This window comes from Halomonas sp. HP20-15, from assembly GCF_033446685.1.
Taxonomy (GTDB): Bacteria; Pseudomonadota; Gammaproteobacteria; order Pseudomonadales; family Halomonadaceae; genus Modicisalibacter.
This window is the reverse complement of record NZ_JAWQLY010000003.1, coordinates 1-113,066: the sequence shown is the minus strand read 5'-3', so window position 1 is coordinate 113,066 and position 113,066 is coordinate 1. Positions and strand designations below refer to the sequence as shown.

Sequence of the window (113,066 nt, the reverse complement as noted above, 5' to 3'; positions counted from 1 at the left end):
GCCATCGCCTCGCGGGCCAGGCGCAGGCAGGGAAAGGCGGCTTCGTCGGGCGGTTCGAAATCGAGCCGCGCGACCTCGAACAGATCGAGACGCGCGACGCCGGCATCGATCCGCTCGGGCCAGGCCAGGCCGAAGGCGATCGGCGTACGCATGTCCGGGTTGCCCAGTTGGGCGATCACCGAGCCGTCGCTGTAGGCGGCCATCGAATGGATCACGCTCTGCGGATGCACGACCACCTGGATCTGCTCGGGGCGGGCGGCGAACAGCCAACAGGCCTCGATCAGCTCGAGCCCTTTATTCATCAACGTAGCGCTATCCACCGATATCTTGCGACCCATCGACCAATTGGGATGCGCACAGGCCTGCTCGGGGGTCACCGTACGCAGCTGCTCGGCCGTCCAGCCCCGAAACGGCCCCCCCGAGGCGGTCAGCAGCAACTGTTCGACCCCGGCCTCGCCGAGTCCGTCGCGACGCCCCGGAGGCAGGCACTGGTAGATGGCGTTGTGCTCGGAATCGATGGGCAGCAGGGTCGCGCCATGGCGCTCGACGGCGTCCATGAACAGCGCGCCGGACATCACCAACGCCTCCTTGTTGGCCAGCAGTACGCGCTTGCCGGCGCGCACCGCCGCCAGCGTCGGCAGCAGCCCCGCGGCGCCGACGATGGCGGCCATCACCACGTCGACCTCGGCGGCCTCGGCGGCCTCGGCGAGCGCCGTCTCGCCGGCGCGCACTTCGGTATCGAGTCCGGCCGTTTCCAGCCGCTCGCGCAGCCAGGCGGCGTCAAGCTCGGCGGCCAGCACCGCCAGCGCCGGACGGTGCTGCAGGCACTGCTCAAGCAACGCCTCACGGCGATGGCCCGCGGTGAGCGCGTGGACACGGTAGCGATCGGGATGGCGGGCGAGGACATCCAGGGTGCTGACGCCGATGGAACCGGTGGCGCCCAGCACGGTGACCCGCTGGCGGCGCGGGGCGGCGGAAAGCTCGCTCATTCAGGTCTCCTCACGGCCGAGCCTTTCACAGCCGGGAACGTCACAGCCATAGCCGCAGCAAGGCGAACAGCGGCACCGCCGCGGTCAGGCTGTCGATGCGGTCGAGAATACCGCCGTGGCCCGGCAGCAGCCGCCCCGAGTCCTTGATCCCGCGCCAGCGCTTGAACATGCTCTCTAGCAGATCGCCGAGCACCGAAACCAGGGTGATCAATGCAGTGGCGACGATCAGCCACAGGGTATCGGCGACACTCAGCGACAGGCCCGCGGCGTAGCCCAGGGCCAGCAAGGCGGTCGCCGCCATGCCGCCGTAGACGCCTTCCCACGATTTACCGGGGCTGACCTTGGGCGCCAGCTTGCGACGCCCGAAACGCCGGCCGGCGAAGTAGGCGCCGATATCGGCCAGCCACACCAGCAGCAGCACATAGAGCAGCCATTCGAGGCCGTCGACGCGCAGTTGCACGAACCCGGCCCAGCACGGCAGCAGAACCCACAGTCCGACCGCGGCGCGTGCCGCGCTCGAACGCCACTGCAGCCCTCGTTCGGGGTAGCCCGCGACCCAGTAGAGGCTCGCCAGCCAGCCGCCCAGGGCCAGCCACAGCGGCCAGGTGGCGTGCACGGCGCCGCTGAACCAGCCCGCGATCATCAACGCCACCAGCACGGCGACGTAACCGAGCCGCGCCGCCAGCCGGACGATGCCCGCGAGATTGGCCCATTCCCAGGCCGCCAGCGCGACCACGCCACCGGTGAAGACCGCGAAGCCGCCGCCGTCCAGGCCGAACAGCCCGGCGACCATCAACGGTGCCAGGATCGCGGCGGTGATGATGCGCTGTCTAAGCACCCCGGGCCTCGATCTGTTCCTGAGTCATCCCGAAGCGCCGCTGACGGCGGCAGTAGTCGTTGAGCGCCGCATCGAAGGCGTCCGCCGAGAAATCGGGCCACAACAGCGGCGAGAAATAGAATTCGGAGTAGGCCAGCTGCCAGAGCAGAAAATTGGAGATGCGCTGTTCACCGCTGGTGCGAATGCACAGATCGACCGGCGGCACGCTGCCCTGGTCGATCTCACGGTCGAGCAGTTGCTCGTCGATCGCCTCGGCGGTGAGTTCGCCGGCCTCGACTCGCGCCGCCAGGCGTCGTGCGGCCAGGGCGATGTCGCGATGACCGCCGTAGTTGGCGGCGACCACCAAGTGCAGGCCGTCGTTGCTGGCGGTCAGCGCCTCGGCGCGTTCGATGTGCTGCTGGATCGAGCTCGAGAATCGCTCGCGCTCGCCGATAACCGTCAGGCGGATACCATGTTCGTGGAGCTTTTTGACCTCGCGCTTGAGCGCCATCAAAAACAGCTCCATCAACGCGCTGACCTCGCTCGACGGGCGTTTCCAGTTCTCGCTCGAGAAAGCGAACAACGTCAGCGTCTCGATGCCCCGCTCGGCCGCACGACGGATCACCGCGCGTACCGACTCGACACCGGCGCGATGGCCGCGCGCGCCGGATAGCCCGTGGGCACGCGCCCAACGGTTGTTGCCGTCCATGATGATCGCCACGTGGCGTGGCAGGTTGTCGGTCTGCTGTTGTGTCATGCTATCTCGCCTGGCGGGCGTAAGAGACGGGCGACGCAACGTGCGCCGCCCGCTCCGGCTCAGACCTGCAGCAGGTCGTGTTCCTTGGCTTCCAGCAGCTTGTCGATCTCGGCTACGTACTTGTCGGTGAGCTTCTGGATCGCTTCCTCGCCCTGGTGCTCATCGTCCTCGGTGATCGCCTTTTCCTTGAGCAGCGCCTTGATGTCGCCGTTGGCATCGCGGCGCACGTTGCGCACTGCCACACGAGCGTTCTCGGCTTCACCGCGCGCCTGCTTGATGTAGCCGCGACGGGTTTCCTCGGTCAGCGCCGGCATCGGCACCCGGATCACGCTACCCGCAGTCGCCGGATTGAGCCCCAGGTCGGAGGTCATGATCGCCTTCTCGACCTTGGGTACCATCGACTTCTCCCACGGCACCACAGCCAGGGTGCGAGCATCCTCGACGTTGACGCTGGCCACCTGGTTGAGCGGCATCTGCGAGCCGTAGTAGTCAACGGTGACCGAATCCAGAATCGTCGGATGGGCGCGCCCGGTGCGGATCTTGTGGAAGTTGGTCTGCAGCGATTCGAAACTCTTCTTCATTCGCGCTTCGGCGTCTTTCTTGATGTCGTTGATCACGATTTCAACCTCTGTCTATCAGCGTACCTTCCTTACCACCCACGACCAGGTTCAACAACGCCCCGGGCTTGGTCATGTCGAACACACGCACCGGCATGCCATGGTCCCGTACCAGACAAATGGCGGTCAAATCCATGACCCCCAGCTTGCGGTCGAGTACTTCATCGTAACCCAGTCGCTCGTACTTGACGGCATCCGGGTGACGTACGGGGTCCTTATCGTAGACGCCGTCGACCTTGGTGGCCTTGATCACCACGTCGCCGTCGATCTCGATACCGCGCAGGCAGGCTGCGGAGTCGGTCGTAAAGAAGGGATTGCCGGTACCGGCGGAGAAGATCACCACGTCGCCCGAGGTAAGATAGCGGATGGCGGTACGCCGATCGTAGTGCTCGACCACGCCGCTCATGGGAATCGCCGACATGACGCGCGAGCGGATATTCGAGCGCTCCAGGGCGTCGCGCATGGCCAACGCGTTCATCACCGTGGCCAGCATGCCCATGTGATCGCCGGTCACGCGCTCCATGCCCGCTGCGTGCAGGGCCGCGCCGCGAAACAGGTTGCCGCCGCCGATGACGATGCCGATCTGGACGCCGATGCCCACCAACTGCCCGATCTCCAATGCCATGCGGTCGAGCACCTTGGGGTCGATGCCGAACTCGCCATCGCCCATCAGCGCCTCGCCAGACAGCTTGAGGAGGATCCGCTTGTACTTCGACTTGTCGCTGCGCGGCGCGGCGCTGGCATTCTGGTCGGAAATGGCGGGCATGGTGTCTCTCCTGGTAACAGCGGAAAAGTAGGCTGCCGGCGCTAAGAACCACCGGCCGGATACACAATGGCGTGCGCCGGAGCGCACGCCATGCAACAACCAGAAGCTAGGACCTCAGCTACGACGAGCCTGTTCCATGACTTCCTTGGCAAAATCGACTTCTTCCTTCTCGATGCCTTCGCCGACCTCGAAACGGGTGAAGCCAACCACCTCGCCACCGTGCGACTTGACGTAGTCGGCCACCGAGGTGTTGGGATCCTTGACGAAGGGCTGCTCGGTCAGGCTGACCTCGGCCAGGTACTTCTTGAGACGCCCCTGGACCATCTTCTCGGCGATCTGCTCGGGCTTGCCGGCCATGTCCGGCTGAGCCAGGATAATCGCCTTTTCCTTGTCGAGCTGCTCCTGCGGCATGTCCTCAGGGTGCGCCACCAGCGGATTGATCGCCGCGACGTGCATGGCGACGTCCTTGGCCGCGTCGGCATTGCCGCCCCTGAGCTGGGTCAGCACGCCGATGCGTCCGCTGTGCACGTAGGCACCGACCACACCGTCGGCCGGCGCCTCGACGACCACCGCGCGGCGCACGCTGATGTTCTCGCCGATCTTCTGGACCAGTTGCTCGCGCGCGGTTTCCAGCTCGCCGTCCATCAGGGCGGCGACGTCTTCGCTCTTGGTCTCGAAGACCTTGGCGATGACCTTCTCGGCGAACGCCTTGAAGTTGTCGTCACGGGCGACGAAGTCGGTCTCGGAGTTGACCTCGAGCATCACGCCGTAGCGACCGTCGTCGGCGACGCGGGTCACGACCGCGCCCTCGGCGGCGGTGCGGCCGGCCTTCTTGGCGGCCTTGAGGCCGGAGTTCTTGCGCAGGTCCTCGATCGCCCGCTCGATGTCGCCGTCCGCCTCGGTGAGTGCCTTCTTGCACTCCATCATGCCGAGCCCGGTGCGTTCACGCAGTTCCTTGACCAGAGATGCGCTGATAGCTGCCATGGTGAATAACCTCTGAAAATTGTCGACGTCGAATAACGTAAGCAAAGTTACCGCTCGGCGCGCCGGGTCCCTATCGAGCGATGGAGACCCGGCCGCACCGAGCCAAGCTCGATAGCCAGGGGCCTAGCCCCGTACCGGCCTCGCGGGCGGCATCGCCGCCCGGGCAGGCCCGCTACCGATCACTCGGCGACTTCGTTGCTCTCGGTCACTTCGACGAACTCGTCGGGACGGCCTTCCTTCGCCTTGGCGCTGGCATCGGCGATCGCCTGCACGTAGATCTGGATGGCGCGGATCGAGTCGTCGTTGCCGGGGATGACGTAATCGACGCCATCGGGGTTCGAGTTGGTGTCGACCACACCGATGACCGGAATACCCAGCTTGTTGGCTTCATTGATCGCGATGCGTTCATGGTCGACGTCAACCACGAACAGCGCGTCGGGCAGGCCGCCCATGTCCTTGATGCCGCCCACGCTGCGCTCGAGCTTGTCCTGCTCGCGCGTGGCCATCAGCACTTCTTTCTTGGTCAGCTTGGCGAAGGTGCCATCTTCGTGCATGGCTTCCAGTTCGCGCAGACGCTTGATGGATACGCGAATGGTCTTGTAGTTGGTCAGCATGCCGCCCAGCCAGCGATGGTTGACGAACGGCTGGCCGGCACGCTGGGCCTCTTCCTTGATGATCTTGCTGGCCGCACGCTTGGTGCCGACGAACAGGATCTTGTTGTTGGAAGCGGCCATCTTCTCGACCACGGCGGCGGCGTCATTGATCGCCGGCAGGGTGTGCTCGAGGTTGATGATATGGATCTTGTTGCGTGCGCCGAAGATGAACTTGCTCATCTTCGGGTTCCAGTACTTGGTCTGGTGGCCGAAGTGAGCGCCTGCCTTGAGCAGGTCACGCATATTGACTTGCGCCATGGGGATAACTCCTGATGTATCGGGTTAGGCCTCCATACACCCCATGGATCCGACCGCGACGAACGCTTCGTCGACGGCACCCGGGACCATGTGCCGGTGTATGTGTGTTTTTCAAGGCATTGATTGCTGCTTGTCGCCTGATCCACGCCGCAAGCATCGAGGCAGAGTGCCAAGGCGAGTGCGGATTGCAGTCAAGCGCGCGGCTTTATACCATAGATGATCGCCAAGATGAAGCCGGCCGGGCCTTTCAGGCCAATGCACGCCCCCCATTTCCCGACCCGAGATTCCATGAACGTCCCGATCAACACCCCCGACGATATCGAGAAGCTGAAGATAGCCGGACGCTGCGCCGCCCAGGTGCTCGAAATGATTGCCGACCATGTCCGTCCAGGCATCTCGACCGGCGAGATCGACAAGCTGTGCCAGGACTATCTGGAGCAGGAACTGGGCTGCATATCGGCCACCATCGGCTACCACGGTTACCAGCACGCCACCTGCATCTCGCTCAACCACGTGGTGTGCCACGGCATTCCCGATTTCGGCAAGCTGCTGAAGAAGGGCGACATCTTCAATATCGACGTCACCGTGATCAAGGACGGCTACTATGGCGACACCAGCCGCATGTTCGTGGTCGGCGAGAACATCAAGGGCGAGCGGCTCTCGCAGGTCACCCAGGAGTGCCTGTACAAGTCGCTCGAGATCGTCAAGGAAGGCACCCGCCTGTCCGACATCGGCAAGACGATCCAGGCCCATGCCGAGGACAACGGCTACAGCGTGGTGCGCGACTTCTGCGGGCACGGCATCGGCAAGAACTTCCACGAGGAACCGCAGGTACTGCATTATGACGGCTACGACCAACATAACGACCTGGTCCTCAAGGAAGGCATGTGCCTCACCATCGAGCCGATGATCAACGCCGGCAAGTACCAGACCAAGGTGCTCAAGGACGGCTGGACCGCGGTCACCCGCGACAAGAGCCTGTCGGCGCAGTGGGAACATACGCTGGTGGTCACCAAGGGCGGCTGCATCGTCACCACGGTGCGCCACGACGAGGACCTGTCGTTCCTCGGCGGCTGACACGCCGCTCCTGACCCGCCCGGCCGAGGCGCGATCCACGCTTCGGCCAGCCGCGCCCGCCTTTCGTCGCACCCATGGAGAGCCACTTCGCATGCTGCTGCATCACTACCGCTTCGTGGCCGACGACAAGCTGTTCGATGTCGCCGCCTTCCGCGCCGAGCTCGACACCGGTCGCCCGCCGATCCCGCTGTACAAGCAGGCGCTGCGCGACATTCAGGCGCGTCTCGATACGCGCTTTCACGACGGCGCCGACATTCGCGACCTGATCCACGGGCGCGCCTGGTGCCTCGACCGGCTGCTCGAGACGGCCTGGGCCCGCCATCCCTGGCCCGACACCGGCGTCGCGCTCCTTGCGGTGGGCGGTTACGGGCGCGGCGAGCTGCACCCGCATTCCGACATCGACCTGCTGCTGCTGCTCGAGCACGACGACGACGGCCCCTATCGCGAGCCGCTCACCGCCTTCATCACCTTCCTCTGGGACATCGGGCTGGAGATCGGCCACAGCGTGCGCTCGCTGGCCGATTGCGAACGCGAGGCGCGCGCCGACGTCACGGTCATCACCAACCTGCTGGAGACGCGCACCCTGGCCGGCGCGGAGCATCTTCGCCAGGCCATGACCAAACGCCTGTCGAGCCGCCACATGTGGCCGCCGGCTCAGTTCTTCGAGGCCAAGTGGCAGGAGCAGATCACCCGTCACTACAAGCACAACAACTCCGAGTACCAGCTCGAACCCAACCTCAAGAGCTCACCCGGCGGGCTGCGCGACATCCAGATGATCGGCTGGGTGGCCAAGCGCTATTTCGGTCCGCTGCGTTATGAGGACGTCGTCGCCCAGGGCTTCATGAACGACGCCGAGCTGCAGATCCTCAGCCAGGGCCAGGCCTTTCTATGGCAGGTCCGCTACGCCCTGCACACCCTCACCGGGCGCGCCGAGGACCGCCTGCTGTTCGATCACCAGCGCGCTATCGCCGAGCTGTTCGGCTTCCATGACAGCCCCGAAGGGCTGGGCGTCGAGCAGTTCATGAAACGCTACTATCGGCACGTCACCGCGCTGGCCGGGCTCAATGACATGCTGCTGCAGCATTTCGACGAGATGATCCTGCGCGGCGACGAGGCGCTCGAGATCCAGCCGCTCAACGCCCGCTTCGAGATTCGCGGCGGCTACATCCAGGCGCGCCACCCCGGCGTCTTCCGGCGCCGCCCCGGCGCACTGCTCGAGCTGTTTCTGCTGATGGCCCAGCACCCCGGCATCGAGGGCGTGCGCGCCGAGACCATCCGCCTGATTCGCGATCATCGCCACATGATCGACGAGGCGTTCCGCGACGACCTGCGCCACCAGAGCCTGTTCATGGAACTGCTGCGCAGCGGCGGCAATGTGCCGCGCCAGCTGCGGCGCATGAACCGCTACGGCATCCTCGGCAAGTACCTGCCCGAATTCGGCCAGGCGGTGGGACTGATGCAGCACGATCTGTTCCACCTGTACACCGTCGACGCCCATACCCTGCGCCTGCTCAAGTTCATCCAGCGCTTTCGCGAGACCGCCGGGCGCGAGGACTTTCCGGTCGCCGCCACGCTGATCCATCAACTGCCCAAGCTCGAGCTTCTCTGGATCGCCGGGCTCTATCACGACATCGGCAAGGGCCACGGCGGCGACCACTCGCTGATCGGCGCCCAGTACGTCGCCGAGTTCGGCGAGCGCCATGGCCTGTCGCCGCGCGACACGCGGCTGGTCGCCTGGCTGGTCGAGCATCACCTGCTGATGTCCAAGACCGCCCAGAAGCGCGACATCTCCGATCCCGACGTGATCCGCGAGTTCGCCCACCAGATGCGCGACGAAGTCCATCTCGACTACCTCTACGTACTCACCGTCGCCGACATCACCGCCACCAATCCCTCGCTGTGGAACGGCTGGCGCGCCGCGCTGCTTCGCCAGCTCCATGGCGAGACCAAGCGCGCCCTGCGTCGCGGCCTGGAAAACCCCATCGACCGCGACGACTGGGTCCGCGAGACCCGCACCGAGGCATTGGCCCTGCTGCGCACCCTGGGCGCCGACGTCGCCCGCGTCGAGATACTGTGGGACACCCTCGGCGACGACTACTTCGTCCAGTACACGCCCAGCGAGATTGTCTGGCAGACCCAGGGCATCCTCGCCCACGCCGGCTCTGAGCTGCCGCTGGTACTGGTCAGCGCCCCCGCCGAGGACACCAGCGAGGGCGGCACCAAGGTGTTCATCCATACCCGCTCGGTGGACGACCTGTTCGCCGCCACCGCCGCGGCCATGGACCAGCTCGACCTGTCGATCCACGACGCGCGCATCGCCACCTCGAGCAACGACTGGACGCTCAACACCTTCATCGTGCTCGACGATGCCAACGAGCCGATCCGCGAGGCGGCGCGCCTCGAGCGCATGCGTGCGCACCTGGTGGAGGAGCTCGACGATCCCGACGACTACCCGCAGATCGTCAACCGCCACACGCCACGCCAGCTCAAGCATTTCCGCGTACCCACCCAGGTGCTGATCGAGCAGGACCCGGCCAACGCCCGAACCATGCTCGAGCTGATCGCCCCCGACCGCCCGGGGCTGCTGGCGCGGGTCGGGCGCATCTTCATGGAGCAGCACATCGCCCTGTCGGCGGCCAAGATCGCCACCCTCGGCGAGCGCGTCGAGGACGTGTTCTTCATCACCGACAAGAACGGCGAGCCGCTCGTCGATCCCGAGCGCCAGGCGGCACTGCGCGAGCGGCTGCGCGAGATGCTGGATGTTTGACGGCGACCCGGCCGCCGCATTTGAGGGGGCCCCACGGCTTGCCTATAATCGGTGGCTTCGCGCCCCACGGCACCCATAACGAGACAATCCTGCCCTGGCGCAGATCGCTGGAACGCCCATGAACCCCAATCTCGATGCGCTAAAGCCCTACCCCTTCGAGCGCCTGACCCGCCTCAAGGCCGATGTGGTGGCGCCGGCCGATATGACGCCCATCGCGCTGTCCATCGGCGAGCCGCGTCACGCCCCGCCGCCGGCGGTGCTCGAGGCACTGCGCCGCCACGAGGGCGATGTCGCCCGCTACCCGACCACCACCGGCTTGCCCGAGCTGCGCACGGCGATCGCCGAATGGGCGACCCGCCGCTACACGCTGGCCGCGACGAGCCTCGATCCCGAACGCCATGTGCTGCCGGTCAACGGCACCCGCGAGGCGATCTTCGCCTTCGTCCAGGCGGCACTGGACCGCAGCCGGCCGGCCAGGGTGGCGATGCCAAATCCGTTCTATCAGATCTACGAAGGCGCCACGCTGCTCGCCGGCGGCGAGCCGCTGTATCTCGACTGCAGCGCCGAGAGCGGCTTCTGCCCCGACTACGCGGCGGTGCCCGCCGAGGTGTGGCGCGACGTCCAGCTGGTATTCGTCTGCTCGCCCGGCAACCCCACCGGCGCGGTCACGTCGCTCGCCGACTATCGCCAGCTGATCGAGCTCGCCGACGAGCACGACTTCCTGATCGCCTCCGACGAATGCTATTCCGAACTCTACCTCGACGAGGCCGCGCCGCCGCCGGGCCTGCTCGAGGCCTGCCGCAGCCTGGGCCGCGACGACTACCGGCGCTGTATCGTGTTTCACTCGCTGTCCAAGCGCTCCAACCTGCCCGGGCTGCGTTCGGGTTTCGTTGCCGGCGACGCCGCACTGATCGCGCCGTTCAAGCGCTACCGCACCTATCACGGCTGCGCGATGCCGCTGCAGACGCAGCATGCCTCGATCGTCGCCTGGCAGGACGAGCATCACGTGCGCGCCAACCGCGACGCCTATCGCGAGAAATTCGCCGCAGTGACCGATATCCTGGCCCCGGTGATGGATTTCCCCGCCCCCCAGGCCAGCTTCTACCTGTGGCCGGCGGTGCCCGGCGGCGACGACGAGGCCTTCGCACGCGACCTGTTCGCCGAGCAGCACGTCACGGTCCTGCCCGGTAGCTACATGTCGCGTGACAGCATGCCCAGCGGGACGACGTACAACCCGGGCGCCGGGCGCGTACGCCTGGCGCTGGTCGCCGAACGCGACGCCACCGTCGAGGCGGCACGCCGCATTCGCCGCTTCATCGAGACCCGCGGATGACCGAGAAGAAACGAGCCATGATTACGCTTTACGGTATCAAGAACTGCGACAGCTGCCGCAAGGCGCGCAAGGCCCTCGAGGCGCAGGGCATCGATTATCGCTATCACGACCTGCGCGACGACGGTCTCGACCGCGAGCGACTGACCCGATTTCTGACCATGGCCGAGCTCGCCACGCTGCTCAATACCCGTAGCACTACCTGGCGCGGCCTGGACGGTGCCGATCAGCAGGCGGCCCGCGACGACGCCGAGCGCGCCGCCTCGCTGATCCTCGCCCAGCCGACACTGCTCAAGCGCCCGCTGCTCGACACCGGCGAGCAATTGCTGGTCGGCCTGCCGCGCGACGGCTATGCCGGTCTGGACGACTCGGCGTGACGAGCGCAGCCGCCCGACCCACGACCCATCACTTTCAGGAGAATCGCATGCTGAGTTTCGCACTCGGAATCGGCAACCAGAACACCCAGGGCGACTGGCTCGACGTCTACTACCCGGCGCCGCTGTTCCAGCCGAGCAGTGCGCTGGCCGAGGCCGCGCGCGAGGCGCTCGATGCCCCCGCCGGCAACGCCGTGGTGAGTTTCCTGCCCGAGCACTGCGGCAAGCTGGCCGAGGCCTTCAAGGCCGCCGGCAGTGCCGAGCAGGCCGAGCTCGCCACCTCACTGGCGGCCAGTCAGCGCCCCTTGGTAGCGACCTTCATCGAGGTCGACCAGCCGCCCGAGAGCGCGCCGGAGGTCTATCTCAAGCTGCACCTGCTGTCGCATCGGCTGGTCAAGCCGCACGGCGTCGACCTGACCGGCATGTTCGGCCTGCTGCGCAACATCGCCTGGACCAACGAGGGCCCCATCGACGTCGAGGAGCTCCCAGCGCGACGCCTCAAGGCGCGCCTCGAAGGCCGCCCGCTGTCCGTGGACTGTGTCGACAAGTTCCCCAAGATGACCGACTACGTGGTGCCCAAGGGCATCCGTATCGGCGACACCGCGCGGGTGCGCCTGGGCGCCTATCTCGGCGAGGGCACCACGGTGATGCACGAGGGCTTCGTCAACTTCAACGCCGGCACCGAAGGCCCGGGGATGGTCGAGGGGCGCGTCTCGGCCGGCGTGATGATCGGCAAGGGTTCGGATCTCGGCGGCGGCTGCTCGACCATGGGTACGCTGTCCGGCGGCGGCAACATCGTCATCAAGGTCGGCGAGGGCTGCCTGATCGGCGCCAACGCCGGCATCGGCATCCCGCTGGGCGATCGCTGCACGGTCGAGGCCGGGCTCTACATCACCGCCGGCACCAAGGTCGCGGTGCTCGACGATCAGGGCCAGGAAGTCGAGAAGCTCGCGGCCCGCGAGCTGGCCGGCCAGAGCGACCTGCTGCTGCGTCGCAACTCGCTCAACGGTCGCGTCGAATGCCTGACCAACAAGAGCGCCGTGGCGCTCAACGAAGCGCTGCATGCCCACAATTGATTCGTGGCGCCCGGGCCGGGCGCCCCACTCTCCGTCAACCGGAACCGCCATGTCCTCGTCCGCCACTGCCGTGACCGGCCAGTCCCTGTCAGCGACACAGGAACTGGCCGTCGAACTGATGCGCCGCGTCTCGGTGACTCCCGACGACGCCGGCTGCCAGACGCTGATGATCGAGCGCCTCGAGCGCCTCGGTTTCAGCGTCCAGCGCTTGGCGTTCGGCGATGTCGAGAACTTCTGGGCGGTGCGCGGCCATCACGGCCCGGTGCTGGCCTTCGCCGGCCACACCGACGTGGTGCCCAGCGGTCCCGAGGCGCAGTGGCACACGCCGCCTTTCGAGCCGCACATCAACGAGGCCGGCGAGCTGTGCGGACGCGGCGCCGCCGATATGAAGGGCAGCCTGGCGGCGATGCTCACTGCGGTGGAGCGCTTCGTCGCCGCGCACCCCGACCACCCGGGACGGCTGGCCTTTTTGATCACCTCCGACGAGGAAGGCCCCGCCATCGACGGCACCCGGGCGGTGGTGGAGCACCTGCGCGAGGCCCACGAACGGCTGGACTACTGCATCGTCGGCGAGCCATCGTCCAGCGAGCGGCTCGGCGACACCGTCAAGAACGGTCGGCGCGGCTCGCTGGGCGGCGTGCTACGGGTAAAGGGCGTGCAGGGCCATGTCGCCTATCCGCACCTGGCGCACAACCCGATCCACGCTGCGGCGCCGGCGCTAGACGCGCTGTGCCGCGAGCACTGGGACGACGGCAACGCCTTCTTTCCCGCCACCAGTTTCCAGATCTCCAACCTGCGCGCGGGGACCGGCGCGACCAACGTGATTCCCGGCGAACTGGAAGTAGTGTTCAACTTCCGCTACTCCACCGAGGTCACCCATGAGCAGTTGCGCGAACGCGCCGAGGCGATCCTCGACGCCCATGGCCTCGATTACCGCCTCGACTGGACGCTCAACGGCGAGCCGTTCCTGACCGCCAAGGGCGAGCTGATCGAGGCGGTGCTCGCCGGAGTCAAGGACGTCACCGGCGAGACCCCGGCGCTGTCGACCGCCGGCGGCACCTCGGATGGCCGCTTCATCGCCCAGTTGGGTAGCCAGGTGGTCGAACTCGGCCCGCTCAACGCGACCATCCACAAGGTCAACGAACGCGTGCGCGCCGCCGATCTCGACACCCTGAGCCAGGCCTACGAAGCGATCATAAAACGGCTGTTCATCTGAGGTCCGCCATGCAACGCTATCCCGACATCGAGATCTACCTGGCCGACGCCTCGCTCGAACGCCTCAACGCCTGGCTCGGCTCGCAGCTCGATGCCGCCCCGCTCGAACCCGCCGGCAAGCGCAAGTGGCGGGGGAAGGGCCATAGCGAGGGCGCGCTGGTCCCGATCCTGCTGGTCGAGAACGCCGCCGACGGCTTCGCCAGCCTGTGGTTCGACAGCAACGCCACGCCCTGGCCGCGCGACATCGACTGCGCCCGTGCGGCGGTCGCCGCGCTGGCCTGCGAGGTGCGCTGCTCGCTGGGCGGCTGGCAGCCGGGCGACGATCCGGATCGTTTCTGGCAGGTCTGCCCCGACGGCCACGAAGGCGCCATCACCTGGCCGGATTCGGGCCAGTAACGGCGAAATCGCCTTTAATAAGCTTCAGGGAGGAAGCATCATGGCGGAATCCAAACCGGCGATCTATGCCGCGATGGGCGGTAACACATTGATCGCCATCACCAAGTTCGTCGCCGCGGCGATGACCGGCAGCTCGGCGATGCTCTCCGAGGGCATCCACTCGGTGGTCGATACCGGCAACCAGGTATTGCTGCTGCTGGGCCTCAAGCGCGCCAAGCAGCCCGCCAGCGCCCAGTTCCCCTTCGGTCACGGCAAGGAAGTCTACTTCTGGAGCTTCGTCGTCGCGCTGCTGATCTTCGCGATCGGCGCCGGGGTGTCGATCTACGAGGGCATCCATCACATTCTCGCCCCCGAGCCGATGGAGTCGCCGCTGATCAACTACGTCGTGCTGGGGCTGAGCATCCTCTTCGAGGGCGCCTCCTGGGCGTTCGCGCTCAACCAGTTCCGAAAGACCAAGGGCAAGTGGAGCTACGTGCAGGCGGTTCGCCGCGGCAAGGACCCGGCGCTGTTCGTGGTGGTCTTCGAGGATTCAGCGGCGCTGCTCGGTCTGTTGGCGGCGCTGGCCGGCGTGGCGCTGAGCCAGTGGACCGGCAATCCGGTGTTCGACGGCATCGCCTCGGTGCTGATCGGCCTGATCCTCGGCGGCACGGCGATCTGGCTGGCGGTCGAGACCAAGGGGTTGTTGATCGGCGAGAGCGCCAACCCCAGCGTGGTCGAGTCGATTCGCGGCCTGGCCGGCGAAGCCGAGGGCGTGGAACGGGTCAACGAGGTGTTGACCATGCACATGGGACCGGATTTCGTCCTGGCGATTCTCAGCGTGCGCTTTGCCCGCGGCACCCCGGCCGAGCGCATCGAGCGTTCGATCGCCGCCCTCGATGTGCGCATCAAGCAGCAACAGGAGACGGTCAAGCGGGTATTCGTCGAGGCCGAGGCGCGCGCCGATGTCGACTCGCGCCCCAACCACGGCGACGATCCGACTGCCGGTTAAACGCATCGCCCAGGCGGCCGGCCATCATGAAGACGCCCCGGCCGGCACAAGCCGACCGGGGCGTCCGGTCAAACGCGGGGCGTCGCGTTCAGGTGATGACGGTCACGTCGTCGGCCTGCAGGCCGCGTTCGTTGTTGATCACGTGATAGCGCACCTTCTGACCCTCGGCCAGGGTCCGGTGACCCTTGCCGCGAATGGCCCGAAAATGCACGAATACGTCTTCCCCATTGTCGCGGGTGATGAAGCCGTACCCCTTGTTGACGTTGAACCACTTCACCTCGCCCATCTCGCGATCGTCGTTCTCGATCTCGGCGAGATTGACGAGCTGCGGGGTGAGGCTGTGCACGGCGATGGTGGCAGCCAGCAGGATCAGGAACACCGCCACCGCGCTGGCGACGTAGATGCGTTCGACGCCGTCGAGCGTCAACGCTTCCTCGAAGGCCCCGGTCAGGGCGCCGTCGACCAGCGATGCAAACAGGGCGATCAACAGCGGGGCGGGAGCGGCAAGCAGGAGACTGATGAGACTACAGCGGAGTAATACCTTTCGATTCATGGACCTCGGACTCTCTTGTTGTGCTGACAATAACGGCCCTGACGCCACGGGTGCGACGGGGCGGTGCTTCGAAGAGCGATCGTTGCGAAGCTCGATGGTTCCAAGCTCAACTATCCGAAACGTCGGCGAATGCCGATGGGTTTCGAACATACGGTAAGGTGTCGCGATGAACGGCAACACACAGCGGAGCGATTCTAGCATGATCGAAAATGACACGCTCACCCGCCTGGAAGCGCGCCTCGAAGCGCTGGAGAGCCGCCTGGCCTATCAGGAGCACTGGCTCGACACTCTAGACCAGACCCTCGCCGGTCAGGCTCAGCGGCTCGATCGCCTGGAACGGGTCAATGCGCTGATGCAACAGCGCCTGCGCGAGCAACATCAGACGCTCGATGCCCTCGACGCGCCGGGCGTCAGCGACGCGGACGAGCGGCCCCCGCATTATTGAACGCCGGTGGCTGCCGCTACGGCGGTCTCAGACAGCAAAAGACCCCGCGGGCGAGCCGCCGGCGGGGTCTTGATGCAGGGCGCTTCGCGGACTAGTCGAGCCCTTCCAGGTAGCGCTCGACGTCCAATGCCGCCATGCAGCCGCTGCCCGCCGAGGTGATCGCCTGGCGATAGACGTGATCCATGACGTCGCCGGCGGCGAAGACGCCGGGCACGCTGGTCGCGGTGGCGTTGCCCTCGAGCCCAGAACGCACCCGGATGTAGCCATTGGCCATGTCCAGTTGGCCTTCGAAGATGCCGGTGTTGGGCGTGTGCCCGATGGCGATGAACACCCCCGGCGCGGAAAGCTCGCGCTGACTGTCATCGAGGGTGGAGCGCAGGCGCACCCCGGTCACCCCGGTATTGTCGCCCAGCACCTCTTCGACCACCTGGTTCCACTCGACGACGATGTTGCCCGACTCGACCTTCTCGAACAGCTTGTCCTGCAGGATCTTCTCGCCGCGCAGGCTGTCGCGCCGGTGGACCAGCGTCACCTTGGAGGCGATGTTGGATAGGTACAGCGCCTCTTCCACGGCGGTGTTGCCGCCGCCGACCACGATGACTTCCTGGTTGCGATAGAAGAACCCGTCGCAGGTCGCGCACGCCGACACGCCCTGGCCCATGAACTGCTGCTCGGACGGCAGGCCCAGGTAGCGGGCGCTGGCGCCGGTGGCGATAATCAGCGCATCGCAGGTATAGGTGCCGCTGCTGCCCTTGAGCGTGAAGGGCTTGCGACGCAGTTCCACCTCGTCGATATGATCGAACAGCACCTCGGTATCGAAGCGCTCGGCATGCCGACGCATACGCTCCATCAGCTCCGGGCCCTGGACGCCATCGGCGTCGCCCGGCCAGTTATCGACATCGGTGGTCGTGGTCAGCTGACCGCCCGCTTCCATGCCGGTGATCAGCAACGGCTTCAGGTTGGCGCGTGCCGCGTAGACGGCCGCGCTGTAACCGGCCGGGCCGGAGCCGAGGATAATCAGGCGCTCGTGCCGCACTTCACTCATGGATGGGTCCTCTCACGCATGGCGCCGCCGGACGACGGCACCGCTCGTTGGATAGATTGGATCTGGATTCGGCCCGGAATCGCCAAACGCAGGTCGCAATATATCTGGCACTGGCTTCGCTTGTTCATCAAAGGCCGGGCGGCATGGCCCAGACGGCAAAAGGGCGGCCAGCGGCCGCCCCATCGAACCGTCAAGGCTTACAGGTTCGAGGAATGGGTGCCGAGGTACTTGGCCACGCCTTCCGCGGTGTCCTTCATGCCTTCCTTACCTTCGTCCCAACCGGCCGGGCAGACTTCGCCGTGCTTCTCGTGGTGCTGAAGCGCCTTGACCATGCGCAGCATCTCGTCGACGTTACGACCCAGCGGCAGATTGTTGACGGTCTGATGCTGGACGACGCCGTTCGCATCGATCAGGAAGGACGCGCGCATCGCGACGCCGGCTTCTGGATGCTCGATACCGTAGGCCTGGACGATCTCGTGCTTGACGTCGGCAACGATCGGGAAGCCGACCTCGCCGATACCGCCGGCATCCGGCGACGTCTTGCGCCAGGCGTAATGCGAGAACTGTGAATCGATGGAAGCACCGATCACCTCGACGCCCAACTCCTTGAACTGTGCCAGACGATTGTCGTGGGCGATGATTTCGGACGGGCAAACGAAGGTGAAATCCAGCGGCCAGAAGAACAGCACGCGCAGCTTGCCGTTGCTGTCGGACAGCTTGAAGTTCTCGACGATGGTACCGTCACCGAGGACCGCCGCCGCTTCAAAATCCGGTGCCTGACGTCCAACCAATACGCTCATGTAACTTCTCCTAAAGGTTCAAGGTGGGTCGCAAAATATTAGCGGCCCAGACTAAAGTCGCAATTCTCGTCTGCCAATTTGATAACGCCAATGATAGGCATAGCGGTTGCCTATCGATCGACGTCTTGGGCGCGTCCCGCATGTCGGGATGGCGACACCGCGGGCAAACAGCGTCCTGCTTATAACACGTCGTCGTCGCGGGCCAGTGTCACGGCCTGCACACTGCCTTCCGGCTCCGCCACCTCGACGCTGACCTGAATCGGTGCGCAGCAGCATGGGCAATCCTCCCACGTGGAATGGCTGCCCTGGCTGCCATCGACCAGCAATTCGAACGGCGTGCCGCAATAGGGGCAACTGACCGGCCGTGCTGCAAGCATTTCTTCGTGCATGGCGTGATCCGCTCGCCGCGACGCTTGGTGAAGAGAATATGGGTATCGCCGTGGTCGCTTTCAAGGGTGAATGGCCGAACGCGGCGCCGCCAGCGCCATGCTCGTCTTGCCAAGCATAGTCGCTTGGCGGGCGCCGATAGCTGGCTGGCGGTTGAATTCACCGCCTATCATGACAATGTGATAAGTAGCAATAATCAACAGGATGTGTCGACAATCGCTGTCTCAAGCGTAGTATCTGGGAACGTCATCCAGGAACCTGACACTCGGGCAAGCGACATCGGCCAGTCGCAACGGCACCGTTCGGTGCCACTCAAGACGGCAAGGATTGGCCGTCACGCGAGGCCGGCCGCACCCGCCGAAGGCCAGCATTGCCCCGCTTGGTATAAGGAGGAGAGTCCATGAGCGCCGAAAACACGCCGAATACCCTGAGTTCCCTCGAGGCCGGAGGGAACACCTATCACTACTACAGCCTGCCCAAGGCCGCCGAAGCGCTCGGCAATATCGATCGCCTACCGTTCACGCTCAAGGTCCTGCTCGAGAACCAGCTGCGCTTCGCCGATTCCGACAGCGTTTCGACCGAGGACATGCAGGCGCTGGTCGACTGGCAGAAGGACGCGCGCTCGACCCGTGAGATCGGTTATCGCCCGGCGCGGGTGCTGATGCAGGACTTCACCGGGGTGCCCGGGGTGGTCGACCTGGCCTCGATGCGCGACGCCGTGGAGCGCCTCGGTGAAGACCCGGCACGCATCAACCCGCTGTCGCCCGTCGACCTGGTCATCGACCACTCGGTGATGGTCGATCACTTCGGCGACCCCTCGTCGTTCAAGGACAACGTCGCCATCGAGATGGAACGTAACCTCGAGCGTTACGAATTCCTGCGCTGGGGCCAGCAGGCCTTCGACAACTTCCGCGTGGTCCCGCCGGGCACCGGCATCTGCCACCAGGTCAACCTCGAGTACCTGGGACGCGCCGTGTGGACCAAGGACGAGGACGACAAGACCTTCGCCTATCCCGACACGCTGGTCGGCACCGACTCACACACCACCATGATCAACGGCCTGGGCGTGCTCGGCTGGGGCGTCGGCGGCATCGAGGCCGAAGCGGCGATGCTCGGCCAGCCAGTATCGATGCTGATCCCCGAAGTGATCGGCTTCAAGATCTCCGGCAAGCTGCGCGAAGGCATCACCGCCACCGACCTGGTGCTGACGGTGACCCAGATGCTGCGCCAGAAGGGTGTGGTCGGCAAGTTCGTCGAATTCTACGGCGACGGCCTCAAGGACATGCCGGTCGCCGACCGCGCGACGATCGCCAACATGGCCCCGGAATACGGGGCGACCTGCGGCTTCTTCCCGGTCGATGAGCAGACCCTGGCCTACATGCGCCTGACCGGTCGCGAGGACGCCCAGATCGAGCTGGTCGAGGCCTACGCCAAGGCCCAGGGTCTGTGGCGCGAGCCGGGCCACGAGCCGGTCTACTCCGACACCCTGCAGCTCGACATGAACGATGTCGAAGCCAGCCTGGCCGGGCCCAAGCGTCCCCAGGACCGCGTCGCCCTCACCGACATGAAGGCGACCTTCGAGAAGCTGATGGGCGGCGACGCACCCGACGCGCCGAGCACCGAACAGGACAAGTGGCAGTCCGAGGGCGGCCACGCCGTCGACGACGTCGAACTGCACGACAGCCATCGCCACTACGAGCACAGCGACAGCCAGGACTGCGAGATCGACGGCGAGCGCTTCAAGCTCAACCCGGGTGCCGTGGTGATCGCCGCGATCACCTCCTGCACCAACACCTCCAACCCCAGCGTGATGCTGGCCGCCGGCCTGCTGGCGCGCAAGGCGGTCGAAAAGGGCCTGGCCACCAAGCCGTGGGTCAAGACCTCGCTGGCGCCCGGTTCCAAGGTGGTCACCGACTACCTGGCCGCGGGCGGTGTGCAGGACGACCTCAACGAACTCGGCTTCAACCTGGTCGGCTACGGCTGCACCACCTGCATCGGCAACTCGGGGCCGCTGCCCGAGTCGGTCGAGAAGGCCATCGATGCCGGCGACCTGACCGTGGCCTCGGTGCTCTCGGGCAACCGCAACTTCGAAGGCCGGGTGCACCCGCTGGTCAGGACCAACTGGCTGGCCTCGCCGCCCCTGGTGGTGGCCTACGCGCTGGCCGGCAACGTGCGTCTCGACCTGTCCAAGGAAGCGCTGGGCACCGGCAAGGATGGCCAGCCGGTCTATCTCAAGGACATCTGGCCGTCACAGGCCGAGATCGCCGAGGCGGTCGAGCGGGTGCGCACCGACATGTTCCGCAAGGAATACGCCGAGGTGTTCGACGGCGACGAGGCCTGGAAATCGCTCAAGATTCCCGAGAGCAAGGTCTACGAGTGGTCCAAGGATTCCACCTACATCCAGCACCCGCCGTTCTTCGAGGGCATGGGCAAGGAGCCCGAGCCGGTCGAGGACGTCAAGGACGCCCGCGTGCTGGCGATGCTCGGCGACTCGGTGACCACCGACCACATCTCGCCGGCCGGTGCGATCAAGCCCGACAGCCCCGCCGGCAAGTACCTGCAGGAGCACGGCGTGGCGCCCAAGGACTTCAACTCCTACGGCTCGCGGCGCGGTAACCATGAGGTGATGATGCGCGGCACCTTCGCCAACGTGCGCATCAGAAACGAGATGCTCGACAACGTCGAGGGCGGCTATACGCGCCACGTGCCGTCCGGCGAGCAGATGGCGATCTACGACGCGGCGATGAAGTACGCCGAGGAGAACAAGCCGCTGGTCGTCGTCGCCGGCAAGGAGTACGGCACCGGCTCGAGCCGCGACTGGGCCGCCAAGGGCACGCTGCTGCTCGGCGTGCGCGCGGTGATCGCCGAATCCTACGAGCGCATCCACCGCTCCAACCTGATCGGCATGGGCGTGCTGCCGCTGCAGTTCCCCGAAGGCGAGGATCGCAAGTCGCTGGGCCTGACCGGCGACGAATCGTTCTCCATCGAGGGACTCGGCGAGCTGGAGCCGGGCGGCAGCGTCAAGGTGACCATCACTTCAGACAAGGGCGAGAAGAAGCTCGACGCCAAGTGCCGCATCGATACCGCCAACGAGCTGGAGTACTACCGTCACGGCGGGATCCTGCATTACGTGCTGCGCAACATGCTCTAAGCGCTGATGCGCCGGCCACCCGGCGCATTCGACGCACCAAAAAAACACCCCACCGCGCTGGCGATGGGGTGTTTTGCGTTGCTGCCTGAGCCTGGGATCGTGACGACTCCAGTCGATCCCCAAACCTTAGTAGGCGCGGCGCCGATAGCGACGATAGCGCGGGTACCAAAAGCTACGCTCGATCGCCGCATGCAGCACTTCATCGCTGGAAGATAGCGCCACGTCCTCTTCCTGGGCCTGCTTGGCGACGTCGAAGGCGATCGCCTTGCTCAACCCGCGGATATCCTTGAGCGCCGGCAGCAGCGCGCCCTCGCCGTATTCGACGATCGGCGCGCCGTTGGCCAGTGCATTGGAGGCCGCCATCAGCATGCCGTCGGTGACCCGCGTGGCGTTGGCCGCGACCACGCCGAGGCCGACCCCGGGGAAAATATAGGCGTTGTTGCACTGGGCGATGGGGATCTTGCGGCCGTCGACGTTCACCGGCGGGAAGGGGCTGCCGGTGGCGACCAGCGCCTGGCCATTGGTCCAGTCGAGGATGTCCTGCGGCGTCGCCTCGACCCGCGAGGTCGGGTTGGACAGCGGCATCACCAGCGGGTTGGGGCAATTGGCGTGCATGGCGCGAATCACCTCTTCGCTGAACAACCCCTTCTGCCCCGACACGCCGATCAGGATCGTCGGCTCGGCATGGGTGACCACATCGAGCAACTGGCTGCCCGGCCAGTCGGCGATCGTCTCGGGCGAATGGGCGAGGCGCTGCTGGAAGTCGTAGAGACCTTCCATGTCGTCGGTCAGCAGGCCGTTGCGATCGACCATGAAGATGCGCGCGCGGGCCTGCTTGTCGCTGAGGCCGTCCGCCTTCATCGCGACGATGATCTGCTCGGCGATGCCGCAGCCCGCCGAGCCGGCGCCGACGAACGTCACGCGCTGGTCGCTGATGCGCACGCCACGCGCCTTGCAGGCGGCCAGCAGGGTGCCCACACAGACCGCCGCGGTGCCCTGGACGTCGTCGTTGAAGCAGCACAGTTCATCGCGATAGCGCTCGAGCAGCGGCATGGCATTGGCCTGGGCGAAGTCCTCGAACTGCAACAGCACGTTGGGCCAGCGGCGCTTGACCGCCTGCATGAACATGTCGATGAACTCGTTGTACTCCTCGTCGCTGATGCGCTTGTGGCGCCAGCCCATGTACATCGGATCGTCGAGCAGTTGCTGGTTGTTGGTGCCCACGTCGAGCATGATCGGTAGCGTATAGGCCGGGCTGACGCCGCCGCAGGCGGTATACAGCGAGAGCTTGCCGATGGGGATGCCCATGCCGCCGATGCCCTGGTCACCGAGCCCCAGGATGCGCTCGCCGTCGGTCACCACGATCACCTTGACCTTGTCCTTGGTGGCGCTGCGCAGGATGTCGTCCATGTGCTCGCGGTCGGGGTAGGCGACGAAGATCCCGCGATGGTTGCGGTAGATGTTGGAGAACTCCTCGCACGCCTCGCCGACCGTCGGCGTGTAGATGATCGGCATCATCTCCTCGAGGTGTTCCTCGAGCAGGCGGTAGAACAGGGTCTCGTTGTCGTCCTGGATCGAGCGCAGGTAGATATGCTTGTCGAGATCGTTCTTGCACAAGCGGTATTGGCGATAGGCGCGCTCGACCTGTTCCTCGATGGTCTCGACGTTCTGCGGCAGCAGGCCGATCAGGTTGAAATCGATGCGCTCCTTGAGCGTGAACGCACTGCCCTTGTTAAGCAGCGGCATCTCCAGCAGTGACGGACCGGCGTAGGGGGTGTACAGGGGGCGCTTGGCGTTTTCGCTCATCTCTCGACTCGAGGTTGGTTCAATGGTGTTGGCGGACCTCCGCTGCGCGCCTGGCGCCTGGAGGCGAACGCAGTCCAGTGGCGTAAAGATAACACGCAAGCACTCCTCGCGCCGCTGCCAGGCACTCCCGAGCGGCTTTCGTCACGCCGTGGCGATGCTATGGTGAAGCGAGGTGACGATGGCCGGCTGGCGGAAAATCATCGTCGGGAAGGCCCAACGACCGCGGAGTGCTTGCCCATGCGCACCTTCTATCACGACGACCAGGCCCTGCATCATCCGCATCTGTACTTCTCGCGCGGTGCGATGCGCCAGCCCCAGGAAGTGCCGGCACGTCTCGAACCGCTGCTGGCCGCCGTGAAAAGGCTCGGCGGCAGCCTCGAGACGCCACCCGACAGCGGCATGCAGGCCATCGGCGAGGTGCACGCCCTGCCCTATCTGCGCTTTCTGGAAAGCGCCCACCGGCGCTGGCCGGAGGACTGGGGCGCCGAAGTGATCTCCAATATCTTCGTACGCGAGAACAACGCCCTGCGCGGCATCCTCGCCGAAGCCGGGCGCTACCTGGCCGATGGCAGCGCCCCGGTGGGGCCGGACACCTGGCGCTCCGCCTACGCTTCGGCGCAGAGCGCCATCGCCGGCGCCGACGCCCTGCTGCACGGCGAGCGCCTGAGCTATGCACTGTGCCGTCCGCCCGGCCATCACGCCCGGCCCGACGGCGCCGGCGGCTTCTGCTATCTCAACAATGCGGCGATCGCCGCCCAACGGCTCTCGCACCACTATCCGCGCGTCGCCATCCTCGACACCGACATGCACCACGGCCAGGGTATCCAGGAAACCTTCTACCGGCGCGGCGACGTGCTGTACGTCTCGGTCCACGGCGACCCCACCAACTTCTATCCCGCGGTCTGCGGTTTCGAGGACGAGCGCGGCGAGGGCCCGGGCGACGGCTACAACATCAACCTGCCGATGCCCCACGGCGCCCCCGAGGCGCTGTTCTTCGCGCGCCTCGAGGAAGCCCGCCAGGCGTTGCGCCTGTATGCCCCCGACGTGCTGGTCGTGGCATTGGGCTTCGACATCTATCACGATGATCCGCAGGCCAGGGTCAGCGTGAGCACCGACGGTTTCTCGCGGCTCGGCCAGGCGATCGCCGAACTCGCCCTGCCCACGCTGATCGTCCAGGAGGGCGGTTACGCCCTCGACGCGCTGGAAAAGAATGCCTACGGCTTCTTTCGCGGCTTGCTCAAGCAGTGACCCAACGAAGAGCGCCCCGCCCGGAAACCGGACGGGGCGTGAAGATACGCGGCGTAGCGACGTCGGCAAATGGCCGCTTTAGCGTCCTTCCAGCGTCCGCCGCGGACGTTCGAAGAACCATGGACGCAGTTTCACGCCCAGCATGTTGCCGGCAAATGCCGCGACCAGCCACAACCAGCCGTGCAGGCTGCCCGACGCGATGCCGCCGAAGTAGGCGCCGATGTTGCAGCCGAAGGCCAGCCGCGCGCCGTAGCCCAGCAGTAGCCCGCCGACGACGGCGGCCACCACCGAGCGCAGCGGGATGCGCAAGTTCGGCGCGAAACGCCCGGCCAGCGAGGCGGCGATCATCGCCCCGAGAATGATGCCCAGGTCCATCACCGTGGTGATGTCCGACCATACGCTGGCCTTGAGCGCCTCGGCATTGCCGGGCAGCTGCCAGTAGCCCCACTGGCTGACGTCGCCGCCCAGCGCCTCGAAGCCCTTGGCGCCCCATAGCGCGAACGCCGAGGTGATGCCCCAGGGTCGTCCGGCCAGCCACAGGGTGATGAAGTTGAGCAGTGCCAGGCCCACCGCCCCGGCCAGCAACGGCCACGGGCCGCGCAGCCAGCGCGAACCGTGCTTCGTGTCATGCTCCGGTGTCGCCTCGAGCCCGCCGTGGCGGCGGCGCTCGACCACCACCGTTAAGGCGGCGATCGCCGCGAACAGCACCACGCTGACGGCGATACCGCCGCCGGCGCCGAACACGTCGACCAGCGACACCGGCTGGAAGGCCGGCAGACTGATCCACCAGCTGAAGTGCGCGGTGCCGATCAGCGAGCCGACGACGAAGAACGCCAGGGTGATCAGCATCCGCGCGTTACCCCCGCCGACGGTATACAGCGTGCCCGAGGCGCAACCGCTGCCCAGTTGCATGCCCAGCCCGAACAGAAAGGCCCCGACCAGCACCGAAATGCCCACCGGCGCCACGAAGCCGGCGACCTCGGTGCCGAACAGCGACCCGGCGCCCAGCGCCGGAAAGAACAGCACCACGGCCAGCGTCAGCATCACCATCTGCGCGCGCAGGCCGCGCCCGCGGCGCTCGAGAATGAACACCCGCCACGCACCGGTGAAGCCGAAGGCGGCGTGGTAGAGCACCACACCGAAGGCACCGCCGACCAGCGCCAGCGCGGCCAGCCTCGGGCCGAAGGCGATCCCCAGCCCGACGATGCCGATCGCCAGCAACAAACCGGCAATCAAAGTGGCCGGCGCCAGGCGGGGCGCCGAAGCGGTCATCTGCGTCATTCAAGCCTCCTTGGAAGCATTCGATTCGAATTGTTAAGAGCCTAGCTTCTTAACCAAAGGCTGTGAAATGCATAAGTAAAATCGTTTCGATAACTTAAGCGCATAAGAGATTTAACGAAACAAGAACTCCAGCGAATAAAAAACGGAGCCCTGGGCTCCGTTCGGTTGTTGCTGTCACGCGGATTCGCGTCCGGGCTCGCCTCAGACGAAGCGCCCGAGGCCCACGCTATGGCGCAGCCGGTCCATCAGCGGCGCGGCCTCGGCGCGGGCACGCTCGGCGCCCTTCCTCAGCACCTCCTCGATGTGTCCCGGGTCTTCCATCAGCGCCTGATAACGCTCGCGGGGCTCGCGCAGGTGGGCGTTGAGGTACTCGAACAGCTCGTCCTTGGCCTCGCCCCAGCCGATGCCCTCGGCGTAGCGCTGCCGCATCGCCTGGGTCTCCTCGGCGCTGGCGAAGGCCGAATAGATCTGAAACAGCGTGCAGCTGTCGGGATCCTTGGGTTCGCCCGGCTCCAGCGAGTTGGTCTTGATCTTGCGCACCAGCTTCAGAAGCTTCTTTTCGGAGACGAACAGCGGAATGGTGTTGTTGTAGCTCTTGGACATCTTGCGCCCGTCGAGCCCGCCGAGCACCTCGACCTTCTGATCGACCACCGCCTCGGGCAGGGTGAAGTACTCACTCTTGTAGAGATGATTGAAGCGACCAGCCATGTCACGGGCCATCTCGATGTGCTGGATCTGGTCGCGACCTACCGGCACCTTGTTGGCGTTGAACATCAGGATGTCGGCGGCCATCAGCACCGGGTAGCCGAACAGTCCCATGGTCACGCCCTTGTCGGGATCGGGGTTGCCAGCCGCCTCGTTGTCGGCGACCGCCGCCTTGTAGGCATGCGCGCGATTCATCAGTCCCTTGGCGCACACGCAGGAGAGCATCCAGGTCAGCTCGGGAATCTCGGGAATATCCGACTGGCGGTAGAAGATCGCATTGTCGGTATCCAGGCCCAGCGCCAGCCAGGTCGCGGCGATCTCGAGGCGCGACTCCTCCACCCGCTTGGGGTCCTGGCACTTTATCAGCGCGTGCAGGTCGGCGAGGAAGTAATAGGATTGGACGCTGGGGTCCTGGCTCTCGGCGATGGCCGGCTTGATGGCGCCGACATAGTTGCCGAGATGCGGCGTGCCGGTGGTGGTGATACCGGTAAGAACGCGGGTCTTGTGCATGGCGATAAAGGTGTCTGCGAGCGATGGCAAAGGCGTGAGTGTAACGTGCCGAGGCTTTGCAAAGCGACCGTGCCCGTCTCAACCAACGTGCCACCGCCGGCCCGGCAGGTGCCGGGCCGGCGGTCGTGCGGCGATCAGCCGGTCAGGCTGGCCGGATCGATACTCTCGAGGCCGAAGGCGCCCGCCACCGCCGGGTGGGTCACCTGGCCGTCGTGAACGTTGAGCCCTGCCAGGAAGTGGCGATCCTCGGCCAGCGCCCGCTGCCAGCCCTTGTCGGCCAAGGCAGTGACGAACGGCATGGTGGCGTTGGTCAGTGCCTGGGTCGAGGTGCGCGCCACGGCGCCGGGCATGTTGGCCACGCAATAGTGCACCACCCCGTCGACCACGTAGGTGGGTTCGGCGTGGGTGGTCGCCTTGCTGGTCTCGAAACAGCCGCCCTGGTCGATGGCGACATCGACCAGCACGCTGCCGGGTTTCATGTCGGCGAGCTGCTTGCGGGTGATCAGCTTCGGCGCCGCGGCGCCGGGGACCAGCACCGCACCGATGATCAGGTCGGACTCGCGGATCGCCTCTTCCAGCGCATCGGCGGTGGAATAGACGGTATGCAGCCGGCCCTGATAGCGATGATCGAGCGCCTCGAGCCGCGTCAGCGACTTGTCGAGCACGGTAACGTCCGCACCCAGCCCCAGCGCCATGCGCGCGGCGTTCTCACCGACCACCCCGCCACCGATCACCGTGACCTTGCCGGGCGCCACGCCGGGCACGCCCGGCAGCAACACGCCGGAGCCACCCTGGGCCTTCTCCAGGCTGTGCGCGCCGGCCTGCACCGCCATGCGCCCGGCGACCCGGCTCATCGGCGCGAGCAGCGGCAGCCCGCCCTGAGGGTCGGTGATGGTCTCGTAGGCGATGCAGGTGGCGCCGGAGTCCAGCAGCCCCTTGGTCAGCTTCTCCTCGGCGGCCAGATGCAGGTAGGTAAACAGCGTATGGCCCGGCTTGAGTCGCGCGACTTCCTCGCTTTGCGGCTCCTTGACCTTGACGATCAGCTCGGCCGTATCCCACAGCACATCGACATCGGATTCCAGCGTGGCGCCGACTGCCTCATAGGCGCTGTCGGGAAAGCCCGAGCCCTCGCCGGCCCCGGCCTGGACCACGACGCGGTGACCGCGTTCGACCAGTTCGCGGACGCCGGTCGGCGTCAGAGCGACACGGTACTCATGATTCTTGATTTCCTTGGGAACGCCGATCTTCATGAAACCCTCCTGCGGTGGACTTGTTGGACATGGCGGGGCCGAAATTGACATGGCATTAGTACAGCACAGCGCGAGGAGCGCGATAGAGGGGGCGGTGAAAACGTTATTTTCTACGGTATGTAAAATATCCAGCAGAAAAAAATGCTCTCAAGGCGAAAATAGGAGCAATCTTTCTGGGCAACCGGGTACGGTCACTCTCAAGCAGTCACTCTTCGGCGACCAGTGCCTGGCCATAGAGGTCGCGATAGGCTGCCGGCATGCGCCGCGCCCGGCCGCTGGACAGTTCGATGCAGGCAAAACGCGTGCGGGCGCGCAGCAGCGTCGTGGCATCGCTGCCGCGTATCAGCTGAAAACGCCGGGTCAGGGTCAGGCGGCCGTCGCAGGCGACGATCCAAGTCGCCAGCCGCAGCGAGTCGCCGGCACGCGCCGGTGCCAGGTAATCCAGCTCGTGACGGTGGACCGCCATCGCCCGGTCGTGCTGGCGATAGTCGTGGATGTCCAGGCCGAGATGCTGCGAGTGCGACCAGCTGATCCGCTCGATCCAGCGCAGATACTCGGCATTGTTGGCATGCCCATAGGCGTCGATGGCGCTCTCTTCGACCTCGATGTCGATCACGAAGGGCGACGGCAGATCCCAGCTCATGACACGCGGCTCCTGTCTTCCGTTTCACTCGGCAAGCGTGGCAGGCGACGGTGCGGCCGGACGCCGCGGCTCACTCCGGGCGCGGCGCGCCGCACTGCCAGCAGGCGTCGAACACCCCGTCGAGGCGTTCATGACATCGCGGGCAGGCCCACACTTGCAAGGGCCGCGAAGGACCCGCCAGCGCCTCGTCGAGTAGCGCCTTGGCATCCGCCAACTGACGACTTTCCACCCATACCACCGGTTCGCAATCGCCCGGCGGCAACTCGCCGGCGCCCCCGCCCAGCGTGGTGTTGCGCAGCTCGCAGGCGATGCCGGCCCCTTCCAGCACGTTGCGGACATGCGCCACGACGAGCAGGTTGGCATGCTGGTAGAGCCGCACCCAGGCCATCGCGCCGCCGCTCAGTCGCGAAACACACGGACCCCGAGCGCCTTGAGATAGGCGGTTTCGGGGATCGACGGGTGAACCGGATGGTCCGCCCCCTGACCGCCCTGATAGATGATCTGGCCGTGACGGTCCTGATGGCGCACCGCGCCACGAACGCACTCCACCAGACGCTCCGGGGTCAGATGCATCGAACACGAGGCGGAGAGCAGCAGCCCGTCGCGGCCCAGCAGGCGCATCGCCTCGCGATTGAGTCGCGCATAGGCACGCTCGCCGTTGGGAATGTCCTTGCGCTTCTTGATGAACGCCGGCGGGTCGAGGATCACCACGTCGAATTGCTCGCCGTCCGCCTTGAGCGAAGCCAGCGCCTCGAAGACATCCGCCTCGCCGATCGCCACCCGATCGTCCACCCCGTTGAGCGCGGCATTCTCGGCGACCTGCTCGAGCGCCTCGCCGCTGCGGTCGATGCAGAGCACCTCGGCGGCGCCGTGGGCGGCGGCCTGCACGCCCCAGCCGCCCACGTAGCTGTACAGGTCGAGCACCCGCTTGTCGTCGACCAGGCCGTTGAGCCAGGCGCGGTTGGCGCGGTGGTCGTAGAACCAGCCGGTCTTCTGGCCATTCACCACCGGGACGGCGAAACGCACGCCGTTCTCCTCCAGCAATATCCGTTCGGGCAGCTCGCCGTGGACCACCTCGACATGGCTCTCGAGCTGCTCCTGGCGGCGTCCCGAGGAGTCGTTCTTGAACACGATGGCGCGCGGCTTGAACACCTTGTCCAGCGCGGCCACGACCTCCTCGCCGAGACGCTCCATGCCAAGCGTGTTGAGCTGCACCACCAGGACGTCGCCGAAGCGGTCGACGATCAGCCCCGGCAGCAGGTCGCCCTCGCCGAACACCAGCCGGTAGAAGGGCTTGTCGAACAACCGCTCGCGCAGCGCCAGCGCCTGGTTGAAGCGGTGCACCAGCAGCGAACGGTCCAGGCGCACGTTGACGTCGCGCGAGACCACCCGCGCGCAGATCAGCGAGTTGGGGTTGATGTAGGCGATGCCCATCGGCTTGCCGTTGGCCGCCTCGATGACGGCCTGGGCGCCGGGTTCGACGCCCTTCAGGGGCGTTTCCTGGGTGTCGATCTCGTTGGAATAGAGCCACAGATGACCGGCCTTGAGGCGGCGATCGGCGTTCTTCTTGAGGCGCAGGCGTTCGGTCACGGGGACTCCGGTTCAGGTCATAACGATGTTGGCATTTTAACGCGCTCGCGCGCCGCGGGGGAAAGCCCCGAATGCGGACTGATCAGGTCTGGCAATTGGCGCAGAACACACTCGCCCGCTGCCCCAGGGTGATCAGGCGCAGCTCGCCGCCGCAGCGCCGGCAGACCTGGCCGGCGCGGCCATAGACGTTGAGCCGCTGGGCGAAGTAGCCGGGCTCGCCGGTGCCGCTGACGAAGTCACGCAGCGTGGTGCCGCCTTGAGTGATCGCCGCGGCGAGTACCTCGCGAGCGGCGGCGGCGAGGCGCTCGTAGCGCTCGAGGGAGACGCGGCCGGCGGCCCGGCGCGGATCGATCCCGGCGAGATAAAGCGCCTCCGCGGCATAGATGTTGCCCACCCCCACGACCACGGCGTTGTCCATCAGAAACGGCTTGATCGCCAGCCGGCGGCCCCGCGACAGCCGATAGAGGCGCTCGCCGGTGAATTCCGGCGACAGCGGCTCGGGGCCCAGCCGCGCCAGGCGCGGATCGTCGCGCACGCCGCCCTGCAGCCAGTCGACGAAACCGAAGCGGCGCGGATCGTGATAGCGCAGGATAGCGCCGCCGTCGAGCACCACATCGACATGATCGTGCTTTTTCGGCAGATCGCCGACCCGGGCGATGCGCAGGCTGCCCGACATGCCCAGATGCCAGAGCAGCGAGCGCTGACCGGCGCTGGCGTCGATCAGGGGAATCAGCAGGTACTTGGCGCGCCGACCCAGCTCGCCGATACGCCGCCCGACCAGCGCCTCCTCGAGACCGGCCGGCACTGGGGTGCGCAGGCGGCGTTCGCGAACGATCACTTCATTGATCTCGCGACCCTCGACGTAGGGGGCGATGCCACGGCGGGTGGTCTCGACTTCGGGCAACTCGGGCATGCTGGGCTCCGTAACTTGCAGTCCATGACTTACAGTCCGTGACTGGCTGGGCGGACCGGATACGAAAAGACCCGGCGCAGGGGGCCGGGTCTCTTCTGGCAGGCGCCACGCCTGCGGTGGAAGCATCAAGGGTTACTTGATCTTGGCTTCCTTGTACATCACGTGCTTGCGAACGACCGGATCGTACTTCTTGAATTCAAGCTTGTCCGGAGTGTTCCGCTTGTTCTTATTGGTGGTGTAGAAGTGGCCGGTACCGGCGCTGGACACCAACTTGATCTTGTCACGCATGGACCTAACTCCCGTTAAATGCGCTCACCGCGCTTGCGAATTTCGGAAAGCACCGTGTCGATGCCTTTCTTGTCGATGATCCGCATACCCTTGGTGGAGACGCGCAGCTTGACGAAGCGCTTCTCGGCTTCCACCCAGAAACGGTGGGTGTGAAGATTGGGCACGAAACGGCGACGCGTCTTGCGCTGGGAGTGCGATACGTTGTTACCAGTCACCGGACGCTTGCCGGTAACCTGACATACTTTGGACATTGGAGCCTCCAACCGCTGGGCGAGTTGTTCAAAACCTGTCGGGCAAACCGGGAAGAGAGAATGGCAGGTAACCGCCTTCCGCCCCTTAATTAACCCAAGGAAGTCAAAGGGCGTACGTTATACCAGAGCCCCGGCGTCTCGGCAAGCGAGAACCGCCCGATTGCCCCAAAACGCGGCGATTCTAGCGATTTTTGGGTTCGACGCCTATAACCAGCCCCGTTCGGCGAACGACACCACTTCGCCGTCGCCGACCACGAAGTGATCGAGCACGCGGATCTCGAACAACTCCAGCGCCTGCTTCAGGCGCTCGGTGATACGCCGATCGGCATTGCTGGGCTCGGCGACGCCCGACGGATGATTGTGGGCGAAGATCAACGCCCCGGCGCCCAGTTCCAGCGCCCGCTTGGCCACTTCGCGCGGGTAGACCGAGGCGCTGTCCAGCGTGCCGCGAAACAGCGACTCGAAACGGATCACCCGATGCTGGGTATCGAGGAACAGCGCGGCGAACTCCTCATGCCCCAGGTGACGCATCTGCGCCGCCAGGTAGGCGCGCACCAGCGTCGGCGAGGTCAGCGCCCCGCCGCGCTCGAGCTGGCTGGCCAAGTGGCGGCGCGACAGTTCGAGCACCGCCTGCAGTTGCACGTACTTGGCCTCGCCCAGGCCGTGCTCGGCGCAGAAGCGCTCGCGATCGGCCTCGAGCAGCGGCCGCAAGCCGCCGAAGGCGCTGAGCAGATCGCGCGCCAGATCCACCGCCGAGCGCCCCTTGACCCCCACACGCAGGAATATCGCCAGCAGTTCGGCGTCACTGAGCGACTGCGAGCCGAGGCTCATGAGCTTTTCGCGCGGCCGCTCACCCTCCGGCCAGTGTCGGATTGCCATGCATCACCCGGAGTAAAGAAGGCGGCGGGCGCGCCGCGGACCACGGCGCGCCCATGATAAAGCGACAACGATCGCCAGGCGTGAGGCAAGCCTCAGGGCGTCGCCGACGCGTCGGGCTGCCAGGACCGCAGCACGGCCTTGCGCGCGGCGCTCTTCTCGGCCGGGGACGCGCCCCAGTCGCCGCCGTAGATCGCGCCCTCCCAGTCGCCATAGGTGGGATTCGGCAGCATCACGAAACGCCGGCCGAACTGCTCGCTCTGCTCGGCCACCCGGGCCCGACGCTCGGCCGGCACGTCGCTGTCGTAGACACTGGAGAAGTCGGCCAGGTTGTCGCCCATGTACAGCGCCACCTCATGATCGGCGAGTACCCGATCGCGCCTGGCCTGCTTGTCCGACGAATCGGTCCGCAGCATCAGGTGCTCGCCCTCGAGCTGCGGGAAGCCGAGCGCGGCCATGTTGTCGCGGGTCGCCTCGAGCGCATCGGCGTCGCGGTTGGTGATGTAGTAGACGTCCACCCCCTGGGATACCGCGTAGTCGAGAAACTCCACCGCGCCGGGCAGCGCCTTGGCCTCGCGGGCCGCCATCCATTGGTGCCAGAGTTCGCTGTTATAGGCCGCGTCGTGATCGACCAGGTAGGCCTCGAAGGCGGTGTTGTCGATCACCGTCTCGTCGGCATCGACGACCACCGCCAGCGGCCGGTCGTCATTGCCGTGACGCGCCAGGGCCTCGTCGAGCTGGTCGCGGGCGACGTTGAAGGCCTGATGGCTCAGCGCCCGGTATTCCGCCGAACTCTGCATCCAGGCGGTCGCCATCACCAGCTGCTCGTTGAGGTCGCTCAGGGTATAGGCGCCGGGCCCGGCTTCGTGCTCGGCGGATGGCGCGGCGCAACCGCCGACCAGCAGTGCCAGCGTGGCAACGCCCGCCATACGCTGGGCGGGAAAGAAAAGACGATCGGGTATCGATGTCATGACAGGCTCTTGTCGTTAGGTTGTAAAGGGCACCGGCGAGCGTCACCGCCCGCCCATGGCCGGCCAGTACGCTTTAGTGTATCAGCGAATCCGCATACGCGTGCCTGGCGACGGGCCCGCCCCGCCCAGCTATCGACCAATGTCTCATCGCGCCTGTTGTCAATCCAACTACCATACTAGTTATATCAGGCAGCCCGAAGACCCATCGCCATGACGCCGTCGCTACTCGCCCTGTGGGAAGAACAGCCGGAAAGCAGCGTTCGCCAGCGCCTCTACGCGGTGCTGCGCCAATCGATCATCCGCATGACGCTGGCGCCCGGCCAGGCGCTCTCCGAAAAGGAGATCGCCGAGACCTTTGCCGTCAGCCGCCAGCCGGTACGCGAAGCCTTCATCCGGCTATCCGAAGCCAACCTGGTGGAGGTGCGCCCGCAGCGCGGCACCTACGTGGTGCCCATTTCCCAGGCCGCGGTCATGGAGGCGCGCTTCGTGCGCGAGGCGCTCGAAGTGGCCGTGGCACGTTCAGCCGCCGAGCAAGGCCTGAACAACGCGGTACTCGACGAGCTCTACGAGCTGATCGCGCGCCAGAAGCGCTGTGCCGAAAGCGACGATCACGATCGCTTCTATCGCCTCGACGAAGCCTTCCATCGCACGCTATCGCTGGGCGCCGGCCATGACGCCGCCTGGGGAGTCACCCAGGAGGTCAAGGCCCAGTTGGACCGGGTGCGCTATCTGAGCGTGCCGGATGCCACGCCGATCACCAAGCTGATCGAACAGCACACCGCGATCCTCGATAGCGTCGCCGCCGGCGATGCCGACGCGGCCGAGCGCGCCGTCAAGGCGCACATGCGCGAGATCCTCAGTTCGTTGCCCGAACTCATCGCGCGTTTCCCGGAGCTGTTCGATACCGCCGGCGCCCCGCTTTCCGCCGTCAGTGGGGAGCCGGCATGAAGATTCGCGAGGCCGAAACCCTCGCGACCGCCACGCTCCGTCACCGGTGAGCGCCGTCAGCATTCGCTTCAGCAATCAGGGCCAGTAAATAAGGGAGAGTCATCCATGCAAGCGTTTCAGGTCAGGGCCCCTCACGATTACGCCCTCGTCGATGTCGAGACCCCGCAGGCCGCCGCCGGCGAGGTATTGGTCAAGGTCGCCTTCGCCGGCATATGCGGCTCCGACATGCACATCATCCACGGCGAGAACGCCTTCGTGCGCTTTCCCCGGGTCACCGGCCACGAGTTCGCCGGCGTGGTCGAGGCGGTGGGCGATGGCGTCGACAGCCACAGCGTCGGCGACCGCGTATGCATCGACCCGGTGATCAACTGCGGCGAGTGCTACCCATGCCGTATCGGCCGACCCAATGTATGTACCCGGCTCGAAGTGCTCGGCGTGCATCGCAACGGCGGCTTCGCCAACCAGGTCAGCGTTCCCGCCGCCAACGCCCACCGCCTGCCCGAGTCGATCGCTCTCGACCAGGCCGCGCTGGTAGAGCCCTACACCATCGCCGCCAACGTGCTGGAGCGCATGCAGCCCTTTGATGGCGACGCCCTGCTGATCCTCGGCGCCGGGGTGATCGGGCTGACGATCCTCCAGGTCGCCCGGGCCAAGGGGATCACCGATATAGTCGTCTGCGACGTCATCGACGACCGCCTTCAGGCCGCACGCGAACTGGGCGCCAGCCACGTCATCAACGGCCGCCACGAGGATCTCGAGGCCATGATCGCCGAACGCACCGCGGGCGAAGGCATTCCGCTGATCGCCGACGCCGCCTGCGTGCCGGCGCTGTTCCCGTCGCTGGTGCGCATGGCCTCGCCGGCCGGACGCATCGGCCTGCTGGGCTTCAACGCCACGCCCAGCGACCTGGTCCAGCTCGAGGTGATCAAGAAGGAGCTGACGATCGTCGGCTCGCGGCTTAACAACCGCAAGTTCCCCGAAGTCATCGAGATGCTCGCCAGCGGGCGGCTCGATGCCACGGCGCTGGTCAGCCACCGGCTGCCCTTCGCCGACATGGGTGAGGCGATTCAATTGATCGACCATCACCCGGAGCGTGTGCGCAAGGTACTCATCGACCTCGGTGCCTGAGGCGCCGGACGCGCGGTCCCGCGCCACGGGCGAACGCCACGTCATCCACGACTCGATACCCGCGACAACAACAGCCACAAACCGAAGTCAGGAGTGAACGCCATGTTCAAACAGCTACTCGCCAGCGCCGTCATCGGCTCGAGCCTACTCGCCGCACCGTTCGCCACGGCCGCGGACTACACCCTCAAGTTCGGCCATCTGGCCAACCAGGAACATATCTGGAACAAGGCCGCCGAACGCTTCAAGCAGATCGTCGAGAAGCAATCCGACGGCCAGATCGAGGTCCAGATCTTTCCCAACGAGCAGCTGGGCAACGAGATGGATGTCATCAACAGCATCCAACTCGGCACGGCCGACATGACCATCACCGGCGAAAGCCTGCAGAATTGGGCGCCCAAGGCGGCGATGATGGCCGTGCCCTATGCGTTTCGCGACTCCGAACACATGCGCAAGGCGGTCGAAGGCGACATCGGCAAGGAGATCGAAGCGCAGATCGAGGCCCAGACCGGCCTGGTGCCGATCGCCTGGTTCGAGCGCGGTCCGCGCGAGCTGACCTCCAACCGGCCGATCAAGAAACCCAGCGACCTCAACGGCCTGCGTCTGCGCGTGCCCAACGTGCCGCTGTTCGTCGACACCTGGCAGGCACTTGGCGCCAAGCCGACGCCGATGGCCTTCAGCGAAGTCTTCACGGCGCTGCAGCAAGGCACCATCGATGCCCAGGAAAACCCGTTGTCGCTGATCGAGAGCGCCAGCTTCAACGAGGTCCAGGACTACGTGAACATGACCGACCATGTGCGCAGCTGGATTTATGTGGTGATCGGCAAGAACAAGCTCGAGTCGATGCCCGAGGAGCTGCAGAAGGTCGTCCAAGACGCCGCCGACGAGATGCAGAGCTACGAGGAAGAACTGTTCGCCAAGGACCAGCAGCGTCTCGAACAGGCACTCAAGGATGCCGGCATGGAGTTCGTCGAGGTCGACCAGCAGGCCTTCGCCGAAAAGGCCAAACCGGCCATCGAGGCCTCGCTGAACGAAGAGCAACAGAAGCTCTACCAGGCCATCCAGGATCTCTGATCCGGCGCGCCCCGGGCCGGCACCAGCCGGCCCGGGGCCTCCCGCATTCATCGCAGGCTTCAAAGCAAGGGATTCCCAATGCGTGAACCCGACTCGGCCTTCCCCGACGCGTTGCACGGCATCGCCGCGATCCCGCCGCTGGGCGGATTCTTCGGCCGCCTGGTCACTGGGCTCGATCGACTGTTCGCCCTGCTCGCCTCGCTGGCGCTGCTCGGCATCGCCGCGGTGGTGATACTGCAGATCATCGCCCGTACGACACTACCCAGCTCGCCGGCCTGGACGGAAGAGCTGTCGCGCTATCTGTTCATCTACATGGTCGCCCTGTCCTCCGGGCTGGTGTTGCGCCGCGACCAGCACGTCAACGTCGAACTTTTTCAGCAGCATCTCGGTCGGCGCGGCCAGTGGCTGTATCGCGCCCTGATCTGCCTCGCGGTGGGCGTCTTCGCGGCGATGATGCTGCCCTATGCCTGGCAGTACGCGCAGATCGGCGCCTTCCAGACCTCGCCGACCCTGCGCCTGCCCATGCGCTACGTGTTCTTTACCACCGTGGTGCTATTCGCCCTGACCGCCCTCTACGCGGCGATCGGCATCATCGAGGCCGTCGTGGCGATCCGCCGCGACCCGTCAGCCCAGCGCAAGGAGCGAGACTGATGGAAGTCATGATCCTGTTCAGCGTGTTCATCGTCCTGCTGCTGGTCGGCATTCCCATCGCCTTCTCGCTGGGCATCGCCTCGCTCGCCTACCTGCTGCTCGAGGGCATCTCGCTGACCATCATCCCGCAACGCATGTACAGCGGCATCGACTCCTTCGTGCTGCTGTGCATCCCGGGGTTCGTGCTCGCCGGCAATCTGATGAATGTCGGCAATATCACCGACCACATCGTGCGCTTCTCGAATGCGCTGATGGGACACATTCGCGGCGGCCTGGGGCTGGCCAACGTCGGCGGCTCGATGATCTTCGGCGGCATTTCCGGTACCGCCGTGGCCGACGCGGCCAGCATCGGCTCGGTGATGATTCCCGGCATGGCCCGCGCCGGCTACGACAAGCCCTTCGCCGCCGCGGTGACGGCCGCCTCGTCGACGGTGGGCCCAATCATCCCGCCCAGCGTGCCGATGATCATCGCCGGCTCGCTGTCCGGCGTCTCGGTGGGGCGGATGTTCCTGGCCGGCGCCATTCCCGGCCTGCTGATGGGCCTGGCGATGATGATCACCGTGTACATCCTGGCGGTGAAGCGCGGCTATCCGCGCGAGAAGCGTTCGTCCTTCCGCGAACTGGTGCGGGAAGGCCGCAGTGCCTTCTGGGCGCTGCTGATGACCTTCATCATCCTCTACGGCATCATCGGCGGCTTCTTCACGCCCACCGAGGCCTCGATCGTCGCCAGCCTGTACGCCTTCGTGATCGGCATGTTCGTCTACAAGGGCATCACCTGGCGCAACCTGCCGCAGATCGTCGTCGATACGGTACTGACCTCCGGCTCGTTGATGATCCTGGTCGGGCTGGCCAACCTGTTCGGCTGGATCCTCACCAGCCAGCAGATTCCACAGATGATCGCCGATCAGATCCTGTCGATCAGCGAGAACCCGCTGGTGGTGATCCTGATCATCAACCTGATCCTGCTGGTGGTGGGCACCTTCATGGAAACCATCGCCGCGCTGATCATCCTGTTCCCGGCGCTACTGGGGGTGGCCACCGGCGTGGGCATGGACCCGGTCCACTTCGGCCTGATGGCGGTGCTCAACCTGATGATCGGACTGACCACGCCGCCGCTCGGCGTGTGTCTGTTCATCGTCGCGGGCATCGGCAAGCTGCCGATGCTGCGCGTGGCCCGGGCCATCGTGCCGTTTTTGATCTGCAACCTCGTGGTGCTGCTGCTGGTGGCGTACATACCAGCGCTGTCGCTGTGGCTCCCCAATCTGTTGCTCGGGGAGTGACCGGTCATGGACCCGACACACCGCGATCGTACACCGGCCACCGACGCCCACGGCCTCGTGGCCGCCCCGATCAACCTCGCAACCTCGACGGAGTAGCGACCCCATGGAACATACCTGGCGCTGGTTCGGCCCCAGCGACCCCATCAGCCTGGCCGATGTCCGTCAGACGGGCGCCACCGGCATCGTCACCGCCCTGCACGAGATCGCCAACGGCGAGACCTGGCCGGAAGCCGCGATCGCCGAGCGCAAAGCGCTGATCGAGGCGTCTGGACTCACCTGGTCGGTGGTCGAGAGCGTGCCGGTTCACGAGGACATCAAGCAGCGTCGCGGCGACTGCGAGACCTACATCGCGCGTTACCAGCAGACGCTGCGCAACCTGGCGGCCTGCGGCATCGACGTGGTCTGCTACAACTTCATGCCGGTGCTCGACTGGACGCGCACCGACCTGGCCTGGCCGCTGCCCGGCGGCGGCACCGCACTGCGCTTCGAGCAGACCGCGTTCGCCGCCTTCGATCTGTACCTGCTCGAGCGTCCCGGGGCCGAGCGCGACTACAGCGACGCCGAACGCGCCGACGCGCGCCGTTATCTCGATGGCCTCGACGACACGGCGCGCCGGCGACTGGCCGACACCCTCATCGCCGGCCTGCCCGGTGCCGAGGAACACTACACCCTGGCGCGCTTTCGCCAGGCGATCGCCGACTATGCCGAGATCGACGCTGCCCGGCTGCGCGACAACCTGGGCCATTTCCTGCGCGCCATCGTACCGGTGGCCGAGGAGGTCGGCATTCGCCTGGCCATCCATCCCGACGACCCGCCCCGCTCGCTGTTCGGCCTGCCGCGGGTGGTCTCGACCCCCGACGACGCCCAGTGGCTGCTCGATGCCGCGCCCAGCCCGGCCAATGGCCTGACCTTCTGCACCGGCTCCTACGGCGTCAGCGCGGCGATCGACCTGGTGGCGATGGGCCAGCGCTTCGCCTCGTGCATCTATTTCGCCCACCTGCGCGCCACTCAGCGTGAAACCGATCCGCGGACCTTCCATGAGGCGGCGCATCTCGATGGCGACGTCGACATGGTCGGCGTGATCAAGACGCTGGTCGACGAGGAGCGCCGCCGCGAGCGCGACGGCGGGCCGCGCCTGCCGCTGCGCCCGGACCACGGCCATCACCTGCTCGACGACCTGAATCGCGATACACGCCCTGGCTATCCGTTGATCGGCCGACTCAAGGGCCTGGCCGAGTTGCGCGGCGTCGAGACCGCCGTCCGCCGGCTGACTTCCTGACCGCCCGCACGCGGCGGACGGGCGATGACGCAAAGCCCGCGACAGGATGATAAAATCGAGCCCCGAACGTTTCAGGGGTGAATCGTCATGTCACAGCTGGCCGCCGCGCCATTGACCGGCAAGCGCATCCTGCTCGGCATCAGCGCCGGCATTGCCGCCTACAAGAGCGCCGTGCTCGCGCGCCTTTTGAAGAAGGCCGGCGCCGAGGTGCGGGTGGTGATGACCGAGGGCGCCCAGGCCTTCATCACCCCGCTGACCCTGCAGGCGCTGACCGGCGAGAGCGTGCGCACCTCGCTGCTCGACCCCGAGGCGGAGGCCGGCATGGGCCACATCGAGCTGGCGCGCTGGGCGGAACTGGTGCTGATCGCCCCGGCCACCGCCGACCTGATGGCGCGGCTCGCCCATGGCCACGCCGACGATCTGTTGACCACGCTGTGTCTGGCCACCCACGCCGAGTGCGTCATGGCACCGGCGATGAACCAGGCCATGTGGGGCCACCCGGCGACCCGCGACAACGCCCGCCGCCTCGAAGGCTACGGCTGGCGATTGCTGGGTCCCGATTCCGGCGACCAGGCCTGCGGCGATGTCGGTGCCGGACGCATGCTGGAGCCCGAGGCGATCGTCGCCCGGCTGTCTATGGCGCCCGGGGCCGCGTCTGCTATGGCGCTCGAAGATACGCCGCATTCCATGGCGCCCGAAACCGCGCCGAGCGTGTCCGAAGCACCAGGGCCCGGCGACGCCCGCGGGCTGACGGTGACCGTCACCGCCGGGCCGACCCGGGAAGCGCTCGATCCGGTGCGCTATCTCTCCAACCACAGCTCGGGCAAGATGGGCTACGCGCTGGCCGCCGCCGCCGCCGCGCGGGGCGCCCGCGTGCGCTTGATCAGCGGCCCGGTGACCCTGGCCACGCCGGCCGGCGTGGAGCGCATCGACGTGACCTCGGCCGTCGAGATGCTCGAGGCCGCCCGCCAGGCGGCAGTCGACAGCGACATCTTCATCGGCTGCGCGGCGGTCGCCGACTATCGTGCCGAGCGGATCGCCGAACACAAGCTCAAGAAGGCCGACGGCGATGACGGGATGACGCTGAAACTGGTCAAGAACCCCGACATCATCGCCATGATCGCCGAGGCCAGTATCAACGCCAGTGTTAACGAGAGTACCGCCGCCAGCCCACGGCCGTTCGTGGTCGGCTTCGCCGCCGAGACCCGCGATCTCGAAGTCCATGCGCGCGACAAGCTCGAGCGCAAGCGGCTCGACATGATCGTCGCCAACGACGTCTCGCAAGCCGGCCTCGGCTTCGGCGCCGACGACAACGCCGCGTTGCTGCTGTGGCGCAACACCGCCGCCGAGCCCGGGCGCGCCGAGCTGCCGGCACAGAGCAAGACCCGCCTGGCCGAGGCCGTGATCGACCAGGCGCTGCGCGGTTATCGCGCTACACGCCACGCCGCACCGCCAGCCGCGCCACAACAGGATTCCCGATGAGCGATACGACCCGCGATACACCCGTTACCGAGACCACCGGCGCCCAGCCGCTGCGCCGCCAGCCGCAACTGGCCGTCAAGATCCTCGACGAGCGGGTGCGCGACTACCCGCTGCCGCACTACGCTACCCAGGGCAGCGCCGGCATGGATCTGCGCGCACTGCTCGACGCGCCGCTGACGCTGGCACCCGGCGATTGCGAGCTGGTGCGCACCGGGCTCGCCGCACACATCGCCGACCCGGGCCTGGCGGGAATGATCCTGCCGCGCTCGGGTCTGGGCCACAAGCACGGTATCGTGCTCGGCAATCTGGTCGGACTGATCGACTCGGACTACCAGGGCGAACTGATGATCTCGGTATGGAACCGCGGCCAGACGCCCTTTACGCTCGAACCCGGCGAACGCCTGGCCCAGTTCGTGCTGGTCCCGGTGGTCCAGGCCGAGATCGACCTTGTCGATGACTTCGCCGCCAGCCAGCGTGGCGCCGGGGGCTTCGGCCACTCCGGCCGCCGTTAGGCAACGCCCTGGCGCACGCTGACTGGCGAGCCAACTAGACTGGAGGCAGTCGCCAACACGCCGCTTCCAGTCGTCTACCAAGGAGGGAACCCATGAGTGAGATTACCCCGTCCATCTTCCGCGCCTACGATATACGCGGCATCGTCGATGACACCCTGACCGAGGAATCCGTCGAGTTGATCGGCCGGGCGATCGGCAGCGAGGCAGCCGCGCGCGGCGAGCGCTCGGTGATCGTCGCCCGCGATGGCCGGCACTCGGGGCCGCGCCTGCAGGCAGCGCTGATCAAGGGACTGACCGCCGCCGGCCGCGATGTCGTCAATATCGGCATGGTGCCCACGCCGGTGCTCTACTACGCCACCAATACGCTGGGCGACAGCACCTCGGGGGTCATGGTCACCGGCAGCCACAACCCGCCGGACTACAACGGCTTCAAGATCGTGCTGGGTGGCGAGACACTCTCCGGCGAAGCGATCACCGCGCTCTACCAGCGCATCGCCGACGACGACTTCACCGGCGGCGAGGGCCAGGTCCGCGAGCAGGACGTGCGCGAGGCCTATCTGGATCGCATCATCGGCGACATCACCCTGAGCGGGAAGATCAAGGCGGTGGTCGACTGCGGCAACGGCGTGGCCGGCGAGCTGGGTCCCAAGCTGATCGAGCGCCTGGGCGCCGAGACCGTGCCGCTGTTCGCCGAGATCGACGGCGACTTCCCCAATCATCACCCCGATCCCGGCAAGCTCGAGAACCTCGAGGACCTGATCCGTACCGTCAAGGAAACCGGTGCCGACATCGGCCTGGCCTTCGACGGCGACGGCGACCGGCTCGGCGTGGTCACGCCCGCCGGCGAGGTGATCTACCCCGATCGCCTGATGATGGCCTTCTCCGAGGACATGCTCGAGCGCAATCCCGGCGCGCGGGTGATCTTCGACGTCAAGTGCACCGGCAATCTGGCCAAGGTGATCGAAGAGGCCGGCGGCACCCCCGAGATGTGGCGCACCGGGCACTCGCTGATCAAGGGTCGGATGAAGGAGACCGGCGCCCAGTTGGCCGGCGAGATGAGCGGCCACATCTTCTTCAAGGAGCGCTGGTACGGTTTCGACGACGGTCTCTACGGCGCGGCGCGGCTGCTCGAGATCCTCTCCAAGCAGCGCACCGATGCCGACAGCTTCTTCGCCCGCTTCCCGCAGGACCTGGGCACCCCGGAACTCAACGTCCAGGTTACCGACGACAACAAGTTCGACATCGTCGAGAAACTGGCCCGCGAGGGCGACTTCGGCGACGACGGCGTCAAGACCACCCTCGACGGGATTCGCGTCGACTATGCCGACGGCTGGGGACTGTGCCGCGCCTCCAACACCACGCCGGTGCTGGTGCTGCGCTTCGAGGGCAAGAGCCAGGAGTCCCTCGAGCGTGTCCAGGCACGCTTTCGCGACGCCCTGAAGCAGGTCGTCCCGGACGCCGAACTGCCCTTCTGAATCCAGCCTTCCTGAACCGGTCCGCGCCGCGCCGGCAGCGCGGGCCGGCCCAATCGATGGAGAATCGCCGATGAGCGAACACCCCCGGGACCCGCGCCAGGTGGTCGAGGTCCTGTCCGAAGCCCTGCCCTATATCCAACGCTTCTCCGGCAAAACCGTGGTGGTCAAGTATGGCGGCAACGCCATGACCGAACAGACCCTGGTCGACTCCTTCGCCCGCGACATGGTGTTGATGAAGGAAGTCGGCATCAATCCGGTGGTGGTGCACGGCGGTGGGCCACAGATCGGCGAGCTGCTCGGCAAGCTCAAGATCGAGTCGCGCTTCGTCAACGGCATGCGCGTTACCGACGCCGAGACCATGGACGTCGTGGAGATGGTGCTCGGCGGGCTGGTCAACAAGGGCATCGTCAATCTGATCAACCAGTGCGGCGGCAAGGCGATCGGCCTGACCGGCAAGGATGGCGGCCAGATTCGCGCCCGCCAGCTCAAGGTCGAGCAGCAGAGTGTGGAAATGCGCGTACCCGAGATCATCGACATCGGCCATGTCGGCGAGGTCGAGCACGTCTCCACCGAGTTGATCGAGATGCTCACCGCCCGCGACTTCATCCCGGTGATCGCGCCGATCGGCGTCGACGCCAAGGGCCGCAGCTACAACATCAACGCCGACCTGGTGGCCGGCAAGGTCGCCGAGGCGCTGCACGCCGAGAAGCTGATGCTGCTGACCAACGTCGCCGGGCTGATGAACGGCGCCGGCGAGGTATTGACCGGACTCTCCACCGCCCAGGTCGATGCGCTGATCAGTGACGGCACCATCCACGGCGGGATGCTGCCCAAGATTCGCTGCGCACTGGAGGCCGTCAAGGGCGGCGTGGCCAGTTCGCACATCATCGATGGTCGCGTGCCCCACGCCACCCTGCTGGAGATATTCACCAACGCCGGTGTCGGTACCCTGATCACCGACCACCCACCGCAGGACTGAATATTCCAGCTCGAACCGCATTAGAACGTTAACCCAAAAACAATGCACCGGTTTGCCCTGGGACAGGCCCGACAGTACGATTGGCGGGAACCAATATTATTAGAAGAAAACCATGACGCAGGTATCATCCAAGCAAAACCGCCGGGAGCAGATCCTCCAGGCGCTGGCGCTGATGCTGGAGGAAGACAGCGGCAAGCGCATCACCACGGCGTCGCTGGCCCGCCAGGTCGGCGTCTCCGAAGCCGCCCTCTATCGCCACTTCCCCAGCAAGGCGCGCATGTTCGAGGGGCTGATCGAATTCATCGAGGCCACGCTGTTCGAGCGCATTCGCCGGATACTCGACGAAACGCCCGAGGCGTTGCCGCGCTGCCAGCACATCCTGATGCTGCTGCTGGGCTTCGCCGAGAAGAATCCCGGCCTCTGCCGACTACTCAACGGCGACGCGCTGACCGGCGAGACCGCCCGGTTGAGAGTGCGCATGGGCCAGCTGTTCGAACGCCTCGAGACCCAGCTCAAGCAGATCCTTCGCGAAGCCGAGATCCACGAAGGGTTGCGCCCGGTGCTGCCGGTCTCCTCGGCCGCCAACGTGCTGCTGGCCTATGCCGAGGGACGCATCGGCCAGTACGTGCGTAGCGACTTCAAGCGGCTGCCGACCAGCCACTGGGAAGAACACTGGCAGTTGCTGTCGCGCGACCTGCTGGTCGCCACAGCGCAGGCCAGCCGCGCCTAGCTGGCCAGCCGCAACAAGCGCTGGATACGACAACGCCCGGCCGAAGCCGGGCGTTTCATGAAGCGCACTCACGATGCCAATCAGGCCGCCAGCGATTCTCCCAACTGCTGGCGGATCTTCTTCATGGCGTTCTTCTCGAGCTGGCGGATCCGCTCGGCGGAAACCCCGTAGACGTCGGCCAACTCGTGCAGCGTGGCCTTGCTTTCGGCCAGCCAGCGGCTCTGCAGAATATGCCGAGAACGCTCGTCGAGATTGCCCAGCGCATCCTGCAGGCGGCGTGTGGAATCGGCCTCCCAATCGCTGTCCTCGAGCTGCACGGCCGGGTCGTAACGCGCATCGTCGAGATACTGTGCCGGCGCTTGATAGCTGCTCTGTTCGTCATCATCGCTCGGCGAGGCGTCGAAGCCGGCATCAAAGGCCGAGAGCCGCCCTTCCATCTCGCGCACGACCTCGGGCTTGACGTCGAGATCCTTGGCGATGGCATCGACTTCATCGGTGTTCAACCAGGCCAGGCGCTTCTTGGCGCTGCGCAGGTTGAAGAACAGCTTGCGCTGGGCCTTGGTGGTCGCCACCTTGACGATCCGCCAGTTGCGCAGCACGAACTCGTGAATCTCGGCCTTGATCCAATGCACGGCGAATGACACCAGCCGTACGCCCTGATTGGGATCGAAGCGTTTGACGGCCTTCATTAGCCCGACGTTGCCTTCCTGGATCAGGTCGGCCTGCGGCAGGCCATACCCCGAATAGCTCCTGGCGATATGCACCACGAAGCGCAGATGCGACATGACCAGACGGCGCGCCGCCTCGAGATCGTTCTCATCATGCAGACGGAAGGCGAGTTCACGCTCTTCGTCCACGGTCAGCACCGGGATGCCATTAACCGCCTGGATGTAGCCGTTCAAGTCATGGCCGGGAGAAAGCTGGCCAATAGGCTGAAGACTGGTGCTCATGCAGGGTGTCTCCAAGTTGCCCAACAGGTGTTACCCAACGTGGGGAGCCCGTGGGCTCGACCCGGTAACCGTTAAAATGCCTGACTTCGACGGTCCCGAAACTAGGACCCTTAGCGTAGAAACAAGTTCAACGTTCTTGCAAGGAGCTTATCTGATGCCTTGCAATAGACATCCTCCAAGTCTAACGCGGGCGGGTTTCGGCAAGATGCCGATGCACCGCGACCCAGCCGCCCAGCCAGCCCAATAGTGTACTCGAGACCAGCAGGATTGCCGAGCCCTGCCAGCCGAGGCCGGGCATCACGAACTGCGCGCCGTAGCTCTCGGCCAACGTCTGCAACGGCGCGGTCAGCCAGCGCCCGCCCAGGCTCAGCAGCAGCCAGGCGCTCAGCCCGCCGCCCAGGCCGTACCAGGCGCCGCTATACAAAAACGGCCGGCGCACGAAGGCGTGGGTCGCGCCGATCAGCGTCACCACCTCGATCTCGCGTCGCCGGCTCTCGACGGCCAGGCGGATGGTATTGCCGACGATCAGCAATGCGCCGAAACCGAACAGTATCGCCAGGGCCAGGGCCAGGCGCTGGCCGAACGCCGCCAGGCTGCTCAGCCGCTCCAGCCAGGCGAGATCGACGCGCACCTCGTCGACGCCGTCGACGCTCGCCAGTTGACTGCGCAGATCGTCGACCGCCGCGGGGCTGGTATCGAGCGGCGAGACCACCACGCTGGCCGGCAACGGGTTGTCGTCGAGTTCGGCCAGCGCATCGTCGAGGCCCAGCGCCTGCTGGAATTCGGCCATGCCCTCGGCGGCGGTGATCAGCCGGGCGCCATCGACTTCGGGATGGCTGCGCAGGGTATCGGCCAGTTGCATCGCCTCGCGCTCGCCCACCGCGGGTGCCAGGTAGGCGGTCAGGGTGGCGCTCTCCTCGAGCCGCGAGCCGACGCCCCTGGCCCCGTCGAGTGCCAGCCATAGCCCCGCCGGAAGCAGCAACGCGATGCCGATGGCGAGCATCGTCATCAGGCTGCCCAGTGGCTGACGCAATAGCCGCCGGGCGCTGTCGGTGGCCATCTGGCGATGGTGACGCGCCCAAGCGCGGCGGCGACTGTCGAATCCCGGTCGATGGCTGCGCGCACCGCGGCGGGGCGCCTGGCGCGAGGCGTTGTCGCGGGGAGCGGCGCTCATGCCACGCCTCCCTGGTCGATGCGCTCGTCGCTGATCAGGCGGCCTTCGCGCAGGCCCAGCACGCGATGGCGCAACCGGGCGATCAACGCCAGATCGTGACTGGCGACCAGCACGGTGGTGCCGATGCGGTTGAACTCCTCGAACAGCCGCATGATGTCGGCGGACAATTGCGGATCGAGGTTGCCGGTGGGTTCGTCGGCGAGCAGCAGCGCCGGCTTGTTGACCACCGCACGGGCGATGCCCACGCGCTGCTGTTCACCGCTGGAGAGCTCGATGGGCAGCGCGCGTTCGCGGTGCAGCAAGCCCACCTTGTCGAGTGCCGCGCGTACCCGCCGCGCGCCCTCGCGGGGCTCGACCCCCTGAATTTCCAGCGGCAGCGCGACGTTGGCGAACACGTCGCGATCGAACAGCAATTGGTGATCCTGGAAGACCACGCCGATTTGACGCCGGTAGAAAGGTATCTGGCTGTTGTGCAGCCGGTCGATATCGTGGCCGGCGACCAGCAGGCGCCCGCGCGAGGGCCGCTCGAGGCGCATGATCAGGCGCAACAGCGAACTCTTGCCGGCGCCGGAGTGCCCGGTGAGGAACAGCATCTCGCCGCGCTCGACGCCGAAGTTGATGTCGGCGAGCGCCTCGAAGCGCCCGCCGTAGCGCTTGCCGACGTGCTCGAAGACGATCACGGCCTAGCGATCCGCCGCTTCACGGTCGAACAGCGCGCCGACGAAATCCTCGGCGGCGAACGGCCGCAGGTCGTCGAGGCCTTCGCCGACGCCGATAAAGCGGATCGGCGTGCCCTGCTGCTTGGCCAGGGCGAAGATGATCCCGCCCTTGGCGGTGCCGTCGAGCTTGGTCAGGGTGATGCCGGTGACCGGAATCGCCTCGTCGAAGGTCTTGGCCTGGGACAACGCGTTCTGTCCGGTACCGGCATCGAGTACCAGCATCACCTCGTGCGGTGCGGCGGCGTCGAGCTTGGCCATTACCCGCTGGACCTTCTTGAGCTCCTCCATCAGGTGGCTCTTGTTGTGCAGGCGACCGGCGGTGTCGGCGATCAGCACGTCGACGCCGCGGGCCTTGGCGGCGGACAGCGCGTCATAGATCACCGAGGCGCTGTCGGCGCCGGTGTGCTGGGCGATCACCGGCACCTTGTTGCGCTCGCCCCAGACCTTGAGCTGCTCGACGGCCGCGGCGCGGAAGGTGTCGCCGGCAGCCAGCATCACGCTGCGCCCCTGGTTCTGGAAGCGCTGAGTCAACTTGCCGATGGTGGTGGTCTTACCGACGCCGTTGACGCCGACCATCAGGATCACGAACGGCCCCTGGCCCTTGGCCGGCAGCTCCAGCGGCGTGGTCACCGGCGCCAGCAACCCGGTGAGTTCCTCCTGCAGCGCGCCGAACAGCGCCTCGGGGTCCTTGAGTTCCTTGCGCGAGACCCGTGCGGTGAGGTTGTCGATGATCTCGCTGGTCGCCTCGATGCCCACGTCGGCCATCAGCAGCTGGGTTTCGAGATCCTCCATCAACTCGTCGTCGATCTGCTTCTTGCCGAGGAACAGATCGGCCAATCCGTCGGTGAGATTGGCACGGGTCTTGCCCAGCCCGGCCTTGATGCGCGCCAGCCAACCCCGCTTCTCGCCGCTCGGCTTGTCGCGTCTGGCGGTGGCGCTGTCGGTAGGCGGCGCCTCATCGGTGACGGCGTGGCTCGAGGGCTCGACGGGCGGCGGCGTGCTATCTACTTCACCAACCTCGCGCTGCGACTCGGACGCAACCGACGACGGCACTTCCACCTGCTCGTCGGGCTCCATACGGCGTTCGGCCGTTGCGCTTTCCGGCGAGGCCGATTCAGTCGCGGACGCCGCCAGGGCGTCGTCCTCGGGGCGCCGCGCCTCTTCCGCGAGTTCGTCGCGGGGTGTTTCGACGGGTATCTCGTCGAGCGCGCTATGGGCCTCGCCCGTTGCCAGGTCACCGTCCAGCGCTTCGCGGGCGGCCTCACGCTCGAGCGCGGTGGGCGCATAGCCGGCTTCCTGCCGGGCCTGCGGATCGTGTTCGCGGACCGGCGCTTGAGCCTCGTCGCTGATGGCTCGCCGGGGCGACTGAACATCGTCGGTACCGAGCGGAGCCGAGTCGTCGCGCTGGGCAGCGGGTTCATCGCCATCGGGCGTGGCGCCGGACCCGAGGTCGTCGAGTGACGGATCGCGCGCGTCGCGATCGGAAGGTTGATCTTTCTTCTTGCGCTTGAAAAAACCGAACATGGGCGAGTCAGTCGATTGGCAGGTAAACGATCAGCCCATCGTAACACCCCCCGCTACCACTGTGGATAAGCCGCGCGTACAATCCGCCGACTATGAGTCGTCACCGTTCCAGGCCGCCTTCCCGGCGCGGCCGACCGTCCCAGCCAGCGGCCAAGCGGGGTGCCAGAACCCCGGGCAAGCTGCGCATCATCGGCGGGCAGTTCCGCCGTCGGCAACTGCCCATAGCCGACAGCCCGGGATTGCGCCCGACGCCCGACCGGGTGCGCGAGACGCTGTTCAACTGGCTGGCTTTCGAGCTTGCCGGAGGCCGCGTGCTCGACCTTTATGCCGGCACCGGCGCACTGGGGCTGGAGGCGCTGTCGCGCGGCGCCCGCGAGGCCATCTTCGTCGAATCCGCCGCCCCGGTCGCCAGGACCATCGAGGACAACCTGGCTACACTGGGCATCGCGGGCCGGGTCGTCGACAGCGAGGTCATGACGTTCCTGGCCGGCCCGGCGACGCCTTTCGAGGTGGTCTTCCTCGACCCGCCCTTTCGTCAGCAGCGCGTCGCACCGACCTGCCGGGCGCTGGAGGATGCCGGCTGGTTAAGCGACCCGGCGTGGGTTTACGTCGAGCAGGAAGCGCAGGCCCCGGTCGAGGTTCCGGACAACTGGACGCTGCACCGCCAAGTCGTCGCCGGGGACACCCACGGGCGGCTTTACAGGCGGCTGGCGTCGCCGCCGGGAGACGCTTGCCGAGCCCCGGACCACGGCGTACGCTGACGACCAGCACGCCGCGGCGCAATACAGCGATCAGCGATTCACAGGCACGCAATCCAGGCAAGCAATTCAGGAGAAACGGATGAGCAGCGAACTTTTCAATCAGCTCGAACAGAAGGTCGGCAACGCGATCGAATCGCTCGAGATGCTGAAAATGGAAGCCGAGGAGCTGCGCGAGGAAAATGCCCGCCTCAAGCAGGAGCACGACGAGTGGGAACGCCGCCTGAACGGCCTGCTGGCGCAGTTCCGCGAGTTGGAAGGCAGCGAGAGCACGCAGAACCCGGTTTCCTGACCCGCCAGCCTGTCGGCGCCGGCAGCCGTCATCCGCTGCCGGCGTTGCCCACCATGAGATTTCGCGACATCAACAGCGCATCCTCGCGCCGTCCGGCCTTTGCCGGGTAATAGTTCGCGCGCCGACCGTCGACGACGAACCCCATGGAGCGATACAGCGCCTGGGCGCCGTGATTGGTGCCGCGCACCTCGAGCAGCATACGCTCGCTGCCCCACGCCTCGGCCCTGGCGATCAGCCGCTCGAGCAACTGCCGGGCCACGCCACGCCGGCGCACCCGGGGATCGACGGTGATCGCCTGGAGCTCGGCCTCGAACGGCAATCGGTAAAGTATGGCATGACCCACCAGCGCGCCGCCCTCGCCATGCACGCCCCAGCATTCGGCATGGCCGTCGTCGAGCGCCTCGCTGAGCCACGCCTCGCGCCAGGGGTGGGGCTGCCCCAGGCGTTCGAGTTCGGCCAGCTCGTCGATGTCGCCCGGGGTCAGCCTGCTCAGCCGTAGCTCAGTCATCACCCGCCCTGTCATCGCCTGCCCTGTCTTCAACGTGGCTCGCACCGCGATGCCAAGCCTCACGCCACTCCGCCAGCAGCGGCAGCAACGCCCGCTTGGCATCGGCCGATACGATCAGCTCGTCCAGTGCGGGGCCGCACCAGGCGGGAATCTCGAGCAGCCGACTGCGGCCCTCGACGATCTCCAGCACCCGCTCGAGATCGTCGTGAGCGCCGAACAGCAGCAGCCGCTCGGGCTGCCAACCGCGCCGGCGACGACCCTCGATGAATGCCCGCAGGCCCTCGCGGGCCTCCTCGAACGGCGCCTGCGCCGGGATATCGTCCATCAACGGCCAACGGAAGGTTTCGAAGACCGGCGGTTGCGCGGTCTCGATGGTGGCGGCCTTGAACAGATTGCTCAGCAGCCGCCGGGCGTCGGCCGGCGGCGCGCCATCGGCGACCTGCAGGACCAGCCAGCGCCCCTCGAGCGCGGCGACCTGCAGCGTGAAACGCAGCGCCTCGCCGGGCGCCTCCTCCGCGCTGTGGTCAGGTGAGCCGACCGGCGGATCTACGGCCACTGGCGGCGCCTTCAGCTCAGCGGGTTGCGGCTCATCGGCTGGCGGCTCGCCGAGCAGCGCCCGGGCGCGCTTGATCGGCGCACCGGCCCGCGGTGTGGGGGTCGCGTCAATCGCGGCGGCTGGCTGCGGCGGCGCTTGCGCGGCAGCCTCGTTGGCGTCGTCGAGCAGCGCATGCAGGCGTTTTGCCGGCGGCTGGCGCGGTTCGTCGGGCGCTTCCTGCCACTCGCAGCGCGGCGTCTCCAGGGCGTTGGGCAGCCGATAGCGGCTGACCCAGGCGGTCAGCCCCATCGCCTCCAGGTATTGCGAGCGCTGCGGTTCGCCCATGGGCCCGGTCGCCGCGTCAGCGACCACTGCCGCCTCGGCAATTGGGCGAATCGGGACGCGCATTGCCGCGTGCCTGCCACTCGGCGGGGGTATACAGGTGCAGGGCCAGAGCGTGCACCGGGCCGGCCAGCTCGTCGGCCAGTGCCGCGTAGATCTGCTGATGACGCTTGACCGGCATCAGTCCGTCGAAACGCTCGGACACCAGCGTGACCTTGAAGTGGGTTTCCGAGTCGGCCGGCACACTATGCATGTGACTCTCGTTCTCGACGGTCAGATGGACCGGCTCGAGCGAGCTCAGCTTGTCTTCGATTCGTGCCTGAACACTCATGGCGTCTCCTCCCGGGTCGCAAGCGCTTCATTGTAACGTCTAAGCCCCGCGCAGGATAAGCCGCGCGCTGGATAAGACTCGCTCAAGCCGTGCGGCCGCGTTTCGCCAACGGCACACGCCACAGGCTCAGCGCCAGGGCCACCACGACGAAGGCGCAGCACGCCCACAGCGCCAGGGACAGCGAGCCGAACGACAGCGCCAGCATCATGCCGACCATCGCGGTACCCAGCGCCTGGCCGAAGGTCCGCACCGAGGCCAGTACGCCGGAGGCGTTGGCGCTGTACTCGAGCGCCACGCTGCCGATCATTTCGCGATTGTTGGGTGCCTGGAAGATCCCGTAGCCGATCCCGCACAGCGCCACCCGCCAGGCGATGTCGCCGGGCACCGCCGTATCGCCGAGCATGGCCAATGACAGCATGCCGAGCAGGAAGATCGTCAGCCCCAGCGACGAGATCAGCGTCGGGTTGAAACGATCCGCCAGGCGGCCGGCGAACGGGCCGGTCAGCATCAGCGCCAGCGGCCAGGGCGTGAACAGTACCGCCGCGGCGATCGGGCTCAGGCCCATCACGCTCTGGAACAGGAACGGCAGGCCGACGAACGACGCACCCTGGGCGATGAACGCCAGCATCGAGATTACCGCCGCCACGCTGAAGCGCGGCTCGCGAAAGATCACCAGCGGCACCAGCGGGCTCATCGCACGGCGCTGACGCCAGACGAACAGCGCCAGGCAACCCAGGCTCGCCGCGAGCGGCAGCAGCGCCGCCGAATTGGCATTGCCGTGGCCGATACGATCGAGGGCGAACACGAAGCCGCTGACCATGACCATCGACAGCAGCGCGCCGGGCCAGTCGAAACGCCCCGCCTCGGGTGCTTCGCGGGGCAGCGCGCGCAGCGCCAGGGCCAGTGCGGCGATGCCGATCGGCACGTTGATGGCGAACAGCCATGGCCAGCTTGCCAGGTACAGGATGCCGCCGCCCAACGACGGCCCGAAGGCGATGCCGAAGGCCACCACCAGCGCCCCCAGGCCGATCGCCGAGCCGAGCAGGCGCGGCGGGAAGATTACCCGATACATCGACGGGCCGATGCTCAGCATGGCCGCCGCGCCGATGCCCTGAACCATCCGCGACACCACCAGCCATTCGAAACTGCGTGACAAGGCACAGGCGAGCGAGGCCAGCGTGAACACGCCGAGGCCGCCGATATACAGTCGATGGCGGCCGATCAAGCGGCTCAGCGCGGCGAAGGCCAGCAGCGTCGAGGCGCTGACCAGCTGATAGATGTTGGTGATCCACACCGCGCGGGATTCGCTGACGTCGAGTTCACGCGCGAGGGTCGGCAACGCGATGTTGACGATGCCGCCGTCGAACACCGCCATCAGGGTACCCAGCACCAGAACCAGCATCGCCAGGCGACGCTGCGGACCGGGCAGCCCGGTGTCGCCGGGGCGGGTTTCGAACAGCCGGCTCATCAGCATGCCGGACGATTCCGGCTGCCGACAGGCGCAAGCGAAACGAGCTCAGGGGCGTAGCGGGGATATCTCGAGCGGCTCACCGACGATCTCAGTCCTCGTCGGTTTCGAGCAGCAACTCATCGTCAATATCGGAGATCTCGATGGGCTCGTCGTCCTCGAGATCGAGCGCCAGGTAGCTGTGCTCGACCACCACGAAGCGCTCGAACAGCGCCCAATTTAGGCTGTCGGGCCATTGCCGGGTGTCTTCCTCCCAGGCCCGCAGTTCGTTCTCGAGAATGTCGAGGTGGCGTTCGCGCACATAGTCGGCCAGCGCTTCCGGCGTATCCATCTCGGGAATCAGATAGACGGTGCTTTCGCTGTCGACGTCGTCGAGTGTCAGGTCGTCCTCGCCGACGGTCGGTTCCAGCGAGTTGACCCAGTCGACGAACGCCTGGGTAGGCTTGACGCTCAGCGCGGAACGGTTGAGCAGTTTCATCGTCTCTTTCTCCTCGACAGACGGGCTCCTCGACAGACGGGCCTCGGCAGACTTGTCCGGGAACGCTTGCCGAAGCGGCAGCAGTGTCTCGACGTGCGCGGCACGCCGTCGAAACGCCGCTCATTATGGGCGCTCGCGGCGCCGCTTACCAATCATTCCGTCCACCGGCGCGCTTGCGGCCGGGCTATTCCGGACGCATGGCGGGAAACAGCAGCACGTCGCGGATCGAGGCGCTATCGGTGAACAGCATCACCAGCCGGTCGATGCCGATGCCCTCGCCGGCGGTCGGCGGTAGCCCGTACTCAAGCGCACGCACGTAGTCGGCGTCGTAGTACATCGCCTCGAGGTCGCCGGCGTCCTTCTCGGCGACCTGGGCGGCGAAGCGCTCGGCCTGGTCCTCGGCGTCGTTGAGCTCGGAGAAGCCGTTGGCGATCTCGCGCCCGCCGACGAAGAACTCGAAGCGGTCGGTGACGAACGGATCGGCATCGTTGCGCCGCGCCAGCGGGCTGACCTCGGCCGGATATTCGATGATGAAGGTCGGCTGGTCGAGACGGTGCTCGGCGACCTCCTCGAAGATCTCGGTCTGCAGCTTGCCCAGGCCCCAGCCGGGCTTGACCTGGATGCCGAGGCGCTCGGCGGTGGCCCGCGCCGCCTCCAGCGTGTCGATATCGCCGTCGGTGAGATTGTCGCCATGTTCGAGGATCGCCTGGCGCAGCGTCAGGCGCCGGAACGGCCGGCCCAGATCGTACTCGGTGCCCTGATAGTTCAGCACGGTGGTGCCCAGCACCTCCTCGGCGGCGCCCCTGATCATCGCCTCGGTCAGGTCGAGCAGATCCTTGTAGTCCGCGTAGGCCCAGTAGAACTCGAGCATGGTGAACTCGGGGTTGTGGCGCGTCGACAGCCCCTCGTTGCGGAAGTTGCGGTTGATCTCGAAGACCCGCTCGAAGCCGCCCACCACCAGCCGTTTGAGGTACAGCTCGGGAGCGATGCGCAGGTACATGTCGATGTCCAGCGCGTTGTGATGGGTGATGAACGGCCGCGCCGTCGCCCCGCCGGGAATCGGCTGCAGCATCGGCGTCTCGACCTCCATGAAGCCGCGCGCCTCGAAGAAACGCCGGATCGAGGCGATCACCCCGGCGCGCACCTCGAAGGCCCGGCGCGACTCGGGGTTCATGATCAGGTCGACATAGCGCTGGCGGTAGCGCGCCTCCATGTCGGTCAGGCCGTGAAACTTGTCGGGCAGCGGGCGCAGGCTCTTGGTCAGCAACTGGGCCTTGTCCATCTTGACGTAGAGATCGCCCTTGCCGGATTTGTGCACCGGTCCGCGCGCGGCGACGATGTCGCCGATGTCCCAGCCCTTGACGTCCTCGAGCACGTCCTCGGGCAGGCCCTTCTTGTCGACGTAGAGCTGGATCTGCCCGGAGACGTCCTGGATCACCAGAAACGGCCCGCGCTTGCGCAGGATGCGCCCGGCGACCGCCGCCTCGCGGCCCAGCGCCTCGAGCTCGGCCTTGTCCCTGTCACCCAGCTCGGCCTGCAGTTCGTCGGCCAGGCTATCGCGGCGGAAGTCATTGGGAAAGGCGCTGCCGCCCTGGGCGGCAGCCTGCTCGCGGCGCGCGGCCAGCTTGGCGCGACGCTCGGCGATCAGGCGGTTCTCGTCCTGGGCCTCGGGGGATGATTGCGGGTTGTCCTGATTCGCCATGGTTCTGCCTGTCTATGGAAGGTCGCTACGGTTGTGGCGCGACGGGTGCGCCACTCGGATCGAGACGTGAGACGCGTCATGAGCGACGGCGAGGCCAGTCGTGGCGGCGCGAAATCAGCGCTATGGACGCGGTTGTCCATGAGCATGATGAGCACCGCCGCAACGCCGCCTCGTCGAGCGCAATAGCGTCGCTCAAAGGCCCTGTTTGAGGCTGGCTACTATGTACTGATCGAGATCCCCGTCGAGCACCTTCTCGCAATTGCTCGACTGCACGCCGGTACGCAGATCCTTGATGCGCTGGTCGTCGAGCACATAGGAACGGATCTGGCTGCCCCAGCCGATGTCGGCCTTGCTGTCCTCGGCTTCCTGCTTGGCGGCGTTGCGCTTTTGCATCTCGAGTTCCCACAGCTTGGCCTTCAACTGCTTCATGGCGAAGTCGCGGTTGGCGTGCTGGCTGCGCTGGTTCTGGCACGAGACGACGATTCCGGTGGGCTCGTGGGTGATACGTACCGCCGAGTCGGTGGTGTTGACGTGCTGGCCGCCCGCGCCGCTGGAGCGATAGGTATCGGTGCGCAGATCGGCGGGGTTGATCTCGACCTCGAAGCTGTCGTCGATCTCCGGCGACAGGAACACCGAGGCGAACGAGGTGTGGCGGCGGCCGCCGGAGTCGAACGGACTCTTGCGCACCAGCCGGTGCACGCCGGTTTCGGTACGCAGCCAGCCGAAGGCGTACTCGCCCTGGACGTGGATCGTCGCCGACTTGATGCCGGCCACCTCGCCGGCGGAAAGCTCGACGATCTCGGTCTTGAAGCCATGGTGCTCGCACCAACGCAGGTACATGCGCAGCAGCATGTTGGCCCAGTCCTGGGCTTCGGTACCGCCCGAGCCGGCCTGGATGTCGAGATAAGCGTTGTTGGCGTCCATCTCGCCGGAGAACATGCGCCGGAATTCGAGTTTCTCGAGTGCCGCCTCAAGCTGGTCGAGCTCCTTACGGACCTCGTCGACGGTATCGTCGTCCTCTTCCATCACCGCCAGTTCCAGCAGGTCGGCGTTGTCGCCAAGGCCCTGGTCCAACTGGTCGATGGTGGCGACGATCTGCTCGAGCGTCGAGCGCTCCTTGCCCAGCTTCTGGGCATGGTCCGGATCGTTCCAGACGTCCGGATTCTCGAGCTCGCGGGTGACCTCCTCTAGCCGATCCTTCTTCTCGGCATAGTCAAAGATACCCCCTCAGGACGTCTGTCCGTTCGGACAGGTCCTTGATCTGCTGATTGACCGGATTGATCTCTTGCATGGTCGTCCCGTGTTGGCGTGCAAAGACGCCGCAGTCGAAGGCGCCGGGCAAAAACCCGGCGCATGAAAGAAGATCGACATTGTAGCCAACCCGGACAGCACCGTCATCCGCCACGCCGGGCGCGAGTCGGCGGCGGCGGCCAGCGCCAGCAGCCGGCTATCGTCGTGTACGTCCCGCCATAGAGCGGCTATGCATAATCCGAAAACCCGTATTCAAAATTCGCAATGGACATCGTCCCGGCGTAGCGAGATGGTCTGACAAGTTCATGACTTTAGCGAGCCTGCTAAGGGCTCGGCCCGTCATCGGGACAACAACAACCATCCAGGACTCGATATGCACTTCAAACGTCGTTCGCTGATCGCCGCCATCGCCCTGTCCACCGGCCTGATGGCCAGCCCGCTGTATGCCGAAACTCTGAACATCGGAGTCATGGGCGAGCTCGCCTCCTTCGACACCTCGCAGGTATCCGGCGGGGTGTGGGAATCGCAGATCCTCATGGACGTCTACGAGGGCCTGCTCAAGGAAAACCCCAAGGGCGAGGTCATCCCCGGCATGGCCACCGACTGGGAGGTCTCCGAAGACGGCAAGACCTACACCTTCCATCTGCGCGAGGGTGCCAAGTGGTCGGACGGCGAACCGGTCACCGCCGAGGACTTCGTGTTCGGCTGGCAGCATCTTCTCGACCCGGCCAGCGCCTCGAAGTACGCCTATCTGCTCTACCCGATCAAGAACGCCGAGGCGGTCAACACCGGTGACAAGCCGCTCGACGCGATCGGCGCCGAATCGCTGGATGACGGCAAGACCCTCAAGGTCACCCTCGAGTCGCCGACGCCCTACTTCCTGCAGCTGCTGACCCACTACACCGCCTACCCGGTGCCCAAGCATGCCGTCGAGAAGTACGGCGATGCCTGGATCAAGATGGAGAACATCGTCACCAACGGCGCCTTCAAGCCGGTCGAGTGGATCTCGCAGTCGCGCATCAGCGTCGAGAAGAATCCCGAATACTACGACGCCTCCGACGTCTCCCTGGATGGCGTCAACTACTTCACCACCGAGGATCGCAACGCCGCCATCTCGCGCTTTCGCGCCGGCGAGCTGGACATCATCCGCGACTATCCGTCGAGCCGCTATCAGTGGCTGAAGGACAACCTGCCGAAGGCTACCCACCTGAGCCCGATGCTGGGTTCCTACTACTACGTGCTCAACAATCGCGAAGGCCGGCCGACCGCCGACGAGCGCATCCGCGAAGCGCTCAACCTGGTGGTGCGGCGCAAGGTGCTTTCCGAGCAGATCATGGCCGGCAGCTTCAAGGACGCCTACTCGCTGGTCCCGCCGGGTACCAGTCATTACGACGTCCAGCACATGGATGGCGTCGACGGCGACTACCAGGAGCGCCTGGCCAAGGCCAAGCAGCTGATCAAGGACGCCGGCTACGGCCCGGACAATCCGCTGCACCTGCAGCTTCGCTACAACACCTCCGATGAGCACAAGAAGATCGCCATCGCCCTGGCGGCGATGTGGAAGCCGCTCGGCGTCGAGGTCGAGATGACCAACGCCGAGGCCACCGTCCACTACCAGACCATCCAGCAAGGCGACTTCGACATCGCCCGGGCCGGCTGGATCGCCGACTACAACGACGCCGAGAACTTCCTGACCCTGCTGCGCAGCGGTGTCGGCAACAACTACGGCGCCTACTCCAACCCCGAGTACGACAAGCTGCTCGACAAGGCCGCCAACACGCTGGATCTCGACAAGCGCCAGCAGTTCCTGCAGCAGGCCGAGAACGTGGCACTCGACGACTACGCCCTGGCGCCCCTGCTCTACTACGTGACGCGCAATCTGGTGGACCCGTCGATCAGCGGCTGGCAGGACAATGCCGAGGACGACCACCCCTCGCGCTGGGTCACCTTCGACCAGTAACGCCCCGCCAGGCCTGCGGCGGACCCTGTCCGCCGCAGCGCCGGATCGCTGCCGCTATTCGACGGACGCGATCGGCTTCGCTGCGTGACCGGTTGATAGCCGTCTGGCCGGCCCGTCCCGGGGCTGGCCGCCGACGCCAAGCAACGCTTACCCCTTCGCTATTCCATGCCGAGGACTAGACCCTTGCCCTACCGTGCCTCTTCGCCCAGGCCCTTGTATCGTCAATGGTACTGCTGCCTTACCGGTGCCCCTTGGCGCTTCGCCGACCTCAAGGGGGGCGCCCAATGCTGAGCTATACGCTGAAGCGGCTGCTGCAGGCCATCCCCACGATGCTGGTGGTGATCACCATCTCGTTCTTCCTGATGCGCGTCGCCCCGGGTGGCCCGTTCGATGGCGAGCGCCAGTTGCCGCCCGAGATCGAGGCCAACCTCAAGGCGGCCTACCATCTCGACGAGCCGCTGCCGATGCAGTACCTGCGCTACATGGGCAACCTGCTGCAGGGCGATTTCGGACCGTCGTTCAAGTACAAGGACTTCTCGGTCACCGAACTGATCGCCCAGGGCTTCCCGGTGAGTCTCGAGATCGGTGGCCTGGCGATCCTGCTGGCGCTGCTGCTCGGCCTGCCGCTGGGGATATTCGCCGCGTTGCGACGCAACTCAGGCGTAGATTACGCGGTGATGAGCGTGGCGCTGGCCGGCATCGCGGTGCCCAACTTCGTGATCGCGCCGATCCTGGCGCTGGTATTCGGCGTGCTGCTCGCCTGGCTGCCGGCCGGCGGCTGGAATGGCGGCGCGCTGCCCAACCTGGTGCTGCCGGTGATCGCCCTGTCGATCCAGCAGATCGCCTATATCGCGCGGATGATGCGCGCCAGCATGATCGAGGTGCTGGGAAGCCACTACATCCGCACCGCGCGTGCCAAGGGGCTCTCCGAGCGCCAGGTGATCTGGCGCCACGCCATCCGCCCGGCGCTGCTGCCCGTGACCTCCTATCTGGGCCCGGCGATCGCCGGGATCATCACCGGCTCGGTGGTGATCGAGCAGATCTTCGGCATTCCCGGCATCGGCCGCTACTTCGTGCAGGGCGCGCTCAACCGCGACTACACCCTGGTGATGGGCACGGTGGTGTTCTATGGCGCGTTGATCGTGCTGATGAACCTGCTCGTCGACCTGATCTACTCCGCGCTCGATCCGCAAATCCGCTATGACGACTGACCGGCCAGGGATGTAACGCCATGACCACCGATACCACGCCCTACAGCGGCCACAACATGCCGGCCGGCGGCCCCAACCCACCCGCCGAGCCCGACCCCGAAGCCGGCGCGGTCGCCGGCGAAAGCCTCGGCCGGGACGCCTGGCGGCGCCTCAAGCAGAACAAGGCGGCGATGGTCAGCCTGGTGCTGCTGATCGTGATCGCCGCGACCTGCCTGATCGGCCCCTATCTACTGCCCTGGGGACTCGCCGAAGTCGACTGGAGCGCCTTCAGCGCCGCGCCGAGCCTCGAGGGCGGCCATTTCCTGGGTACCGACGCCAACGGCCGCGACCTGCTCACCCGCACCCTCTACGGCGGTCGCGTGTCGCTGTCGGTGGCGCTGGTGGCGAGCTTCGTCAGCCTGGTGATCGGGGTGCTCTACGGCGCCATCTCCGGTTACGTCGGCGGACGCCTGGACAGCTACATGATGCGCTTCGTCGACATCATGTACTCGTTGCCGTTCATGTTTCTGGTGATCCTGCTGATGGTGGTGTTCGGGCGCAACATCTTCCTGATCTACGCCGCCATCGGCGCGGTCGAATGGCTCGACATGGCGCGCATCGTGCGCGGCCAGACGCTGGCGCTCAAGCAGCGCGAGTTCATCGAGGCCGCCCACGCGCTGGGCGTGCGCGATCGCAAGATCGTCACCCGCCACCTGATCCCCAACGCCATCGGCCCCGTGATCGTCTACGTCACGCTCACCGTGCCCAAGGTCATCCTGCTCGAGAGTTTCCTGTCGTTCCTCGGCCTCGGCGTGCAGGAACCGCTGACCAGTTGGGGCGTGCTGATCTCCGAGGGCACCGACATGATGCAGAGCGCACCGTGGCTGCTGCTGGTGCCGTCGGTGTTCCTCGCGCTGACGCTGTTCTGTCTCAACTTCCTGGGCGATGGGTTGCGCGACGCCCTCGACCCGAAAACACGCTGAGGTGACCGTGGCTGACAATCTGCTTGAAATCGACAACCTGACGGTCGACTTCCAACTGCCCACCGGCACGGTCTCCGCGGTCAAGGGGGTGAGTTTCGCCATTAAGCCCGGCGAGACGCTGGCGCTGGTCGGCGAATCGGGCTCCGGCAAGTCGGTGTCATCGACCGCCGCGATGCGCCTGCTGCCCGAGCTGGCCCAGACGTCCGGCGCCATCCGCTTCAAGGGCGAGGACCTGCTGAAGGTCACGCCCAAGCGCATGCGGCGCATTCGCGGCAACGCGATCTCGATGATCTTCCAGGAGCCGATGACCTCGCTCAACCCGCTGCACCGCATCGGCCGTCAGGTCGCCGAGGTACTGGAAAAGCACCGCGGGCTCAGGGGCCGGCAGGCACGCGCCAAGGTCGTCGAGCTGCTCGAACAGGTCGGCATTCCCGAACCCGCCCGGCGCATCGACAGTTACCCCTACGAACTTTCCGGCGGCCAGCGCCAGCGGGTGATGATCGCCATGGCGCTGGCCTGCGAGCCGGAGCTGCTGATCGCCGACGAACCGACCACCGCGCTCGACGTCACCGTTCAGGCGCAGATCCTGGCACTGCTCAAGGACCTGCAGGCGCGCTACGGCATGGCGATCCTGTTCATCACCCACGACCTGGGAATCGTCCGTCACTTCGCCGACCGGGTATGCGTGATGCGCCGCGGCGAGTTGGTCGAAAGCGGCGCCACCGCCGAGGTGTTCGGCAATCCGCAACACGACTACACGCGCATGCTGATCGATGCCGACCCGCACGGTCGCAAGGCGCCGATCGACGAGACCATGCCGGTGCTGCTCGAGGCGAAAGACGTCCGCGTACGCTTTGCGCTCAAGAAACGCCTGTTCCGCGACAGCGAGTACTTCGAGGCGGTGCGCGGCATCGACCTGACCATCCGCCGCGGGCAGACCGTGGGCATCGTCGGCGAGTCCGGCTCGGGCAAGTCGACGCTGGGCCGGGCGCTGTTGCGGCTGCTCAAAAGCCGCGGCGACATCCGCTTCGACGGCAGCGATATCGCCAACCTCGACACCAGCGGCATGCGTCCGTTGCGCGCGCGCATGCAGGTGGTCTTCCAGGATCCCTTCGGTTCGCTGTCGCCGCGCATGACCGTCGGCGAAGTGATCAGCGAGGGGCTGCAAGTGCATCACCCCGAATTCAACCGGCGCCAGCGCGAAGCGCAGGTGATCGAGGCGCTCAAGGAAGTCGCGCTCGACCCGGCGATGCGCAATCGCTATCCCCACGAGTTCTCCGGCGGCCAGCGTCAGCGTATCGCCATCGCCCGGGCGCTGGTGCTCAAGCCGGAATTCCTGCTGCTCGACGAGCCCACCTCGGCGCTGGACCGCTCGGTGCAGGTCACGGTGATCGACCTGCTGCGCGACCTGCAGCAGAAACACGACCTGACCTACCTGTTCATCAGCCACGATCTTTCGGTGGTGCGTGCACTGGCCGACACCGTGCTGGTGATGAAGGAGGGCCAGGTGGTCGAGCAGGGTCCCACCGAAGCGATCTTCGCCAACCCGCGCGAGCGCTACACCCAGGAACTGATGAGGGCCGCCTTCATCGACGACGCCGCCTGATCCGCAGTAACTCCAAGAACAATCGATTTCGGCTGCAGGCGCTCACGGCGCCTGCCAGGAACGCCTGCGGCCGTTTGGTGGGGCACTTGCCCCAAAACACACTCCCTAGAGGAGCTTTTAGATGCGCAAGAGAACCGGACTTCTCACCCTCGCCAGCCTGCTGGCCCTGGCCGGCTGCCAGGGCTACACCCCGGCCGGCGACGGTGAGGGCAGCTTCGCGCGTGGCAAGCTGGAAATGAGCGCGCCACCGGCTCAGGTCGCCCGCTTCCATGAACTCGATGCCGACGACAATGGCAGCATCGATCCCAGCGAGGCGCGCACCGATACCGATCTGATGGCCGGCTTCGGCACCCTGGATCAGGACAGCGACCGGCAACTGTCGCTGAAGGAATTCCTCGCCGGTCAGTAGTATCCGCAGGCCCCTCCGCTACCCGCGGAAAACAAGAAACACAACGACTCACAAGGTTCGTCATGTTCAATAATCACAAGCTCACCGGGCTGGCCGTCGCCATCGCCGCCGCCCTGACCGCACAGCAGGCGCAGGCCGTCACCGTTTACGAAACCACCAGCGACAAGCTGACCTTCAGCGGCCGCATCGCAGCCGGCAGCAGCTTCGTCGACGAGGTCGACGACGACCACGACCCGGTCAACGCCGGTTCGCGCGTACGGCTGATCCATGAACACAACTTCCAGGGCGGCTGGTCATCCATCGCCCGCGCCGAATGGGGCTTCGATCCATTCTTCGAGGATGGCACCGACGCCCACTACAAGCGTCTGCTCTACGCCGGGGCGAGCCACGACGACTACGGCACCGTGCTGGTCGGCAAGCAGTATTCACTGTGGTACGACATGGTCGCCTACTGGACCGACTGGTTCTGGTACAACGGCGCCACCGCCCAGGGCAGCTTCAACGGCGCGGCCGGCGACGGCGGCTTCGAGGGCAACGGCCGCCCCGACAACGCGGTTTCCTACAAGAACACCTTCGGCGACTGGACGGTCGGCGTGCTCTACCAGAGTTCGCGTGACGACGTACCCACCAATGCCGGCTACACCGGCAACCTGAACGGCTACGAGCGCAACTACACCGGCCAGGGCGCGGTGGTCTACAAGCCCAGCGAGGACTGGTCGTTCGGTGCCACCTATACGCACAGCGATATCGACGGCAAGGTCGCGGGCGCCACCACCTCGGAGAACGTCGATGCCGGCCTGCTGGCGGCCCGCTGGACGCCGGGCAACTGGTACTTCGCGTTGACCGGTGGCGAATACCGCAACCTGATTCGCGACGGCAGCTTCAGCGGTACCAGCGAGGCCGACGGGATCATCGACGAAGCGCGCGGCTACGAGGGCGTAGCGCTGTACAACGTCAAGGACCAGGTCCCGGGCACGGTACAGCTGTATAGCGGGTTCAACCGACTCGAGCACGCCGATTCCCAGGCACGCAGCGCCTTCTACCTGGCCGGTGCCGCCTGGCTGACCTTCGACGAGAACCTGATCGTCGCCGTGGAGCGCAAGTTCGACGACTCGGTGGATGCCGACGGCAACGCCGATATCGGCAACGACGAGACCGATCTGCTGGTGCGCTACAACTTCTAGTCTCGGTGCCGGGAGCCAGCTCCCGGCCCGCTTTTATACGATAGAAGTTACAGCCACAAAAAACCCGGCCATTCGGCCGGGTTTCTCGTTAACGCGATGGGATTTAGAAGCGATAGGTCGCCTGCGCGCCGAAGCCATGGGCTTCGTTCTCGTAGTCGGCCTCGTAGCTTGCGGCAGTAGTTTGCGACTGTTGACTCACCGGGGCCGTATCCTCGGTCAGGTAGGTGTAGGCAAAGTCCAGCGTCAGGTTGGGGGTCGGTGTCCAGCCGGCGCCCAGCGAGAAGATCGTCCGGTCGCCGGACGGCACGCGCACGGTGCGCACTTCGTCGCTGATCGGCGATTCGTCATAGGCGACCCCGCCGCGCAGCGTCACCGCCGGGTTGACGTGGTAGGCCACACCCAGCGCGTACTGCCAGGCATCCTCGTAATCCTGATTTTCGGTTTGATCGCCCAAGGGGCTGTCATTTTCGATGACTAGTCTGTCGAAGCTACTCCACTTGACCAGTGCGGCACCGGCCATCACCGTCCAGCGATCGTTCAGGTCATGGGTCACCGAGAAGTCGATGGTCTCGGGCAGCGTGATGTCCAGCCCCGCATCGTAGGAAGCATTCGGGAGAGTGCCCGGGCCGGCGCCGGGATAGACATTATTGATTTCAGCATCACCTTCGAGTTCGTAGTCGACATCCGAACGATAGGTCACACCCAGCGTGGTCGACTCGACCGGCTTGTACATCATGCCGAAGGTGAAGCCGAACGCCTCGTCGTCACCTTGGACGTTGAAGCTACCATCACCGAAGGGACCGCCATAGGTGGCGCTCTCCAACTCACCCTCGATACGGTTGTAGGTGATGCCGAAACCGGCCGAGAGCTGATCGCTGAACTTGATCGACAAGGTCGGCTGGACGGTCATCACCTTGACGTCGCTGTAGTTGCCGAAGTAACGGCCCTCGAAGTCGTCCTCGTAATCGGTTACCACGCCGAACGGTGCGTAGACGCCCAGGCCGAAATGCAGGTGGTCGTTGATCGGCTGCACGAAATAGCCGAACGGAATCGTCTCGCTCGGGACCATATCGCCCTCGTTGGAGGCCGGCGTCACCGGCGTACCCAGCGCCGTGGTCCCTGACGCATTGTCGATATCGGTATTGACGTTCAGGTAGGTGGCCCCGGCGGTGATCTGGGCACGATCGAGGAATGACATCCCCGCCGGGTTGCCGAAGACGATCGAGGCGTCGGTGACGTTCGACGTACGTCCGGCAAACGCCGTGCCCTGCGAACTGACGCTCTGCTCGTTGAGCTGGAAACCGCCGGCCGCAGCCTGTCCCGAGATCAGCGCCGCCGAGGCAGCGGCGATCGCGATGGCGAGCTTGTTGATATTGTTTTGCATGATGTTCCGTTCCCTATTCATGATGACGCTGGCGTGATGATGGTATTGCTCGTACCAGGCAATGGCAGTCTTAGTCGTTTTGGCTGATCGATGAAATCAAGTCAAGAACAAACGGCCGTTTTAATTGTCTGCGACACCTATCCATTAGTCGAAGGCGGCGCGCGCTCTTTTCGCCAGGCCGCATGCCACGCTGGATAGCACGGAATCGCTGTGTTTCGCCTGGCGGTTTTACCGATCCTCCGGCCTTGCCCTTGACCTATGTGTTACCTCTAGGTTCTAGACTCTCTGCCAAGAGCCTGCCCAGGAGGCGCCATGAAAGTCATCGAACTGGCCCGCAGCGCCGGCGTCACCGCCGAGACGGTGCGCCACTACACCCGCGAAGGGCTGCTGCACCCCGAACGCGATCCGCATAACGGCTACCAGCGCTACGGCAACGACTCGCTGACCCGGCTGCGCTTCATCCAGCGTGCCCGCACGCTGGGCTTCAGCCTCAAGGAGATCGGCGAGATCCTCGGTCACGCCGATCACGGCGATTCGCCGTGCCCCATGGTCCGCGACCTGCTCGCCGCACGCCTGCCCGAGATCAAGCAGCGCATTCGCGAACTCGAGCAATTGGCCGCACGCATGGAGAGCGCCCTGAGCAACTGGGCCGAGATGCCCGATGGCGCCCCGGACGGCAACACCATCTGCCAACTGATCGAACACTGGAATCAGCCGCGAGAACCACACGAGGAGCGCTCATGAACGATGCCGTCGAACAACGCGCAACGACCTGGTCGCTGGCCCTCGACGGTCTGACCTGTGGCGGCTGCGTGGCCCGCACGCGGCGCGCACTCGAGGCGCTGGACGCGCGGGCCGTGATCGAACTCGACACGCGCCTGGCAAGGATCACCACCGATCGCGAAGTCGCTGAGGTAGTCGCGGCGATCGAGGCCGCGGGCTACCAGGCGATCCCCATGCCCGGTGCGCCGCTGGCGCTGCGCGTTTCCGGAATCAGTTGCCAGGGCTGCGTGAGCAAGATACGCCGCGCCCTTAACGCCCGCGATGATGCCGCCGAGGTGGTCGGCGAGCCCGCCCACGGCTGGCTCAGCGTGTCGAGCCAATTGCCCAGCGCGTCGCTCATCGCCGCAGTACGCGAGGCCGGCTTCGGCGCCGAACCCGCTGCCTTTGTCCATCGCGAGCGCACGATCCCGGCGATGTCGTGCCAGGGCTGCGTCAAGCGCATGCGCGAAGCGATCCAGGCCCGCGACCCACTGGCCCGCGTGACGGGCGAGCCGAGCGCTCGGCGCCTGGACGTCGACAGCTACCTGCCGGATGGCCTGCTCGACGTCACGCTGCGCGAGGCCGGCTACCCAGCGGACGAGACTGAGCCATCGGACGAGGCCGACGGGCAAGCCAGCGAAAGCGCCTCAGCCAGGAGCGATGCCAGCGACGATCGAGCCACCCGCGAGTCCGACTCACAACCCGCTGCGCAGTCGCGCCAGAGCGTCGAGCTGGCGCTGTCGGGCATCACCTGCGCCAGTTGCGTGCGCACCATCCAGCAGGCGCTCGACGCCGTGGCCGGCGTCGAGCGCGCCGAGGTCAATTTCGCCAGCCGCACCGCCACGGTCAATGGGCGCGTCTCGTCCGCGACCCTGGTCGCCACCGTCGAGGCGGTGGGCTACGGCGCCGAGGTCATCGAGGACATCGAGCGCGGCGAGGCCAAGCGCGAGGACAACGAGGCCCGCGAATACCGCAGCCGGCTGCGCGACACCTGGCTGGCGCTGGTTCCCGGTGCCGCGTTGATGGTGCTGATGTTCTTCCACCACCCGATGCTCGAGGGCGTCGAGCGCTGGCTGTGGGTCGCCGTGGGCCTGGGCACGCTGGGCGTGCTGGCGAGCGCCGGGCGGGGATTCTTCGTCGGCGCGCTCAAGGCCCTGCGCCACCATCAGGCCAACATGGACATGCTGGTGGCACTGGGCACCGGCGTCGCCTGGCTCTACTCGATGGTCGTCGCACTGGCGCCCGAGTTCATTCCCGAGGCCGCCCGTGCGCTGTACTTCGAGGCCTCGCTGATGATCGTCGGGCTGATCAACGTCGGTCAGGCGCTCGAAGTGCGTGCCCGGGGGCGGACCTCGCAGGCGCTCAAGCACCTGCTCGACCTGCGACCGCGCAGCGCACGGGTGATCCGCGAGGGTCAGGAGCGCGACGTCGCCATCGACGAGGTCGCCGAGGGTGAACTGCTGCGCGTGCGCCCCGGCGAACGCCTGCCGGTCGACGGCGATGTCATCGAGGGCGAAAGCTTCGTCGACGAATCGACGCTCACCGGCGAACCGATGCCGGTGGCCAAGGGCGTCGGCGATGCGCTGTCCGCCGGCACGGTGAACGGCAAGGGCTCGCTGGTCTACCGAGCCACCCGGGTGGGCCGGCATACCCGCCTGTCGCGGATCATCGAGCAGGTGCGCAGCGCCCAGAATTCGCGGCCGCCGATCAGCCGGCTGGCCGACCGGGTCGCGGCGGTATTCGTGCCCGCGGTCATGATCATCGCCGTGATCACCGCGCTGGTGTGGTTCAACCTCGGCCCCGAGCCGCGCCTGATTCACATGCTGGTCGCCGCGACCACCGTGCTGATTATCGCCTGCCCCTGCGCGCTGGGCCTGGCCACGCCGATCTCGACCATGATCGGGGTCGGCAAGGCCGCCGAGTACGGCGTGCTGATCCGCAATGGCGAGGCGCTGCAGAGCGCCAGCCGGCTGACCACGCTGGTGGTCGACAAGACCGGCACGCTGACCGAGGGTCGGCCGCGCGTCACCGCCTGGCGGGCGTTCGGCGACGAGCATCGGGCGCTGTCCGCGGCGCTGGCCCTGGAGCGTGGCTCGGAGCATCCGCTGGCCACCGCGCTGGTCGGCTTCGCCGAATCCCGTGACGCGACACCGCCGAGCATCGAGGGCTTCGCCTCGCTGACCGGACGCGGCGTCGCCGCCCAGGGCACCCGGGGCGAGCGTCTGTTGCTGGGTAACGCCGCGCTGATGCGCGACGAAGGCATCGATCTAACGGCCGCCGGCGACGACGTCGCGGGTTACGAGGCACAGGCCAATACGGTGGTCTACTTGGCCATCGACGGACGGCTAGCGGCGCTGTTCGCGATCGCCGACCCGTTGCGCGACGATGCCGTCGCGGCGATCGCGCGTCTGCGTGGCGAGGGACTCAAGGTGATCATGCTGACCGGCGACGCCGAACCCACCGCGGCGGCCATCGCCCGCGAGGCCGGCATCGATGATTTCCGCGCCGGCCTGCTGCCCGAGGACAAGCACGCCGCCGTCGAGCGCCTGCAGGCGTCGGGCGAAGTCGTGGGAATGGTCGGTGACGGGATCAACGATGCCCCGGCCCTGGCACGCGCCGACGTCGGCTTCGCCATTGGCCAGGGCACCGACGTGGCCATCGAGTCGGCGGGCATCGCGCTGATGCGCAATTCGCTGCACGGCGTGGCCGACGCCATCGCCATCAGCCGCGCCGCGCTTTCCAACATCAAGCAAAACCTGTGGGGCGCGTTCGGCTACAACGCCCTGGGCATCCCGATCGCCGCCGGCGTGCTCTACCCGGCCACCGGCATGCTGCTGTCGCCGGTGATCGCCGCCGTGGCGATGTCGCTGTCCTCGGTGACCGTGGTCAGCAACGCCAATCGGCTGCGGTTGTTCAAACCCACCCGAACGCAGGAGAAGATCACATGACGTTGATCGTCAATTTCACCGGCGTGCTGCTGATCGCGGCCATCGTCTGGTGGTTCTGGATGCCCCGGGGGTGATACTCGAGGCTAGAAGAAGCCGGCGTCGAACGGACATGTTTCTTGGCAGTACCCGCCTGGGTGCTGCCGCTTTTATCGCAACGCCTAGCCCGCCCTTCTTTCCGCCTCATCGCTTCGGCATTGCTATGCTGCACTGGATACCGCCATTTCCGGAGAGCCTATGCCGACCCTCAACGGCGTCCTCGAGACGGCGCTGTATGTCGCCGACATGTCGCGCGCCCGCGACTTCTTCGAATCGGTGATGGGGCTTACGCCGTTCACCGCCGATCATCGCTTCACCGCCTACGATGTCGGCAACCAGACGGTGCTGCTGCTGTTCCTGCACGGCGAGACCGGGCAGACCGTCGTCCTGCCGGACGCGATGGGCACCATCCCGCCCCACGACGGCGCAGGCCGCAGCCACATGGCGCTGGCCGTCGACGCCGACCAGCTCGGCGCCTGGCAAGCGCGGCTCGCCGAACACGGCGTGGAAATCGAGGGGCGCACCCACTGGCCGCGCGGCGGCGAGAGCCTCTACTTCCGCGACCCCGACGATCACCTGCTGGAGCTGGCCACCCCCGGCGTGTGGCCGAGTTATTGAAGACAATTACTAAAGCGGCGGCGGGACGCTGTATTTACGTTACGAGCGAAGAGAAGCTGGTCGCCGCAGGAACGCAGCTACCGCAGTTGACTTGCTGCTCAATGAGGATAGCGAGTACCTCCGGCGGCCAGCCTATCGAGCGCAGTAGTAAATTCAGTGTACCGGCTCGGCATGCTCGATCATCAGCTGCAACGACTCCCGCCCCTTCCAGCGGTTGCGCGACAGCTTGTAGGCGCAGCGCAACCGCGCGCCCAGCTCGAACGCCGGCAGCTCGCCGGGCGTCAATGCGCGAAACCAGATCGCCCGAACGCTGGCCGCGCCCTGGCTCAGAGTGAGCATCAGATGGCTGCCGTCGGCGCCGACCACCCGCAGGTTGTCGACCAGGAACTCGCCATCGAACAGCGGCGCGTCGAATTCACGGCCGAACGGCGCCAACCGCTCGAGCTCGTCGAGGGTGGCCAGGCACAGCTGGGCCGCCAGCAACTCGCCGTCGGTATATACGCAGGGGTACAACTCGCACTCGCCGAGCTGTTCATCGACCGCCTGGCGCAGGGCCGCGGAGAACTCCGCGAGCCGTTCGTGGGGCACGCCGACGCCCGCCGCACCACGATGGCCGCCGAAGCGCGGCAGGGCCTCGGGCGCCAGTTCGAAGGCGCGCTGCAAGGCGTCGCGCAGATGCAGGCCGTCGATCGAGCGCCCCGAGCCGGTGAGCATGCCCGGCGTTACCGCCGGGGTCAGCACCAGCGCCGGACGCCCGAAGGCCTGGACCAGCCTCGATGCGACGATGCCCTGCACCCCGGCATGGCCATCCTCGAGATGGACGATCACCACCCGGGCGCCCTCGGCTAGCTGGGCCATCGCGCGTTCGCGGGCCAGCTCGGTCATGTCGGCCTCGATCGCCTTGCGCGACTGGTTGTCCTGGTCGAGGACCTCGAGATGCTCGCGCGCGCTGGCGTCGTCGGCGGCCAGCATGAAGTGCAGCGCCGCGTAGGGATCGTCGAGCCGCGAGCGGGCGTTGATTCGCGGCCCCATCTGGAAGGCCAGCGTCTCGGCGTCGAACGGCGTGCTGTCGGCGCCCAGGCGCTCGGCCATCACCCGCCAGCAGGGCGACTGCATGCGGTTGATCAGCGCCAGCCCCTGGGTCACCACCGCGCGGTTGATGGCGCTGCCGCCCAGCGAGACGCAATCGGCGACGGTGCCCAGCGCCACATAGGAGAGCCACGGCGAGAGCTTCGGCGTCGACGACGAGACGTGGCCGATCTCGATCAGCACCGCGCGGGCCAGCGACATCAGCAGCCAGGCGACCATGCAGCCGGCGATGGTCGGATCGGGGAAGCCGCAGTCCTCGCGGGTCGGATTGATGGTGGCATAGGCCGAGCCCGGCGGACCCTCCAGCGGCAAGGCGTGATGGTCGCTGACGATGACATCGATGCCGGCCTCGCGCAGCCGGGCGATACGCGGCTCGTCCGAGGAGCCGCAGTCGGCGGTGATGATCACGCTGGGCCGCGGCGATAGCGCCAGCGCTCGCTCGACCAGCGGCAGGCTGATGCCGTAGCCGTCGTTGATGCGGTGGCCGATCAGGCTGTGCAGCTTGTAGGCCGGCACCCCGAACAGCTCGTTCAGGGTCCTGAGGATCACCACGTGCGAGGTGATGCCGTCGACGTCGTAATCGGTGAGGATGCCGATATGCTCGCCCTCGGCGACCGCCCGGGCGATGCGCTCGGCGCCGCGCCGGGCGTCGGTGAGCCGCTCGGGGTGCTCGAGATGGCGCAGGCTGGGCGCCACCAGCGGTTCCAGCTCGCCCTGGTAGCCGGCGAGCCGCCCGGCGAGGATCCGTGCCTGCAGCTCGGAAAGCCCCGCGTCGAGCCCGCGCCGATAGAGCGCCGCGTCGCGCGGGCGCGCCAGGATGCGCCGCGTCAGCAGGTCGCTGTTTGGGGATTCGGTCGAGGATTCGATGATAACGGCGGACACGATGGCTCCTTGCGACTCGGCCACGACTGCAAACTGCGTTGGCCCGGACCGCGCGGGGCGGCCCAGGGCGCGGAGCGGCGGATTGGCGTTACGGCGTGCGGCGATTGTCGGCGACGAAGGCCTGTACCGCGGCCAGCTCGGCCGGCAGCACCGTGTAGCGCTCCTCACGCTCGAGCAGGTCGTCCATGTGCGCCGGTAGGGGCACGCCGGAAAAACCGGCCTTGACCACCGCATCGGCGAACTTGGCCGGATGCGCGGTGGCCAGGGTGATCATCGGCGTGGCGGCGTCCGCCCGGCAGACCTCGGCGGCGCGGTAGCCGGTGGCGGTATGCGGGTCGAGCAGCTCCTTGGTGCGATGGTGCGCCTCGCGAATCACCTCGAGAATCGTCGCGTCGTCGACGCTATGGCTGGCGAATTTCTCGCGCAACCGGGCCAGCGGCGCCTCGGCCAGCGCGGCGGGCTCTTGCTGGAAGCGTTCGAGCAACGCGCGTACCGCATCGCCGTCGTGCTCGTAGGCGTCGAACAGCAGCCGCTCGAAGTTCGACGACACCACGATGTCCATCGACGGCGCCAGGGTCGCCGCGAGTTCACGCTTGGCGAAGTCGTTGTCGGCGAGCGTGCGGTGCAGGATGTCGTTGGCGTTGGTGGCGATCACGAACTGCTTGACCGGCAGCCCCATCTTGTAGGCCATGTAGCCGGCGAAGACGTTGCCGAAGTTGGCCGAGGGCACGCAGAAGCTGATCTCGCGATGCGGCGCACCGAGCGCCACGCCGGCGGCGACGTAGTAGACGACCTGGGCCATGATCCGCGCCCAGTTGATCGAGTTGACCGCCACCAGCCGCGTGCCGTTGAGAAATGCCTGATCGGCGAAGCTGGCCTTGACCATCGCCTGGGCGTCGTCGAAGTTGCCCTCGATGGCGATGTTGAAGACGTTGTCGGCGAGTACCGAGGTCATCTGCCGGCGCTGCACTTCCGAGACGCGGTTGTGCGGGTGCAGGATGAAGATGTCGAGGTTGTCGCAATGCCGGCAGCCCTCGATCGCCGCCGAGCCGGTATCGCCGGAGGTGGCACCCATGATCACCGCGCGCTCGCCGCGCTTGATGAGGAAGTGATCGAGGATCCGGCCGAGCAGTTGCAGGGCGACATCCTTGAACGCCAGGGTCGGGCCGTGGAACAGCTCGAGCAGGAAGTGATTGCTGTCGAGCTGATTGAGCGGCACCACTGCCTCGTGACTGAACGTCGCGTAGGCGTCGCGGACGATGTCGCGGAAGGTCGCGTCGTCGATCTCGCCGCCGACGAACGGCTTCATCACCCGGAAGGCGATCTCGGCGTAGGACAGCCCGGCCATCGCCGCGAGCTCGTCGCGGGATAGCGTCGGCACGCTCTCGGGCACGTAGAGCCCGCCATCGCTGGCCATGCCGGTGAGTACCACGTCTTCGAAGTTAAGCGCGGGCGCCTGCCCACGCGTGCTGATGTAGCGCATGTATTCACTCCGTGAGTGACGAGCTGCGAGCCTCAAGCTTCGAGCGCTCGTAGCTCGTAGCTCGTAGCTCGTAGCTCGTAGCTCGTAGCTCGTAGCTGAAGTTATTCGTCTTCGTTGAGGCTTTCCACGCGGATCCGCGTGACCGGGCCGGCGATGTCCGACAACGACTCGAGCTGGCGGATCACCTCGTTCATCTGTTTCTCGCGGGTACGATGGGTGAGCAGGATGATCGGCACCAGCTCGCCCTCGGTGGCTTCCTTCTGGATGATCGCCTCGATCGAGATGCCCTGCTCGGAGAGGATCGTCGCCACCCGCGCCAGCACCCCGGGACGATCCACCGCCAGCAGCCGCAGGTAGTAGGCGGTGACGATGTCCTCCATCGGCAGGATCGGCAGGCTGTCGTCGCCCTCGGTGATGCCGCTGAAGGCCAGGTAGGGCACCCGGTAATGATGCTCGGTGGCGATGTCGCGAGCCACATCGAGCAGGTCCGCGACCACCGCCGAGGCTGTCGGCTCGGCGCCGGCACCGGCGCCGTAGTAGAGCGTCGGGCCGACGGCGTCGCCCATCACCGCGATGGCGTTCTTGACGCCGTGAACGCTGGCCAGCAGCCGCTCCTTGGGGATCAGCGTGGGGTGCACGCGCAGTTCGAGCCCGGCATCGGTGCGCTTGGATATCCCCAGGTGCTTGATGATGTAACCCAGGTTGTCGGCCTGATCGACGTCCTCGGCGGTGATCCGCGAGATGCCCTCGGTGTAGGCCTTCTCGAACTGCAGCGGCACGCCGTAGGCGATCGAGGCGAGGATGGTCAGCTTGTGGGCGGCGTCGATGCCCTCGACGTCGAAGGTCGGGTCGGCCTCGGCGTAGCCCAGCGCCTGGGCCTCGGCGAGCACGTCCTCGAAGGCCCGGCCCTCGTCGCGCATGTGGGTGAGGATGTAGTTGCCGGTGCCGTTGATGATGCCCGCCAGCCACTCGATGCAGTTGGCGCCCAGGCCTTCACGAATCGACTTGATCACCGGGATGCCGCCGGCCACCGCCGCCTCGAAGGCGACGATCACGCCCTTGTCGTGAGCGGCCCGGAATATCTCGTTGCCGTGCACGGCGATCAGCGCCTTGTTGGCGGTGACCACATGCTTGCCGTTGCTGATCGCCGTCAGCACCAGCTCGCGGGCGACGTCGTAGCCGCCGATCAGCTCGACCAGCACGTCGACGTCGGGGTTTTGCGCCACCTCGAAGATATCGGCGGTGACCTTGACCCCGGTGGTGTCGCAATCGGGATTGTCGCGCCGCGCCGCGACCTGCTCAATGACGATCGGCCGCCCCGCGCGACGTGCAATCTCGTCGGCATTGCGCATCAGTACATTGAACGTGCCGCTACCGACGGTCCCCAGTCCACAGATCCCCACTCTCACCGGTTTCAACGTCGTGCTCCCCTATCTTGTATGGATGATCTCGATCCGGCCTTGGCGACCGATCACTGTGTCCAACGCGTCCGCTCTCAGCCGGACTTGCGTGTGTCGAGGCCAAGCATGTTGGCCAGCCGCTCGGCGGGGACGTAGCCCGGCACCATGCGCCCGTCGGGCAGCACGATGGCGGGTGTGCCCTGCACGCCCAGCTCGAGCCCCAGATGATACTGCTCCGGGACCGGATTGTCGCAGTCGGGGGCGTTGCTCAGCGTATCGCCACGCTTGGCCGCGCTCAGCGCCTCGGCGGGATTGGCGGCGCACCACACCTGGGCGAGCTGGCGTGCGCCGTCGGACTGCAGGCCGCTGCGCGGAAAGGCCAGGTATTGAACCTCGATGCCCATCTCGTTGAGCCGCGGCACTTCCTCGTGGAACTTGCGGCAGTACGGACAGGTGACGTCGGTGAATACCTGGATGACGGCCCGGGGCTTCTCGCTGCCGCGGAAGATGATGCGTTCGTCTTCGGGCACGGCGGCCAGCCGTTCGGCACGCTCGGCGTTATTGGCCTGCTGGGTCAGGTTGACCAGGCCTTCCGGGCGATTGGCGATCAGCTCGCCGACGATGAAGTGATCGCCGGCGGCATTGCTGTAGAAGGTTTCACCGCTTTTCAGGCGCACTTCGTAGATGCCCTCCAGCGGGGTCTCGCTGACCCGCTCGACCGGCATCGGCTCGCCCTTGACCGTGAGTTTCTCGGCGAGCGCGTCGGCCTCGGGCGTCGCCGCCTGGGAGAGCGCCGCGATCGACAGAGTGGCGACAGCCAACAGGCCGGCTAGCAGAGTGCGTGACGTTCGATGCATGATTCAACCTCGAGGATGGTGTTCGGCGTGCAGCGCCTCCAGGCGCGCCTGTGCCACATGGGTATAGATCTGCGTGGTCGATAGGTCGCTATGTCCCAGCAACAGCTGTACGACCCGCAGGTTGGCCCCATGATTCAACAAGTGCGTGGCGAAAGCATGGCGCAGCGTGTGCGGCGACAGCGGTTTATCGATCCCGGCCAGGCGCGCGTAATGCTTGATGCGGTGCCAGAAGGTCTGGCGGGTCATGAAGCCGTCGCGGCGTCCCGGAAACAACGGCGCCTGGCGAATGTCATCCATCAACTGGCCGCGCCCGCCGCGCAGATAGCGCTCGGTCCAGCGCTGGGCCTCCTCGCCCATCGGCACCAGACGCTCCTTGTCGCCCTTGCCCAGCACCCGCACCACGCCCTGGCGCAGATTGACGCTGTCCTGGCGCAGGCCGACGAGTTCCGAGACGCGCAGCCCGCAGGCGTACAGCAGCTCGAGCATCGCCCGGTCGCGCAGCCCCAGCGGCGTATCGACGTCGGGCGCCTCTAGCAGTCGCTCGACCTCGGCCTCGTCGAGGGTGTCGGGCAACTTGGCGTGCACCCGCGGCAGGCGTACTTCCGTCAGCGGATCAGCATCGCACAATCCCTGGGCCAGCGCCCAGCGGTAGAAACGCCTGAGACTCGACAACAGCCGCGCGTTGCTGCGCAACTGATAGCCCGTCTCGCGCCGCGCGTCCAGCCAGTCGGGCAACGCCTCGCCTCCCGGCTCGAGCAGTCCGACGCGGCGCTGTGCCAGGCACGTGCACCAGGCCAGCAGGTCATGACGATAAGCGCTCAGCGTATGCTCGCTGGCGCCCTGGTCGAGCCACAGGGCGTCGAGAAAGGCATCGATCAGCTGCGAGTCGTCATCGTCACCGCCCATGGTGTCGTCCTATACCGTCGCAACGGGCCCGGTACGCAGGGGCCAGATATGAAAAACCCCGCCCCGCATGATGCGGCGACGGGGTCGCGTGGCTCGCTGAAGCGGGCTTATCAGGCCAGCTTTTCCTTGATGCGCGCCGACTTGCCGCTGCGCTCGCGGAGGTAGTAGAGCTTGGCCTGGCGTACGTCACCGCGACGCTTGACCTCGATGGTGGCCACCTGCGGGCTGTAGGTCTGGAAGGTACGCTCGACGCCGACGCCGTGGGATACCTTGCGCACGGTGAAGGCGGAGTTCAGGCCGCGGTTGCGCTTGCCGATCACCACGCCTTCGAAGGCCTGGAGACGCTCGCGCGTACCTTCGACGACCTTGACCTGCACGACGACGGTGTCACCGGGGGAGAATTCCGGGACGGCCTTTTCCATCTGCTCGGCCTCGAGTGCCTGGATCACCTTGTTCTTGCTACTCATGATGCAACTCCTTGACTGATGTTCTTGCCGGCGGGCGCATCGACACGCTTGATGTCTGTGCGCATTTCGCTGCGATCGTTTCGCGACCGCGCTACGCCCGCCTGGCGTGTGATCCCGACGCTCGACGACGCGGGAACGAGTATATGGGTGACGCGTGGCGTTCGCTCTAGCCGGTCTCGACCGGCCCCGGGCCACGCTCCTCCGCCGGGTCGGCGTATTCGGCGATGAAGGCCTCGAGCAGTTCACGCTGCTCGGCGTTCAACGCCTGATTCTGCAACAACTCGGGGCGCCTGAGCCAGGTGCGCCCCAACGACTGCTTGAGGCGCCAGCGGCGAATCATTTCGTGGTTGCCGCTGAGCAGCACGTCCGGCACCTGACGCCCGTCGATCGTCTCGGGACGAGTATAGTGCGGACAGTCCAGCAAACCATCGCTGAACGAGTCCTCAACGGCGGACCCCTGATGGCCGAGCACCCCCGGCACCAGGCGGGCCGCCGCATCGATCAGCACCATCGCCGGTAGCTCGCCGCCGCTCAGCACGTAGTCGCCGATCGAGACCTCTTCATCGATGTCGCTTTCCACGACGCGTTCATCGATGCCTTCATAACGTCCCGCGACCAGCACCAGGGGGCCGCTGGCCGCCAACTCCTGCACGCCGCGCTGGTCCAGCGGCCGGCCCTGCGGCGACAGGTAGACCACCTTGGGCGTAGCGCCGAAGCGTCGCTCACCCCGCTCGCGCGCCGCATGAATCGCCTGGCGCAGCGTGGCGACCTTCATCAGCATCCCCGGGCCGCCGCCGTAAGGCCGGTCGTCGACCGTGCGATGGCGGTCCGTGGCGTAATCCCGCGGGTTCCAGAACTCGATGTCCAGAAGCCCCTGGCTAACCGCTCGGCCGGTCACCCCGAAGCCGGTCACGGCTTCGAACATGCCCGGAAACAGTGAGACGACACCAATCCACACGGCAGATCCATAGCGCCCCTGAGCGACGCATTCGGGCCCGTCGCTCGACCGGGCAGCCCCGATGCTAGAAATCCGGATCCCAGTCGACCGTCAGCCGGCCGGCTTCGAGATCCGCCTCGCGAATCACCTCGTCGGGCAAAAACGGCAACAACCGCTCCTTGCCATCGAGGCTGCGCTCGTCGCCCTGAACCACCAGGACATCGTTGGCGCCGGTCTCGAACAGGTAATTCACGTAGCCCAGATCGACGTCCTGCAGGGTCACGACCCGCAGGCCCTCGAGCTGATACCAATAGTAATCACCGGCATCGAGCGTCGGCAGCGTCTGCTTGGGCAGCAGGATCTCCGCCCCCGCCAGCAGTTCGGCCTGCTCCCGCGAATCGATGCCCTCAAGGCTGGCCACCAGGCCCTTGCCCTGACGGCGCCCCTGAATCAGGCGTCGGGTCACGCGTTCGCCGCGCTGTACGACGACCCATTCGGGGTACTCGAGGATGCCGTCCATCGGGCTGGTGTACGAATACACCTTCAGCCAGCCCTTAACGCCGTAGGGGCTGGTCAGCTTGCCCAGTACGACATAATCGTCCGGCGCACCGGCAGCATTCTTCGCGTTACTCGGCATGCCGGGCAACGCCTCAGGCCTGTTGCTTGCGGGCTTCTTTGATCAGCTCGGCGACACGATCGGAAACCTGGGCTCCGAGGCTCTGCCAATGGCTGACGCGCTCGAGATCAACACGCAGACGCTCTTCCTGGCCGCGGGCGACCGGGTTGAAGAAGCCGACGCGCTCGATGAAACGACCATCGCGAGACTTGCGCGAGTCGCTGACGGCCAGATGATAGAAGGGACGCTTCTTGGCGCCACCCCGTGCCAGACGAATGGTAACCATTGCGTTACTGTCCTTCGGTTGTATTCAGAAATTACGCCACAGTGATGACTGCGGCTGCAGTCATTCGCCGCGCATGCGCGCAGCTTGCCACGAAGACGCAGCATTCTACGGAAAACGGCCGGCGTTGGAAACCTTTTTCCGTAGCGGTCCTGGCGTTCGGCAAACGCTCAGCGGCGCGGAAAACCACCCGGGCCGCCCATGCCTCCCATACCGCCGGGACCACCCATTCCGCCTGAGCCGCCCATCCCGGGCATTCCGCCCATGCCGCGCATCATCTTCTGCATGCCGCCCTTCTTGCCGACCTTCTTCATCATCTTCTGCATCTGCTTGTGCTGCTTGAGCAGGCGATTGAGGTCGGGCACCTGCAGGCCGGCGCCGGCGGCGATGCGGCGCTTGCGCGAGCCGTTGATCACTTCCGGCTTGTGGCGCTCCTTGGGGGTCATCGAATTGATCAGCGCCTCGAGCTTGCCCAGCTCCTTCTCCATTCCCGGGCCCTGGGCCGCCTCGGCCATCTGCCCCATACCGGGCAGCTTGCTCATCAGGCCGCCCATGCCGCCCATCTTCTTGAGCTGCTGGAGCTGGTCGCGGAAATCCTCGAGATCGAAGCCGTCGCCCTTCTTGACCTTCTTGGCAAGCCGCTCGGCCTTGCTCTTGTCGACGCTGCGCTCGGCCTCCTCGATCAGCGACAGCATGTCGCCCATGCCGAGGATCCGCGACGCCACGCGATCGGGATGGAACGGCTCCAGGGCATCGACCTTCTCGCCCATGCCCATGAACTTGATCGGCTTGCCGGTGACGTGGCGTACCGATAGCGCCGCCCCGCCCCGCGCATCACCGTCGGCCTTGGTCAGGACGACCCCGGTCAGCGGCAGCGCATCATGAAAGGCCTTGGCGGTGTTGGCGGCGTCCTGGCCGGTCATGGCGTCGACGACGAACAGCGTCTCCTGCGGCATCAACGCCTTATGCAGCGCTTGGATCTCGTCCATCATGTCGCTGTCGACATGCAGGCGACCGGCGGTATCGACGATCACCACATCGTGGAACTGGATCTTGGCGTGCTTGATCGCGGCGTTGGCGATCGCCACCGGCTGCTGGTCGCTGGTAGAAGGGAAGAAATCGACCTCGACCTCCTTGGCCAGGGTCTCGAGCTGATCGATTGCCGCCGGGCGGTAGACGTCGGCGGAAACCACCAGCACCTTCTTCTTCTCGCGTTCGCGAAGGAAGCGCGCCAGCTTGGCCACCGAGGTAGTCTTGCCCGCGCCCTGCAGACCCGCCATCAGGATCACCGACGGCTGCGTCTTGAGTTCGAGCGGCACGTTGCCTTCGCCCATGATCGCCTCGAGTTCCTGCTGGACGATCTTGACGAACTGCTGGCCCGGCGACAGGCTCTTCGAGACTTCCTGACCCACTGCCCGCTCGCGCACGCGCTCGATGAACGCCTTGACCACCGGCAGCGCGACGTCGGCCTCGAGCAGCGCGCGGCGCACCTCGCGCAGCGTGTCCTTGATGTTATCCTCGGTCAGTCGCGCCTGACCGGTAATCGACTTGAGCGTCTTCGACAGACGATCCGAGAGACTCTCGAACATGTGACTCTCCGGCTATGGATGCACGGTGCCCGACATGGGCGGGACGGGGTCGTCACGCCACGGGCACGACGCGTTTGGGCGGCGATTATACGCGTTCAGGCGGCGTCTCTCCATGCTCGCGAGCGATGCAGGCTGGGCGCGCGCAGCACAATTCGCTATAGTGGCGCGCGTATCGATTCGCTTTTCCATCCAGCTCCCGGGTCGGCAGGACCTTTCATGCAGGCGTTCCCCTTCGCTATCTTGGCCATGGTCTTCTACGTCGCCGGCGGCGTCTGCCAGGGCCTGGCGCTGACCCGGCGCGTGCCGCCGCACCCGATCCTGGTGCGCGCCCTCGGGGTGCTCGCCGTGGCCTGCCATAGCGTGGTGGTGACCGCCGCCCTGGACGATCTCGGCGAGCTGAGCCTGGGCATCTCGGCCAGCGCCTCGCTGGTCAGCTGGCTGGTCGCGATCCTGATATTGCTGACGAGCCTCTTCAAACCGGTGCTGAGCGCCGCCGTGGCGCTGTTCCCGATCGCCGCCGCGACCGTACTGTTAGCCACGGAGTTGCCGGTCGGCAGTCATCGGGCCGGCCTCACTCCGGGGATCATGGTGCATATCCTGACCTCGATCGTGGCCTTCGCGGTGTTCGCCATCGCCGCCGTCCAGGCGTTCCTGATGGCGCGCCAGAACCAGGCGCTGCGCCATCACCACACGCGCGGGCTGGTGCAGTCGCTGCCGCCGCTGACGACCATGGAGCGGGTGCTGTTCGAACTGATCTGGGTCGGCATGGTACTGCTCACGGCGGCGATCGTCAGCGGCGTCGTGTTCCTCGACAACCTCTTCGCCCAGCATCTGGTCCACAAGACGGTCCTTTCCTTTGCCGCCTGGGTGATTTTCGCCACGCTGCTCGCCGGCCGCCACTTCCTGGGCTGGCGCGGCAACCGCGCGGCACGCTGGACGCTGGGCGGCTGCGCGCTGCTGCTGCTGGCCTATTTCGGCAGTAAATTTGCCCTCGAAGTGGTCTTCGACCGAGTCTGAAAGCCCGCATCGGCGCTCCGTCGCCTTGACACCGGGGCGCTCGATTCCCTACAAACGAGCTTGATACGCGATTGAGGACTCTTCGATCTTGAGCGACGACATCCCCTTGGGACTGCTGTTCGGCCTGCTTTTCTTACTTATTTGCCTGTCTGCCTTCTTCTCGAGTTCCGAGACCGGCATGATGTCGATCAATCGCTACCGGCTGAGCCATCAGGCGAAGAGTGGCGAGCGGCGCGCCCAGCGAGTCATGCGCCTGCTGTCACGTCCCGATCGACTGATCGGGGTGATCCTGATCGGCAACAACTTCGTCAACAACCTGGCGGCCTCGATCGGCACCATCATCGCCATTCACTTCTTCGGCGAAGTATCGGGCCCGGCCATCTCCACCCTGGCGCTGACCATCGTCGTGCTGATCTTCGCCGAGGTCACCCCCAAGACCTACGCGGCGATCAAGCCCGAACGCATTGCCTATCCGGCGTCGCTGGCCCTGGAACCGCTGCTCAAGGGACTCTATCCGCTGGTCTGGCTGGTCAATGCGATGTCCAACGGCCTGCTGCGCATGCTCGGGGTCAAGAACATCGAGGGCGGCGCCGACAACCTGACCCGCGACGAATTGCGCACGGTGGTCCACGAAGCCGGCACCATGATTCCGCGTCGCCACCAGGCGATGCTGCTGTCGATCCTCGATCTCGAGAACGTCACCGTCAACGACATCATGGTGCCGCGCCACGAGATCGCCGGCATCGACCTCGACGATGACCTGGAGAGCATCCTCGCCCAGATTCGCGCCAGCCAGCATACCCGCGTGCCGGTCTACAAGGGCGACATCAACAACATCATCGGCATCCTGCATCTACGCAACGCGGCGCGTTTCCTGTCCAAGAGCGAAGTGACCAAGGCGGCGATCGTCCAGGAGGCGCGCGAGCCCTACTTCATTCCCGAATCGACACCGCTGCATACCCAATTGCTCAACTTCCAGCAGCAGAAACGGCGCATCGGCATCGTCGTCGACGAGTATGGCGATGTGGAGGGATTGGTCACGCTGGAGGATATCCTCGAGGAGATCGTCGGCGAATTCACCACCGACGTCGCCGGCATGCACAAGGAAATCCACCTCCAGGACGACGGCAGCTACATCATCGAGGGCACCGCCAACATCCGCGAGATCAACAAGATGCTCGGCTGGCAGTTGCCCACCGACGGGCCCAAGACCCTCAATGGCCTGATCATCGAGCATCTCGAGTCGTTCCCCGACGCGCCGGCCTGCCTGCAACTGGGCACGACGCGTATGGAGATCATTCAGGTCAAGGACAATCTAATCACCGCGGCGCGCTGCTGGCAGCCGGTACGCCGCGCCCGGCTCGCCTACTGACGCCCCTTAGCCGCCTTGCAGGCCAGGCTCTGCTCGGCGTTTTCCTTGAGCGCGCGCACCCGCGCCTCGAGCGTCGCGCGGTCGGCCTGCCCCGGTGACAACGCCTCGCCGAACACCAGCGCGACCCGCGGCCGAAAGCGCCGCGGCAGCTTGGTGAAGGCCCTGCCATCGCAATGCGAGGTCCATGACCCCCACAACCCGGCCAGCGCCGCGGGCACCACCGGTACCGCGTCGCGGCGCAGGATCATGTCGACCCCGCGGCGGAAATACTGCACCTCGCCGTCGGTGGTCAGGCGCCCCTCGGGAAACAGCATCACCACTTCACCGTCGCGCAGCGCCCGGCTGACCTCCTGCATGGCGCGGCGCACACCGCCGGGATCGCGTCGCTCGGAATCCACCGGAATCGCCCCCGCCAGCCGGAAGAACCAGTTCAGCCCCGGCGACTCGTAGATCGGCCGGTCCATCAGAAAGCGCAGCGGACGCGGGCTGGCACCGCCGATCACCAGCGCATCCATGAAGCTGACATGATTGCAGACCACCAGCGCCGGGCCTTCCGCGGGGATATGGCCACGTCCGACGAAGCGCAGTCGATAGAGTACCCGCGTCAGAGCAAAGATCGACAGCCTGAGCACTGCGCGTGGGTTGATCGTCAGGGCCACGAGGCCGATCAGCAGGGCAATGCCCGCCAGCCAGGCGAAGAAGACGTTGAGCGAAACGTCGAGTACGCTCAGCAGCAGAATGCCGAAGCCCGCGGCGAGCACCATGAACAGCGCATTGAGCAGATTGTTGGCGGCGATCATCCGCGCCCGCTGGCCCTCGGCGCTGATCACCTGCACCAGGGTGTAGAGCGGCACGATATACAACCCGCCGCCGACGCCGACCAGCGCCAGCGCCAGCGACATCGCCCAAAAGCCCGGGATGGCCAGCAGCGCGGCGAGGGTCGTCGTCTCGCCGACCAGCGCCGACTGTTCGGCAAACGCCAGCCCGGCGGCGGCGATCAATAACGCCCCCAGCGGCACCAGACCCAGCTCGAGGCGCCCCGCGGACAGCCGCGAACACAGCATGGCGCCGCTGCCCACGCCCAGTGCGAAGGCGCCGAGCAGCCAGCTGACGGCGCTTTCGCCGCCGTGGACGACGTCGCGCACCCACGCCGGCAACTGGGTCAGATAGCAGGTACCCAAAAACCAGAACAGGCTGATGCCCAGCAGGGCGCGGAAGATCCGCGGCTGACGCCAGCTGTCGCGCAGGACCGCGACACTGCCGGCAAACGGCCGCCAGCCGACCGGGCCCGGGTCGCTGGATGGCGCCGGCGGCACGGCCAGGCTGGTGGCATAGCCGAGCAAGGCCACGCCGATCAGCGTGACGGCGATCGCCAGCCGCGCGGTACGCTCGTCGAACGAAGTCAGCACCCCCGCCAGCAGGGTGCCCAGCAGGATCGACACGAAGGTGCCCAGATTGACCCAGGCGTTGCCGCGCACCAGCTCGGTGCGCGGCAAATGCTGCGGCAGGATCGAGTACTTGACCGGCCCGAACAGCGCCGACTGGGTGCCCATCATGAATAGCAGGCCGAGCAGCAGCAGGAACTGCTCGAACCACACTGCCGTCGCCGCCAGGCACATGGTGACCAGCTCGAGCAGCTTGAGCCGGCGCACCAGGCGCTGCTTGTCGAGGCGGTCGGCCAGCGTGCCGCCCCAGGCCGAGAACAGCAGGAAGGGCAGGATGAACAGCCCCGCCGCGAGGTTGTTGAGCAGGCCGGTGTCCCAGCCATGGCGCGGCACCGCGACGAAGGTCAGCAGCAGCAGCAAAACGTTCTTGAAGACGTTGTCGTTGAAGGCCCCCAGCGCCTGGGTCCAGAAGAACGGGGCGAAATAGCGACGCGCCAGTAACGATCGGCTCACGGCGTCCTCGGGCTGTGCCTGAGCCCGGCGAGGATGGTGGTCAGGAGCTGATCGAGCAGTTCGCCGACTTCCAGCTGGTGGCCCTGCCAGTAGCCCAGGCGCTCGTTCAGGCCCAGTTGCACCAGGCCGTGGACGCTGCCCCACAGGGTGCGCGCCATGCGTCGCGACTCGAGCGTGTCGAGGTCCGGCTGGTACTCCTTGAGGGTCGCTTCGACACGGGTGAACAGGCCCTCGATCATGCTGCTCTGACGTTGGTCGAGCTCGCCCTCCTGGGCCAGCGGGTAATCGAACAGCAGCTGCCAGCGGTAGGGGTCCTGGCGGGCGAATTGCCAGTAGGCGGTCGCCAGGGCCTTGAGGCGCGGCTCCGGCGCGGCCTCGCCCATCCCCTCGATGGCTCCGCGCAAGCGCTCGAGGGTTTCGATATTGACGTACTGCAGCAGATTGTTGAAGCTGCCGTACAGCTTCAGCAAAGTACTGGGCGCGCAGCCGATTTCCCGAGCCAGCGCACGCAGCGAGAGCGTATGCACGGGCTGTTCACGCAGCCAGCCATCGCATGCCGTCATGACCTGGGCATGCAACGCTTCGGGCGCATGCTGTCTGGGACGTGCCATTGAGTTCCTCGTCTCGTCGCCCGCCCGAAGTTGGACGGCGTGGTCGAACACTGTTTTCACACCAGCATATCGACACCGTGCGCAAACGCAAGCCCGCCGACCTACGGCCGCGTCGTGCATTGACAACCTTATCACCGCGCGCCAGCGCACCGCCCCAGGAGAGCCCATGGCCGGACGCCTGCACATCGCCGCGCACCCGCTCGCCGAACTGCTGGACGAACTGCACGTCGACCAGCCGCTGCAGTCCAGCCCCAATCGCGCCCCGCGCAATCCGCTATCGATCATTCGCCAGGCAGGCTCCGAACGGCATCTGACCACGGCGTTCTGGGGACTGACGCCACCCTGGCTCAAGGTGCTCGATCATGCGCCGCATTGCGCGCGCGCCGAGTCGCTCGACGAACGCGCCATGTTCCGTGAAGCCTTTGCCGCGCGGCGCTGCGTGATCCCGGTCAGTGGCGTCTACCTGTGGAAGACCCAGCCACGCATGAAGCAGCCGTTCCTGATCACCCGGGTCGACCGCGGCCCGCTGCTGCTGGCCGGGTTGTGGTGCCGATACCACACCACGCTGACCGCCTATAACGACTCCACGGCGCTGATCACCGTGCCGGCCAACCCTTTGCTGGCCCCGCTCAGCGACCGTTTTCCGGCATTGATAGCACCGCAACGCCTCGCCGAATGGCTCGACCCGGCGACGCCGCTGTCCAAGGTGCGTGACGGTCTATCGCCGGCGCCCTTGGAACTGTTGGGCGCTTTTCCTGTATCAAGGCAGGTAAACGATCCCGCCAACCAGGATTGGGCCTGCGGACGCCCCACCGGCAAGATGGTCCGTTGGCATAGCGAACAGGAGACATGATGCACCCACTGCGACCCCGGCCCGGCGCCCTTGCGCTACTGCTCGGCCTGCTGTTCAGCCTACCGGCAGCGGCCGACGACGGCGCCACGCCCGCGACAGCCGCAACGGCCGACTCCAGCACCCCGATCGTCAGCCCCAACGACAGCCGCGACTACCGTACCCTGACGCTGGACAACGGACTCGAGGTATTGCTGATCAGCGATCCCGACGCCGACAAGGCCGCCGCGGCCATGAACGTCGCCGTCGGCAGCAGTCAGAACCCCGAGGCCATTCCCGGTCTGGCGCACTTTCTCGAGCACATGCTGTTCCTGGGCACCGAGCGCTACCCGAAAGCCGACAGCTACCAGCAATTCATCAACCAGCACGGCGGCAGCCACAACGCCTTCACCGCCAGCCGCGACACCAACTATTTCTTCGATATCGAGCCCGGCGCACTCGAGGGTGCGCTCGATCGCTTCAGCCAGTTCTTCATCGCCCCGCGCTTCAACGCCGGGTATGTCGATCGTGAGCGCCACGCCGTGCATTCCGAGTATCAGGCCCGGCTGCGTGACGATGGGCGGCGCATCAACGAGGCGATGAACCAGGCGCTCAATCCCGAGCACCCCTCGACACGCTTCGCCGTGGGCAGCCTCGAGACGCTCGACGATGACAGCCAGCCGCTGCGCAAATCGCTGATCGATTTCTATAAGACCCATTACGGGGCCCACGTCATGGATCTGGTGGTGGTCGCCCCGCAATCGCTTCAGACCCTGGAAGACTGGGTCCGCGACGACTTCGCCGCCATCCCCGATCGCGGCCTGACCAGACCCACGCTGCCCCAGCCGCTGCTGACCGACGAGCAGCTGCCGACCCGGCTCGCGGTCAAGAGCCTCGAGGACAGTCGCCGGGTGCGCTTCGCCTTTCCGATCGCCGACCCGCAGCAGGACTATCGCCACAAGTCGCTCGACTATCTGGCCAACCTGCTCGGCCACGAGGGCCAGGGCAGCCTGCTGGCCGCGCTGCGCGAAGCCGGCTGGGCCGATGGACTGTCGGCGGGCAGTGCGCAGGGCGACGGTGACGACGCGCTGTTTGTGGTCGACATCAGCCTGACGCCCCAAGGCGCCGAGCGGCTCGACCGCATCCAGGCCAGCCTGTTTGCGATGATCGAGCGCATCCGCAACGCCGGGCTCGACGCCTGGCGCTATCAGCAACAGGCCCGCCTCGCCGAGCAGGCCTTTCGCTTCCAGCAGCGCGGCGAGCCCATCAGTCTAGCCAGCAGCCTGGCGATGAACATGGCCTATTACCCGCTCGAGGACGTCCAGTACGGGCCGTACCGCATGGATGGCTACCAGCCCGACGAGCTGCGCAAGATCCTAGCCAAGCTCACCCCCGAGCGCCTGCTGCGCATTTACAGCGGTCCCGACGTCGAAGGCGACAAGACCACCGAATGGTTCGACGCGCCCTACCGGCTATCGCGGGTCGACGAATGGCCCGCGGCCGAACCGCTCGACGGCCTGGCATTGCCCGGCCCCAACCCCTATATCGCCGAGGACCTGAGCCTGTTGTCGCTCGACTCGGCGGCACCCAAGGCCTTGATCGATAAACCCGAGCACGCCCTGTGGTATCGCCCCGACGCGAGCTTCGGCACGCCGCGCGTCGAGTGGCGCTTCAGCCTGCAGAACCCCGCCGCGGCTCATAGCGCGCACGACGCCGCCCTCACCCGGTTGCTCGCCGGCTGGCTCAACGACAGCCTCAACGAGGCGCTCTACCCGGCGCGCCTGGCCGGTCAGTCGTTCAACGCCTATGCCCATGGTCGCGGCATGACGCTGTCATTTTCCGGCTGGCGCGATCATCAGGACAGAGTGATCCAGCGCGTGCTCGAGCAGTTGCGCCACGGCGAGATCGCTGCGGACAGCGTGGCACGCGTCAAGCTCGGGCTCGAGCGTCAGTGGCGCAACGCCCCGCAGGGACCTCTCTATCAGCAAATGCAGCAGACCCTGGGCGATGCGCTGATCCGTCCCAGCTGGTCGAGTCCCGCCCTGCTCGAAGCCATCGGTACGCTCGATGCCGACGACCTGCGCGCCTACCGGCAGCGCTTTCTCGACAGCCTGCACCTCGAAAGCCTGGCGGTCGGCAATCTCGAGCCGGCGCGCGCCCGCCGCGTAGGGCTCGAAGTCGCCAACGCCCTGGCCCCGGGGCTGGCCGACTCGGCGATCCCCGATCTTAAGACGCTGGACGTGCCCGGCGATGCTCCGGTCCTGCATCCGGACTCGACGCGCAACGACAGCGCCGTGCTGCGCTACCTGCAGGGCCGCGACAGCTCACTCGCCAGCCAGGCCCGGCTGGCGGTGCTCGGCCAGTTGATCGAGACGCCCTTCTACGCGCAATTGCGCACCGAGGAGCAGCTCGGCTACATCGTCAACGCCGGCTATCAGCCGCTACTCAAGGCGCCCGGAATCAGCATGCTGGTCCAGTCGCCGAGCACCGATGTGGCGCGAATCCAGTCGCGTATCGATGCCTTCCTCGTCGACTTCGGCAAGCGTCTGGCCGCACTCGACGAAGCGAGCCTCGCCCCCTACCGCCAGGCCGTGCACGACCGGCTGCTCGAGCGCGATTCGTCATTGTCCGAGCTGACCCAGCGGCTGTGGCACGAACTGGCCTACGACGACATCGAGTTCGATCGCCGCGAACGGTTGGCCGAGCGGGTCTCGACCCTCGGGGCCGAGGACATTCGCGAGGCCTGGCAGACGCTTCGAGCGAGCGAGCCGCTGACTCTTACCTTCGCTCCCGGCGACTCGCCCAGCGACATCAATGCCCGGACCGCCGGCTTCGAGGCGTTGCCCGAGCGGCGCTGAGCAATCGCCAGCATGCAAAGCGCCCCGCCGGAGACCCGGCGGGGCGCTTTCGCGTGAGCCCGATTTGCAGGCTGGACTGCCCTCATGCCTGCCGCCAGGCGGCTAGGCCAAGCCTACTCGAAGGCCTGGGGCGGCATCATCGCCTCGACGTGCATGACCAGTTCCTCGAGCACCTGACGGTCGCGGTCGCTCAGCGCGACCTGATTGAGCTGCTCGATCTCGCGCGCGAAGGCCTTGAGGGTCAGGATCCCCAACGAGGTATCGTTCATCCGCGCCCAGCGAAACGCCTCCCACTGCTGCTGCTGCTCGCCGCTCAGAGTGTCGGGATAGCAGCGCGCGCGCAGCCGGAACAGCATCTCCTCGAGCCGCGGGTCCTGGAAGGCGAAGGCCGTCTCGCCTAGCGCCTCGGGCGCGGTTTCGTGGACGCGCTGCATCTCCTGGCGGTCGGCCGGCGAGAAGAAGCCACCGGAATAGAGCATGAAATCCGGGTCGCTGGGCGTCTTGCCCGGTCCCTCGGCGAACGCCGCGGCGGCCTTGCGGGCCGCCTCGGGGCGGGCGCACAGCGCCTGCCAGTGACGCTCGCAGAGCGCGCGGTCGAGCTTGAGCCGCGCCTGCACCTCGTCGGTCACCGCCGAGATCGGCAACAGCACCGGGCTACGGTTGATGTGGATGACCTTCAGCGGGATCCGCGATTCGCCCTCGCTGAGCTCGTCGGCACTGGCGAAGACCCGGGCGCGAATCGCCTCGACATCGAGCGCGAACAGCGGCTCGGGGTCGACGCTCAGGTCGTAGACGATCACCCCGTTGGGGTTCGACGGATGCTCGGCCAGCGGCATCACCAACGCGCTGCAGCCACGGCTCGCCGGATAGCGCCGCGAGACGTGCAGCATCGGCTTGTGCGAGGGGATATCCAGCAGCTTGGCCACCGCGCGCTTGCGGCGCAGGTCGAGCAAGTAATCGAACAGTTTGGGATTGCGTTCGCACAGCAACCGCGCCAGGGCGATGGTCGCGCGCACGTCGGCCAGCGCATCGTGGGCGCCGGCATGCTCGATGCCGTTGGCCGCGGTGAGATCCTCGAGACGAAAGCTCGGCGCACCGTCCTCGCGAAGCGGCCATTCGATGCCCGCCGGGCGCAGCGCATGGAAGGCACGCACCACGTCGATCAGATCCCAGCGCGAGTTGCCGTTCTGCCACTCGCGGGCGTAGGGGTCGAGGAAGTTGCGATAGAACAGATGGCGAGTGACCTCGTCATCGAAGCGCAGGCTGTTGTAGCCCAGCACGCAGGTACCCGGCACGCTCATCTCGGCGTTGATGCGCGCCGCGAACTCGATCTCGGGCAGTCCACGGCGGCGCGCCGTTTGCGGCGTGATACCGGTGATCAGGCAGGCTTGCGGGGCCGGCAGGTAATCGTCCGCCGGCTTGCAATAAAGCGTCAGCGGCTCACCGAGCTCGTTGAAATCGGCATCGGTGCGGATGGCCGCGAATTGAGAAGGCCTGTCGCTGCGCGGATCGGCGCCGAACGTCTCGTAGTCGTGCCACAGAAATGTCTGCGGCGAATCGCTGCGCTGCGCCATGCACGCTCCCCCTACCGGCTCAAAGCGTCCAGATTAGCACAGCGCCGCATTCGACTCAGCAATCAGGTCAGCGCGGCAGCGTGACGTTGAGCTCGAGAACCGAGCAATCGTCTTCGCTATCGAGAGTGATATTGATGGCATCCTGATCGACATTGACGTAGCGCCGAATCACCTCCAGCAATTCCCTCTCGAGCATCGGCATGTAGTCCGGCTGGTCACGCTGGCTACGCTGGTGCGCCACGATGATCTGCAGGCGCTCCTTGGCGACCGACGCGGATTTCTTGCGTTCACGCTTGAGAAATTCGAGTAGCTTCACCGACGACCTCCTCCGAACATGCGGGAGAGCAGGCTCTTTTTCTGATACTCATGGAAACGCAACGGCACTTCTTCACCGAGCAGACGCGACACCGTGTCGGTATAGGCCTGGCCGGCATCGCTCTTCAGGTCGTGGGTCACCGGAACGCCCTGGTTGGACGCCCGCAGCACCGCCTCGGACTCGGGGATCAGGCCGATCAGGTTGATCGCCAGGATCTCGTGAATGTCTTCGAGGTTGAGCATGTCGCCGCCGGTGACCCGCTCCGGATCGTAGCGCGTGATCAGCAGGTGCTCCTTGACCGGATCGCGGTTCTGCTCGGCGCGGCGGGTCTTGGAACCCAGCAGGCCGAGGATACGGTCGGAGTCGCGCACCGAGGAGACTTCGGGGTTGGTCACCACCACCGCCTCGTCGGCGAAGTACATGGCCAACTGCGCGCCGCGCTCGATGCCCGCCGGCGAGTCGCAGACCACGTAATCGAAATCCTTGCTCAGCGTATCGAGCACCTTCTCGACGCCCTCGGCGGTCAGGGCATCCTTGTCGCGGGTCTGCGAGGCCGGCAGGATATGCAGGTTCTCGACCCGCTTGTCGCGGATCATCGCCTGGTTGAGCCCCGCCTCGCCCTGGATCACGTTGATCAGGTCGTAGACCACGCGCCGTTCGCAGCCCATGATCAAATCGAGGTTACGCAACCCCACGTCGAAGTCGATTACCACCGTCTTCTTGCCGCGCAGCGCCAGCCCGGTGGCGATGGCTGCAGCACTGGTCGTTTTCCCGACCCCGCCCTTGCCGGAGGTCACTACTAGGATCTTGGCCAAGGTAAGCTTCCTGTTGCTGATATCGAAGATCGTCTCGCCGCGGCCGGCTCAGGCCAGCGGCGCAATGGTCAGTTGATCGTCATCGAGCCGCGCCTGCACGGCCTTGCCCAGCAGTTGCGGGTCGATGTCTTCCAGACGCTTGTAATTGCCGGCCAGCGAAAGCAGCTCGGCACGCAGTTCGTGACAGAAGATGCTGGCCTCGCGATCGCCGTGGATACCGGCCAGCGCGCGCCCGCGCAGCGCCCCGTAGACGTGGATGTTGCCGCCCGCCAGCACCTCGGCACCGGCGTTGACCGCGCCGAGCACGACCAGATCGCCATCCGGTGCGGTGACCTGTTGCCCGGAACGCACCGTGCCGCGATGAATGCGGCTACCCACCGCCACGACCCCACCGACGCCGGGCGCCAGGGGCGCTTCTTCCTCGGGCAGCGCTTGCGCGCGGCCCGTGGGCTCGACGCTTTCCAGGTTGCGGACCCGCTCTTCCTGGGGCGGGAACCAACCCAGCCCCAGGGCCCAGGCCGATTGCTTGACCGGATCGCCGCCGCCGCGCACCGCCACCGGCAACAGCTTGTGGGCGCGGCAGACCGCGCAGATACGCTCAAGTGCCAGGTGCGGCTCGTCGAGCTTTTCGACACTCAGCATTACCGGGGTATGCTGAAAGAAGGCCGGCGCCTGATTGAGCTTGCCGACCAATTGATCGCGAATCGCTTCGGGATCGGCGCTGGTCAGCTCCATGACCGTCATGGGCAGCATGCCACCCTTGAAAGTGAAGGCGCTGCCCGCCCTGTCCACATTGAGGCTCATAGCCGGTCTCCACGGTCGGGTAATGACACTTAAAACTAAGCGAGGGGTCGCCGGGCTGCAACTGATCATACGCTCAGCGAGCAACGCTTGTCAGTGTCGCCAGGCGACGACGCCCGGGCTTTTCCGGCGTCGATGCGCATGCTTATATAGCACGGGAGCCATAACGACGGCAGCGGATGCCGTCGGTCGCCTCACTTTCGTACGCCAAACCATCAGGGATGCGTTGCCACTCATGCCAGTCATGCCAGGATTTCTTCGCCGCCTCTTCGCCCCGCGTTGGCAGCACAGCGACCCGGCGGTGCGCCGCCAGGCGATCGCCCGCCTCGATCCCGCCGACGTCGAGGATCGCCAGCGCCTCGAAAAGCTGGCCGCTGACAGCGACAGCGAAGTGCGCCGTGCCGCGCTGGCGTGCTTCGAGGATCCGGCACGTCTAGTCGGCCTGCTCGAGCGCAGCGCTTCCCGCGAACTCCACGAGCGCCTGCTGGATCTGTTGATCGGGCGCGCCGGCGATACGCCGCTGGCCTTTCGGCTGACGCTGGTCGAGCGTCTCAGCGATCCCGACCTGCTCGAGACGATCGCCCTGCAGGGCGACAATCAGGGGCTGCGGCTGGCCGCCCTGGCGCGCCTCGAAGACGAGGACCGGCTGCTCAGGCAGGCCTGCGAGAACGGCATCGCCGCGGTACGCCAGGCGGCTGCCGAGCGCATCACCAGCGACACCGCGCTGACCCAGCTGACCCGCCGCGCCCGGCGCGACAAGCAGGTCGCCCGGATCGCCCGCATGCGACTCAATCGTCAGCGCGAGGATGCCGCCGAGGCGCGCCAGCGTGCGGCGCGGCGCGAACAATTGTTGAGCGCGCTCGAGCAACACGCCGAGCATGCCTGGGAGCCACTCTATGCGGGCCGCTACCGCCATCTGCAGCGTGAGTGGGACGCCCTGCCGGACGTGCCGACCCGCAGCCAGGAGCAGCGCTTCCATGAAGCCGCGCTGCGCTGTCGCAAGACCATCGCCGATCACGAGGCCCAGCACCACGCGCTCGCCGCCGCCGATCAGCGCCGCGACGATGCCGACGAGACGCGGCGTTCGTTGATCGAGGCCCTGGAAGACACCCTCGCCGGCCTGCGCCAGGGCGAGCGCATCGGCGAACAGGATATCGCCAGCCTGCAGGCCCAGAAGCGCCTGCTCGCCAACCGCTGGCAGACGCTTTCCGACCAGCACGCCCCGGACACCACGCTCAGCGAGCGCTACAACGCGGCGCTGATCGAGCACGAACGCATCCTGGCCGCCTGGCAGCGTACCGAGACCCAGGCCGCGACGCTCAAGCAGGCGCTCGAGGCGCGCGACGACCCGGCGATCCGAGACGCCGTCGACGCCCTGGATTGGCCCTCCGATCTGCCGCCGCCAGCGTTGCTAGCCCATGCGCAGCGCCGCCTGAGCGACCAGCGCAGCGAAGCGGCCGGCGAGGCCACGGCTTCGGCCGAGCGCTTTGCCCAGGAGTTGGGCACGCTCGACGAACTGCTCGACCGCGGCGCCTTCAAGCGCGCCAGCCGCCTCCATCAGAGCCTGCGCCAGCGCCTTGAGCGACTTCCCGAAGACGCCCGCCGCCAGCACCTGCCGACGCTCAAGCGCCTCGGTGCCCAGCTCGCCGAACTGCGCGACTGGCGCGGCTTCGTCGCCGGCCCCAAGCGCGAGCAACTCTGCCATGCCATCGAAGCGCTGGCCGACGACCAGGATCTCGACGACGGCGAACTCGACCGCCAGCACCGGCAGTTGATCAAGGACTGGAAGAACCTGGGCGATGCCGCCGCCGACCGCGAGCTTTCCGCGCGTTTCCGTGCGGCCTCGGATCGCATCCACGAACGGCTCGCCGCGTGGCGCGAGAAGCGCGACGCCGATCGTCAGCAGAACCTGATCGCCCGTCAGGGACTTTGCGAACAATTAGAAGCCCTGATCGCCAAGCCCGATCCTCAGGCCGACCCCGACGTGCTACGCCAGATCCGCGATCGCGCCCGCGAGCAGTGGCGACGCTTCTCGCCGGTCCCGCGCGATCAGGCCGAGGCCGTCGGCCAGCGCTTCGGCAATATCCGCCACGCCCTGCAGATGCTGATCGACCAGCGCGCCCAGGAGATCGCCGCCAGCAAGCGCGAGCTGGTCGAGCAGGCCCAGGCGCTGCAGAACGACGACGGCCCCGCCGCGCAACGCGCCGAGCGGGCCAAGGCCCTGCAGCGTCGCTGGCGCGAGCTGGGACGCGCTCCCAAGGGTGAGGAACAGACGTTGTGGCGCACCTTTCGCGGTGCCTGCGACAACATCTTTGCCGCCCGCGAGAACGAGCGCGACGACCGCGCCCAACGCACCCGCCAGCGCCTGGACGCCATGCAGGAATTGATCGAGCGTCTCGATGCCTGGCAGCCGGAGAGCAATCAGGACGCCTTGATACTCGAGGCGGCGATCGCCGAAGCGGAAGACCTCGAGCCACTGCCCCAGGGCCGTCGCAGCGAAGGCATGCGGCGGCGCTGGTCGGGCATCGTTCGCGCTCGCCGCGAGCGGTTGTCGCGACTGGCCATCAGCGAGGCGATTCACGGCTGGCAGGCCCTGCGGCCGCTGCTCGACGCCCACCTCCAGGCCGACGCCAAGGCGCTCGCCGGCGAACCCGCCGCGGACGTCGAGGAACACGACTCGCTTGCCGCCGACATCCAGCGCGCCCACCGGCAACGCAACGCGTTGCGCCGCGATCCGCCGGAGGCCAATCAGATCGCCGATCGTCTGGCCCGCCTTCGCGTCCACCTGGCGCTGCTCGCCGGCAGCCAAGTGAGCCGTGACGACGAACCGCTGCGCCTGGCGATCCAGGTCGAACGGCTCAACGAAGGACTCGGCCGCGAGCAGACCAAGGCCGAGGAACTGCACGGCGTCCTCGCCGAGATCTTCGCCACCGGACCGGTGTCGCCGGAACTCTGGCAGCGCGAAGCCGGTGAGCTCGACCTGCAGCTGTCGCGGCTGGCCGAACTACCGCCCGCCTGACCGATCATCCTTGGCGATACACGAAAAAGCGGGCCTCGCTGACGCGAGACCCGCTCTCTGGCTAGCAAGACGCCGAGCGCCCTTCAGCCCATGAACTGCCCACCGTTGATATCCAGGTTGGCCCCGGTGATGAACCCTGAGTCACGGTCGGCGAGGAAGCACACCGCCCGTGCGATCTCTTCGGGCTCGCCGAAGCGCTTGACCGGGATACCTTCGCGAATCGATTCACGGATCTTCTCGGGTATCTTCATGATCATGTCGGTGGCGATATAGCCGGGCGAGAGGGTGTTGACGGTGATGCCCTTGGTCGCGGTCTCCTGAGCCAGCGACATGGTCAGGCCGTGCATCCCCGCCTTGGCCGCCGAGTAGTTGGCCTGGCCGAACTGCCCCTTGCGCCCGTTGATCGAGGAAATGTTGACGATACGGCCGTAGCCGTTCTCGAGCATGTCCTCGAGCACGCAGCGACAGGTATTGAAGACACTATTGAGATTGCAGTTGATGACTTCCCCCCATTGTTCGGGACTCATCTTCTTGAGCGTGGTGTCGCGGGTGATGCCGGCGCAATTGACCAGCACGCTGACCGGACCGAACTTGTCGCGAATCTCGCGCACCCCGGCTTCGCAGTCCTCGTAGTCGATCAGATTGGCGCCGGACAGGGCGATGTTATCGAAGCCTTCGGCGCGCTGCTCTTCCAGCCAATGCTTGGCCTTTTCGGGATTGTGATAGCCCGCCACGACCTGGTAACCCTCCTTGGCCATGGCGCGGCAAATCGCGGTGCCGATGCCACCGGTACCGCCAGTTACCCAGGCGACGGGTGCTGTTTGTGTCATCTTGTCTCCCCCTGAGTCATTTCTATGGGATCGACGTCGATTTCCATGACGTCTTAGGCAAGGCCAATGGAGCCGCCTGGGAGTCAGTATGGCCGAGAGTACCGGGTCTACGCGAACATCCGCCCAAGGCTTGACGTCGCGCAATTTACTGGTAATATACGCCACACGATCTGATGCGGGGTGGAGCAGCCTGGTAGCTCGTCGGGCTCATAACCCGAAGGTCGTCGGTTCAAATCCGGCCCCCGCTACCAAACATGAAAAGCCGATCCAAGGGGTCGGCTTTTTCATTGGCGTACTCTCAGCGCAGCCCCTGCCCCGAAGGTCGCCTCCTCCTCTCGCTTCAACATCGGCGGCCCCCGCTACCAAGTTTCAGTCAGAAAACCGACCAGCGAGGTCGGTTTTTTTGTTGGGCACACCTTCGGCATAGCCTCTGGCCCGAAGGCCTTTGGTTCCCGCTCGTTTCAGTATCAGCAGTCCCCGCTACAAGTTCGTGAAAGCCGATCCTGGATCGGCTTTTCGTTGAGGCATTTCAGCATGGACCTAGCCCCAGCCACTTCGGACCGATATCGCATCTGGGAAAAGCGCTTAGCCGGGCTTCGATCGCGATTTTGCACGGCGTCGCGCCTGATCGGCACTGGCCACGTGAAGCATCCGCTGAAAGGTCGGGCATTCCATATGGCTCGGGGCGGGACAGGCAGCGGCATGGCGCAGGCCATCACGCAAGGCGGCGAGCTGGTGGATTGACCGGTCGAGCTCGTCAGCCTTCGCCAACAGCTGCACACGATCGACTTGGGGACGGCCGTCGGGGGCGAACATGGCGCCAATCTCGTCAAGCGAGAAACCGGCGGCCCGTCCGAGTGCAATCAAGGAAAGGCGTTCCAGCACGCCGGACACGAACACCCGACGCAACCCCCGGCGACCCACAGAACCGATGAGCCCTTTCTCCTCGTAGAAGCGCAGCGTCGAGGCGGGAACACCGGATCGACGCGCCACCTCGGCGATATCCATCCACTTCATGCTTGACCTCAAGTTCACTTGAACTTGTAGCATCTTGCAAATCATCACGCCTTGCAAGGCCGGTGACCACATGAATCGTGCCTACCTACACGCTTAGGCGGCGCGGCGCGCTGTACCATTGCGGAGAAAACTCATGTCCGAACAGATAATGACCTCAAACGGCGATACCCGACGTTCGGCCGAAGCACCGCTGACCTTTGCGGTTCTGGCGAGTGTGCAGGCTGCCCTCATCTTCACGATCGCTTTGATCATGATACCGCTGCCGCAGATTGCCGATGAATTCGCCCTCACTCCCGCCCAGGTCCTGCTGCTTCAGGTCGCCTACGGGTTGTCCTTCAGTGGCCTGCTGCTCTTTGGAGGTCGGCTAACCGACCGCTATGGGGCGCGGGCGATGCTGGCCACCGGCTTGGCGGTCTTCGGTCTGGCTTCACTCGTCGCCCCACTCACTGCCAGGTTCGACGTACTCATCGCCATGCGCTTCCTGCAGGGCGTGGGCGGTGCGATCACGGCACCTGCAGCGCTGGGCGTAGTCCGCGCTCTATTTCCGAGTGTCGCGGCATTCGCGCGCGCCATGGCAGTTTGGGGCGGTGTCTCCGTGCTTGGTGCCGTCCTCGGCTTCATCTCGTCGGGGATAATCTCAAGCTTCGTCTCCTGGCGCTGGATTTTCGTTGTTCCGATCACGGTATCGCTGCTTGGCCTTGCCGCCACGGCGAGCTTGCTGCCAGCATCCCAGGTTGTCGAACGGGCACGGCGTCCGGGCCTCGACCCCGCAGGTGCGCTGCTCGCCACGACTGGCATCGTGCTGGCAAGCTACGGCCTGATCGCCAGTCATGAGGCGAGCTGGGCATCCTTCAATGTTCTTGTGCCGCTGGCGACTGGAGTCGTGCTGTGCATCGCTTTCCTGATACTCGAACGCCGAGCGAGGCACCCCTTGCTGCCTCCCGTCTTTCTTCTCGACTCTGCGCGTCTTACGGGCCTAGCCGGAATGCTGCTCGCCGCGGCTGGCTCGCTATTGATCGAGTTCATTCTCCTCATTTATCTCCAGGAAGTTCGCGGCTGGACAGCACTGGAGACCGCCGTATCGTTCTTGCCATTCGCTGTCGCATTGTTTGGAAGCAACTTCCTCACCGCGCCGATCGTCGGCCGCTTCGGTGCGAGAGCCACGACCGTAGCAGGCCTCCTAGTCGGAGGCGTCGGCCTGGCATGGCTCGCGACCCTCGGTCATGAGACGGTTTATCTGACGACCTTGATGCCCGGGCAAATGCTACTCGCGGTGGGCATGGCACTTACCTTTGCAGGCTCCGCAGTGCTGGTTACGGCAAATGTCCCGGAGCCGCAGATGGGGCTCGCTGGCGGTGTCATGAATACGGCGATGGAACTCGGCCCCACGGTGGGCTTCACGTTGCTCATGGCGGTCGCAGCCACACGCGCCGACACCGTCGAAGGCTATGCCTGGGCGTTCGGAACGGCTGCCGCTATCTATGTCATTGCCGCCATGCTGGGGCTGGCCGTGCGCCAACCCTGCGCGCGCCGCTCTGACTCGGAACTGTGAAAGGAGCGCTTGCCATGCAAAACCTTGCGAGTTTTCTCCACCACACCATAGCGATCGGAGTCGGCGCGACGGTATTCATGGACTTCTGGGCCTTGTTGCAGAAGCGCCTATTCGGTATTCCTTCCCTCGATTACGCGATGGTGGGCCGGTGGCTCGGCCATATACCGAATGGCCGTCTACATCATGATGATCCTATCGGGGCCGCGCCATCAGTCACGGGAGAGAACCTGATCGGCTGGATGGCACATTACGCTAGTGGCATCGTATTAGCTGCTCTGCTGCTTGCGATCTGGGGGCTGGACTGGGTGCAGGCCCCCACCCTAGCGCCCCCGCTGATCATGGGGCTCGGTAGCATTGTTGCGCCGTTTTTTATCTTGCAGCCGGCGCTGGGCGCCGGCATCGCCGCCCGCCGGACCCCATCCCCAAACATCGCGCGGGCCAGGAGCTTGATCGCCCATCTCTCGTTCAGCATCGGCCTCTTCATCGCTGCACAAGCCTGGTCATGGATGCTCGGCGTCTAACCGACCATGTACGCGGACCGCAGACTGCTCACCCTTCGGCGGCTACGTTGCTCATGACCGGCTGGGCGACACCGAGCCGGCCGATACCCGGCAGCTTGAGCGCCGGCCGCGCCACATCGACGCCCAGCGTCAGGCCCAGCAGGTTCACTTCGACACCCTCGACCGCGGCCAGCGTCACCCCCAGCAACCCGTTCAAAGAGAGCTGATAGCCGGTGTCGCTGGGTGAGCGCGCCGCCCAGCCACTCGCCAGATAATCCTTGCCGACGGCGGTCGCCGGCAACGCGACATCAAGCCCCGGAACCTGACGAATCACCCAGGCCACGAAGGTGTTGCTGTTGGGTCCCGGCCATATGCGATAGCGATCGCGAAACGGATAGCGCTCGACGGCCGCCTCGATGGCTGGAATCATTGCCGCGGCCTGCGCACCGCGATAGTCGGCGATCAATGCGGGGAGGCTGCCGTACCAGGCACGATCGGGAACGCCGGTGCGCACCGACACCGTGGGGCGCCGCCAGCCGGTGACCTGCAACACCCGATAGCGGTGCGCGCCGGGCGGCTTGACCGCCAGCCAGGTATGCGTGGCGAAGGCGCCGCGCCAGCCGAAGGCACGGGCGGCGTAGACCTGGATCACCGCCTCCTGCGTCGTGGCGGGACTCGGTGCGAGCCCCGCCGAGGAGCGATCACTACTCGCCCAGTTGCCTTCCAGCTCGACCTGCGGCCCGGCCAGCATCGCCAACGGGCCACCGAGCAGCAAACCCAGGCCCAGCATCAGGCCCGCCATCCACCGACGCCAGTGCGTCATGCCGTCTCTCCCGTCTCGTCGGTTCGCGACGCATCGCTCGACCCACCGCAATGCTCTTGAATCGATCCCCCGCCGCCCGCATAACTAGGTAAATTTCCCGTTACCAAGGCTATTGCTATGCCGATCGTCGATCCCCGCACCGGAGACCCGCTGAGCACGCCCCAATCCGAGGCGCCTGCGGCTCAGGCAGATCCGTCGCAGTACATCGTTGAAGTCGACATGTCGAACTTCCAGCAGATCGTGCTGGAAGGCTCGATGCAGATCCCGGTCGTGCTCGATTGCTGGGCGCCCTGGTGCGAACCCTGCAAGAGCCTGACGCCGGTACTCGAGAAACTGGCCCATGAGTATGCCGGCAGCTTCGTGCTAGCCAAGCTCAACATCGAGGACAACCAGCAGATCGCCGCCCAGTTGGGCATTCGCTCGGTCCCCGACGTCAAGCTGATCATGCAGGGCCAGCTCTACGACCAGTTCCAGGGCGCGCTGCCCGAGAAGCAGATTCGCGACTGGCTGGCACAATACCTGAGCGCCCCGCAGGACGCCGAGGCCAGCCCCGAGGAACAGGCCGAGGCGGCACTGGCCGACGGTGACAGCGCCACGGCGCGAGCCATCTACGAGCAGCTGGTGCAGGATTATCCCGATTATCACGATTACCAGATCGGTTTGGCCAGCGCCCTGGTCGGCGAGGGCCGGGCCGACGACGCGCGGGCGCTGCTCGATAACCTGCCGCCGGAGCATCGCGACGCCGCCAAGGCGCGTGGCGTGCGGGCGCGCATCGAGTTCGGCGAGGAAGCGCCGGATGCCGAGGAGATCGCCGCACTCGAAGGCCGCGAAGACAGCGAGGCGCGCTTCAAGCGCGCGCTGCGTCAGGTCGCCGATGGCCGTTATGAGGAGGGCCTCGAAGGCTTGCTGGCACTCCTCAAGGCCGATCGCACCTACGGCGAGGATATCGCGCGCAAGACGCTGCTGCGGGTCTTCGATGCGCTGGGCGCCGAGCATCCGTTGACCGTGGCCTATCGCCGCAAGTTGTTCGCGTTGCTCTATTGATACAGACAATGCGACGCGCCGAACCGGTGCGTCGCATTGCCAGAGCCGAGCTAGCCGCGGCGCCAGCCATACAGGCCAAGCGCTGCACGGCGACGGGCGGCGAGTTCTGCCTCGTCCCGCCGGTTCGAGGTTACATGGGCTCCGCGCAGACAGCCGCCGTTGAGTTGCCAGGCCTGGTAGTGCAGTCGCTCCAGCCAACGCTGCCAGTCCGGCCAACCGGCGCGTTCATCGTCGTCTGCCATAGTCGCTATCTCCGTAAACGATAATTGTTATCGTTTGATGATAGGCTATCGTCGTCTCGCTGTCTTGCCCGCGATCAAGATTTACCGAGAACGCCATCCAGGCGTTGCAGGGCGGCCTCGAGTCGCTCCGGCGTGGTACCGAAATTGAGCCGGGCGAAGCCAGGCCAGCCGAAATCGGCGCCATCGGAGAGCGCGACCCGGGCGTGTTCGAGCAAATATTGCTGGGGGTTGTCACCGAGCCCCGCGTCTCGCAGATCGAGCCAGGCCAGGTAGGTCGCCTCGGGCAGCCGGCACTCGACGTTCGGCCAGCCCGCCAGGTGATCGACGATGCGTTGCCGGTTGTCGCGCAGGACCTCGAGCAGCGCCTGACGCCAGGGCTCGCCATCGCGGTAGGCGACCTCGGCGGCGAGCAGCCCCAACAGATTGACCTCGGGCATCAAACCGCTCATCGTCGCCTGCCAACGACGACGCAGCGTGGCATCGGCGATCACCGCGCAGGCGCAGCCCAATCCGGCGGTATTGAAGGTCTTCGATGGCGCCCATAGCGTGATGATGCGCGCGGCCAGTTCGGGATAGAGCGCGGCCAGCGGGCGATGCGGCTCGTCATCCAGGATCAGGTCGCAGTGCAGCTCGTCGGAGACGATCGTCAGGTCGTGACGCTCGGCCAGTTCGGCGAGCAGCGCCAGCTCCTCGCGATCCCACACTCGCCCGGTGGGGTTGTGCGGATGACACCACAACAGTAGCCGGGTCTGCGGGGTGATCGCCGCTTCCAGCGCCTCGCGGGTCAATCGCCACGGCTCGCCCGCGGCCGGCTCCTCCATCGGCGCCACCTGGGCGAGGCGGCCGCTGTGCTCGGCGACCTTGAGAAACGGCGGATAGATCGGCGTCAGCGTCAGCACGGCGTCGCCCGGCTCGGTCAGCGCCAGGCAGGCCAGATGCAGTGCCGGCACCACGCCGGGGAGCCATACCTGCCAGTCGGGCTCGATCGGCCAGTCATAATGCTGCGCGCTCCACGCGCACAACGTGTGACGCAGGCTGTCGGGGGTCGCATCGTAGCCGAACACGCCGTGCGCGACCCGCGCCTTTAGCGCTTCGGTGACCGCCGGCGGCGAAACGAAGTCCATGTCGGCAACCCACAGGGGCAATACATCGTCGGCGTAGCGCAGCCATTTCTTGGAGGCATACTGGCGACGGTCGATGGACGTGGCAAAATCGAAGCGCATGCGGGCTCCCGCGTTGTTGAAGGTCGAAAAAGTCGAAGGGCCGAAAAAACCGATGAGAGATTGAAGATGCCTGAAGCCACCTTCTATGCCAAGGCCATGCGCGGCGCCTCGCGGCTGGTCGGCCACTGGCTGTTGATCGGCGAGGCCAGCCCCGACCGGCTGGCGATGATCCTTGCCGACACCGCGCGGCTGGCCAAGCTCGGCGAACCCGAGGATACTCCCGACGGGGCCACGCTGACCGCCTGGAGCGGCGACGCCCAGCCACCGCTGTGGGCGGCGCGCACCGCGCTGTTCCTGCTGGTGCAGATGCCCCGCCGCCCGCTGCCGCGCGACGAGATCGAGGCCTGCACCTGGGCTTACTGTTGGCTGCGCAACCGCGATTTCGACAGTCCGGACAGCGCGCTCGCCGCGCTACCCGGGCATCTCCACGAGCCACTGCGCGAGCCGCTCGAACAAGCCTTCGTCGACCAGAACAGCCGACGCCTCGTCTAGCCACCCTAGAACCCGCCCGCGCCGGCTCGACGACCGCCCGCGCCCGGCCCAACGTCACTTTCGCTCTGGAGGTCATCGATGGAGGTTCCTCTCGCCTGGCAGGCATGCAAGCTGCTGGTCTCGGTGGGCATCGTGCTGGGCCTGTCGCTGGTTGCCGAACGCTTCAGCACGCGTATCGCCGGGCTGCTGTCCGGCTATCCGCTGGGAACGGCCGTCGCGCTGTTCTTCATCGGTCTCGAGATCGGCCCCCAGTTCGCTGCCGACAGCGCGGTATATACCCTGGCCGGCTTCACCGCCACGCTCGCCCTGGGCGCCGGCTATCTGCTGTGCGGCCGGCGCGACGGCCTCGCCGGCGTGCTGGCCGGCAGCGCAGGCGGCCTAGTCTGCTGGTTGGCGGTCAGCGCGGCCCTGGCGAGCGTCGACTTCACCCGCGTGAGCGGCAGCCTGACCACGCTGGTCGCGATCGCGCTGTTCAGCGCGCTCTACCGGCGCATTCCCGAGCGACGCACCGCCGCGCGGAGCGGCTTTTCCTGGTCGGCGCTGAGCTTCCGGGCCGCCCTGGCCGCCGCGATCATCTTCCTGATCACCGGCCTGGCGCATGTGCTGCCGCCTGCCTGGGCGGGCCTGCTCTCGGCGTTCCCGGTCACTTTCTTCCCGTTCCTGATCATCCTGCATCTCGACCACGGTGCCGCGCCCACGGCGACCGTCATCAAGCACTACCCGGCCGGCCTGGGCTCGTTGCTGTGTTACGCGCTCTGCGTCTCGTTGACCTACCCCGCCTGGGGCCTGGCGCTGGGCACCGCCGCCGGCTTCTTCGTCGCCACGCTGTGGCTCTGGGCCTGGACGCGCCTGCAGACCCTGCTCGCCTCCGCCGACCCGGCGCGCCTGACTTGACCGCGCCCACGGGGCGTTGGATTCTGAATGGCTGACAAGGAGCTAGCCATGTTCACCCGTAGCCTCGACCCAACGTTCAGTGATACCGACGCGCTGGGGCATATCAACAACACTCGCATCCCGGTGTGGTTCGAGTTCGCGCGCAACGACATCTGCCAGCTGTTCACTCCCGACCTGGATCCCCAGAAATGGGTCCTGATCCTCGCCCGCATCGAGGTCGAATACCGCGCCGAACTCTACTTCAACGCCCCGATCGAGATCCGTACCGGCGTGTCGCGGATCGGTTCGAGCTCGTTCACGGTCAGCCAGGCGCTGTATCAGCACGGCCGGCTGGGCGCCGAGGGCAAGACGGTGATGATCCATTACGATCATCAGGCCAAGCAGGCCAAGACGATTCCCGATGACGTGCGCGCGGCGCTGGAAAGCCACCTGATCGACGCAGCGGCGTTCGCCTCGTGACGCCGGCGATCCGCGTCCTCGAACGGGCCGGGGTCGCCTTCACGCTGCGCGAATACCGCCACGATCCGGCGACGCCGGCCTACGGGCTGGAGGCCGCCGAGGCACTCGGACTGCCTCCCGATAGCGTATTCAAGACACTACTGGCGACGCTCGACGGCAAACGCCTGGCCGTGGCCCTGGTGCCGGTATCGCGCACGCTCGACCTCAAGGCGCTGGCCCGCGCGGCGGGGGCCAAGAAGGCCGCCATGGCCGAAGCCGGCGTCGCCGAGCGCGCCACCGGCTATGTGGTCGGCGGCATCAGTCCGCTGGGCCAGAAACAGCGCTTGGCGACCTTCATCGACGCCAGTGCCGAGGCGCTGGATCAGTTGCACGTCAGCGCCGGCCGCCGCGGCCTGGAAGTCAGCCTGGCGCCGGACGACCTCGTGCGGCTCAGCGCGGCGCGACTCGCCGAGCTGGCCCGCTAGGGCCGCGCAAGACGGCGGCTCGCCATTCGACGGAGCGATACGATCATGGCCATTCGCTACGACCTGTGGATCGACCCCGACGACACCGAGCGCCACCGCGCCGTGGAGGCGGATCTCGAGCGCTACTTCGTCGAGCGCTTCGCCGACTACCCGCACATCCGCTTGTTCGGCGACGACCCTTACGATTATGATGCGCCGTTCAATCGCCTCTACGATGCGCTGATCATTCGCGCCGGCGACTACTGCGAGCGCCAGTGGCGCTACGTGCCCTCCCCGGTGCAACTCAACCAGGCCTTCTTCCGCGCGGTGGCGCGCTCGAACAAATTCCTGCGGGACCCCTTTGATGCTGATCCAAACCGATGAACGCCCCGACGACCGCCAGCTGGCCCTGATCGCCGAGCAGTTGGGCCGCGCACCACGCGGCATCCAGGCGATCACCGCCACCGATGGCGAAGGCATACCGCTGGTGTTGCGCATGGAGTCGATCGTCGATGACAAGCCGTTTCCCACCCTCTACTGGCTGTGCTCGGAGCGCCTCAAGGTCGAGCTGTCGCGCATCGAGGCCGCCGGCGTGATCAAGCAGCTCGAGGCGCGCCTGCAGGACGAGCCCGACTTCCTCGCCGCCTACCATCGCAGCCACGAGGATTATGTCGCCCGGCGTTGGGCGAGCATGCGCGCGGAGCATCGCCAATTGGCCGAGGCGCGCGGCTATGACGAATTGTTCCGCGAGCGCGGCATCGGCGGCATCAGTAACTGGGACCAGGTGCGCTGCCTGCACACCCAATACGCCCATCACCTGTCCGGCGACAACGTCATCGGCCAATGGCTCGACCGTGAATACGGCGTGATCGATTGCCTGCCCTGAGACCAACCCGCCGGAGCGCCCACTGCCGAAGGAGCAACCCATGCCAAGTATCTGCGTCTACCTGGGCTCGCGCGAGGGCCACGACCCGCGCTACAGGGAAGCCGCCGTGACGCTCGGCCGCGCCATCGCCGAGCGCGGCATGACACTGGTCTACGGTGGTGCCCGCGTCGGCCTGATGGGCGCGCTGGCCGACGCCGCCCTGGCCGCCGACGGCGAGGTGACCGGGGTCATCCCTCATCATCTGGTCGACCGCGAGCTGGCCCACGAGGGACTCACGACGCTGGTACGCGTCGCCGACATGCATGAGCGCAAGGCGAGCATGGCGGCGCACGCCGATGCCTTCGTCGCCCTGCCCGGCGGCATCGGTACGCTGGAGGAGTTGTTCGAGATCTGGACCTGGCAGTACCTTGGTCTGCACGACAAGCCGATCGGTGTGCTCGACGTCGCGGGTTTCTATCGGCCGCTGCTGGGGTTTCTCGACCAGGCCACCGAAAGCGGCTTCCTCGATGCGACGACCCGGGCCCGGCTGGTCGCGGCCTCGGAACCCGGCCCGCTGCTCGATCGGCTCAACCAGGCGGCTGGCGCCGTCGCTTCGCCCGCATCGTCGTAATCTCGTCGATCCCACCGGCCCTAACAGCCAGCGCGCCCCGGAGTGATGATGGATCGCGCTGCAATGTCGATCATGGTCCGCCTGCTCTTGCCGGTCCCGAACACCGCATGCCGACAATATATGACAGTGACGTGGCCGCCGAGGCTTGGGTACAGTGAGCAGGTATACCAGCGAGGAGAAACGGATGTTCGCCATCGCCATCGAAGATGACCAGACGCTGACCTGGCAGGAACAGGACGCTCCGCGCAGCGAGGGTCCTCACGACGTACGCATCCGCGTCGCCTGGGCGGGCATGAACCGCGCCGACGTGATGCAGCGGGCCGGCCAGTATCCGCCGCCGCCCGGCGTCTCCGAGATCCTGGGCCTCGAAATCAGCGGTACGGTGACCGACGTCGGCCCGCAGGTGGAGCGCCTGCGCCCGGGAGACAAGGTCTGCGCGCTGTTGGCGGGGGGTGGCTACGCCGAGGAGGTCGTCGTCCACCAGGACCAGGTGTTGCCGCTGCCCCAAGGCTTTGGCCTGCGCGAGGCGGCGGCGCTGCCCGAGGTCTACGCCACCGCCTGGCTGAACCTGTTCATGGAGGGAGGGCTGCGCCACGTCGAGGGTCGCCCCGAGCGGGTGTTGCTGCATGCCGGGGCGAGCGGCGTCGGCACCACGGCGATACAGCTGTGCCGGGCCTTCGGCTACCCCTGCTTCGTCACCGCCGGCGATGACCACAAGATCGCTCAGTGTCGGCAGTTGGGCGCCGATGACGGCTGGAACCGCCATCAGGGCAGCTTCGTCGAAGCCGTCAAGCATTGGGGCGGCGCCGATGTGATCCTCGACCCGGTAGGAGCGGGTTACCTGGCCGACAACCAGCAGGTGCTCAACCTGGATGGCCGGCTGGTGCTGATCGGCCTGATGGGTGGGCGCCACGCCGAGCTCGACATGGGCCGCATGCTGATGAAACGCCAGCGACTGATCGGCTCGACCCTGCGCAGCAAGTCGCCGAAGGCCAAGGGCGCGATCCTCGACAGCCTGCATACGCATGTCTGGCCACGCCTGGCCAGTGGCGAGCTGCGCGCGCTGATCGATCGCGACTGGCCAATTCAGCAGGCTGGCGAGGCGATGGCTTACCTGGAAAGCAATGCCAGTTTCGGCAAGGTGTTGCTGTCGGTCAGTGGCGAGGGCTGAAGCGCACCACCGGCAGAGAAGGAGAGAGCGAGCTCATCGCTCTGTGTCGCGGGTGCGCAGGTAGGTGAGCTGTAACAGCCGGGCGTCTTCGCCGGCGCGGTGCCGCTGGATGCCGCGCTCGCAGATCAGCGCTTCCTTGGTGCGCTTCCAGCAGGCCAGCTGCGACTCGTCGAGCAGCGAACGCAGGGCCTCGAGACGAAAGCGCGGCAGCATGCCGGCGTGATGGAAAAGCAGCGACAGCCAGGTGTTGTCGTAGCCCCAGCTATCGCTGTAGGCGATGCCGATCTCGGCGAGTTCGTCGTTGAGCCAGCGCGCCACTTCGACCGCCGGGTAGCCCTCGCGCTCGAGCCGACTGCGCGAAATGCCGTGCAGCAACTCCGCCTTTGGGTCCCAATGGGTCCATTCGTCCTGGGGCTGGATAAGGAAGGCACAGACGCTGCCGTCGGCCCGGGCCAGACCGACCTCGATGGGATAGCTGCCCCGGCCAAAACCGGACGCTTCGATATCGAGAAGAGTGGGCAGCGTCACATCATCTATCCTTTGTTACCGGCAGCGGCGGCGAGCGATGAACTCGGCGGGCAGGCTCCGTGGCGACACGGACCGGAGCAGCCCGGTCCGCCTAGCGTACGGGGTTAGACGACGCGAGGCGACCCCGAATGGCAATCAGTGGGTGAGGGAGTGCTGGTCGAGCTGGCCGACCTCACTGTAGCGCTCGGCGAGCGCCTGCCACTGGGCCGCACGCCGCGGGTCGACGGCCAGCCCCAGTTCGCCGAGGCGGTAGGCCTTCGCGAGGCGCTCCGCCGCTTGCGGATGCCCCGCTTCCCCAGCCCGCGCATACCAGGTCACGGCATGGTCGTCGCGACGCGGATACTGGGCACAGCCGTACTCATGGATGCGCCCGGCCTGGTACTGGGCGCGGCTGTCGCCGGTCTGGGCGGCCTGCAGCACATACCGCGCGCCCTTGGCCTTATCCTGGGGGGTTATGCCGCGATGAAACAGCATGTGCCCGTAGACCGACAATGCCGTGACATGTCCCGCTTCCGCGCACCGCTGAAAAAGCCGCAGGGTAAAACGCTGCGTGCGCGGCGAACGGGGTAACCAGCGGGTATGGAACAACTGCTCTGCCAACCGGAATTCAAGCCGGGTGAACAGGGAAGATGGCTGCGGCATGGCGACTAACACCTTGATCGAGTTTGCCTGGGTGACGACGTCGAGTGTGGCCCCTTCCCGAGCCAATCCACGCCTCATCTCCTGACTGCCAACCGCCCGGTCTCCGCCGGGGCAACGGGTGGCAAGCATACGCCCCACCCTGGCCCGACTCAACCCCCTCATTTGCCGCCTTGTAGACGCCCCGTTACCATGCTGTTTTCCGCCACTTTTCGGAGCCTCGAGCACATGCAGCAACGAGCGTTAGGCGATACCGGGATCAGCGTCAGTCGACTCTGCCTGGGCACCATGACCTTCGGCGAACAGAACAGCGAAGCCCAGGCCCATGAGCAACTCACGCGGGCCGTCGACGCCGGCATCAACTTCATCGATACCGCCGAGATGTACCCGGTGCCCCCCAGGGCGGAAACCCAGGGGCTCACCGAAGCCTATATCGGCAGCTGGCTCAAGGAGCGAGGCAAGCGCGACGATCTGGTCATCGCCACCAAGGCGGCCGGTCCGGGGCGCATGGACCACATCCGCGGCGGCGCACAGCTGACCCGCGATCACATCCAGCAGGCCATCGATGCCAGCCTGCAACGCCTGCAGACCGATTATGTGGATCTTTATCAGATCCACTGGCCGGCACGCAGCGTCAATATCTTCGGCCAGTTGGGCTATGCCCCCGACCCCGACGAGGACACCACGCCGCTCGAAGAGACACTGGCCGCGCTCAAGGAACTGGTCGACGCCGGCAAGGTGCGCGCCATCGGGCTCTCCAATGACACCCCCTGGGGGGTGATGCGCTGCCTGCAACTGGCCGACACTCTCGGCCTGCCGCGCGTCGCCAGCGTGCAGAACCCGTATAACCTGCTCAACCGCAGTTTCGAAGTGGGCCTGGCCGAGATCGCCGATCGCGAGAATGTCGGCCTGCTGGCCTATTCACCGCTGGCCTTCGGTGTGCTATCGGGCAAGTACCTGAACGGAGCTCGCCCCGAAGGCGGCCGCATTACCCTGTTCGAGCGCTTCTCGCGTTACACCTCCGAGGTCGCCGAACAGGCGACGCGCGCTTATGTCGATATCGCGCGGCGCCACGGTCTCGATCCGGCACGGATGGCGCTGGCCTTCGTCAATTCGCGGCCGTTCCTGATCAGCAACATCATCGGCGCCACGACGCTGGAGCAACTCGACAGCAATATCGCCAGCGAAGACCTGGTCCTGTCCCCGGCGGTGCTCGACGAGATCGAGGCCGTGCATCGTCGTATCTCCAATCCCTGCCCGTAACGCGGCAGGCGCTATGAGCCCGATAGCGCGGGGCCGATCGGCTTCCCGCTATCGGGCTTGATATACTGTCCCGCTGATCAATCGTCGCTTCTGGAGCCCGCCATGCTGAGCGTGATTTCCCCAGCCAAGACGCTGGATTTCGAAACCACCCCGACCACCACGATGCAGACTCAGCCGGATTATCTGGCCCAGAGCCAGGAATTGATCGATATCCTGCGCGATTACTCGCCGCAGCGGCTCGCCGAACTTATGGGCATCAGCGACAAGCTGGCCGGGCTCAATGCCGCGCGCTACGCCGAATGGCAGCCACCATTCGATCTCGACAACGCCAAGCAGGCCGCGCAGGCCTTCCAGGGCGACGTCTATGTAGGGCTGGACGCGGCCGCCTTCAGCGATGACGACAATGCGTTCGCCCAGGACCATCTGCGCATCCTTTCCGGTCTGTATGGCCTGTTGCGGCCGCTCGATCTAATCCAGCCCTATCGTCTGGAAATGGGTACCCGCCTGCCCAATCCGGCGGGCAAGGATCTGTACGCTTTCTGGAAAGAACGCCTGACCCGCGATCTCGATCGCGCCGTAACCGACAGCGGCACCCCCGTGCTGATCAACCTCGCCTCCAACGAGTACTTCAAGGCGATCGACACCCAGCGGCTGTCGTCACGAGTGATCACGCCGGTCTTCAAGGACGCCAAGAACGGCCAGTTCAAGATCATCAGCTTCTACGCCAAGAAGGCGCGTGGGCTGATGAGCGCCTGGCTGATTCGTCAACGTCTCGATGAGCCCGAAGGGCTCAAGGATTTCACGGTCGGCGGCTATCGCTATAACGCCACGCTCTCTCAGGGCGATACCTGGGTGTTCACCCGCGAGGAACAGGCCCACGGCTAATCGTCATCGCCGGTCGGATTCTGCCCCGGCCGCGCATTGACTACATCGTGCTGGGAGCGCTCCAGGGAACCCAGTAGAATGGAAGCAATACCTTCATGTCGCTTCCGGAGAATCCCATGCGCCATCTATTCATCATGCTGATGGTCGGTCTGCTCGGCTTCGGCCTGGCCGTCGACCACGCCGAAGCCCGCCGTCTCGGCGGCGGCAAGAGCTTCGGCTCCTATTCGCGCTCGACGGCGCAACAGCCCGCCGCTACCCAGCGGGCGGCCTCGACACCGCAACGCAAGCCCTCGGCGGGCCTGTCGCGCTTTGCCGGCCCGTTCGCCGGGCTACTCGCCGGCGGACTACTGGCCTCGCTGTTCTTCGGCGGCGGCTTCGACGGGATACGCATGATCGACGTTCTGTTGATCTGCGGCGCAATCTGGCTGGCCCTGCGCCTCTTCAGCCGACGCCGCACGGCCAACGCCACCGGCCCGGCCGCCCATCGCAGCCAGCACGATTCGACTCAGGCCGCGCAGCCCCAGACCTTTACCGCCTCATCGGGCATCCAGAGCGGTGGACTCGGCGCTCAGCCCGAATGGTTCGACAAGACGCGCTTTCTCAACGATGCCAAGGAGCATTACATGGCGCTGCAACGCGCCTGGGACAATAACGACCTGAGCAAGATCCAGGAATATGTGACACCCGAGCTCTACAACCTGTTGCGTGAAGAGCGGGCCAACCAGCCGGCCAACAATCGCACCGAGATCGTGCGGCTGTTCGTCGAGCTTGGCAACGTACAGGAGTACGCCCAGCAGGCCGAAGCCTCGGTAATCTTCCATGGCATCATCGACGAGAATGGCGACCATAACGAGTTCAACGAGACCTGGCACCTGACCCGCGACCTGCGCGAGGGATCGCCCTGGTACGTGCAGGGCATCGAGCAGAACCCCAGCGTCTGAGTTCTGAGCCAATTGCGGCGCACTAAAAAGCCGGGCCTAGGCCCGGCTTTTTTATACAACGATCCAGAATGAAAAGAGTGCTGCTCTGGAGCGCTTAATTATCCTGGGCGTCTTCGGCAGCATCCTGCACGTCTTCGCCCATCTCCTCGACGCTATCACCGGCATTTTCAGCGGCTTGGTCGATGTTCTCGCCCGCTTCCTCGGCCGGTCCCTGATCATCGCAGGCAGCCACGCCACCCAGCATCAATGCCAGCATCATCGCCAGACCCAGCTTACGCAGCAGATTCTTTTGCATCGTCTCCTCCTGAGAACGTAACGGTACTAGTAGAACTAATACCATACAGTGCACGGCGATGAACGCCAACCGCTTGTTTCATGACCAAATCATGAGCACCTGCGAGAGCGAGAAAGACACGTGCTCTTTCTTTTACCGTCACGCCGTTTCCCTCAGGCATAAAAAAAGCCCCCGGGGTATCCCGGGGGCTTTTCGTGAAGCTGCCTGACGGAAGCCCTAAACGACAACACCCCCGACCAATGGCCGGGGGTGTCGAAATAAATGCCTGACGATGACCTACTCTCGC

111 protein-coding genes and 1 tRNA gene (1 of these 112 running past the window's edge) are annotated in these 113,066 nt (G+C 66.1%); 53 read left to right on the top strand and 59 right to left on the bottom strand.

The genetic code is table 11. The features are described from left to right. From ispC to rpsB, 7 genes are all read right to left on the bottom strand, one after another. Window positions 1-989: the 5' portion of a 1-deoxy-D-xylulose-5-phosphate reductoisomerase gene (gene ispC / locus R6258_RS05260; protein ID WP_318448314.1), read on the bottom strand. It extends 226 nt beyond the left edge of the window; only the first 989 of its 1,215 coding nucleotides appear in the window; its start codon is at window positions 987-989; the stop codon falls past the left edge of the window. Between the two features lie 40 nt (window positions 990-1,029). Continuing rightward, on the bottom strand, window positions 1,030-1,827 hold the full coding sequence (locus tag R6258_RS05255) for a phosphatidate cytidylyltransferase (RefSeq protein ID WP_318448312.1): 798 nt from the start codon (window positions 1,825-1,827) through the stop codon (window positions 1,030-1,032). Continuing rightward, a complete protein-coding gene (gene uppS / locus R6258_RS05250; RefSeq protein ID WP_318448310.1) occupies window positions 1,820-2,563 on the bottom strand; it encodes a polyprenyl diphosphate synthase in 744 nt (247 codons plus the stop codon). The genes R6258_RS05255 and uppS overlap by 8 nt, the downstream gene beginning before the upstream one ends. A gap of 59 nt (window positions 2,564-2,622) precedes the next feature. Then, window positions 2,623-3,180 (bottom strand): ribosome recycling factor, encoded by a 558-nt coding sequence (gene frr / locus R6258_RS05245; RefSeq protein WP_318448308.1) that lies wholly within the window; start codon window positions 3,178-3,180, stop codon window positions 2,623-2,625. A 4-nt stretch (window positions 3,181-3,184) separates the two neighbouring features. After that, the gene (gene pyrH, locus R6258_RS05240; RefSeq protein ID WP_318448305.1) at window positions 3,185-3,946 is read right to left on the bottom strand and encodes a UMP kinase; all 762 of its coding nucleotides are present in this window, start codon (window positions 3,944-3,946) and stop codon (window positions 3,185-3,187) included. A gap of 114 nt (window positions 3,947-4,060) precedes the next feature. Then, window positions 4,061-4,930 (bottom strand): translation elongation factor Ts, encoded by an 870-nt coding sequence (gene tsf / locus R6258_RS05235; protein WP_318448303.1) that lies wholly within the window; start codon window positions 4,928-4,930, stop codon window positions 4,061-4,063. A gap of 179 nt (window positions 4,931-5,109) precedes the next feature. Further along, on the bottom strand, window positions 5,110-5,841 hold the full coding sequence (gene rpsB / locus R6258_RS05230; RefSeq protein ID WP_136068996.1) for a 30S ribosomal protein S2: 732 nt from the start codon (window positions 5,839-5,841) through the stop codon (window positions 5,110-5,112). A 288-nt stretch (window positions 5,842-6,129) separates the two neighbouring features. On the opposite strand from rpsB, the gene map reads away from it, so the two are divergent. From map to R6258_RS05190, 8 genes are all read left to right on the top strand, one after another. Further along, window positions 6,130-6,918, top strand: a complete 789-nt coding sequence (gene map / locus R6258_RS05225; RefSeq protein ID WP_318448299.1) for a type I methionyl aminopeptidase — start codon at window positions 6,130-6,132, stop codon at window positions 6,916-6,918. A 91-nt stretch (window positions 6,919-7,009) separates the two neighbouring features. Continuing rightward, window positions 7,010-9,685, top strand: a complete 2,676-nt coding sequence (locus R6258_RS05220; RefSeq protein ID WP_318448297.1) for a [protein-PII] uridylyltransferase — start codon at window positions 7,010-7,012, stop codon at window positions 9,683-9,685. Window positions 9,686-9,803: 118 nt separating this feature from the next. After that, window positions 9,804-11,018, top strand: a complete 1,215-nt coding sequence (dapC, locus tag R6258_RS05215) for a succinyldiaminopimelate transaminase (RefSeq protein ID WP_318448295.1) — start codon at window positions 9,804-9,806, stop codon at window positions 11,016-11,018. A gap of 17 nt (window positions 11,019-11,035) precedes the next feature. Continuing rightward, window positions 11,036-11,392 carry a Spx/MgsR family RNA polymerase-binding regulatory protein gene (locus R6258_RS05210; protein ID WP_318448293.1) on the top strand — a complete coding sequence of 119 codons (357 nt, stop codon included), beginning with the start codon at window positions 11,036-11,038 and terminating at the stop codon, window positions 11,390-11,392. A 47-nt stretch (window positions 11,393-11,439) separates the two neighbouring features. Continuing rightward, complete coding sequence (gene dapD, locus R6258_RS05205) at window positions 11,440-12,465, top strand: 2,3,4,5-tetrahydropyridine-2,6-dicarboxylate N-succinyltransferase (protein ID WP_318448291.1); 1,026 nt, start codon at window positions 11,440-11,442, stop codon at window positions 12,463-12,465. A gap of 49 nt (window positions 12,466-12,514) precedes the next feature. After that, complete coding sequence (gene dapE, locus R6258_RS05200) at window positions 12,515-13,681, top strand: succinyl-diaminopimelate desuccinylase (protein ID WP_318448288.1); 1,167 nt, start codon at window positions 12,515-12,517, stop codon at window positions 13,679-13,681. A gap of 8 nt (window positions 13,682-13,689) precedes the next feature. Then, window positions 13,690-14,076: a hypothetical protein gene (locus tag R6258_RS05195; protein WP_318448285.1), complete on the top strand. Its 387-nt coding sequence runs from the start codon at window positions 13,690-13,692 to the stop codon at window positions 14,074-14,076. A 40-nt stretch (window positions 14,077-14,116) separates the two neighbouring features. After that, window positions 14,117-15,064 (top strand): cation diffusion facilitator family transporter, encoded by a 948-nt coding sequence (locus tag R6258_RS05190; protein ID WP_318448284.1) that lies wholly within the window; start codon window positions 14,117-14,119, stop codon window positions 15,062-15,064. An 88-nt stretch (window positions 15,065-15,152) separates the two neighbouring features. On the opposite strand, the gene R6258_RS05185 is transcribed toward R6258_RS05190, so the two are convergent. Continuing rightward, complete coding sequence (locus tag R6258_RS05185) at window positions 15,153-15,617, bottom strand: cold-shock protein (protein ID WP_318448281.1); 465 nt, start codon at window positions 15,615-15,617, stop codon at window positions 15,153-15,155. A gap of 199 nt (window positions 15,618-15,816) precedes the next feature. Between R6258_RS05185 and R6258_RS05180 the strand changes: the two genes are divergently transcribed. Then, window positions 15,817-16,062 (top strand): SlyX family protein, encoded by a 246-nt coding sequence (locus R6258_RS05180; protein WP_318448279.1) that lies wholly within the window; start codon window positions 15,817-15,819, stop codon window positions 16,060-16,062. Between the two features lie 91 nt (window positions 16,063-16,153). On the opposite strand, the gene trxB is transcribed toward R6258_RS05180, so the two are convergent. The 3 genes from trxB to R6258_RS05165 all read right to left on the bottom strand — a co-directional run bounded on the left by trxB (window position 16,154) and on the right by R6258_RS05165 (window position 18,296). Continuing rightward, window positions 16,154-17,107 (bottom strand): thioredoxin-disulfide reductase, encoded by a 954-nt coding sequence (gene trxB / locus R6258_RS05175; RefSeq protein WP_318448277.1) that lies wholly within the window; start codon window positions 17,105-17,107, stop codon window positions 16,154-16,156. A gap of 197 nt (window positions 17,108-17,304) precedes the next feature. Then, complete coding sequence (locus tag R6258_RS05170; RefSeq protein WP_318448274.1) at window positions 17,305-17,907, bottom strand: peroxiredoxin; 603 nt, start codon at window positions 17,905-17,907, stop codon at window positions 17,305-17,307. A gap of 179 nt (window positions 17,908-18,086) precedes the next feature. After that, window positions 18,087-18,296: a CPXCG motif-containing cysteine-rich protein gene (locus R6258_RS05165; RefSeq protein ID WP_318448271.1), complete on the bottom strand. Its 210-nt coding sequence runs from the start codon at window positions 18,294-18,296 to the stop codon at window positions 18,087-18,089. A gap of 398 nt (window positions 18,297-18,694) precedes the next feature. Between R6258_RS05165 and acnA the strand changes: the two genes are divergently transcribed. Next, window positions 18,695-21,445: an aconitate hydratase AcnA gene (gene acnA, locus R6258_RS05160; protein ID WP_318448268.1), complete on the top strand. Its 2,751-nt coding sequence runs from the start codon at window positions 18,695-18,697 to the stop codon at window positions 21,443-21,445. Window positions 21,446-21,571: 126 nt separating this feature from the next. Here acnA and R6258_RS05155 read toward each other — a convergent pair whose 3' ends face one another. Beyond that, window positions 21,572-23,251 carry an NAD-dependent malic enzyme gene (locus R6258_RS05155; protein ID WP_318448266.1) on the bottom strand — a complete coding sequence of 560 codons (1,680 nt, stop codon included), beginning with the start codon at window positions 23,249-23,251 and terminating at the stop codon, window positions 21,572-21,574. A 237-nt stretch (window positions 23,252-23,488) separates the two neighbouring features. Here R6258_RS05155 and R6258_RS05150 point away from each other — a divergent pair, with 237 nt between their 5' ends. Then, complete coding sequence (locus R6258_RS05150) at window positions 23,489-24,499, top strand: histone deacetylase family protein (RefSeq protein WP_318448259.1); 1,011 nt, start codon at window positions 23,489-23,491, stop codon at window positions 24,497-24,499. A gap of 78 nt (window positions 24,500-24,577) precedes the next feature. Here R6258_RS05150 and R6258_RS05145 read toward each other — a convergent pair whose 3' ends face one another. The 11 genes from R6258_RS05145 to R6258_RS05095 all read right to left on the bottom strand — a co-directional run bounded on the left by R6258_RS05145 (window position 24,578) and on the right by R6258_RS05095 (window position 33,777). Then, complete coding sequence (locus R6258_RS05145; RefSeq protein WP_318448256.1) at window positions 24,578-25,780, bottom strand: YeeE/YedE family protein; 1,203 nt, start codon at window positions 25,778-25,780, stop codon at window positions 24,578-24,580. Window positions 25,781-25,981: 201 nt separating this feature from the next. Beyond that, window positions 25,982-26,995 (bottom strand): tryptophan--tRNA ligase, encoded by a 1,014-nt coding sequence (locus tag R6258_RS05140; protein WP_318448254.1) that lies wholly within the window; start codon window positions 26,993-26,995, stop codon window positions 25,982-25,984. Window positions 26,996-27,129: 134 nt separating this feature from the next. Then, complete coding sequence (ald, locus tag R6258_RS05135; protein WP_318448252.1) at window positions 27,130-28,245, bottom strand: alanine dehydrogenase; 1,116 nt, start codon at window positions 28,243-28,245, stop codon at window positions 27,130-27,132. Between the two features lie 205 nt (window positions 28,246-28,450). Further along, window positions 28,451-28,888 carry a thioesterase family protein gene (locus R6258_RS05130; RefSeq protein ID WP_318448250.1) on the bottom strand — a complete coding sequence of 146 codons (438 nt, stop codon included), beginning with the start codon at window positions 28,886-28,888 and terminating at the stop codon, window positions 28,451-28,453. 70 nt (window positions 28,889-28,958) lie between these two features. After that, window positions 28,959-29,276 carry a DUF2007 domain-containing protein gene (locus R6258_RS05125; protein ID WP_318448248.1) on the bottom strand — a complete coding sequence of 106 codons (318 nt, stop codon included), beginning with the start codon at window positions 29,274-29,276 and terminating at the stop codon, window positions 28,959-28,961. Window positions 29,277-29,287: 11 nt separating this feature from the next. After that, window positions 29,288-30,478: a class I SAM-dependent rRNA methyltransferase gene (locus R6258_RS05120; RefSeq protein ID WP_318448247.1), complete on the bottom strand. Its 1,191-nt coding sequence runs from the start codon at window positions 30,476-30,478 to the stop codon at window positions 29,288-29,290. A gap of 82 nt (window positions 30,479-30,560) precedes the next feature. Then, complete coding sequence (gene mutM, locus R6258_RS05115; protein WP_318448245.1) at window positions 30,561-31,391, bottom strand: bifunctional DNA-formamidopyrimidine glycosylase/DNA-(apurinic or apyrimidinic site) lyase; 831 nt, start codon at window positions 31,389-31,391, stop codon at window positions 30,561-30,563. A gap of 132 nt (window positions 31,392-31,523) precedes the next feature. Beyond that, window positions 31,524-31,679: a 50S ribosomal protein L33 gene (rpmG, locus tag R6258_RS05110; RefSeq protein WP_129140669.1), complete on the bottom strand. Its 156-nt coding sequence runs from the start codon at window positions 31,677-31,679 to the stop codon at window positions 31,524-31,526. Window positions 31,680-31,693: 14 nt separating this feature from the next. Beyond that, a complete protein-coding gene (gene rpmB, locus R6258_RS05105; RefSeq protein WP_318448239.1) occupies window positions 31,694-31,930 on the bottom strand; it encodes a 50S ribosomal protein L28 in 237 nt (78 codons plus the stop codon). Window positions 31,931-32,134: 204 nt separating this feature from the next. After that, the gene (radC, locus tag R6258_RS05100; protein WP_318448236.1) at window positions 32,135-32,809 is read right to left on the bottom strand and encodes a RadC family protein; all 675 of its coding nucleotides are present in this window, start codon (window positions 32,807-32,809) and stop codon (window positions 32,135-32,137) included. 92 nt (window positions 32,810-32,901) lie between these two features. Then, complete coding sequence (locus R6258_RS05095; protein ID WP_318448234.1) at window positions 32,902-33,777, bottom strand: 5'-nucleotidase, lipoprotein e(P4) family; 876 nt, start codon at window positions 33,775-33,777, stop codon at window positions 32,902-32,904. A gap of 210 nt (window positions 33,778-33,987) precedes the next feature. Between R6258_RS05095 and R6258_RS05090 the strand changes: the two genes are divergently transcribed. The 11 genes from R6258_RS05090 to slmA all read left to right on the top strand — a co-directional run bounded on the left by R6258_RS05090 (window position 33,988) and on the right by slmA (window position 45,312). Then, window positions 33,988-34,725 carry a GntR family transcriptional regulator gene (locus tag R6258_RS05090; RefSeq protein WP_318448231.1) on the top strand — a complete coding sequence of 246 codons (738 nt, stop codon included), beginning with the start codon at window positions 33,988-33,990 and terminating at the stop codon, window positions 34,723-34,725. 105 nt (window positions 34,726-34,830) lie between these two features. Further along, window positions 34,831-35,853, top strand: a complete 1,023-nt coding sequence (locus R6258_RS05085) for a Zn-dependent oxidoreductase (RefSeq protein WP_318448228.1) — start codon at window positions 34,831-34,833, stop codon at window positions 35,851-35,853. 102 nt (window positions 35,854-35,955) lie between these two features. Further along, the gene (locus R6258_RS05080; RefSeq protein ID WP_318448226.1) at window positions 35,956-36,924 is read left to right on the top strand and encodes a TRAP transporter substrate-binding protein; all 969 of its coding nucleotides are present in this window, start codon (window positions 35,956-35,958) and stop codon (window positions 36,922-36,924) included. 78 nt (window positions 36,925-37,002) lie between these two features. Beyond that, window positions 37,003-37,575 carry a TRAP transporter small permease gene (locus R6258_RS05075; RefSeq protein WP_318448224.1) on the top strand — a complete coding sequence of 191 codons (573 nt, stop codon included), beginning with the start codon at window positions 37,003-37,005 and terminating at the stop codon, window positions 37,573-37,575. Then, window positions 37,575-38,855: a TRAP transporter large permease gene (locus R6258_RS05070; RefSeq protein ID WP_318448222.1), complete on the top strand. Its 1,281-nt coding sequence runs from the start codon at window positions 37,575-37,577 to the stop codon at window positions 38,853-38,855. The genes R6258_RS05075 and R6258_RS05070 overlap by 1 nt, the downstream gene beginning before the upstream one ends. A 103-nt stretch (window positions 38,856-38,958) precedes the next feature. Then, window positions 38,959-40,134 (top strand): mannonate dehydratase, encoded by a 1,176-nt coding sequence (gene uxuA / locus R6258_RS05065; protein ID WP_318448220.1) that lies wholly within the window; start codon window positions 38,959-38,961, stop codon window positions 40,132-40,134. An 87-nt stretch (window positions 40,135-40,221) separates the two neighbouring features. Continuing rightward, a complete protein-coding gene (gene coaBC / locus R6258_RS05060) occupies window positions 40,222-41,616 on the top strand; it encodes a bifunctional phosphopantothenoylcysteine decarboxylase/phosphopantothenate--cysteine ligase CoaBC (protein ID WP_318448218.1) in 1,395 nt (464 codons plus the stop codon). Further along, on the top strand, window positions 41,613-42,128 hold the full coding sequence (gene dut, locus R6258_RS05055) for a dUTP diphosphatase (RefSeq protein WP_318448216.1): 516 nt from the start codon (window positions 41,613-41,615) through the stop codon (window positions 42,126-42,128). The genes coaBC and dut overlap by 4 nt, the downstream gene beginning before the upstream one ends. Window positions 42,129-42,220: 92 nt before the next feature. Then, entirely contained in the window at window positions 42,221-43,603 is a 1,383-nt protein-coding gene (locus tag R6258_RS05050) for a phosphomannomutase/phosphoglucomutase (protein WP_318448214.1), read from the top strand. 70 nt (window positions 43,604-43,673) lie between these two features. Beyond that, a complete protein-coding gene (gene argB, locus R6258_RS05045; protein WP_318448211.1) occupies window positions 43,674-44,582 on the top strand; it encodes an acetylglutamate kinase in 909 nt (302 codons plus the stop codon). Window positions 44,583-44,694: 112 nt separating this feature from the next. Next, window positions 44,695-45,312 (top strand): nucleoid occlusion factor SlmA, encoded by a 618-nt coding sequence (gene slmA / locus R6258_RS05040; RefSeq protein ID WP_318448209.1) that lies wholly within the window; start codon window positions 44,695-44,697, stop codon window positions 45,310-45,312. 80 nt (window positions 45,313-45,392) lie between these two features. Here slmA and rpoH read toward each other — a convergent pair whose 3' ends face one another. The 4 genes from rpoH to ftsY all read right to left on the bottom strand — a co-directional run bounded on the left by rpoH (window position 45,393) and on the right by ftsY (window position 49,679). Beyond that, window positions 45,393-46,262 (bottom strand): RNA polymerase sigma factor RpoH, encoded by an 870-nt coding sequence (rpoH, locus tag R6258_RS05035; RefSeq protein ID WP_318448208.1) that lies wholly within the window; start codon window positions 46,260-46,262, stop codon window positions 45,393-45,395. A 181-nt stretch (window positions 46,263-46,443) separates the two neighbouring features. Then, window positions 46,444-47,436, bottom strand: a complete 993-nt coding sequence (gene ftsX / locus R6258_RS05030; protein WP_318448205.1) for a permease-like cell division protein FtsX — start codon at window positions 47,434-47,436, stop codon at window positions 46,444-46,446. After that, window positions 47,433-48,116 carry a cell division ATP-binding protein FtsE gene (gene ftsE, locus R6258_RS05025; protein ID WP_318448203.1) on the bottom strand — a complete coding sequence of 228 codons (684 nt, stop codon included), beginning with the start codon at window positions 48,114-48,116 and terminating at the stop codon, window positions 47,433-47,435. Before ftsE ends, ftsX begins: the two co-directional genes overlap by 4 nt. A 3-nt stretch (window positions 48,117-48,119) precedes the next feature. Then, complete coding sequence (gene ftsY / locus R6258_RS05020; protein ID WP_318448200.1) at window positions 48,120-49,679, bottom strand: signal recognition particle-docking protein FtsY; 1,560 nt, start codon at window positions 49,677-49,679, stop codon at window positions 48,120-48,122. Window positions 49,680-49,771: 92 nt separating this feature from the next. Here ftsY and rsmD point away from each other — a divergent pair, with 92 nt between their 5' ends. Both rsmD and R6258_RS05010 read left to right on the top strand, forming a co-directional pair. Further along, window positions 49,772-50,440: a 16S rRNA (guanine(966)-N(2))-methyltransferase RsmD gene (rsmD, locus tag R6258_RS05015; RefSeq protein WP_318448198.1), complete on the top strand. Its 669-nt coding sequence runs from the start codon at window positions 49,772-49,774 to the stop codon at window positions 50,438-50,440. 79 nt (window positions 50,441-50,519) lie between these two features. Next, window positions 50,520-50,729, top strand: a complete 210-nt coding sequence (locus R6258_RS05010) for a cell division protein ZapB (RefSeq protein ID WP_318448196.1) — start codon at window positions 50,520-50,522, stop codon at window positions 50,727-50,729. Window positions 50,730-50,757: 28 nt separating this feature from the next. Here R6258_RS05010 and rimI read toward each other — a convergent pair whose 3' ends face one another. The 7 genes from rimI to prfB form a co-directional block, all read right to left on the bottom strand. Continuing rightward, complete coding sequence (gene rimI / locus R6258_RS05005) at window positions 50,758-51,237, bottom strand: ribosomal protein S18-alanine N-acetyltransferase (protein WP_318448193.1); 480 nt, start codon at window positions 51,235-51,237, stop codon at window positions 50,758-50,760. After that, complete coding sequence (locus R6258_RS05000; RefSeq protein ID WP_318448190.1) at window positions 51,230-52,180, bottom strand: hypothetical protein; 951 nt, start codon at window positions 52,178-52,180, stop codon at window positions 51,230-51,232. Before R6258_RS05000 ends, rimI begins: the two co-directional genes overlap by 8 nt. Next, window positions 52,134-52,445, bottom strand: coding sequence for a BolA family protein (locus R6258_RS04995; protein ID WP_318448188.1), 312 nt, complete (start codon window positions 52,443-52,445; stop codon window positions 52,134-52,136). Before R6258_RS04995 ends, R6258_RS05000 begins: the two co-directional genes overlap by 47 nt. 82 nt (window positions 52,446-52,527) lie before the next feature. Continuing rightward, window positions 52,528-53,919, bottom strand: coding sequence for an MFS transporter (locus R6258_RS04990; RefSeq protein ID WP_318448186.1), 1,392 nt, complete (start codon window positions 53,917-53,919; stop codon window positions 52,528-52,530). Between the two features lie 85 nt (window positions 53,920-54,004). Continuing rightward, window positions 54,005-54,391: a hypothetical protein gene (locus tag R6258_RS04985; protein ID WP_318448183.1), complete on the bottom strand. Its 387-nt coding sequence runs from the start codon at window positions 54,389-54,391 to the stop codon at window positions 54,005-54,007. A gap of 184 nt (window positions 54,392-54,575) precedes the next feature. After that, entirely contained in the window at window positions 54,576-56,093 is a 1,518-nt protein-coding gene (lysS, locus tag R6258_RS04980) for a lysine--tRNA ligase (protein ID WP_318448181.1), read from the bottom strand. Between the two features lie 192 nt (window positions 56,094-56,285). Then, window positions 56,286-57,384, bottom strand: a protein-coding gene (prfB, locus tag R6258_RS04975) for a peptide chain release factor 2 (protein ID WP_318448178.1) whose coding sequence is annotated in 2 segments (ribosomal slippage) — window positions 56,286-57,308 and window positions 57,310-57,384 — 1,098 coding nt in all. Because the reading frame shifts where the segments join, the coding sequence is not laid out codon by codon here. 333 nt (window positions 57,385-57,717) lie between these two features. On the opposite strand from prfB, the gene R6258_RS04970 reads away from it, so the two are divergent. The 6 genes from R6258_RS04970 (at window position 57,718) to R6258_RS04945 (ending at window position 64,676) form a co-directional block, all read left to right on the top strand. Beyond that, on the top strand, window positions 57,718-59,304 hold the full coding sequence (locus R6258_RS04970; RefSeq protein ID WP_318448176.1) for a peptide ABC transporter substrate-binding protein: 1,587 nt from the start codon (window positions 57,718-57,720) through the stop codon (window positions 59,302-59,304). Between the two features lie 284 nt (window positions 59,305-59,588). After that, window positions 59,589-60,515, top strand: a complete 927-nt coding sequence (oppB, locus tag R6258_RS04965; RefSeq protein ID WP_318448174.1) for an oligopeptide ABC transporter permease OppB — start codon at window positions 59,589-59,591, stop codon at window positions 60,513-60,515. Window positions 60,516-60,571: 56 nt separating this feature from the next. Then, entirely contained in the window at window positions 60,572-61,477 is a 906-nt protein-coding gene (locus tag R6258_RS04960; protein WP_318448760.1) for an ABC transporter permease subunit, read from the top strand. A gap of 7 nt (window positions 61,478-61,484) precedes the next feature. After that, window positions 61,485-63,083: an ABC transporter ATP-binding protein gene (locus tag R6258_RS04955; protein ID WP_318448171.1), complete on the top strand. Its 1,599-nt coding sequence runs from the start codon at window positions 61,485-61,487 to the stop codon at window positions 63,081-63,083. Between the two features lie 121 nt (window positions 63,084-63,204). Next, entirely contained in the window at window positions 63,205-63,492 is a 288-nt protein-coding gene (locus tag R6258_RS04950) for an EF-hand domain-containing protein (protein WP_318448168.1), read from the top strand. A gap of 62 nt (window positions 63,493-63,554) precedes the next feature. After that, entirely contained in the window at window positions 63,555-64,676 is a 1,122-nt protein-coding gene (locus R6258_RS04945; protein ID WP_318448166.1) for a porin, read from the top strand. A gap of 103 nt (window positions 64,677-64,779) precedes the next feature. Here R6258_RS04945 and R6258_RS04940 read toward each other — a convergent pair whose 3' ends face one another. Then, window positions 64,780-66,060, bottom strand: coding sequence for an OmpP1/FadL family transporter (locus R6258_RS04940; protein WP_318448163.1), 1,281 nt, complete (start codon window positions 66,058-66,060; stop codon window positions 64,780-64,782). Between the two features lie 312 nt (window positions 66,061-66,372). Between R6258_RS04940 and R6258_RS04935 the strand changes: the two genes are divergently transcribed. From R6258_RS04935 to R6258_RS04925, 3 genes are all read left to right on the top strand, one after another. After that, the gene (locus R6258_RS04935; protein WP_318448161.1) at window positions 66,373-66,804 is read left to right on the top strand and encodes a MerR family transcriptional regulator; all 432 of its coding nucleotides are present in this window, start codon (window positions 66,373-66,375) and stop codon (window positions 66,802-66,804) included. After that, window positions 66,801-69,770 carry a copper-translocating P-type ATPase gene (locus tag R6258_RS04930; protein ID WP_318448158.1) on the top strand — a complete coding sequence of 990 codons (2,970 nt, stop codon included), beginning with the start codon at window positions 66,801-66,803 and terminating at the stop codon, window positions 69,768-69,770. The genes R6258_RS04935 and R6258_RS04930 overlap by 4 nt, the downstream gene beginning before the upstream one ends. Window positions 69,771-70,004: 234 nt before the next feature. Continuing rightward, window positions 70,005-70,424: a VOC family protein gene (locus tag R6258_RS04925; RefSeq protein WP_318448155.1), complete on the top strand. Its 420-nt coding sequence runs from the start codon at window positions 70,005-70,007 to the stop codon at window positions 70,422-70,424. Between the two features lie 153 nt (window positions 70,425-70,577). Here the strand turns inward: R6258_RS04925 and R6258_RS04920 are convergent, their stop codons facing one another. From R6258_RS04920 to ffh, 10 genes are all read right to left on the bottom strand, one after another. Further along, window positions 70,578-72,395 (bottom strand): single-stranded-DNA-specific exonuclease RecJ, encoded by a 1,818-nt coding sequence (locus tag R6258_RS04920; protein ID WP_318448152.1) that lies wholly within the window; start codon window positions 72,393-72,395, stop codon window positions 70,578-70,580. 88 nt (window positions 72,396-72,483) lie between these two features. Beyond that, complete coding sequence (thrC, locus tag R6258_RS04915; protein ID WP_318448150.1) at window positions 72,484-73,878, bottom strand: threonine synthase; 1,395 nt, start codon at window positions 73,876-73,878, stop codon at window positions 72,484-72,486. A 101-nt stretch (window positions 73,879-73,979) separates the two neighbouring features. Next, the gene (locus R6258_RS04910; protein ID WP_318448148.1) at window positions 73,980-75,296 is read right to left on the bottom strand and encodes a homoserine dehydrogenase; all 1,317 of its coding nucleotides are present in this window, start codon (window positions 75,294-75,296) and stop codon (window positions 73,980-73,982) included. 77 nt (window positions 75,297-75,373) lie between these two features. Beyond that, the gene (locus R6258_RS04905; protein ID WP_318448146.1) at window positions 75,374-76,135 is read right to left on the bottom strand and encodes a DsbC family protein; all 762 of its coding nucleotides are present in this window, start codon (window positions 76,133-76,135) and stop codon (window positions 75,374-75,376) included. A 3-nt stretch (window positions 76,136-76,138) separates the two neighbouring features. Next, window positions 76,139-77,041 (bottom strand): site-specific tyrosine recombinase XerD, encoded by a 903-nt coding sequence (xerD, locus tag R6258_RS04900; RefSeq protein WP_318448143.1) that lies wholly within the window; start codon window positions 77,039-77,041, stop codon window positions 76,139-76,141. Window positions 77,042-77,151: 110 nt separating this feature from the next. Further along, the gene (rplS, locus tag R6258_RS04895; RefSeq protein ID WP_318448141.1) at window positions 77,152-77,508 is read right to left on the bottom strand and encodes a 50S ribosomal protein L19; all 357 of its coding nucleotides are present in this window, start codon (window positions 77,506-77,508) and stop codon (window positions 77,152-77,154) included. A 166-nt stretch (window positions 77,509-77,674) separates the two neighbouring features. Continuing rightward, complete coding sequence (gene trmD / locus R6258_RS04890; RefSeq protein ID WP_318448139.1) at window positions 77,675-78,466, bottom strand: tRNA (guanosine(37)-N1)-methyltransferase TrmD; 792 nt, start codon at window positions 78,464-78,466, stop codon at window positions 77,675-77,677. Window positions 78,467-78,530: 64 nt separating this feature from the next. Then, window positions 78,531-79,082: a ribosome maturation factor RimM gene (gene rimM / locus R6258_RS04885; protein WP_318448136.1), complete on the bottom strand. Its 552-nt coding sequence runs from the start codon at window positions 79,080-79,082 to the stop codon at window positions 78,531-78,533. 13 nt (window positions 79,083-79,095) lie between these two features. Beyond that, window positions 79,096-79,347: a 30S ribosomal protein S16 gene (gene rpsP, locus R6258_RS04880; RefSeq protein ID WP_318448133.1), complete on the bottom strand. Its 252-nt coding sequence runs from the start codon at window positions 79,345-79,347 to the stop codon at window positions 79,096-79,098. A gap of 167 nt (window positions 79,348-79,514) precedes the next feature. Then, on the bottom strand, window positions 79,515-80,933 hold the full coding sequence (gene ffh / locus R6258_RS04875; RefSeq protein ID WP_318448131.1) for a signal recognition particle protein: 1,419 nt from the start codon (window positions 80,931-80,933) through the stop codon (window positions 79,515-79,517). A 216-nt stretch (window positions 80,934-81,149) separates the two neighbouring features. Between ffh and R6258_RS04870 the strand changes: the two genes are divergently transcribed. Both R6258_RS04870 and R6258_RS04865 read left to right on the top strand, forming a co-directional pair. Further along, window positions 81,150-81,950 carry an inner membrane protein YpjD gene (locus tag R6258_RS04870; RefSeq protein WP_318448128.1) on the top strand — a complete coding sequence of 267 codons (801 nt, stop codon included), beginning with the start codon at window positions 81,150-81,152 and terminating at the stop codon, window positions 81,948-81,950. An 88-nt stretch (window positions 81,951-82,038) separates the two neighbouring features. Next, window positions 82,039-83,322: an HlyC/CorC family transporter gene (locus R6258_RS04865; RefSeq protein WP_318448126.1), complete on the top strand. Its 1,284-nt coding sequence runs from the start codon at window positions 82,039-82,041 to the stop codon at window positions 83,320-83,322. Here the strand turns inward: R6258_RS04865 and R6258_RS04860 are convergent. Both R6258_RS04860 and R6258_RS04855 read right to left on the bottom strand, forming a co-directional pair. Continuing rightward, on the bottom strand, window positions 83,316-85,220 hold the full coding sequence (locus R6258_RS04860) for an MFS transporter (RefSeq protein WP_318448123.1): 1,905 nt from the start codon (window positions 85,218-85,220) through the stop codon (window positions 83,316-83,318). The genes R6258_RS04865 and R6258_RS04860 overlap by 7 nt on opposite strands. Further along, entirely contained in the window at window positions 85,217-85,831 is a 615-nt protein-coding gene (locus R6258_RS04855; RefSeq protein WP_318448121.1) for a TetR/AcrR family transcriptional regulator, read from the bottom strand. The genes R6258_RS04860 and R6258_RS04855 overlap by 4 nt, the downstream gene beginning before the upstream one ends. Before the next feature lie 166 nt (window positions 85,832-85,997). Between R6258_RS04855 and R6258_RS04850 the strand changes: the two genes are divergently transcribed. Further along, a complete protein-coding gene (locus R6258_RS04850) occupies window positions 85,998-86,684 on the top strand; it encodes an SOS response-associated peptidase (protein WP_318448116.1) in 687 nt (228 codons plus the stop codon). Continuing rightward, window positions 86,684-89,518 (top strand): insulinase family protein, encoded by a 2,835-nt coding sequence (locus R6258_RS04845; protein WP_318448113.1) that lies wholly within the window; start codon window positions 86,684-86,686, stop codon window positions 89,516-89,518. Before R6258_RS04850 ends, R6258_RS04845 begins: the two co-directional genes overlap by 1 nt. A 113-nt stretch (window positions 89,519-89,631) precedes the next feature. On the opposite strand, the gene sbcB is transcribed toward R6258_RS04845, so the two are convergent. The 4 genes from sbcB to minC all read right to left on the bottom strand — a co-directional run bounded on the left by sbcB (window position 89,632) and on the right by minC (window position 93,027). Beyond that, entirely contained in the window at window positions 89,632-91,092 is a 1,461-nt protein-coding gene (gene sbcB / locus R6258_RS04840) for an exodeoxyribonuclease I (RefSeq protein ID WP_318448112.1), read from the bottom strand. 67 nt (window positions 91,093-91,159) lie between these two features. Further along, a complete protein-coding gene (minE, locus tag R6258_RS04835) occupies window positions 91,160-91,408 on the bottom strand; it encodes a cell division topological specificity factor MinE (protein ID WP_031384731.1) in 249 nt (82 codons plus the stop codon). Continuing rightward, complete coding sequence (minD, locus tag R6258_RS04830) at window positions 91,405-92,223, bottom strand: septum site-determining protein MinD (protein ID WP_318448108.1); 819 nt, start codon at window positions 92,221-92,223, stop codon at window positions 91,405-91,407. The genes minE and minD overlap by 4 nt, the downstream gene beginning before the upstream one ends. Window positions 92,224-92,271: 48 nt before the next feature. After that, on the bottom strand, window positions 92,272-93,027 hold the full coding sequence (minC, locus tag R6258_RS04825; RefSeq protein ID WP_318448106.1) for a septum site-determining protein MinC: 756 nt from the start codon (window positions 93,025-93,027) through the stop codon (window positions 92,272-92,274). A gap of 241 nt (window positions 93,028-93,268) precedes the next feature. Here minC and R6258_RS04820 point away from each other — a divergent pair, with 241 nt between their 5' ends. After that, window positions 93,269-96,043 carry a DUF349 domain-containing protein gene (locus R6258_RS04820; protein WP_318448104.1) on the top strand — a complete coding sequence of 925 codons (2,775 nt, stop codon included), beginning with the start codon at window positions 93,269-93,271 and terminating at the stop codon, window positions 96,041-96,043. A gap of 83 nt (window positions 96,044-96,126) precedes the next feature. Here the strand turns inward: R6258_RS04820 and phbB are convergent, their stop codons facing one another. Then, window positions 96,127-96,873: an acetoacetyl-CoA reductase gene (phbB, locus tag R6258_RS04815; protein ID WP_318448102.1), complete on the bottom strand. Its 747-nt coding sequence runs from the start codon at window positions 96,871-96,873 to the stop codon at window positions 96,127-96,129. Between the two features lie 174 nt (window positions 96,874-97,047). Between phbB and R6258_RS04810 the strand changes: the two genes are divergently transcribed. Next, window positions 97,048-97,124 (top strand) — tRNA-Met (locus tag R6258_RS04810). A 334-nt stretch (window positions 97,125-97,458) separates the two neighbouring features. Here R6258_RS04810 and R6258_RS04805 read toward each other — a convergent pair. Further along, entirely contained in the window at window positions 97,459-97,890 is a 432-nt protein-coding gene (locus R6258_RS04805; protein WP_412176354.1) for a helix-turn-helix domain-containing protein, read from the bottom strand. Window positions 97,891-98,023: 133 nt separating this feature from the next. Between R6258_RS04805 and R6258_RS04800 the strand changes: the two genes are divergently transcribed. Continuing rightward, the gene (locus R6258_RS04800; RefSeq protein ID WP_318448099.1) at window positions 98,024-99,442 is read left to right on the top strand and encodes an MFS transporter; all 1,419 of its coding nucleotides are present in this window, start codon (window positions 98,024-98,026) and stop codon (window positions 99,440-99,442) included. Window positions 99,443-99,456: 14 nt separating this feature from the next. Further along, entirely contained in the window at window positions 99,457-99,963 is a 507-nt protein-coding gene (locus tag R6258_RS04795) for a DUF2938 domain-containing protein (RefSeq protein WP_318448096.1), read from the top strand. 28 nt (window positions 99,964-99,991) lie between these two features. Here the strand turns inward: R6258_RS04795 and R6258_RS04790 are convergent, their stop codons facing one another. Beyond that, window positions 99,992-100,765 (bottom strand): DUF3750 domain-containing protein, encoded by a 774-nt coding sequence (locus tag R6258_RS04790; RefSeq protein WP_318448094.1) that lies wholly within the window; start codon window positions 100,763-100,765, stop codon window positions 99,992-99,994. 117 nt (window positions 100,766-100,882) lie between these two features. Here R6258_RS04790 and R6258_RS04785 point away from each other — a divergent pair, with 117 nt between their 5' ends. Further along, window positions 100,883-101,809 (top strand): tetratricopeptide repeat protein, encoded by a 927-nt coding sequence (locus R6258_RS04785; protein ID WP_318448091.1) that lies wholly within the window; start codon window positions 100,883-100,885, stop codon window positions 101,807-101,809. 50 nt (window positions 101,810-101,859) lie between these two features. Here the strand turns inward: R6258_RS04785 and R6258_RS04780 are convergent, their stop codons facing one another. Beyond that, a complete protein-coding gene (locus R6258_RS04780) occupies window positions 101,860-102,051 on the bottom strand; it encodes a hypothetical protein (protein WP_318448088.1) in 192 nt (63 codons plus the stop codon). Window positions 102,052-102,125: 74 nt separating this feature from the next. Then, window positions 102,126-103,274, bottom strand: coding sequence for a PatB family C-S lyase (locus R6258_RS04775; RefSeq protein WP_318448087.1), 1,149 nt, complete (start codon window positions 103,272-103,274; stop codon window positions 102,126-102,128). Window positions 103,275-103,340: 66 nt separating this feature from the next. Between R6258_RS04775 and R6258_RS04770 the strand changes: the two genes are divergently transcribed. From R6258_RS04770 to R6258_RS04735, 8 genes are all read left to right on the top strand, one after another. Beyond that, entirely contained in the window at window positions 103,341-103,766 is a 426-nt protein-coding gene (locus R6258_RS04770; RefSeq protein ID WP_318448084.1) for a hypothetical protein, read from the top strand. Between the two features lie 78 nt (window positions 103,767-103,844). After that, entirely contained in the window at window positions 103,845-104,660 is an 816-nt protein-coding gene (locus R6258_RS04765; RefSeq protein WP_318448082.1) for a hypothetical protein, read from the top strand. A 48-nt stretch (window positions 104,661-104,708) separates the two neighbouring features. Beyond that, window positions 104,709-105,119, top strand: a complete 411-nt coding sequence (locus tag R6258_RS04760) for a thioesterase family protein (protein ID WP_318448079.1) — start codon at window positions 104,709-104,711, stop codon at window positions 105,117-105,119. Continuing rightward, on the top strand, window positions 105,116-105,583 hold the full coding sequence (gene ybaK / locus R6258_RS04755) for a Cys-tRNA(Pro) deacylase (protein ID WP_318448076.1): 468 nt from the start codon (window positions 105,116-105,118) through the stop codon (window positions 105,581-105,583). Before R6258_RS04760 ends, ybaK begins: the two co-directional genes overlap by 4 nt. A gap of 45 nt (window positions 105,584-105,628) precedes the next feature. Next, window positions 105,629-105,946, top strand: a complete 318-nt coding sequence (locus R6258_RS04750; protein ID WP_318448074.1) for a hypothetical protein — start codon at window positions 105,629-105,631, stop codon at window positions 105,944-105,946. Next, on the top strand, window positions 105,927-106,448 hold the full coding sequence (locus tag R6258_RS04745) for a DUF501 domain-containing protein (protein ID WP_318448072.1): 522 nt from the start codon (window positions 105,927-105,929) through the stop codon (window positions 106,446-106,448). The genes R6258_RS04750 and R6258_RS04745 overlap by 20 nt, the downstream gene beginning before the upstream one ends. A 40-nt stretch (window positions 106,449-106,488) precedes the next feature. Next, window positions 106,489-107,058, top strand: a complete 570-nt coding sequence (locus tag R6258_RS04740; RefSeq protein ID WP_318448070.1) for a TIGR00730 family Rossman fold protein — start codon at window positions 106,489-106,491, stop codon at window positions 107,056-107,058. A gap of 184 nt (window positions 107,059-107,242) precedes the next feature. Continuing rightward, on the top strand, window positions 107,243-108,229 hold the full coding sequence (locus tag R6258_RS04735) for an NAD(P)H-quinone oxidoreductase (protein ID WP_318448068.1): 987 nt from the start codon (window positions 107,243-107,245) through the stop codon (window positions 108,227-108,229). A 33-nt stretch (window positions 108,230-108,262) separates the two neighbouring features. Here the strand turns inward: R6258_RS04735 and R6258_RS04730 are convergent, their stop codons facing one another. Further along, window positions 108,263-108,757 carry a hypothetical protein gene (locus R6258_RS04730; protein ID WP_318448065.1) on the bottom strand — a complete coding sequence of 165 codons (495 nt, stop codon included), beginning with the start codon at window positions 108,755-108,757 and terminating at the stop codon, window positions 108,263-108,265. Window positions 108,758-108,892: 135 nt separating this feature from the next. Then, complete coding sequence (locus tag R6258_RS04725; protein WP_318448756.1) at window positions 108,893-109,399, bottom strand: tetratricopeptide repeat protein; 507 nt, start codon at window positions 109,397-109,399, stop codon at window positions 108,893-108,895. Between the two features lie 225 nt (window positions 109,400-109,624). On the opposite strand from R6258_RS04725, the gene R6258_RS04720 reads away from it, so the two are divergent. The 3 genes from R6258_RS04720 (at window position 109,625) to R6258_RS04710 (ending at window position 112,485) form a co-directional block, all read left to right on the top strand. Then, entirely contained in the window at window positions 109,625-110,659 is a 1,035-nt protein-coding gene (locus R6258_RS04720; RefSeq protein ID WP_318448062.1) for an NADP(H)-dependent aldo-keto reductase, read from the top strand. A gap of 102 nt (window positions 110,660-110,761) precedes the next feature. Beyond that, complete coding sequence (gene yaaA / locus R6258_RS04715) at window positions 110,762-111,544, top strand: peroxide stress protein YaaA (protein ID WP_318448060.1); 783 nt, start codon at window positions 110,762-110,764, stop codon at window positions 111,542-111,544. 116 nt (window positions 111,545-111,660) lie between these two features. Beyond that, entirely contained in the window at window positions 111,661-112,485 is an 825-nt protein-coding gene (locus R6258_RS04710; RefSeq protein WP_318448057.1) for a Tim44 domain-containing protein, read from the top strand. A gap of 94 nt (window positions 112,486-112,579) precedes the next feature. Here the strand turns inward: R6258_RS04710 and R6258_RS04705 are convergent, their stop codons facing one another. Beyond that, window positions 112,580-112,780, bottom strand: a complete 201-nt coding sequence (locus tag R6258_RS04705) for a hypothetical protein (RefSeq protein WP_318448055.1) — start codon at window positions 112,778-112,780, stop codon at window positions 112,580-112,582. Window positions 112,781-113,066 lie beyond the last annotated feature (286 nt).

Excerpts from the sequence above, each read along its gene's own strand:
- uppS (WP_318448310.1), bottom strand. The coding sequence starts at position 2,563 with ATGACACAACAGCAGACCGACAACCTGCCACGCCACGTGGCGATCATC.
- pyrH (WP_318448305.1), bottom strand. The coding sequence starts at position 3,946 with ATGCCCGCCATTTCCGACCAGAATGCCAGCGCCGCGCCGCGCAGCGAC.
- tsf (WP_318448303.1), bottom strand. The coding sequence starts at position 4,930 with ATGGCAGCTATCAGCGCATCTCTGGTCAAGGAACTGCGTGAACGCACC.
- rpsB (WP_136068996.1), bottom strand. The coding sequence starts at position 5,841 with ATGGCGCAAGTCAATATGCGTGACCTGCTCAAGGCAGGCGCTCACTTC.
- map (WP_318448299.1), top strand. The coding sequence starts at position 6,130 with ATGAACGTCCCGATCAACACCCCCGACGATATCGAGAAGCTGAAGATA.
- R6258_RS05220 (WP_318448297.1), top strand. The coding sequence starts at position 7,010 with ATGCTGCTGCATCACTACCGCTTCGTGGCCGACGACAAGCTGTTCGAT.
- dapC (WP_318448295.1), top strand. The coding sequence starts at position 9,804 with ATGAACCCCAATCTCGATGCGCTAAAGCCCTACCCCTTCGAGCGCCTG.
- R6258_RS05210 (WP_318448293.1), top strand. The coding sequence starts at position 11,036 with ATGATTACGCTTTACGGTATCAAGAACTGCGACAGCTGCCGCAAGGCG.
- dapD (WP_318448291.1), top strand. The coding sequence starts at position 11,440 with ATGCTGAGTTTCGCACTCGGAATCGGCAACCAGAACACCCAGGGCGAC.
- dapE (WP_318448288.1), top strand. The coding sequence starts at position 12,515 with ATGTCCTCGTCCGCCACTGCCGTGACCGGCCAGTCCCTGTCAGCGACA.
- R6258_RS05195 (WP_318448285.1), top strand. The coding sequence starts at position 13,690 with ATGCAACGCTATCCCGACATCGAGATCTACCTGGCCGACGCCTCGCTC.
- R6258_RS05190 (WP_318448284.1), top strand. The coding sequence starts at position 14,117 with ATGGCGGAATCCAAACCGGCGATCTATGCCGCGATGGGCGGTAACACA.
- R6258_RS05185 (WP_318448281.1), bottom strand. The coding sequence starts at position 15,617 with ATGAATCGAAAGGTATTACTCCGCTGTAGTCTCATCAGTCTCCTGCTT.
- R6258_RS05180 (WP_318448279.1), top strand. The coding sequence starts at position 15,817 with ATGATCGAAAATGACACGCTCACCCGCCTGGAAGCGCGCCTCGAAGCG.
- trxB (WP_318448277.1), bottom strand. The coding sequence starts at position 17,107 with ATGAGTGAAGTGCGGCACGAGCGCCTGATTATCCTCGGCTCCGGCCCG.
- R6258_RS05170 (WP_318448274.1), bottom strand. The coding sequence starts at position 17,907 with ATGAGCGTATTGGTTGGACGTCAGGCACCGGATTTTGAAGCGGCGGCG.
- R6258_RS05165 (WP_318448271.1), bottom strand. The coding sequence starts at position 18,296 with ATGCACGAAGAAATGCTTGCAGCACGGCCGGTCAGTTGCCCCTATTGC.
- acnA (WP_318448268.1), top strand. The coding sequence starts at position 18,695 with ATGAGCGCCGAAAACACGCCGAATACCCTGAGTTCCCTCGAGGCCGGA.
- R6258_RS05155 (WP_318448266.1), bottom strand. The coding sequence starts at position 23,251 with ATGAGCGAAAACGCCAAGCGCCCCCTGTACACCCCCTACGCCGGTCCG.
- R6258_RS05150 (WP_318448259.1), top strand. The coding sequence starts at position 23,489 with ATGCGCACCTTCTATCACGACGACCAGGCCCTGCATCATCCGCATCTG.
- R6258_RS05145 (WP_318448256.1), bottom strand. The coding sequence starts at position 25,780 with ATGACGCAGATGACCGCTTCGGCGCCCCGCCTGGCGCCGGCCACTTTG.
- R6258_RS05140 (WP_318448254.1), bottom strand. The coding sequence starts at position 26,995 with ATGCACAAGACCCGCGTTCTTACCGGTATCACCACCACCGGCACGCCG.
- ald (WP_318448252.1), bottom strand. The coding sequence starts at position 28,245 with ATGAAGATCGGCGTTCCCAAGGAAATCAAGAATCATGAGTACCGTGTC.
- R6258_RS05130 (WP_318448250.1), bottom strand. The coding sequence starts at position 28,888 with ATGAGCTGGGATCTGCCGTCGCCCTTCGTGATCGACATCGAGGTCGAA.
- R6258_RS05125 (WP_318448248.1), bottom strand. The coding sequence starts at position 29,276 with ATGGCCTGGGTGCGGCTCTACCAGCATGCCAACCTGCTCGTCGTGGCG.
- mutM (WP_318448245.1), bottom strand. The coding sequence starts at position 31,391 with ATGCCCGAGTTGCCCGAAGTCGAGACCACCCGCCGTGGCATCGCCCCC.
- rpmG (WP_129140669.1), bottom strand. The coding sequence starts at position 31,679 with ATGCGTGACAAGATCAAGTTGGTGTCCAGCGCCGGTACCGGCCACTTC.
- rpmB (WP_318448239.1), bottom strand. The coding sequence starts at position 31,930 with ATGTCCAAAGTATGTCAGGTTACCGGCAAGCGTCCGGTGACTGGTAAC.
- radC (WP_318448236.1), bottom strand. The coding sequence starts at position 32,809 with ATGGCAATCCGACACTGGCCGGAGGGTGAGCGGCCGCGCGAAAAGCTC.
- R6258_RS05095 (WP_318448234.1), bottom strand. The coding sequence starts at position 33,777 with ATGACATCGATACCCGATCGTCTTTTCTTTCCCGCCCAGCGTATGGCG.
- R6258_RS05090 (WP_318448231.1), top strand. The coding sequence starts at position 33,988 with ATGACGCCGTCGCTACTCGCCCTGTGGGAAGAACAGCCGGAAAGCAGC.
- R6258_RS05085 (WP_318448228.1), top strand. The coding sequence starts at position 34,831 with ATGCAAGCGTTTCAGGTCAGGGCCCCTCACGATTACGCCCTCGTCGAT.
- R6258_RS05080 (WP_318448226.1), top strand. The coding sequence starts at position 35,956 with ATGTTCAAACAGCTACTCGCCAGCGCCGTCATCGGCTCGAGCCTACTC.
- R6258_RS05075 (WP_318448224.1), top strand. The coding sequence starts at position 37,003 with ATGCGTGAACCCGACTCGGCCTTCCCCGACGCGTTGCACGGCATCGCC.
- R6258_RS05070 (WP_318448222.1), top strand. The coding sequence starts at position 37,575 with ATGGAAGTCATGATCCTGTTCAGCGTGTTCATCGTCCTGCTGCTGGTC.
- uxuA (WP_318448220.1), top strand. The coding sequence starts at position 38,959 with ATGGAACATACCTGGCGCTGGTTCGGCCCCAGCGACCCCATCAGCCTG.
- coaBC (WP_318448218.1), top strand. The coding sequence starts at position 40,222 with ATGTCACAGCTGGCCGCCGCGCCATTGACCGGCAAGCGCATCCTGCTC.
- dut (WP_318448216.1), top strand. The coding sequence starts at position 41,613 with ATGAGCGATACGACCCGCGATACACCCGTTACCGAGACCACCGGCGCC.
- R6258_RS05050 (WP_318448214.1), top strand. The coding sequence starts at position 42,221 with ATGAGTGAGATTACCCCGTCCATCTTCCGCGCCTACGATATACGCGGC.
- argB (WP_318448211.1), top strand. The coding sequence starts at position 43,674 with ATGAGCGAACACCCCCGGGACCCGCGCCAGGTGGTCGAGGTCCTGTCC.
- slmA (WP_318448209.1), top strand. The coding sequence starts at position 44,695 with ATGACGCAGGTATCATCCAAGCAAAACCGCCGGGAGCAGATCCTCCAG.
- rpoH (WP_318448208.1), bottom strand. The coding sequence starts at position 46,262 with ATGAGCACCAGTCTTCAGCCTATTGGCCAGCTTTCTCCCGGCCATGAC.
- ftsX (WP_318448205.1), bottom strand. The coding sequence starts at position 47,436 with ATGAGCGCCGCTCCCCGCGACAACGCCTCGCGCCAGGCGCCCCGCCGC.
- ftsY (WP_318448200.1), bottom strand. The coding sequence starts at position 49,679 with ATGTTCGGTTTTTTCAAGCGCAAGAAGAAAGATCAACCTTCCGATCGC.
- rsmD (WP_318448198.1), top strand. The coding sequence starts at position 49,772 with ATGAGTCGTCACCGTTCCAGGCCGCCTTCCCGGCGCGGCCGACCGTCC.
- R6258_RS05010 (WP_318448196.1), top strand. The coding sequence starts at position 50,520 with ATGAGCAGCGAACTTTTCAATCAGCTCGAACAGAAGGTCGGCAACGCG.
- rimI (WP_318448193.1), bottom strand. The coding sequence starts at position 51,237 with ATGACTGAGCTACGGCTGAGCAGGCTGACCCCGGGCGACATCGACGAG.
- R6258_RS05000 (WP_318448190.1), bottom strand. The coding sequence starts at position 52,180 with ATGCGCGTCCCGATTCGCCCAATTGCCGAGGCGGCAGTGGTCGCTGAC.
- R6258_RS04995 (WP_318448188.1), bottom strand. The coding sequence starts at position 52,445 with ATGAGTGTTCAGGCACGAATCGAAGACAAGCTGAGCTCGCTCGAGCCG.
- R6258_RS04990 (WP_318448186.1), bottom strand. The coding sequence starts at position 53,919 with ATGCTGATGAGCCGGCTGTTCGAAACCCGCCCCGGCGACACCGGGCTG.
- R6258_RS04985 (WP_318448183.1), bottom strand. The coding sequence starts at position 54,391 with ATGAAACTGCTCAACCGTTCCGCGCTGAGCGTCAAGCCTACCCAGGCG.
- lysS (WP_318448181.1), bottom strand. The coding sequence starts at position 56,093 with ATGGCGAATCAGGACAACCCGCAATCATCCCCCGAGGCCCAGGACGAG.
- R6258_RS04970 (WP_318448176.1), top strand. The coding sequence starts at position 57,718 with ATGCACTTCAAACGTCGTTCGCTGATCGCCGCCATCGCCCTGTCCACC.
- oppB (WP_318448174.1), top strand. The coding sequence starts at position 59,589 with ATGCTGAGCTATACGCTGAAGCGGCTGCTGCAGGCCATCCCCACGATG.
- R6258_RS04960 (WP_318448760.1), top strand. The coding sequence starts at position 60,572 with ATGCCGGCCGGCGGCCCCAACCCACCCGCCGAGCCCGACCCCGAAGCC.
- R6258_RS04950 (WP_318448168.1), top strand. The coding sequence starts at position 63,205 with ATGCGCAAGAGAACCGGACTTCTCACCCTCGCCAGCCTGCTGGCCCTG.
- R6258_RS04945 (WP_318448166.1), top strand. The coding sequence starts at position 63,555 with ATGTTCAATAATCACAAGCTCACCGGGCTGGCCGTCGCCATCGCCGCC.
- R6258_RS04940 (WP_318448163.1), bottom strand. The coding sequence starts at position 66,060 with ATGCAAAACAATATCAACAAGCTCGCCATCGCGATCGCCGCTGCCTCG.
- R6258_RS04935 (WP_318448161.1), top strand. The coding sequence starts at position 66,373 with ATGAAAGTCATCGAACTGGCCCGCAGCGCCGGCGTCACCGCCGAGACG.
- R6258_RS04930 (WP_318448158.1), top strand. The coding sequence starts at position 66,801 with ATGAACGATGCCGTCGAACAACGCGCAACGACCTGGTCGCTGGCCCTC.
- R6258_RS04925 (WP_318448155.1), top strand. The coding sequence starts at position 70,005 with ATGCCGACCCTCAACGGCGTCCTCGAGACGGCGCTGTATGTCGCCGAC.
- thrC (WP_318448150.1), bottom strand. The coding sequence starts at position 73,878 with ATGCGCTACATCAGCACGCGTGGGCAGGCGCCCGCGCTTAACTTCGAA.
- R6258_RS04905 (WP_318448146.1), bottom strand. The coding sequence starts at position 76,135 with ATGCATCGAACGTCACGCACTCTGCTAGCCGGCCTGTTGGCTGTCGCC.
- xerD (WP_318448143.1), bottom strand. The coding sequence starts at position 77,041 with ATGGGCGGTGACGATGACGACTCGCAGCTGATCGATGCCTTTCTCGAC.
- rplS (WP_318448141.1), bottom strand. The coding sequence starts at position 77,508 with ATGAGTAGCAAGAACAAGGTGATCCAGGCACTCGAGGCCGAGCAGATG.
- rimM (WP_318448136.1), bottom strand. The coding sequence starts at position 79,082 with ATGCCGAGTAACGCGAAGAATGCTGCCGGTGCGCCGGACGATTATGTC.
- rpsP (WP_318448133.1), bottom strand. The coding sequence starts at position 79,347 with ATGGTTACCATTCGTCTGGCACGGGGTGGCGCCAAGAAGCGTCCCTTC.
- ffh (WP_318448131.1), bottom strand. The coding sequence starts at position 80,933 with ATGTTCGAGAGTCTCTCGGATCGTCTGTCGAAGACGCTCAAGTCGATT.
- R6258_RS04870 (WP_318448128.1), top strand. The coding sequence starts at position 81,150 with ATGCAGGCGTTCCCCTTCGCTATCTTGGCCATGGTCTTCTACGTCGCC.
- R6258_RS04855 (WP_318448121.1), bottom strand. The coding sequence starts at position 85,831 with ATGGCACGTCCCAGACAGCATGCGCCCGAAGCGTTGCATGCCCAGGTC.
- R6258_RS04850 (WP_318448116.1), top strand. The coding sequence starts at position 85,998 with ATGGCCGGACGCCTGCACATCGCCGCGCACCCGCTCGCCGAACTGCTG.
- R6258_RS04845 (WP_318448113.1), top strand. The coding sequence starts at position 86,684 with ATGCACCCACTGCGACCCCGGCCCGGCGCCCTTGCGCTACTGCTCGGC.
- sbcB (WP_318448112.1), bottom strand. The coding sequence starts at position 91,092 with ATGGCGCAGCGCAGCGATTCGCCGCAGACATTTCTGTGGCACGACTAC.
- minC (WP_318448106.1), bottom strand. The coding sequence starts at position 93,027 with ATGAGCCTCAATGTGGACAGGGCGGGCAGCGCCTTCACTTTCAAGGGT.
- R6258_RS04820 (WP_318448104.1), top strand. The coding sequence starts at position 93,269 with ATGCCAGGATTTCTTCGCCGCCTCTTCGCCCCGCGTTGGCAGCACAGC.
- phbB (WP_318448102.1), bottom strand. The coding sequence starts at position 96,873 with ATGACACAAACAGCACCCGTCGCCTGGGTAACTGGCGGTACCGGTGGC.
- R6258_RS04805 (WP_412176354.1), bottom strand. The coding sequence starts at position 97,890 with ATGAAGTGGATGGATATCGCCGAGGTGGCGCGTCGATCCGGTGTTCCC.
- R6258_RS04800 (WP_318448099.1), top strand. The coding sequence starts at position 98,024 with ATGTCCGAACAGATAATGACCTCAAACGGCGATACCCGACGTTCGGCC.
- R6258_RS04795 (WP_318448096.1), top strand. The coding sequence starts at position 99,457 with ATGCAAAACCTTGCGAGTTTTCTCCACCACACCATAGCGATCGGAGTC.
- R6258_RS04790 (WP_318448094.1), bottom strand. The coding sequence starts at position 100,765 with ATGACGCACTGGCGTCGGTGGATGGCGGGCCTGATGCTGGGCCTGGGT.
- R6258_RS04785 (WP_318448091.1), top strand. The coding sequence starts at position 100,883 with ATGCCGATCGTCGATCCCCGCACCGGAGACCCGCTGAGCACGCCCCAA.
- R6258_RS04780 (WP_318448088.1), bottom strand. The coding sequence starts at position 102,051 with ATGGCAGACGACGATGAACGCGCCGGTTGGCCGGACTGGCAGCGTTGG.
- R6258_RS04775 (WP_318448087.1), bottom strand. The coding sequence starts at position 103,274 with ATGCGCTTCGATTTTGCCACGTCCATCGACCGTCGCCAGTATGCCTCC.
- R6258_RS04770 (WP_318448084.1), top strand. The coding sequence starts at position 103,341 with ATGCCTGAAGCCACCTTCTATGCCAAGGCCATGCGCGGCGCCTCGCGG.
- R6258_RS04765 (WP_318448082.1), top strand. The coding sequence starts at position 103,845 with ATGGAGGTTCCTCTCGCCTGGCAGGCATGCAAGCTGCTGGTCTCGGTG.
- R6258_RS04760 (WP_318448079.1), top strand. The coding sequence starts at position 104,709 with ATGTTCACCCGTAGCCTCGACCCAACGTTCAGTGATACCGACGCGCTG.
- R6258_RS04750 (WP_318448074.1), top strand. The coding sequence starts at position 105,629 with ATGGCCATTCGCTACGACCTGTGGATCGACCCCGACGACACCGAGCGC.
- R6258_RS04745 (WP_318448072.1), top strand. The coding sequence starts at position 105,927 with ATGCTGATCCAAACCGATGAACGCCCCGACGACCGCCAGCTGGCCCTG.
- R6258_RS04740 (WP_318448070.1), top strand. The coding sequence starts at position 106,489 with ATGCCAAGTATCTGCGTCTACCTGGGCTCGCGCGAGGGCCACGACCCG.
- R6258_RS04735 (WP_318448068.1), top strand. The coding sequence starts at position 107,243 with ATGTTCGCCATCGCCATCGAAGATGACCAGACGCTGACCTGGCAGGAA.
- R6258_RS04725 (WP_318448756.1), bottom strand. The coding sequence starts at position 109,399 with ATGCCGCAGCCATCTTCCCTGTTCACCCGGCTTGAATTCCGGTTGGCA.
- R6258_RS04720 (WP_318448062.1), top strand. The coding sequence starts at position 109,625 with ATGCAGCAACGAGCGTTAGGCGATACCGGGATCAGCGTCAGTCGACTC.
- yaaA (WP_318448060.1), top strand. The coding sequence starts at position 110,762 with ATGCTGAGCGTGATTTCCCCAGCCAAGACGCTGGATTTCGAAACCACC.
- R6258_RS04710 (WP_318448057.1), top strand. The coding sequence starts at position 111,661 with ATGCGCCATCTATTCATCATGCTGATGGTCGGTCTGCTCGGCTTCGGC.
- R6258_RS04705 (WP_318448055.1), bottom strand. The coding sequence starts at position 112,780 with ATGCAAAAGAATCTGCTGCGTAAGCTGGGTCTGGCGATGATGCTGGCA.